This is a genomic window from Cutibacterium modestum (genome assembly GCF_008326345.1).
In the GTDB taxonomy this organism is placed as follows: Bacteria; Actinomycetota; Actinomycetes; order Propionibacteriales; family Propionibacteriaceae; genus Cutibacterium; species Cutibacterium modestum.
On record NZ_BJEN01000004.1, the window covers coordinates 57,672 to 173,014 of the forward strand.

Sequence of the window (115,343 nt, forward strand, 5' to 3'; positions counted from 1 at the left end):
TTTCGATCGATTCACGCACTCCCTCACGCAGGTCCTGGCTGACGCCGACGGTGTGTTTGATCGATTCGATGAGGGCGGTCTCCCACCACACCTTGCCTTCGGCGTCAGGGGCCAAAGATCCCGCCTCGAGGCAGGTGAGAGCGCGGTCGACCTCGCCGCCCTTCTTCAGGTCGGCCCGCTCGGCGACGGTCTGCACGTCGACGGCTAGGTACCGGCCCTCAGGCCACCGGCTTTTTTCGGCAACGACGAGCCAGCGTCCGGCCATGATGAGGGCGAAACTCGGCCCTTTCTCACGGACGAACAGGGTGCTCACGAGGCGGCTTGCCGAGCGCACCTCCTCGCTATCCGGGGCGTCGTCTGACGGTCGCCACGGTGTGGTGAGAGTCGGGGCGTCCTTGACCATGAGCTCGTCGTGGGTCTCTACCGGCCGGGCCGTGACAACCGCTAGCGCCGGCTCGTCGACACCCGCCGTCGAGAAGAAGCGCACCGGCCCGTGGGGATCGGTTTTGAACTCACCAGTCAAGTATCCCAGCACGTCCAGCAGCTTCTCGTGGGCCTGCGTCGTGGCGCCGGCCCTTGATGCTTCGTCGAGGTCATCTGAGTACAGCGCGGCCAGCGTTGTCGCGAGCTTGCTGGCCTGCTTGGTGAACTTCGACCGCGGCGTCTCGATGTCCTCGCTATCCCACTGCTTGCGACGATCCAGCACGAGCTTCTGGAAAGACTCTTTACGCGCATCCGTGGTGAAGAAATGCTCGCTGATCCAATCTTCGACGACAATGAGGGCGTCACTGGTTGGCATGGGTGCTCTCCTCACGAGCGGTCGGGAAGTCCTCCGGCACGACGACGAGCAGGGGCCGCGCCAGTTTCTGGTGTGACTCCATGTCGGCGATGAGCTGCTTCTCCTCCTCGATGGAGGTTCGCCGTATGCGCAGGGCATGGTTAGGGATGAGGGTCTGGAATCCTCTTGCCATGTGAGGGTTTTGTGGTTCCATGCGGCAATTCGGTCTTGGGCGTCCCTTTGAGCGGCGTTGAACATGGGCGTGAGCTGGTCGTCTGCGATGCTCATGGCGCGCGCCACCAAGGGTTTGAGATCATCGGGCCGTGCGATGGGTCCTGGATTGGACATGTCAGCGCCGACGCCGACCCCGGCGAGCATCTCGGCCGACGAGTCATGCATGGTGACATACGGGGACGTGGGCTTTTCCGGATCAAGGAACCTGATGCACATCCAACTCGCTGCCATCACCAGACCGCGGCGATCTGTGAGTGTGCCAACGGCCAAGATGGTGGGTGAGTCGACCTTGCCGCGTACTACATAGACAGCAATTACGCGACAGCTTCGACAGTGCGCGATCAGCAGCCCAGTCCAGCACCGGATGCAGGGGACTCAGGTAGTGGGCCTCAGGCCAGGAACTATCGGAATCGTCGGTGAGGGCTCGGTCAAGCTGCGCCTGCGCGGCCGTCTCGTCTGTGGCCAGGGAGAAGCGCTCAAGTACGTGGCGGTCCCGCAGATAGCTCTGCGGTAGTACCTCCAGGCGCTGCCGCAGGTCCGCAGGCGGAACGAACTCGACGATGCCGTCGCCGTGGTCTCGCCACGAGACGCCGCCACCGCGACCGGTCTCCGTCGGGGCTGCCGACGGCGTGGTGTAGTAGGCCTCCAACGCTTCACGCAGGAAGTCGACGGGCCGGGGGTACAGCGGGCTCGGCTCGGCGAACTCAGCAGGCAGGGGCTGGTCATCGACTGCTGCGTTGAGGGAGGCCAGCAGGCAGGCCAGGGAATCATCGGGTGACAACTCGTCGACACTCGTGACAACCTCGTCGAACTTGTGGCGGCCCGCCAGGACCTGCTTGATGTCTTCCTCTTCGGCGCCGACGCTGTAACGGCCCATGAGACTGCCGGCGTCGCCGAGTGCCTCGTGCGCCTCCTGCTCGCGCTCAAGCAGACGGGACAGTACCCGAAGATCGCCACGGAAGGATGGGCTCGACGGCTCCAACAGCAGGGTGGTGATTTGCGGGGAGTGACGCTGGCCGTATCGGTCGATGCGGCCATTGCGCTGCTCAATGCGGATGAGGCTCCAGGGGATGTCGAAGTGGATGAGTTCGTGGCATTGCTGGTGCAGGTTGACGCCCTCGCTGGCGACGTCACCGGTGACCAGCACGCGGATGGGGGAGTTCGACTGTTTGAAGGACTCGACGACCTGCTGCTGTTCGGTGTCGCTGAGGCCACCGTGCAGCACCGCGACCTGGTCGGCGGTGAGGGACAGGTCGTCGATGAGACGATCACGCAGCCAGTGCAGGGTGGCGACTCGCTCAGCGAAGACAACGGCTCGCTCCGGTTGACGTCGATCGATGCCGATATGTCGTAGATAGCGCACTAACTCGTCATACTTAGACGACGAGTCGAAAGCGGCGTCGTTCAATGTATTCAGTCGATCCAGCGCTTCGATTTCGATCTGCTGATCTTGTCTCGGTGAGTGTGCGGTGATGCGTTGACGGCGTTCGCTGATGGTTTGGCGCAGGGCAGCCGGGGAGGACAAGAAGGCCTTAGCGATGGTCCACGGAAAGAGAGCGGTGGCTGCGCCGCTGTACGGGGACGATCCCGCGGGATGTAGCCAGACTCGATCCAACTCGTCAGCGACAGCGTCCTCGGCCGCACTGGCCTTGACAAGGAGGTTCTGTGGGGGGCTTGCGCTCAGCCCAGTCGGCCCCGGCGACGCTGGACACCTCGGGGTCGTTACGGTGGCGTCGCTTCACCAGACGCTTGAGGTCGTCCTTGTCGAGGTCACCATGCGGATTGACGGCGGTGGGCTCCAGCAGTCTGATGAGCTCGGCGAAGGATTTCCGATTGCCATTGTGCGGGGTCGCGGACGCCAGAATGAGGGCGTCGGTATTGGGTGCCAGGGTTCGGGCAAGACGGTTGTTTTGGGTGGTGTCACCGGTGACATTGTGGGACTCGTCAATAACAACGGCGTTCCATTCGTGACGGTGGAGGTCGTGGGCGAAGCGGTCTTGCTTCAGAGTGTCCATCGAGATGATGACGCGCTTGTACCAACTGAAGGGATTGCGGTTAGCGGGGATCTTCTGCTTGACGCGCTGCAGACCCACGGAGTCGAGACGAACGAATGGGATCGCGAACCGGCTCCACATTTCGTTTTGCATCTGCTCCAGCACGTGACGGGGACAGACGATGAGAATGCGCTCGCCACGGCCCCTACGGATGAGTTCGGAGAGGATCATCCCGATCTCGATCGTCTTGCCCAGGCCGACCGCGTCCGCCAGGAGGATGCGCGGTCGAAGATTGTCCGGATCGAGGGCCTGCTGTACCGCCGAGTATTGGTACCGCAGGCGCTTAGCCAGGGCGTACTGGCTGGCGGCCAGCGTGGGTTCCTTGAGGGGAATTGGGGTCTTGCGAAGCGTCGCCTCCAACCAGAGCCGCGCGTCCCGATAGTGCGGGGACGCATCGGCTACCGGGGTCGCGTCATGCGGATCCAGCGGAATGATGGTGTCCAAGTGTTCGTAGAACGTCGCCGTGGTGCCACGGACGAGGTCTGACAAGCCCTGAACCGTCAGGAGCTGTCCGTCGTCGGTCTGCTCAACGGTGCGGACGAGCCACTCTTCGTCACGCACCTGTACGACTGAGCCCGGCGCGACGGTGATTGGCATAGTCAACTCCATCCTTAAATGGTTGCTGCCGTCATGGCACGGGCACGTAATCGACCACACGTTGCGCTCTCATACGGCCGCCATCGTGGCGGTATCCGCATGCGTACGATACATGACGAGCGCTCGCCCCTTCTTCACGGGCCAGCGGTTTTTCAAGGGTCAGCGGTCGATTATGACTTGATCCCGAGGATTTGCAGTCGGAAGTGACTTGAACAAGGCAACCATGAGGCCGATGAGTCCGACTGACAGGCTGATGTGGCCAAGCCCCGCAATGCCGGAGATTGTGGGGGAGACGTCGGTATGTCCGTTGACCTGCATGATGCCGTGGACGACGAGCATGGTGATCGTCACCATCAGGCCAAGGTTGAATCCCCAGAAATACGTGGCGAAGGCGCCGCGGTGCTGCGACAGGGTGAACGCGCGCTCCAAAAGGAGCACGATGAGGGTGAGCATGAAGCCCAGCGCCAGGCTGTGGGTGTGTACCACCTTGAGCTGGGTCCAGCCGGTGAAGTTGTGGGCCTTAGTGAACTCGCGGTAGAGTACTCCGCCGAGCAGCCCAATGACGAGCCAGGTGGTCGCGCAGGTGGCAAGCTTCTTCAATGGTGTCATGAGGTCATCACATCATGGGAATGAGCTGTGGACATGGTCCGAACGGTTGATATGTGGGTGACGCGCGGACGAGTTCAGCCCGCTCTGACGCACCGTGTCACCACGGGTGTGACGTCGACGGTCAATCCATGTATGCTGTCGAAGTCCCCTCGGGGGTGCGCGGATGTAGCTCAATGGTAGAGCCCCAGTCTTCCAAACTGGCTACGCGGGTTCGATTCCCGTCATCCGCTCCATGGTGGCATTGCCTGTGACAATTCCTTTGTTTTGGTCGCAAAAGTCGCACAACAGTGTGAGATTTCTCCCCCATCTCGTAGGGGGCATTGTCATCTCGACACGTACGATTCAATGAACGGATACGCTAACGGAGAATTCCTGAGGGGCGCTTCGAAAGGGTGTTTGCGGTGAGGTCGTATGAATCCGGCGATGAGCTGGCTGCAGAGATTGCCAAGCGTGGCGATCTTTTTATAGGCGAGTTTGCAGACGTCCCCGACGACGGCTGGGACCGACTGGTTGACGGCGTTGATCGTACACCCAGGCAGATGATCGCCTATCAGCTTGGCTGGATGGAGCTACTGCTTGGCTGGGAACGTGACGAGCGAGCCGGCGAGGAGGTGGTGACTCCCGCTCCGGGGTATAAGTGGAATCAGTTAGGCGATTTGTGTCAGGCGTTTTATCGGCGTTGGGAGACGCCCCTCGCTGAAGTGTTGACGGATCGATTCAAGATTTCGCTTGACGAGGTAGTCCACCTGGTTAAGGGTCTCACTGAAGAAGACTTGTTTGAGCCGGGGCAGCGGGCCTGGGCGTCATCGACACCATCGGCGTGGCCAGTGTGGAAGTGGGTGCATATCAACACGGTCGCACCGTTTACGACGTTTCGCACCAAAATCAGGAAGTGGAAGAAACAGGCTGGGTGTTAGGACATGGGTCTCGCCTTCATGCGCTTCCAAAGGTGAATCACCTCATTACCGTCTGAAGTCCAGTCACTTTGACCGAGTACTCACCGTCACATTGACTGGACTTCAGAAGATTTTGGCCTTGGACCCGCTTCGACCCCGCCTCAATTCTTGGGCCCATAGGGGTAGCCCGCTGAAAAGTTCACAGCAACACCGAAACCATTGGCCGAGATCGTGGGCTTGGGCGGGTATCGGTGCCCTGCGGAAATCTTCAGCTGGCTCGGCGGCTACCACGTCGCTAGAATCAGATGGAATGTGTGTTCCCTCAATGGGGACGACAGAATCGGAACCACAGGAGAGACTTCGTGCCCAGCACCCTTGAGAAGCTCAGCACCCACCGTGTGAAGCTCACGATCGAGATGCCCTTCGACGAACTGAAGCCCAGCCTTGACAAGGCTTACAAGGACATCGCCGCCCAGGTGAACGTTCCCGGCTTCCGCAAAGGGAAGGTGCCCGCTCCGATCATCGATCAGCGTTTCGGCCGCGGAGTCGTTCTTCAGGAGGCCATTAACGACGCCCTCCCGGCTGCCTACGGCAAGGCTGTCGAGGAGAATACGGTCGTTCCGCTGGGCCAGCCCGAGATTGAGGTGACCAGGCTGGAGGATGGCGAGGTCGTCGAGTTTACTGCTGAGGTGGACGTCCGTCCTGACTTTGATCTGCCCGACGTCGCCGCCATTTCCGTCGAGGTGCCAGCCGTTGAGGTGCCCGACGAGGACGTTGACGAGCGCATCGAAACTCTACGCCAGCGTTTCGCGACCAACACGGAGGTCGAGCGTGCTGCCGCCAAGGATGACCTCGTCACCATTGACCTTATTGGGACCCGCGACGGCGAGACCCTCGAAGAGGCCACCGCTTCCGACGTCACCTACAAGGTTGGCTCCGAAGGCATGTTGGAAGGCCTTGATGAGGCCGTTACCGGACTTAAGGCTGGCGAGTCCGCCGAGTTCCACTCCACCCTCGTCGGTGGCCCGCTGCGCGGTCAGGATGCCGACGTCAAGGTCACCGTCACCAAGGTCTGCGAGCAGGAGCTCCCAGCCGTTGACGACGACTTCGCCCAATTGGTCAGTCAGTTCGACACCGTTGATGAGATGCGTGCTGACTTGCGCACCGCTCTGGAGAACATGGCTCGCCTCGACCAGGCTGCGGACGCCCGTGACAAGGTGCTTGAGGAGGTCATCTCCAAGATCGACATTGAGCTGCCGGCTAACCTCATTGACTCTGAGCTCGAGGCCCGCCGTCAGCAGGTCAACCAGCAGTTGACTGAGGCCGGTATGACCGTCGAGGAGTACCTCGAGGACTCCGAGGAGGAGGTGGATAACGCCGACGATTTCTGGGCCGAGATCGAGAAGCGTTCCCTGGACGCCCTCAAAGCCCAGATCGTCCTCGACAAGATGGCCGATGACGACGAGATCGGTGTTGAGCAGAACGAGTTGACCGAGTTGTTGTTCCGCAAGGCTCAACAGAACGGTACCTCCCCCGAGGAGGAGGCTCAGCACATGATGCAGCACAACCACCTGCCCGATTGGATGCAGGAAATCCGTCGCGGAAAGGCCTTGGCCTCCATGGTGGGTGCTGCCACCGTCACCGATTCGAAGGGCAATGCCCTCGAGCTCGACCGCATCCAGCCTGACGGCACCATCGCCGACGAGCCGGCTGAGGAGGACGCCCCTGGTGAGGACTCCGCGGAGAAGGTTGATGACAAGGCCGCTGCCACGAAGAAGGCCCCTACCAAGGACGATAAGTCCGAGTGATGATCAGGGACCACGTGTCCCGTAGGATCGACGTGATCCGTTGATGGCCGGCGTCGTTCGGGTTTCCGCACGGCGCCGGTTCCACGTCAATCCCGAGGAAGTTCGATGATCAAACGCCCCACACGACCTCGACGTCGGATCTCTGTAGCCCCCGCCACTCGTCAGTTGCGCAACGTGCGTCAAATGGTGGCTGACGACATCGCGGTGGCCCGTGCGGTCGAGCGTGGCGAATTAGAGGCCGAGGATCGGTCCACCCACGGCGCAACGAGCGCGGAGAAAGTGGCCGAGTCCGGGCTTCAGCCTCAGCCGAGCGACCAAGAAAAGGTTGAGGCAGCCACCAACAAACACGGCTTGCCCAAGCTCACCATTGTTCTGCTGACCGTGGCGGCAGCGTGGTTGGGGCTGAGCTTCCTGCATGAGTTATCGAGTGTCATCGCGCCGTTGTTTTTCGGTTTGAACCTCCTTATTACGGCGTATCCGATTCACACCTGGCTCGTGAAGCATAAGTGCCCGCGGTGGATCTCTGCCACCGCGGCCGGCACCACCGTCATTGTTGTGCTTGCGGCTGGTGTCGCCGGCATGGTGTGGTCGGTGGCAGCCATGATTAACCAGTTACAGAGCTACATCCCGCAGATGGAGAAAATTTATACGCAACTGCTGCACTGGTCGACTCAACTCGGGTATTCGCAGGAAGTCATCACCGATAAGCTCAAAAAGATCGATCCCCAGCAAGTGATGTCGGTCATAACATCAGTGGCGTCGGACACGACCAGCATCGTGACGATGATTATCGTCATCCTCACTGGCATGATCTTTATGGTCATGGATACCCCGCAGATGCATGATCGGCTGCGAATGGCTGGAAACCGCAAGCCAGACGTTGTCTTGGCCTTGGAATCCTTTTCCAGCGGTATTCGTAAGTACTGGCTGGTGACGACGGTATTCGGCCTTATCGTCGCTCTCTTTGACTGGGCGGCCTTGCTCATTATCGGCGTTCCACTTGCCGGGGTGTGGGCACTGTTTAGCTTCTTAACGAACTACATTCCGAATATTGGCTTCATCGTCGGTGTTATCCCGCCAGCCTTGCTGGCCCTCTTCAAAGACGGATGGGTGGCGGCAGTGGCTGTCGTCGTCTCGTACTCGGCGCTGAACTTCGTCATCCAGTCGATCATCCAGCCAAAGTTTGCTGGTGACGCCGTCGGTCTGACACCGACGATGTCCTTTGTTTCTTTACTTTTGTGGGGCTGGGTTTTTGGGGCGTTGGGAACTCTTATCGCTCTGCCGTGTTCCCTGCTCGTCAAGGCCACCCTTATTGACCATGACCCTGGTGCTCGATGGGTCAATGCGCTGATCTCTTCTCGGCCCACAGAAGGGCTCGAGGATGACCCTGATGAGTAGCATGCTGACCGTGTTCGGGAGCGCTGACCGCGAAAGGCGCTGGAACTGTCGTGACCGCACGGTAAATTCAGAATCGTGAATCATCATATTTCGATCACTTCCCAGGGCATGCCCGCCATGGCCGGCCCCGAGACCGGCGGTGCCGGGATGACCGACAACGTCTACCAGTCGCTGTTGCGCAACCGCATCGTCTTCCTCGGCTCCGAGGTTAAGGACGAGAACGCGAATGCGCTGTGCGCCCAGATGTTGCTGCTCAACGCTGAAGATCCCGAGGCCGATATTTACCTCTACGTCAACTCCCCGGGCGGCTCGGTCACTGGGGGGATGGCGATCTACGACACTATGCAGTGGATCTCCAATGATGTCGCCACGGTGACGATGGGCATGGCAGCTTCCATGGGCCAGTTCTTGCTGACTGCTGGTACTCCTGGCAAGAGGTACGCCTTGCCGCACGCCAAGATCCTCATGCACCAGCCGCTCGGTGGCGTTGGCGGCACTGCTACCGAGATCGCCATTAACGCTAAGATGCTTAAAGACACCAAGCGCGAGCTGTCCCAGCTCAACGCCGACCACTCTGGCCACACCCTTGAGCAGATCCTCGAGGATTCCGACCGGGACCACTGGTTCACCGCTCAGGAAGCCCTCGACTACGGGCTCATTGATTACGTCTACAGCAATGCGTCGCAGCTTCGCGGTGACGCTCCCAATCAGTGAGGTGACCATGGGATTCAACGCCTTTGATAGGAATTGGTTGGCTGCTTTGAACGCTGAGCAGGCCGAACAGGCTGCTCCTGGTGGGCTAGCCCCGGCAGGTCCGCGCGGCGACTACTACATCCCGCAGTGGGAGGAACGCACCTCGTACGGTGTACGCCGCGTCGACCCGTACACCAAGTTGTTCGAGGATCGCATCATCTTCTTGGGCACCCCGGTGACTGATGACATCGCCAACGCCGTGATGGCTCAGCTGTTGTGCTTGCAGTCGATGGATGCCGATCGTCAGATCAGCATGTATATCAATTCGCCAGGCGGCTCGTTCACCGCTATGACAGCGATCTACGACACCATGAACTATGTGCGTCCTAATGTCCAGACAATCTGTCTGGGCATGGCGGCATCGGCTGCGGCCGTGCTGCTGGCCGCCGGCGCGAAGGGACAGCGGTTGTCCTTGCCGAACTCGACCGTGCTCATCCATCAGCCAGCCATGGGCCAGGCCACGTATGGTCAGGCCACCGATATTGAGATCCTGGACGACGAGATTCAGCGCATCCGCAAGCTCATGGAGAACATGCTTGCTACGGCAACTGGCCAGAGCGTCGAGCAGATTTCCAAGGACATTGATCGCGACAAATACCTCACTGCGCAGGGGGCGAAGGAGTACGGCCTTATTGACGATATCTTGACCTCGTTGTGAGGATTCGACGAGGTCGTTGTCCGGTGACCCTCGAGGGTCACTGCAGGGTTGGTTGTCGTCACCGGACACCGGTGACGACAACACCTGAAATGGATACCGTCCACGGCTAGGGTAGACAGTGCACACCTCAGGAGGGTGATCGTCCCGGAGAAGACGGATTAACACGAGCCTGCCGAGTAGGAGGGAAGCTGGATGGCGCGAATTGGTGAGAGCGGAGACCTGTTCAAGTGTTCTTTCTGCGGTAAGAGTCAGAAGCAGGTCAAAAAGCTCATCGCTGGCCCCGGGGTTTACATCTGCGACGAATGCATTGACCTATGCAATGAGATCATCGAGGAGGAGTTTTCGTCCGCCGAAGAGGTCGGTGGTGTCGAGGACCTTCCCCGCCCGCGCGAGTTGTGCGACTTTCTTGATGCTTGGGTGATCGGCCAGGAGGAGGCCAAGCGAACCCTCTCGGTGGCGGTCTACAACCATTACAAGCGCATCCAGTCCGCGGTCGACGTGCCGCACGCCCGTCGCGCCGAGGACGACGGGGTGGAGCTCGGTAAGTCGAATATCCTCCTGCTCGGGCCGACCGGTTGCGGTAAGACCTACCTAGCCCAGACGATGGCTCGTCAGCTCAACGTTCCCTTCGCAATGGCTGACGCCACTGCGCTGACCGAGGCAGGCTACGTCGGCGAGGACGTCGAGAACATCCTGCTCAAGCTGCTGCAAGCAGCTGACTTCGACGTCAAGCGGGCTGAGCGGGGAATTGTCTACATTGACGAGATTGACAAGGTGGCTCGCAAGTCGGAGAACCCGTCAATCACCCGCGACGTCTCGGGTGAGGGCGTCCAGCAAGCCCTGCTAAAAATCCTTGAGGGGACGGTAGCCTCAGTGCCTCCCCAGGGGGGACGCAAACACCCCCAACAGGACTTCATCCAAATCGATACCACCAACATCCTGTTCATCGTGGGCGGTTCCTTCGCCGGCCTCGAGGACATCATCACTAAGCGGATCGGCACCCGTCCGCTGGGATTCAATAATGATCCCGGTATGCGCAAGGTCGTTGAGGGTCCCGAGGCTTTCAGCCTGGTGTGTCCAGAGGACCTTCACCAGTTTGGACTTATTCCAGAGTTCATCGGACGCCTGCCGATGGTTACGGCTGTGCATCCGCTCGACCGCAAGGCCCTGGTCCGCATTTTGACCGAGCCTCGCAATGCCTTGACTCGTCAGTTTGAGAAGCTTTTCGAGCTGGACGGGGTGGAATTGACCTTTAGCGATGGGGCCTTGAGCGCGATCGCCGATAAGGCGGTTGCGCAGGGGACCGGTGCCCGCGGGTTGCGGGCCATCATTGAGGAGACCCTCATGGACGTCATGTTTGATGTTCCCTCCCGCGAAGACGTTGCGCGTGTCGTGGTGACCCGTGAGGCCATCACCGGAGAAGGCAAGTGCGAGTACCACCCTTCGCCGAGCTTGATCCACGGGCGGGGGAGGCTGTCGGCCTGAACCCAGTGTTCGTCAGGAACTCGACGAGGATTCATCCCTTCGGTTGGTTGTCTGATCCGGGCAGTACCCTGACACCCATGGCAACTGGATATCTGCGTTACCCCGATGTCCACGGTGACCTTGTGGTGTTCATCGCTGACGACGACGTGTGGTTGGTTCCCATCACCGGAGGACGGGCGAGTCGTCTTACCAACGATCATGTCATGGCCCGCAATCCTCGCTTCAGCCCTAATGGGGCCAAGATTGCATGGACCTCCTACCTAGGCCAGCGGCCCGAAGTATTCGTCATCGATCTGGCTACCGGAGATCAGCGCCGACTCACATGGCTAGGGGCGGCGCGCAACCTCGTCGTCGGCTGGCAGGATGACGAGCACGTGGTGTTCACATCCCCGCACCAGAGCAACGACATTGGCCTGACATGGTTGTACACCGTCTCCCTCGACGGGAACGTCGAGCGTCTTGGATACGGGCCGGGGATGGATCTGGCCGTCAGCTCGGACGGAGCGGTTGCCGTTGTTACCCCGAATTCTGGCGACTGCTCGCGGTGGAAGAGGTATCGCGGTGGAACAGCGGCACAGATCTGGCTGCGGCCCGCTGGGGCCGATAACTTCCTGCGGCTGCTGCGTGATGGCAACGACGACTACGACGGCCGCTACGCCGCAGCCGGACGGTACGGAGTCGGGTGGATCGACGGTCGTCTCATTTTCAGCTCCGATATGAGCGATGGTGACTGCCCGCAGGCGCAGGCCCAGCTTTGGTCTGTGAACGGGCGGGGACACGATTTGTGCCAGCACACCCACCACGGTCCCAAGCAGGGCTACGTTCGTGACCCGCGTACCGACGGTGTGACGATTGTTTACCATGCCCACGGCGCATTGTGGACGATGGCTGGTCTCGACGCCGAGCCGCAGCGCTTAGAGATTGATCTCGGTATTGGAGCCCCTCCGCGCGTGTCGCTGGACCCCACGGATCGTCTGGAAGCGGTCGTCTCGGACCACGGTGGCGACGGATCTTTGCTTGAGTGGCGAGGGGCTGCCTACTTCCTCACCCATCGCTCCGGCCCTGCGCGAGCCCTCTCGGCAGTTGACGGTGTTCGCATCCGTGAGCCGTGCGTTCTTGGCCAGACTGGCCAAGGCGTGTGGGCCAGTGACGTTGACGGCGAGGATTGTCTTGAGGTCGCCAACCTTGATGGCACTGGTGAGATTCGCCATGTCGCCCAGGGGCAGATCGGTCGCGTCCTACATGCCGCTCCCGCTCCCGACGGCAAAAAGGTTGCCCTCATCAGCCATGACGGCCGCATCCTGATTGTCACCATTGCCGACGGGACCACCCGTGAGGTGGGAAAATCTGTGGAAGGCGAGGCGACTGGACTGGCATGGTCCCCTGATTCCCGCTACTTAGTGTGGCGATCCCCGATGGCTACCGGCGAGGGCATGATCGGCCAGATCCGTTGCTGGGATGAGCAGGGAGCGGGGGAGTCCGTTGCCCTGACCCGTGGCACCTTCGACGATTCCACCCCGGTCTTCACTGCCGATGGCAAGTATCTAGCGATGTTATCGGCGCGAACCTTTGACCCGAACTATGACGGCCAGACCTTCGACCTGTCCTTTGGCCACACACAGCGTCCGTGGCTCGTCCCGCTCAGTGCCACCGAGGCGTCCCCCTTCGGTCCATCGCCTCAGGGCTGGCGTATCAGCGAGGTGCAGGATGCCAAGGCCAAGGCCACGACTGAAGCCGCCGATGATGACGAGGATAGGGTTCCCGAGGTGGTGTGTCGCCTCACCGTCGATGGGTTCGAGGAGAGGATGGTGCCCTTCCCAGTGCCGTCGGGCTCTTACCGGGACCTCGCGGCTGTCAAGGACGGCTTGACCTGGATCGAGGTGGCCGACCGTGGCGGTGAGCTCGGAGCCACCCGGGCTGGGGTCAGTGGGGAGACACCCAGCGACGTACTGTGGCACTACAACCTGTCAGCCCGTCATCTTGACAAACTGTGTGAACGCGTCGACACCTTCTCCGTTTCGGGTGACGGTGAACGTCTGGTGGTCCGTCACCGCGATGATGTCGTTGTGGTGCCTGCCTCCCACAAGGTCGAGGAGGACGATCCGGCCTATATTCGGGTGGATCTGACGCGGTTGCGGCGGACCGTTGACCCACGGGCCGAGTGGCGTCAGATGTACGACGAGAATGGCCGGATTATGGCCACCCACTACTGGCGCGAGGATATGAACGGCGTCGACTGGGACGGTGTTCTCAAGCGTTACCGCCCGCTGGTGGACTTGTGCCACGTCGTCGATGATCTGCACGACATCCTGTGGGAGACCGTCGCTGAGCTCAACACTTCGCATTCCTACGTGTCGACTCCTGGAGCTGGCGGGGATTCGGATATGCGCGCAGGCTTGCTGGGTGCCGATGTCAGCAGCGAGGCTGGCGGGGCCAAGGTCGTCCGAGTGATCCCCGGGGAGTCCTCAGACCCACATGCTTGGTCCCCGCTGCGGGCGGCCGGGGTGGCGATCGGCGACGGTGATGTCATTATCGCGGTGGACGGCCGGAAGATCGGCGTTGACGGTGGCCTCGGAGAGCTCTTGGAGGGTTCGGCCGGGCGAGTCGTCGAGTTGACGGTGCGTCGTGGCGAGGAGGAACGGCGCGTCGCTGTCGTACCGATGGCGGATGAGGCGGCGTTGCGGTATCACGACTGGGTGGCCTCACGTCGCCGTTACGTCGAGGAGCGTTCCGATGGACGACTTGGCTATCTGCACGTGCCGGACATGGTCTCCGACGGGTGGGCCGAGTTGCACCGCCAGATCGGTGAGGCCACGCGTCACGAGGGGGTCATCGCTGACGTCCGGTTCAACCACGGCGGCCACACGTCCCAACTGGTCGTCGAGAGGTTGGCTCGCAAGGTCATCGGTTGGGATCGCAGTCGTTGGTACGCCACGGCGGTCACCTACCCACAAAATGCGGTGCGCGGACCGATCGTTATGGTCACCAACCAATGGGCCGGATCCGACGGCGACATCGTAGGGGCGGTTACCCAGGCCATGGGGTATGCCAAGGTCATCGGTGAGAGGTCGTGGGGTGGCGTTGTCGGGATCGACGGCCGCTTTGACCTCGTTGACGGCACCGGCGTCACCCAGCCCCGATACGCGGGTTGGTACGGTGATTACGGCTGGGGTGTCGAGAACCACGGTGTCGATCCGGACATCGTCGTGACCGTCAGTCCCGAGGATTGGGAGTCCGCCAGCGACGTCCAGCTCGACGCTGCGATCGCCGAGTGCTTGCGACAGCTCGACGAGAAATCGGCAGCCACCCCGCCGGAATTGCCCGGTCCGGCATTTGGTCGGTGCTGAGCCTAGTTCGTCACGGCCACCGGGACACGGCCGACAAGGATCAGCCCCTGCATCCCAGATGCAGGGGCTGATTTATCCAGGGCGGGACTCACGACATGGGCGTGAACCCTCAACCGATCATCATCGGCCGGCCTCCACAACAGCTGTTACCGTCGCGGCCTCCAAGCTGCCGAGCCCGGCGCCGTCTGCTCCGGTACGAGGTAAGGCATGAGGACGGCTGGGGCGTTCGCTGGCTCCAGGAGTCTCGGGGGAACCGGATGCTGTGGGAACGGGGGTCGAGGGCTGCGCCGGTTGGATCGGTTTGGGCGCCGGCTTGCAGGCATCCGGGAACACCGCGGCCTGCGTAGAGGTAGCGGAGGCCGGTCGTGGACTGAGCTTCTCGATGCGCAAGTTGTCGATGGACATGTCCCCGTCACCCTGGTGGGTGAATCCGATCCAGGCGGGCTGATCCTTCACGACGATGTCGGTGGAGAAGTGGGTTGTCGAAGTGGCGGGTCCCATGGCATGAGACTCGGCGATGACTTCCTTGATGGACTTTCCATTGACCTTGTCGTGACCTATGACGAACGAGTACCCGGGCTTGTCAGCCTGGTAGTCGAAAGAGACGCGGTATCGGGTCCCGTTCCCGGTCAGAGGGGCGGACGCGGCGGTGGTGCGCAGCACGATCCCGTTGCGTTCTTCGTGCATCTTCAAGGACCAGTCACCGCTGAGAACCGAATCCATGGCCCGACCGTTCCAGCCTTTCTGGGTGTAGGGCTCATGGCGACGGGACAACTGGGTCCGGGCATCTCCGTCCATGCCTGCACTTCCTGTGACGAAGGGCCAGTAACCGGTGTCGACGTCCTCGAAGTCCTGGAAGAGAACGGTCGCAGGTGTGGCGTGGGGGTCCTTGGGCGCGGCAGCGTCAACGACTCGGAAGTCATCGGCGCTGACGACAGCATTACCGGCCAGCGCCTTCAAAGTGACGGTGACAGGCTTGCCGTCAGAGTGGAAGGCAACCCGCAGCCGCTGGTGATAGGTGCCGAAGTACTCGTCGGACGCGGTGGCGTTGATGGCTGTCGTGGACGTGATGACGGATGCCGCGTGGCCCCCACATCCCCTCTGGTGGCCGATCGGGGTGACCCCGGTGCCGTCGGCGGCAAGTCCCACCGGACGGGTTTTGGTTGGATCTATCTGGACCCATGCCCACAATGAGTGGTCACCAGCAGGCAGAGTGAGGACTTGAGAGACCTGCGACTGTGCCTTGCCGAACTCGAGATGGAAGTTGCCACGGTCGTTGTGCTTGACTGAGACGTCTCCCCGAGCATTCCAACCAGCAGTGTTACCGGAGTAAAACCCCGGATTGACGAAATGGCTTCCCTCTCCCCAGTTCGGGATCGTCGCAGCAGGCACTTTTGACGTCGGGTAGAGGACGTAGGCAGTCCTGGCTTTGGTCGCGGGAATCCTGATGGACCCGTTGATGACGGGGATCTCAGCGACCTTGACACGGCCAGTGTCGGTGAGTTTGAACAGGGTTACCGACTTCTGTGCCGTCCAGGAATTCGTGAGTTTCCAGGTCGCGGAGCCATTGCCCGGATTCCAGTAGTACAGACGATCACCGCCACCGTTGGACCAGGGCAGCAGGTAGGCCCCGCCTTCCCTGAAGACCGTGGCGCCGTCGAAGGTGATGGTCCTTGCGGTGGGAATCTCATGACCCGAAATAGACTTCTTCGACGAGGTTGCCACGGTTCCGTTCGCGAAGGCGATACGGCCATCTTGCCAGGCCATGATGTCCGAGCGCTGCAGGAACTTGGTGGGCAGGTTACGTTGCCACACATTCGCGATGAACGCGTTGTAGTCGTTGTGGCTCGTCCAGCCCTCGTACTCGACGACATTAGAGTTGCCAAGGATCGGGTCGGGGTTCCAGGTGTCGCGGCGGGAGTTGTCGATGAACCGAATAATCCGGGAACTGTACCCCTTGTTACCGGTTCCGTAGTTCTCGTCATTGGCCCAGTGCGACCAGCGGTTGTAACGCGGATAGGTTGAGGACCATTCGGAACCGATCTTCCAGCCTTCGGCGTTCAGAGCTGTGGCGATGCGGTCGTTCTGCCAACCGGCAGGGTAGTTGGTGTCGAAGTACAACCAGTCGAGGTTGGACTTGGCTCCCAGCTCCCTTCTCAGTTGGTTAAGCCGGGCGAAGAGCTGACCGGACCCAAGGTCCTTGGCGTAGTCCATCCGGTAAGACTGCTCCATCCAGTCCCACGCCTTCTGGTACGGCTTAACGAGGATGTTGTCGCCGAAGTGATTTGCCTCGGGGTAGGACTCTACGAGGTTTACGTGAATGCCGAAATCGGTGTTCCACTGTTTGCCCGACTCGGTGAGCTTCTCGAGATCCTTCATCCGGCCGGCACGATGGGAGACGTTACCGCCGTAGTCGGGGTGTGCGGAGTCGTGGCCCTCGGCCTGGTAACCCTTGAGCAGAGCCTGTTGACCGAGTCCGTCAGTCGCCAAGGAGATGTGCTTGACATCATCCAAGGTACGAAGGAACGGATGAGTCGCCTGGGAGACGATATTAAACGGAATATGGGTGATGACCTTGTTTGCCACGTCCCCCGAGCCGGTCGGCTGCATGGTGACGTCCCGAGTGGCGACGGCTGCGTCCTGCCAGTCAACCTTGCCGTCGGTATTGGCGTCAGCGACGATCTTCACCCGGACGTACGGGGTGTCCGGGTCCGGGCCGATGCCGTCCTGGACGGTGGCACCGCCGGGCAGCTGGCACACGGCCTTGTTGCCGAGTGAGTCGGTGGGACAGGCGGTGGCGGACCCTTTGCCGCGATGGACCCAGGTGGCCGGTTCGATGGCCCCGACTTTAGTCCCCTCGACCTGGGAGATGGAGTGGACGAAACGGGCAACTGTGGCGGCGGAGCCGACTAGGTCGTCCTGGGTTGCGTTGTCCTCGAATCCGGCAGCAAGCGTGGAATCGTTTGCCATAGCGACCCAAGAGGTATCCTGCGAGACGTCAGTGGTGGCAAGGGGTTGGAAGAGATCGCCGGACTTGTTGCGATCGACGACGATACTTGCGCTGCTCAACTGGGCTTTTGGATCGGCCGAGGTGACCGAGGCAAGGGCGAGGCCGGGCACCGACACGGTGTTGACGCGATGGTTGGCCGTGTCGACAATGTGTGGGATCGACCATGTCATGACACCATTGGCGATCTCGACGTGTGCGGTGAGCTCGACGCCGGGCAGGTCTCGGAAGGTGAGCTTCCAGGACGCGGAGGAGCCCGTCGTCCTAGGTACGGAGACAGTGGCGACGTGGTCGGTGCCGTTGATCCTGACCTTTGTCAACGGGGAGCCGATACGCCCGGCCATGCGTGCCTGGCCGACGACGTAGTCGATCACCTGCGGGAAGTCACGACGGACTCTCACTGTTACGGCGCCGTCGGACAAGCTGATGGCGTCCTTCGGGACCTCAGGGGGTTGGGGGCGTCGATGACTTCGGATTTTTTGCGGTCCGCTCGTTGGTATGCCAGTTTGTGGCGAGGCTGCCATTCAGGGTGTTGGGGATCGGTTCGGTGGCGGTGGCCGAGTCGACGGCAACCGCGGTAATCGTCTCCTGGTTAATCCGGTGATATCCGGTTTCGGCATTCGCAGGAGCCGTCGGCGCGATCAATGCGAGCATCGTGCCCGCTGACACGGCGAGCGCACCGATGGACCTGCCCCTTGGTGTTCGCGACATCGTTGTCCTTCCTCGGGACTCCTCTTGACTGGAGTTCGTTGCGTACAGGTTGAGGAGAGGCTATTGAGTGTTGCCGAAGCGCTGCAAGGGTATGCGCAGACCTTGTGAACGCTTGGTGTAATCGTGAACAGGATGACTTCACTACGGAAAAAGGGGCCGACCACAGCGACGGTCAGCCCCTTCCCCGTAATTCCGGGATGTTTACTGGTTCCGGAATGAATCAGGAATTGTGATTCCCTCACTTCGTGGGTTTGGCTGGCGGCTCACCCAGCTTGGCCTCCAGGGTCAACTTGTCTCCCTCGGCGCGGAAGGCGAAGGACTCGGTTCTGGAGACTTTGGCCAGGTCGGACTCGACGGCCCTGAGGTTGTCGATGACCGAGGCTGGGGCACTGATACGAGCCAAGAGAATAGGGGTACGCATAGGAAGCTTATGGGTCGACTTCACGCCGCGAAGCTCGACCAGGGCAGCTGAGATGTCGCTCATGAGATCGGCGTCACCGGCGGCGGGAACCTCGTCGGGATTCGGCCACGTGCTGGTATGCACTGAGCCGTTCTTCCACCAACTCCAGACCTCCTCGGTGACGAAGGGCAGGAATGGCGCAAAGAGGCGAAGCATGACGTCGAGGCCCAGACGTAGGGCTGTCCGGGCGCTGAGCGCACCGGCGTCGTCGATGCCCCCGGAGTTGTATGCACGCTCTTTGACCAGCTCGAGGTAGTCGTCACAGAAGGTCCAGAAGAATTGCTCAGAAACTTCCAGGGCAGCGGTGTAATTGAACTTGTCGAATGCCTCGGTTGCCTCGACGATGACCTGGCGCAGCCCGGCAAGCATCGCCAGGTCGGCCGGGTTGGTGATGTCGCAGACCTGGCCGCCTTCGCCAAATCCGAGGACGAACTTCGAGGCATTGAGGATCTTCATAGCTAGTCGGCGTCCGACCTTCATCTGGGCCTTGTCGAATGGGGAGTCCATGCCCGGACGAGCCATAGCGGCTCGCCAGCGCACGGCGTCGGCACCAAACTGATCAATGATTTCGGTCGGAACGACGGTGTTGCCCTTTGACTTGCTCATTTTCTTGCGGTTCGGGTCAGTGACAAACCCGGAGATCGCGGCGCGTTTCCACGGCAGTACACCATTCTCCAGATGCGCCCGCACCACGCGGGAAAATACCCAGGTGCGGATAATGTCGTGGGCCTCGGGAGCGAAATCCATGGGGAACGTCTTGGCGAATAGATCGGCGTCACGCTCCCAGCCGGTGACGATCTGGGGAGTTAGGGACGATGTTGCCCAGGTGTCCATGACGTCCGGGTCGCCAATGAATCCGCCGGCGACACCGCGCTGAGACTCTTGGTAGCCGGCTGGCGGCTGGGAGGCCGGATCCACTGGGAGGGCGGATTCATCGGGTAGCAATGGGCGGTCGTAGTCCGGCTCGCCGTTGGCGTCCAGCGGGTACCACACCGGGAAGGGAACGCCGAAGAAGCGCTGACGGCTGATGAGCCAGTCGCCGTTGAGCCCCTCGACCCAGTTCTCGTAGCGGTGACGCATGTGTCCGGGAACCCACTTGAGCTCTCGGCCACGTTCCAGTAGAGCGTCGCGCAACTCAGTGTCACGACCGCCATTGCGGATGTACCACTGCCGCGTGCCAATAATCTCCAGTGGCTTATCGCCTTTCTCGTAGAAGTTGGCCTTGCGTTGGGTGGGCTTGGGCTCACCGTCCATCTCGCCGGATTCCACGAGGGCTTCGACGACGAGCTTGCGGGCGGTAAAGGTGGTCGTACCCGCGATCGCCTCGTACTTATCGGCCGACCCGGCGTCGGTGATCCATTGCGGGGTTTCCGACAGGATGCGACCGTCACGGCCGATGATGGTGCGGGTGGGCAGTTGCAGTTCACGCCACCATGCGACGTCGGTGAGGTCACCGAAGGTGCAGCACATGGCGATGCCGGCCCCCTTGTCCATCTCGGCGGACGGATGAGCCAACACCGGCACCTCAACCCCGTACAACGGGGTGGTGACGGTGGTGCCGAAGAGGTGCTGGTAGCGCTCGTCGTCGGGGTGAGCGATGAGGGCGCAGCAGGCGGCCAGTAGCTCGGGTCGGGTCGTCTCGATGAAGATGTCCTCACCGTTGGGGCGGTGGAAGCCCAGACGGTGGTAGGCGCCGGGATAGTCGCGGGCTTCGAGTTCGGCCTGAGCTACGGCGGTGGAGAAGGTAACGTCCCACAGGGTGGGGGCATCAGACAGGTATGCCTCGCCACGGGCGTGATTACGTAGGAAGGCCAGCTGGGCTATCCGCTGCGACTCCGGCGAAATCGTGGTGTATAGCTGATTCCAGTCGACGGACAGACCAACCGAGCGCCACAAGTCCTGGAAGGCTTTCTCATCGACGGCGGTCAACTCGACGCACAGCTCAACAAAGTTACGACGGCTGATCGGCACCTGACGCTTCGGATCCGGCTTGGCTGGCGGAGTGAACTTGGGGTCGTACGGCAGCGAGGGATCGCAGCGCACGCCATAGTAGTTCTGCACGCGGCGCTCAGTCGGAAGACCATTGTCGTCCCAACCCATCGGATAAAAGACCTTCTTACCGCACATCCGCTGATAGCGCGCAACGGTGTCGGTATGGGTGTAGGAGAAGACGTGCCCGGGGTGCAGGTGACCGGAGACGGTGGGCGGCGGGGTATCGATCGAGAACACCTGCTCCCGCGAGTTAACCGTGGTGGCGTCGAAGGCGTAAAGCTGCTCGTCCTCCCAAACTTTGCTCCACTTTTCCTCCAGACCTTCGAGGGCTGGTTTATCGGGTACGACACCGCGCGTCGGAGGTATGGCGGATGAGGGGGCAGAAGTCTGTGAGGTCATATTCCAAACTCTAGTGTTCGATTCGGACAGGTCACCAGACGAACGGTGTTCGCTAGTCGCCTTGAAGAATGAGACGAGGAGCCTTGGGCGTGCTGGGGCTCTCGATCACGATGGATACTGGGGAATTAATGCTCCTATGTCAGTGGGCCTTCTTAATGGCCTGGAGCAACTCGTTCGCGGAAGGAACGGACTGGAAGTTCTGCCAGCCCTGCCATGGCTTTCCGTTGACGAAGAAGGCCGGGGTGCTGGCACTGCCAAACTTCTGCAATTCCTGCAGTCCCTTGTCGTTGGCATTCTTGACGAACTGTTCGGTCTGTTTGTTGTCGTAGATGTGCTGGAATGTGGTGAGGTTTTTGCCAGTGATACCGGCCTCTTCGGCGAAGGTTTTGCGTAGCTGGTCGTCGGTGTAGCCAACACCTTCCTCGGGTTGGTGGCGGTAAACGACGTCGTGGTAGGCCTCGTACTTACCCACGACGTCAGCGGCGGCAGCGGCCATCGCGGCGCGGGTGGAGGAATCGTTCTGCATATTCTGGTCGAGGAAGGTCATGGTGTGGTATTGCAACCTGATCTCCCCCTTCGCCGACAGTTCATTGAACTGTTTGCCGAGTGTATCCTCGGCGTTCTTACAAGCGGGGCACTGGTAGTCCTGGAACACCGTGACGGTCGGGACATCCTTCTTCGCCTTGTTGGGGTTGAGGGTGTAGACCCCGTCTGTGGTGGCCGAGGGTGGCGTGATCTGGCCAGTGGTGGGCACGTCGTTGGATTTGTGGTTTAGCCCGAGGACGACTGCGATGACCCCCACCGCGATGATGATGACGCCTGCAACGACGCCAATGATCCGACGGCGTTTGCGGGCAGTCTCCTGGGCCTGTTGCTGTGCACGCAGTGCGGCTCGACGCGACGTGCTGGAGGTCGTGGCTTTCTTATCAGCCATCGGGTTCCCCTTCGTACAAGTATTGAGTGCTAGATGTGTCAGATTGTGATCGTAACCGGTCGGTAATTAAACCGTGGCACCGGGCTCTGACTCAACTAGCCAACCAACGGTCCACTGAGAGGATGGACTGCGGGCGAATTATCAGCCATACTCCGCAGAGGGCCAAGCCGAAGTCACGCAGAATGTCGAGTATGTAGGTGTGCATGGTGTGAGGCCACGACTGAGCTATGGGGCCCCCATTTCCGAAGCAGCCGCAGTCCAGTGTGATGTGGCGTACCCACACTGACGCTATTCCGGTGATGAAGACGACCATTGCCACTGTACCGAGCAGGGCCGTCCATCTAGTTGCTACACCGCAAATCAATAGCAGCCCGACGATGGTCTCAAGGATCGGCATCATCCAACCGACGATAGGGGCAAGGTCCCAGGGCACGATCTGATAGGTACGTACTGACCAGATTGTGGAGTCTATGTCGGTGGCTTTGATAACTCCCGCAACGAGCAGAGTGCCACCAAGGATAAAACGGGCCGCCAGGCCTACCCAGTCGCGCACTTTGACGGAGCGCGACGATGGTTGAGAGTCCATAGCTGCCATCTTAGTCGGGTTTCGCCATGGTAAGTGATATGTCATCCACAATGTGGATGAGTTGTCACTGGAGGCTCTGACAATCGGTTGCCCGGTCGTCCGTATGAGATCGGCGCCAGGACCACGACCATCGTGACGCTAATCACGTGGCATCACAGCGAGCAGTTGTACCTCGGCAGGCCGATTGAGGCGTCATGGTCGACCATCCAACTCGTCTCGATAGTGCCATTGGCCCAGGTCGCTGGTAAGGACTCGTCTCCAGCAAACACTTTCTCTACAGCGTCGGCTTTCTCGAGGCCACTGACAAGAAACCAGACCCGTTTAGATCGGTTGATGACGGGCATCGTCACTGAGAGGCGATCCGGCGGAGGCTTAGGAGCATCCGTGACGCCAACGGCCAGCGCTGCCGCCGTGGGGTTGAAGGATGGATGACCCGGGAAGAGGGAGGCGACGTGGCCGTCGGTCCCCATCCCCAGCAAACAAATGTCGAACACGACGTCGCCGAGCTCCTGGGCGTAGGAATAGGCGGCCTCGTCGGGATCGGCTTTACCGTCGGCGGCGGGCATGACGTGGGTCTTTGAGGGGTCGAGGCGGAGGGCTGACGACAACAGGGGCAGGGCTTGCAGGGAATTGCGGTCAGGATGGCCGGTGGGGACGAATCGGTCGTCGCCCCACCAGACGTGCAACTGGTCTGGACGAATCTTGGCGCATTCGGGAATGTCTCCCATCGCGGCATAGACGATATTGGCGATCCGCCCGCCAGTTAGGCACAGGTCGATACGTTCCTGCTCGGCCTGAACTCTGACGATGGTTTGGACTAGTCGGTGGGCAACCCCCTCAGCCAGTCTCTGGGCGGACTGGTACCGCATGAGGCGTCGGCTCGTCATGACCCATCCTCATCACTTGTCGACGAAATGCGGTCCGCCCCATCGTGAATTTCAGCCATGACAGTGGTGAAGGCATCGTCGGGGCCGAGCCGTCGAAGTTCCTCACCGATGAGCATTTGTACATTGCGGCGGTCCAAGGCCACTCCGCGCGCCGGCTCTCCCGGGATCCGGTAGACGGCATACCTGCCACTGCGGCGACGAATCTCGATGTCACCACCGGCTGTCGCCATGATGATGGCAGAAATGCCGGGCGCATCAGATGCCGCCCGTTCGACCTGGACGCCGAGACGCAGTCCCAGCCAGGCTGCCAGCAGCATCGCCGGCGCATTATCGGCGGCTGACTCCACTCGGGCGAACTTGACGGTCACGGGGTGCTGGTCCAAAGCGGCTGCGGCTAGGGCTCTCCAGCCAGTGGTGCGAGCCCAACATAGGTCGGAGTCACCTTCGGTGAGGTGAGCTGCACGACGGGTGAGGGCTTTGCACGGATCTTTATCAGCTGCTGAATCGGTGATGCGACGGTCTGCGAGGGCTCCGATGGGGTCGGAGGCGAGGTCGTCAGGGCCGGAAAACGGCCACCATGCGATGACGGGGGAGTCCGGCAGTAGCAGCGGGAGGATGACTGAGGCAGGACGTTTCGCCATGGCCCCGGAGAGCCGCAGCACAATGACATCCCCGGGAGTGCCTTCACCGGCGTGCACCTCGGCGTCGAGCTTGTCTTTGCGGGAACGCGTCGTCACAACCATGAGGAGGCGTGACGGATGCTGTCGGGCGGCATCTCTGGCCGCGTCGAAGGCAGCATCGAAGTGGGAGGAGTCGCAGATGCAGATGAGGGTATGGACCAACCCAGACCCCGAACCTACGGTGCGACGAGCCTCCACAATGGCCGCACCAATCGTCGAGGCGGTGGTGTCGCTGAGCGTGACGATCATGTCTCCTCCTCAAGGCCTGCGCCAGACAAACCCGTCGCGGGCAATCATCTCGTCAGCCTCTGACGGTCCCCAGCTACCGGCTGGATATTCGCACGGGGGAGTGTCAGACTCGGCCCAGAAATCCAGCACCGGGTCGAGGATCTTCCAAGCCAATTCGACCTCTTCATGCTGGGGAAACAGTGGCGGGTCGCCTAGGAGAACATCGAGAATGAGCCTCTCGTAGGCTTCCGGGCTGGCCTCGGTGAAGGAGGATCCATATGCGAAGTCCATCGTAACGTCGCGAAGTTCCATCTGGGTGCCTGGCACTTTGGCGCCGAACCTTAGAGTCACTCCCTCATCAGGCTGGATACGAAGTACGAGGGCGTTAGTGCCGAGGGCAGCGGTGTCTGAAAAGGGTAGGTGCGGGGCGCGCTGCAGGTTCATGGCGACCTCGGTGACTCGTCGAGGCATCCGTTTGGCAGTGCGTAGGTAGAACGGAACTCCAGCCCAGCGTCGATTGTCGACGGTTAGCCGCACAGCGGCATAGGTTTCGGTATGGGAGCGAGGATCGACGCCGTCTTCCTCAAGGTAGCCGCGCACCCTTTCGCCCCCTTGGCGGCCAGCCACATATTGGCCGTGGCAGGTCTGGGCGGACATGTCGTCAGGCGGTTGAATTGCGGCTAAAACCTTGGTTTTCTCTGCGCGCAACTGCTCGGCGCCAAAACTCGTCGGCTCCTCCATGGCGGTCAGCGCCATGAGCTGAAGCAGGTGGTTCTGGATGACATCGCGGGCGGCACCGATGCCGTCGTAATAACCGGCACGACCAGCGATTCCGATGTCTTCTGCCATGGTGATCTGGACGTGAGAGACGTAGTGGTTATTCCAAATCGGTTCGAAAATCTGGTTGGCGAACCGGAATGCCATGATGTTCTGGACAGTCTCCTTGCCTAGGTAATGGTCAATGCGAAAGACCGACTCCGGGCTGAACGCGCTACTGATGATCTCATCGAGATCGCGGGCACTTTCCAGATCGTGTCCGAAGGGTTTCTCAATGACAACCCTGCTCCAATGGGAGGAGTCGTGGCTGGTCATGCCATGGCGTTTGAGCTGGCTAACGACCGCCTCAAAAGACCTCGGCGGGATCGAGAGGTAGAAGGCATGATTGCCGCCAGTGCCTCGTTCCTCGTCAAGTTCGCGGATGGTGTCGGCTAATCTCTCAAAAGCGTCGTTGTCGTCGAATTCACCCCGGACGAACCGAATGCCTTCGAGCAGTTGCTCCCAGACCTCCTCGCGAAAGGGGGTACGGGCATGCTCAGCTACGGCGTCGTGAACAACCTTGGCGAAGTCCTCGTCCTCCCAATCTCGACGAGCGAAACCCACCAGGCCAAAACCTGGTGGGAGTAGACCACGGTTCGCCAGATCGTAAACAGCTGGCATGAGTTTTTTACGTGAAAGGTCACCGGTGACTCCAAACATGACCAGAACGCATGGCCCGGCGATCCGTAGCAATCTGCGATCTGAGGGGTCCCGCAATGGGTTGACGCGGTCGCCACGCAGCCCGCTGGTCGCTCTGGTGGTGCTCCCTGGAGCGTCTTGACCTGCCACCTCACCCGTCCTTCCTGGAGATGTCGTGCGGATCCGTCATCCCACCTGCCCAACGGTAGCCGGTCGATCCACCAGCGATCGTGTTCAGCGACGGGCTGACGACGAGATCCTCCATCGGAAGGTTGGTGATGAGGACATCGGCAACCAAAAAGCCTAAAATTGAAACGGTAACCATTCGCGGCGCTCCTCACTTCACGGATGTGCCGTGCCCAGCAGTGGTCACAGCACCTTTCTTGATTTCGAAGGACACCGTGAGCAACCAGACGACGCACGTGACGACGGCGCCAGCCTCTCACCGTCCCGACTCCGTCGAGATCAAGGTGGAGCAGAAGCAAAATCGTACCCGATTGTCGACTCGTGACGTGGTGGGCGCCTACGTCGCCCTGACTAAACCGCGTATCATCGAGTTACTCCTGGTGACAACCCTACCGGTGATGTTCCTGGCCTCCCACGGTGTGCCGAAGCTCGGTCTAGCAGTTGCGACGATGTTGGGTGGACTTTTCGCTGCTGCCAGTGCGAACGTCTTTAACTGTGTCATTGACGTCGATATTGACGAGAAGATGCGTCGAACCCGCCGCCGTCCTCTTCCGCGTCATCAGGTGCCGCGTCGCGGCGCCTTTATCTATGGAATCGCGCTAGGGATAATTGCTACTATCATCCTGGGATTAGGCGCGAACTGGTTGTCAGCCGGGCTGGCGTTGGTTGCCAATCTGTTTTACGTTTTCGTGTATTCGATGCTGCTCAAGCGCCGTACCTGGCAGAACACTATTTGGGGCGGTATTGCGGGATGTTTCCCACCCCTCATTGGTTGGACCGCTGTCACCGGACGCGTGGGATGGGAGCCATTGGTGCTTTTTCTCATCGTGTTCTGGTGGACTCCGCCGCATACCTGGGCACTGTCTTTCCGGTATCGCGAGGACTACAAGGCCGCCGGCGTGCCCATGCTCCCGGTGGTAAGGGAGGCCCCAGAGGTCGCCGTCCAGATCCTCGTCTACACCGTTGCCACGGTAGCAACATCCCTGGTGTTGTGGCCGGTGGCCCACACGGGGTGGATCTACGGTGTCGTCGCGGTACTCGCTGGGGCCGTCTTTATCGTGGAGGCAGTCCAATTGCTGCGTCGCGCCAATGCCGGCTTGCGTGACGTCGTACTCAAATCAATGCGTTTATTCCATTGGTCGAATACTTATCTGTCGTTGCTCTTTTTGGCTATTGCGGTTGATCCGCTCATTCATCTGTGATTGCTACCTGAGAAGTCTGTTTAGCACCGTCATGCCACGGCGTCAGGTAACGTCGACGTCAGCGACGCTGCTGTGACCGAACGGCAAGATCCGAGGAGCATTCATGACCACCATGTCAACCATTCGATCGGCCCTAGGGGCGAAGGTCGACCAGGCAGCCAAGCTGCTGGCGGACGGTTACCTATTTCAGGAGAGGCTGAGGGCGTCAAAGGGTCGTAAGGCTAGCGACGGATGCCCCCTCGACTTCACCTTCATGGGTAAGCCCGCCACCCTAGTTCGCGGCAGCAAGGGGATCGATCTCTTCTACGACACCAAGCGGGTGAAGCGTGAGCAGGCGATGCCACTGCCGGTGCGCGGTCCGCTTTTCGGCGCAGGTGCTATTCACGGCACCGACGACGACGTCCACCTGGCCCGCAAGGCCAACTTCGTCAAGGTGGTATACGACGATGCCCAGGTCGAGCGCTTCAAGCCGATTATTGAGGACGAGCTGCGCAAAATGGTCCAGACCTGGAGCCGTCGCACCGGCAATGTTTACCAGGACACGGTGGTGGCATACGGACGCGCCGCGCTCAAGTGGGCTGGGGTTCCCGGGAGTGATGCCGACCTTGATCCGTGGGCTGAGCGTCTTGGCCAGATCGTCGAGGGATTCGGGCACATGCCCGCCGGACACGCCCTGGCTTGGGTGAATCGTGCCCGTTGCGACAAATGGGCCGCGAACCTCATCGACAAGCAGCGCAGCGGCGAGATCAACGCGCCCGAAGGCACCGCGCTGTGTGAGTGGGCGCGTTTCCGTGGCACTGACGGCGACCTCCTTGACGCCAAGCTGGCCGGTATCGAGTTGCAGAACTCCACCCGTCCGGCCATCGCGGTGAGCCGGTTCGCGGCCTTCGCAGCGCGATACCTGGTGCTGTACCCGCAATACCGTGATGACATCGCAGCAGAGGTGGAGTCTTCTGGGACCCTGGTCGACAATGAGCACGCGATTGCCTTTGCCCAGGAAGTTCGTCGTATCAGCCCCTTCGTGCCTATGCTACCGGCTTTCGCCCGCGACGACTTCGAGTGGGATGGTCACCAGATCAAAGAAGGCCAACGTGTCATCATCGACGTCCTGGGTACCAACACCGATCCGAGCGAGTGGGAGGAGCCGCTGCGCTTCAAGCCGGAACGTTTCCTGGGGGTCGATAACGCCGAGACCATTAAAGCGTTCATCCCGCAAGGTGGTGGCGACGTTGCTACCGGCCACCGCTGTCCAGGAGAGAAGATAGCTGTCACAGAACTTGCCGCTATCGTCTCGGCGCTGTGTCAGCCCGGGATCAGCATCGATCCAGGCGATCTCGATTACGATCCGACCATGATGCCAACAAGGCCGCGTAGCGGTGGTCGCGTGCATCGCGGCTGACACCACTGATGGGGCGGGTCGGGGCATGGCCTCAATCCGCCTTGTCGTCTACTGCCCGTCGTCGTGAACGCTCAAAATTGCCGGTTGAGCACGGGGGAGGGAGTAGGACGCACACTGCACCACAGGGCCCCAACTGTCGCCGCTGCCAAAGAGACGCCAACCATGTGCCAGATAACCAGCCATGGGTTGAGGTGAGCGAAATATTGCGAGTACCCGATGATAGCCTGATACGTTTCGACGGCCACCAAAAAGATGCTCCAGCGACGCATCATGGCTAGATGACGGGTCGTGGCGATGATCAGGCAGGCGATCGTCAGAGCTGCCGTGATCCACACCGAGATGCCGTGCAGCCGGGCGACGGTTTCAATGTTGAACCCGGTGCGTGCCGAGTCCGAGTCGCCGGCATTAGGCCCCGACCCCGTCACCACCGTTCCCAGCCACATGACCACACACATCATTGCCACGGTGGCTCGCACCAGGCCCATCGTGAGTCCGTCAACGGCTTCGCTGGAATGAGGACCGGCCAGCCAGATCATCTTGACGTCGACAAGGATAATCGCCACCGACAGCAGCAGGTGCAGGGCCACCACGAAGGGATTGAGGCCCATCCGCACGGAGATGCCGCCGATGACGGCCTGGAGAGCAATTGAGACCAGGTTGATCCAGGACAGAGCCATGATTTGGGCTTTGGCCTTGACCCGGTAGCAGCGGACGAGAACCCCAATAGCCACCGCTACAAGCACGAAGGTCAGGAGCCGGTTACCGAACTCAACGAAGGAATGGATTCCCATTTCCTCGTGCGGGGTGAACGATCCGGCGGTGCAGTGAGGCCAGGTGTTGCAACCCAGGCCTGATCCAGTCAGACGCACCACTGCACCAGTAACGATGATGCCCATATTGGTAACGAGAGCTGCGATGCACCAACCGTACAGACGACGATCCCGGGCAGTCATGAGATCCACGTGAACACCTTTCGTGCCAACAATCCGAGCAAAAACGCCCAGACTGCCAGGCTTACTAGCGGCCACCACAGAGGTTGTCCAACTCCCCAGGCGCGCAGCGACTCTCCGAGAGCAGCGGTAGGTAGGGCAGCGACGACGGGGCGAGTGGCCTTCGGGTAATCCGCTAGCGGCCACACCACGGCACCAGCAACCAGACCGACGATGTATACCAGGTTTGCCAATCCGAGAGTGACTTCAGCTTTGAGGGAGCCAGCCATGGCGAGGGCTGCGAGTCCGAATGCCAGCATCGCGAGGATGACGCTCACCAGGGACGGTAGCCAGGCTAGGGCGGAACCATGGGGGCGCCAGCCTAACGTCAAGGAGACGATGACGAGCAGTATCACCTGAGCGAGGCTGATGACGGAATATGCCATGGCCTTGCCAGCCAGCAGACCCGACCGACCCAACGGGGTTGCGGACAATCGTTCGAGCACTCCGTAACGGCGCTCAAAGCCGGTCATGATCGCCTGGGAGGTGAAACATGTTGACCAGATGGCGAGAGCCAATACTGAGGGTGCCAAAACGTCCATCGTCAGTCCGACCCGGCTACCAAGGAAGCGTCCGGCAACGACGATCCCGATAGGAATGACGAGGGCCAGTAGTAGCTGTTCCCCGTTGCGTATGACCAGGCGCACCTCCGTAAGGGCATGGTTGCGCACGCGTGCAGCAGCCGGTGCGGCCTGAGGCGCGGGGCGGAGATCAAGTGTCGTCATGTCAGTTCCTCCCTGCGGCGCGGTCACTGGTGTGGGTGAGGAACACATCTTCCAAACTCGACTCAGCGGTCAGCTCCGGCACAGTCCCATGGGCTGCGACCCTGCCGCGATCGACGATCCAGACGTGATCAGCCAGCCGCTGGGCTTCGTCCATATTATGGGTAGTGAGTACGACGGAGACCCCGTCGTGACGCATTTGCTCGACGGTCTCCCACGTGTGGTGGCGGGCGTGAGGATCCATCCCCGATGTCGGTTCATCAAGGAATACCAGTTGGGGACGGCCTACTAGGGCGGCGGCGAGGTTGACAGCCTGCTGTTGACCACCGGAGAGGCGTCGATAGGTGATGCGCGCGAACGGCGTAATCGCGAGCGCCTCGATGAGAAGGTCCGGGTCAATGGGATTGGCGTGCAGACCAGCCATATAGTGCAGTAGCTCGCCGGCTCGGATGCCGCTCCACGCGCCGGCGCTCTGAGGCATGAGCCCAGTTGCGGCGGCGGCCTCGGGACTGCCTGGGGCATGGCCGAGTACGTCGATGTGTCCAGAATCGGGGGAGATGAGAGACGTGCAGCAGCGCATCATCGTCGTCTTACCCGCGCCATTGGGACCCAGCACAGCGGTGATAGCGCCGGTGGCGGCGGTCAGGTTCAGCCCATCGAGGGCAGTGACACGACCAAAGGTGACCCTCACGTCCTCCAGAAGCAAGGCTTGTGTTGGAACGTGAGGGTCCAGAGTCAAAGGGGTTTCCGGCACGACGGCTAGTGTAGAACCCTTCAGCCAATCACAACTTGCTTCCGGCCTCCTTAGCGACGATGCCGAACTCTTCGGGATCCCTCGTCGAGTCGATTTGCATGCCGTAGAAGGAGCGGTAGACAAAGAAGCAAGCGACGAGGACGAACACCGCGGCAAGGATGTAGGTCAGCAGACCGGCGCCGATCGACACTGCCAACTCCACGGCCAGCAGGCCGAAGAGAGTCGTGAACTTGACGACCGGGTTAAGAGCCACCGACGAAGTGTCCTTGAACGGGTCGCCGACGGTGTCACCAACCACCGAGGCGTCATGCAACTCGGTGCCCTTGGCGTCCAGATCTACTTCAACGATTTTCTTCGCGTTGTCCCACGCGCCACCAGCGTTGGCCATGAAGATGGCTTGGTAGAGGCCAAAGATGGCAATCGAGATCAGGTACCCAATGAAGAAGTACGGATTGACGAAGGCGAACCCGAGAGCCGCGAAGAACACCCCCAGGAAGATGTTGAGCATGCCCTTCTGAGCGTATTCGGTGCAGATCTGGACGACCTTCTTGGAGTCTTCACTAGAAGCCTTGGTGGCGTTTTCGTCAAGCTGCATATTGTTTTTGATGAACTCGACAGCACGGTAGGCGCCGGTCGTGACGGCCTGCATCGAGGCTCCGGAGAACCAGTAGATGATGGCACCGCCGGTGATGAGGCCGAGCAGGAACGGGGCGTGAGTCAGGCCAAGGTTGTTGACCTCAGCAGCATTCGATAGGCCCTCGGTAAGCATCATGATGATCGAGAAAATCATCGTGGTCGCGCCGACGACAGCAGTACCGATGAGCACCGGCTTGGCGGTGGCCTTGAACGTGTTACCAGCGCCATCTTGAGCTTCCAAGATGTGCTTGGCGACGTCCCACCGCGGGGCGAATCCGTAGTGCTTCTCGATCTCGTCGGAAATGTTCGGGATCTCCTCGATAGTCGACAACTCGTAAACGCTCTGGGCGTTATCGGTCACCGGACCATACGAGTCGACAGCGATCGTCACCGCCCCCATACCGAGGAAGCCAAAGGCGACCAGGCCGAAAGCGAAAACTGCCCACTTGACCTCACTCATAGCTCCCATATCGCCCAGACCTGAACCGGCGCCCGAGACAAGGAAGGATGCGCCCATCAGGGCGACGATGACGATGCCCAGCCAGAAGTCCGAAAAGTTACCGGCGACCAGGCCAGACAGGATGTCCAGGGAGGCGCCACCCTCACGGGCGCTCGTCACGACCTCCCGAACGTGACGGGAATTCGTTGACGTGAAGGCCTTGACGAGCTCCGGGATGAGGGCACCAGCCAGGGTGCCACAGGAGATGATGATGGACAGCTTCCACCACATCGTTCCGTCACCCATTGAACCGAGCATCCACCAGGTGGTTAGGACAGTCAGCAGGATCGACATCACCGAGGTAATCCACACCAGGGAGCTCAGTGGCTTCTCAAAGTCCATCTCCGGCACCCTGCCGTAGCGGGCCTTCGCGACGGTGTTGTTGATGAGGTAGGACACGAAGGACGCGATGAGCATGACGACGCGCACGACGAAGATCCACACCAACAGTTGAACCTGCTCCGTCTGATCCGGAACAGCTCCCAGTACGAAGGTGATGAGGGCCACGCCAGTGACGCCGTAGGTCTCAAAGCCATCAGCGGATGGGCCGACGGAGTCACCAGCATTGTCACCGGTGCAGTCAGCGATCACACCGGGGTTGCGGGCATCGTCTTCCTTAATGTGGAAGGCAATCTTCATAAGGTCAGCGCCGACGTCGGCGATCTTGGTGAAGATGCCGCCAGCAATACGCAGGCAGGCCGCGCCGAGGGACTCGCCGATCGCGAATCCGATGAAACACGGGCCAGCGAGATCGCCGGGCAGCACTAGCATGATGAAGAGCATGAGGGTCAGCTCAACGCTGATGAGGACCATGCCGATGCTCATGCCAGAACGCATGGGGATGTCGAAGGTCTCCCATGGGGAGCCGCGCAGTGACGCATGGGCGGTACGAGAGTTCGCGAACGTGTTGACGCGAATGCCATACCAGGCGACTCCGAAGGAACCCGCCATGCCAACAAGGCTAAACAGCAAGATGATGAGCACCTTGGCGCCCATATGCTCGAGGAACAGGAAGTACACGACGATAACCGCAGCGATGAAAGCCCACAGCAGCATGAGGAATTTGGCCTGCTGCCTGAGGTAGGTCTTACACGTCTCGTAGATGAGCTCGGAAACCTCGTGCATCGCCTTGTGGACGGGCAACTTCTGCAGCTTGGAATAGGTCACCAGACCGAACCCCAAACCGAACAGGCAGATTACCAGTCCGATCCACAGCAGGGTGGTTCCGGAGACGTTTCCGACTTGCTCATTGAGAGAGGGCAGTTTCAGGTTGGCCTCACCGCCACCTCCCCCTTTAGTCTTCCCGCCGGAGCCACATCCGGCTAGAGCGAGGGTGGTAAGAAGTACGGGCAGTACGCAGCCAAGTAGGCGCTTCATGGGGGAATCCCCCTTGTCAATCGTGCTCACGATTCCGTCTCTTCCCCGAGAGCTCTCGTGTACCTGCATCCGTGCAGGCCTTGCTTCTAACCGTATGACTTGGTCGTCCCCTTGTCAGCACTCAGAATCAGGATGTGCAGAATGTCACCCGACAAGGCTGGTATCGCTCATAGGTATGGTACGGCTCGGTGTCCACGGCCCTAGGGATTCGCCGTCGACACTCGAGCCGGCGCCGTTGTGCCCCGGATGACAAGCTCTGGCCGTACCAGACGTTCACCGAGGAAGGCTGCGTCGCCGTGAATGAGCCCCATGAGGGATTGGACCGCCATCGTGGAAATAAGCTCAACGTCTTGACGAAGACTCGTCAGTGGAGGATCGGTATACCTCATGAGGGCCGAGTCGTCACACCCAATGACTGAGACATCACGGGGAACCGTTAATCCCTGAGCCCGGGCGGCGCGGATCGCTCCCAAAGCCATCAGATCGGAACCACAGATGATAGCGCTGGCCCCTTGGCTAAGCAGGTCGACTGCGGCACGGGCCCCACCATCGACAGAGAAGACCGTATTGCTGATAGAGATCCTGCCACGCCGGTCGAGACGACGATCCATGGCAGTCCGCAACCCTTGTTCTTTACGTTGCACCGGAACGTATCGTCGTGGCCCGACGGCCAGGCCGAGGTGTTCGTGACTGAACCCGACTAGGTGCGCGACGGCCTGGTCCATGGCAGACATATCGTCGTCACTGATGTGGGGAACCGCAATGGCAGGGGAGTAGCCGTTAACAAGCACTAACGGTAATCCGATGTCAACCAGCTCGTGGTAGGCAGACATGTCTGCCGTGGTGTCGGCGTGGGACCCAGATATGATGATGGTTCCGGAGACCTGACGTGACCGTCGTGTGAGGCAACTCGACACTCATCATCGAGCAAAGGTTCCTGCATCAGAAGGACACTTCGTTGTCGCTCCCTTGCAAACTGACGCAATTTTTGCAAAGCCTTTCATTAATGTCCAGTGTTGAAGGTGTGAACCTTGTCACAATGCGATGTGAGAGTGGGCTTGGCTGGATTGCCGGGTGACCGCGTGCGTCATCTACGGCCAATATGGGGTTTCGCTGTGCACGAATTTTGCGATGCCGTCGATGCGGGATGGGATGGATTCGCCTACATTGAAATCCGCGGATATGTAGGTCCACCTAACTTGCTTCGAGGTGGCTTTAGGCAACAATGGAGTTGTGAAAAATTCGACCGACACCGAGGTGGCCGTCGCAGGTCGCGACATCGTCGGCGAGCACAAGCAGGAGATCACGGACAGTTCCACGAGGGATCGTGTGATGTCGTCCATCCTGCACAATGGCCCGTCGACGGCCAGTGAACTGGCCGATCGTCTCGGTCTAACAGCGGCGGCGGTACGTCGTCATCTTAGTGCTCTGGTGGCCCAAGACCTCGTAGATTCCCGTGAGAAAAGGGTCTTTGGAGCCCGAGGGAGGGGCCGACCGTCCCGCGTGTTCTTCCTGACCGATCATGGACGGGCTGACTATTACACCGCCTACGATGACCTGGCGATATCGGCTCTTCGGCAGCTTGCTGATGCAGCGGGCCCCTCTGCTCTTGACGCGGTAGCTAAGGCCCGAGTCGATGATATTGAGTCGCGTTACCGCTCGCTGCGTCAGACGCGTCCCGACGAAGTCCCGGCTCAGTTGCTCGCTGAGGCTCTGTCGGCTGACGGCTACGTGGCCACCATCCAACCGGCTGGTGCGGGGCAGCAGATCTGCCAACACAATTGCCCCGTGGCCGAAGTAGCCAAGGTTTTCCCGCAGATGTGCGAGGTTGAGACTCAGTTGTTTTCTGAACTCCTCGGGTCCCACGTTCAGCGGTTGGCGACGATCGCGCATGGTGATGGGGTATGCACGACCCACGTTCCCGTCGACGTTGAAATCACCCGTAGGGCACTCTCTGAGCCGTCCAAGCGTCCATCCATCCGAAAGGATCATTCATGACCCAGGTTGACACCCCCGCAAGCCTCCCGGGCGCCGGCGCCAGCCAGGACGAACACCTGGCTGCCCTGAGCGGTTACAAATATGGCTGGCATGACTCTGACGCTTACGCCGCTGCTTCCCAGCGTGGACTGTCCGAGGATGTCGTGCGTGGCATCTCGGCTATGAAGCATGAGCCACAGTGGATGCTTGACATGCGCCTCAAAGCTCTCAAGCTTTTCCAACGCAAGCCGATGCCGACCTGGGGTGTTGACATCAGCACGATTGACTTTGACCAGATCAAGTATTTCGTGCGCGCCCAGGAGCGTCAGGCAGCGTCGTGGGAGGACCTCCCTGCCGATATTAAGAACACCTACGACCGTCTGGGTATCCCGGAGGCCGAGAAGGACCGTCTGGTCGCCGGCGTTGCTGCCCAGTACGAGTCCGAGGTGGTTTACCACAAGATTAACGAGGAACTCGGCAAGCAGGGCGTCGTTTTTCTTGACACCGACACTGCGCTCAAGGAGGAACCCGAGCTCTTCCGTGAGCACTTTGCTAGCACTGTCCCACTCGGTGACAACAAGTTTTCGGCCCTTAACTCGGCGGTGTGGTCGGGTGGCTCCTTTATCTACGTGCCGAAGGGCGTCCACTGCACCATCCCGCTGCAGGCCTACTTCCGGATGAATACCGAGAACCTTGGCCAGTTTGAGCGGACCCTGATCATCGTTGACGAAGGCGCATACGTCCACTATGTCGAGGGCTGCACCGCCCCGATCTACAAGTCGGATTCCCTGCACGCCGCGGTCGTCGAAATCATCGTCAAGAGGAACGCTCGCTGTCGTTACACGACTATCCAGAACTGGTCGAACAATGTGTACAACCTCGTCACCCAGCGTGCCTACGTCGAGGAGGGCGGCACAATGGAGTGGATCGACGGCAACATCGGTTCCAAGGCCAACATGAAATACCCGGCCTGCTACCTCATGGGCCCCCACGCCAAGGGTGAGGCGCTGTCGGTTGCTTTTGCCGCCGAGGGTCAGCACCAGGACACCGGCGCCAAGATGGTCCACAACGCCCCCTACACGTCCTCGACGATCGTCTCCAAGTCGATCTCCCAGGGTGGAGGACGCTCTGCCTACCGCGGCCTAGTCGCCGTCGGCAAGGATGCCCACCACTCGTCTTCAGCGGTGCGTTGTGATGCCCTGCTCGTCGACGACATCTCAAGGTCGGATACCTACCCCTACAACGACATCCGTACTGACGAGGTGTCGATGGCCCACGAGGCCACTGTCTCCAAGGTGAGCGAGGACCAGCTGTTCTACCTCATGCAGCGTGGCCTGACCGAGGAGGAAGCGATGGCCATGATCGTGCGCGGATTCATCGAACCCATCGCTAAGGAACTGCCGATGGAGTACGCCCTGGAGCTCAACCGACTCATCGAACTGCAGATGGAGGGTGCGGTCGGCTGATCCGATCCCAGCCCCAACGAACCCCACTTTTTCGAGAAAGAGAGATACCCCGTTGAGCGCACCAGTTGCCGCGCCCCACAAGGGCCACAACGTCGCCATCGAGAATGACGTCGAATCCCATCTGCACCCCACCCCATCGTGGGAAGTCGCTAACCACCCTATGCCCACCGGGCGCGAGGAGATCTGGCGGTTCACCCCGATTAAGACCTTCACTCCGGTTCTGTCCGAGGTCGCGCTCGAATCGAGCCAGGAGGCTGATGTCATCGACGTTGACATCAAGGGGGCTGACGGCATCACCGTCACTGACCTAGCTACGAGTGAGCTGAAGGGACTGGCAGAGACGCCGCAGGACCGCCTGTCGGCCCTGGCCGCGGTTGATCCGCACGCCGTCAATCGCCACATCGTTGTCCCGGCCGAAGCCTCCCTCAAGACCCCAGTCGAAGTCACCATCACTGGTCATAACGACGAAGTCTCCTGTCACCACAACGTCGTCGTCGAGATTGGCAACCATGCCGAGGCCACGGTCATCGTGCGTCACCGGGGCATAGCTCACCTGGGGGAGAACTGGACCTTCCGCATTAGCGACGGTGCTCAGGTTATGGTGTTGTTCGTCCAGGAGTGGGACGACGGTGCTGTCCACGGAGCTCAGGTCTCCTTCGAGATTGGTCGCGACGCCACTGTCCGCACTGCCCAGGCCAGCTTCGGTGGCAAGGCCGTACGCATCTCCCAGACAGCCTCCTACACCGGCCCTGGTGGCAATCTGACCCAGCTCGGCGCTTACTTCGCCGATGCCGGTCAGCACATCGAGCACCGCCTGTTCGTCGATCACAACGCCCCCAGCACCGAGTCTCACGTGGATTTCCGTGGCTGTTTGCAGGGCAAGGACGCGCATTCGGTGTGGATCGGTGACGTACTCATTCGTCCGGTGGCAGAGGACATCGACACCTACGAGTCCAACAAGAATCTCGTCCTCACCGAAGGCTGTCGTGCCGATGCGGTGCCAAATCTGGAGATCCAGACCGGCAATATTCGTGGCGCCGGACACTCAGCCTCTACCGGACGCTTCGACGCCGAGCAGCTGTTTTACCTGCAATCGCGCGGCATCGAGGAGGTTGAGGCGCGCCGCCTTGTCGTGCATGGTTTCTTTACCGACATCGTCCGCAAGATCGGCGTGCCCGAGATGTCCGAGGAGCTCGTGGCCCGTATCGAGGCCGAACTCGTCGCGAGCCTCGGCTCCCCCTCCCCGGCGAAGGAGAGCTGATGTCCGTCGTCACTACCCTCTCGGATCTCGCGGAGAACTCTCCGCAAGAGTTCGAGGTTGACGGCACCGACGTCGTCCTGGTGCGCACCGACGGTAAAGTCTATGCCGTTGGCGCTATCTGCAGCCACGCGCAGGTGCCGATGGTCGATGGTGACGTCGAGGATTGCGGCCTCGAGTGCTACATGCACGGGTCCATCTTCGACCTACGCACCGGCGAACCGCGCAACCTTCCGGCTACCGAACCACTTCCCGTCTACCCCGTGACTATCGACGGCGACGACGTTCTCGTCGACGTCGCCAATCCCATCACCAAGGAGTCCTGAACTACGATGGCAACCCTGCAGATCAATGACCTTCACGTCGACGTTGAGACCGAGGCTGGCCCCAAGCAGATCCTCAAGGGAGTCGACCTGATCATCAATTCCGGAGAGGTCCATGCCATCATGGGCCCGAACGGTTCGGGTAAATCGACCTTGGCCTACACCTTGGCGGGCCATCCTAAGTATACCGTTACCGGTGGTTCCGTCACCCTCGACGGTGAGGACCTGCTGGCTATGACCGTCGATGAGCGCGCTCGCGCCGAGCTGTTCTTGTCGATGCAGTACCCCGTTGAGGTGCCTGGTGTTTCGGTCGCTAACTTCCTGCGCACTGCCCGCACTGCTATTGAAGGCCAGGCCCCGAAGCTGCGCACCTGGGTCAAGGAGGTCAACGAGGCGCTGACCCGTCAGGAACTCGATCTCGACTTCGCCGAGCGCTCCGTTAATGAGGGATTCTCCGGTGGCGAGAAGAAGCGTTCCGAGATGGCTCAGTTGGAACTGCTGCACCCGAAGTTCGCCATCCTTGACGAGACCGACTCCGGCCTGGACATTGACGCCCTCAAGGTCGTCGCCAACACGGTTAACCGCTATATGACCGACCCGGAGCACGGTCTGATGCTTATTACCCACTACACCCGCATCCTGCGTTACGTGACGCCCACTCAGGTTCACGTCTACGTGGACGGCCGCGTTGCCGCTACTGGCGGTCCGGAGCTGGGCGAGGAGCTCGAGGCCGAGGGTTACGAGAAATACCTGTCTGCTGCTAAGGCCAACGCCTGATTATGAGTTACGACGTCGAGAAGATCAGAAAAGATTTCCCCATCCTGTCGACCAGAGTGGGGGAGTACCCGTTGACGTACCTCGACTCGGCAAACACCTCCCAAAAGCCCCAGGTGGTCATTGACGCCCTAAGTGAGCACTACGCGCGTCATAACGCCAATGTTGCGCGGGCTATGCACCAGCTCGGATTGAAGTCCACCCAGGCCTATGAAGGTGGGCGGGAACGCATCGCGCGGTTTATCGGGGCGGCATGTCCTGAGGAAGTGGTGGCTCTGTCGAACGCTTCGGAGGCCCTCAACCTGTGTGCGTACACCCTGGGCGAGCGTCTCGGACCTGGCGATGAAGTCGTCATCTCAGTGATGGAGCACCATTCGAACCTGGTCCCGTGGCAGATCGTTTGTCAGCGCACTGGTGCCACCCTGAGGTGGTTCGACATTACTGAGGACGGTCAGCTCGACCTCGAGAAGGCCGAAGCAGAGGGGCTTATCAACGAGCGTACCAAGGTCGTCTCGTTAACCTTGGCCTCCAACGTGCTAGGGACGATCAACCCTATTGCGAGGATCGCCGACCAGGCCCACTCTGTTGGTGCCGCCATGGTCGTCGACGCATCTCAGGCCGTGCCCCAGATGCCCGTCAACGTGACGACCCTGGGCGCTGACATGGTGGCCTTCACCGGCCACAAGATGTGCGGGCCGACCGGCATCGGCATCCTTTGGGGCCGCTACGACCTCCTCGCTGAGTTGCCGCCTTTTCTCGGCGGTGGCGAGATGATCGAGGTCGTACGCATGGAGAGGTTGACCTACGCCGGGCCTCCGCACCGTTTCGAGGCTGGCACGCCGCCGATCGCACAGTTGGCCGCCCTCGGGGTGGCAGCCGACTATCTCGACGACATCGGGATGGAGGCCATCGCTGAACACGAGCATGAGCTGGCTGCTCGGATGCTCGAGGAGCTCCAGACCGTCAGGGGAGTGCGCATCCTCGGACCAATCGATGCCACCGCCCGTACCGGAACGGTGTCCTTCACCATCGAGGGAGTGCATCCGCACGACGCTATGAGCATCATGGATGGCCGCGGTGTCGCGGTGCGAGGTGGACACCATTGCGCCAGGCCGCTGCACGAGAGACTGGGAATACAGTCCTCCCTTCGTGCGTCGTCATACCTGTACTCCACCGTTGACGAGGTGGACCGCCTTGTCGAATCCGTCGAGTACACTCGGGACTTCTTCGCTGGGGGTGCGGCATGAACGTCGAAGAAATGTACCAGCAGATCATCCTGGACCATTACCGGGAGAAGCATCACAGTGGACTACGTGAGAATTACGACGCCGAGGTCACCCAGGTCAATCCGTCGTGCGGAGACGAGTTACTGCTGCGTGTGCATCTAGATGGAGATGTCATCACGGACGTGTCCTACGACGCTGTCGGCTGCTCGATCTCGCAGGCCTCGACCTCGGTTATGACGGATCTTGTCATCGGTAAGACCATCGGCGAGGCTCAAAAACTCTATCGAGGCTTCCAGGAGATGATGCGCTCGCGCGGCACCGTCGAACTCGACGAGGACACCTACGAGGACGCCATCGCCTTCGAGGGAGTCGCCAAACTCATGGCCCGGGTCAAGTGCGCCATGCTTGGCTGGTCGGCTCTGGAGGACAGTCTTCTTAAGGCGACCGAGGACTCCCCGGAGAAAGCTGGCTCCGATTTGGGCGCTGACAACAACGAGACGAAGGAGGAGAGTCGATGAGTGAGGAGAACGCACTGCCCCCCCAAGAGGTGACGCTGACGGCTATGCCAACCGTCGACGACGTCATCGAGGCCATGAAGGACGTCATCGACCCCGAACTCATGGTTAACGTTGTCGACCTCGGCCTCGTCTACGGGGTCAATATCGACGACGAGGGCAATGTCACCATTGATATGACGCTGACGAGCCCCACCTGCCCGCTAACCGATCGATTGGAATACGACACCCAGACCGTGTTGGAGGGGGTCGTGAAGTCCGTGACGATCAACTGGGTGTGGTTGCCGCCGTGGGGTTTGGAGCGCATCACCGATGATGGTCGGGCGCAGCTTCAGGCGATTGGTTTTAACGTGTGAAACACAGACCTGCCACTACGGTGTGAGGCCGTGGTGGCAGGTACGTCATGTGGATCAACGGACTCACGGAAGTCCGAGAACACCGAACAAGAGCAAACAGACCACGCCGCCAACCACTGACATCGACAGACCCCAGATGAGAAGGTTGCGGAAAAGCTTGCCCTTATCCACTGTGCTTGCAGCTGTCGCAAGGCATAGAGCACCGAAGAGGGACAGGGGTGAGGTGTCGACCAGGTGGGATCCCACGCAAATGGATGTGATCAGGGATGCCGGGTCGCCCCCGCCCATCTTCGCGATGACGCCGGGAACCATGGGTAGGAACATTGGCAGGACGACACCCGAGGAACTCGAGTACGCCGAAATGATTCCACTGAACAGGGCCAGGAAACCATTGACTGTGATCGGGTTGGAGATCGTGCCGATGGACTTGGTTATGATGCCCAGGCCACCTGCGGCTTCCATGACGCTGATGATCATCGACATTCCGCCCACCATGATGATGACCCCCATGGCATGTTTTTGACGGCCTGCTCGTCGTCGGCGATCGTGAAGACGATGAAGATAGCACCGAGGAAGAATGCCGTCATTCCGACGTCCCACCCGAAGAAGAGCACCATGACGATGAGGACGACTATAGCGGCGACCGTGACCCACTGCCTCGGGTTCATGGGATCCGGTTTGGGGGCTAGGTCGTCGATGGACACTTTCCCAGACTTTTGAGCTCGCATCCATTTCCAACCGCCAAAGATGAAGAATCCGCCAAAGTTGATGAGGGTTTGTGCGATGAACGACCATGCATAAATGGTCCACGCAAAACTCGTCGTCATGGTGATGCCCAACTCACCGGACATCTTCTCGACGATGTTGTTCGTGATGATTCCGGTGGGAGCGATGGGAGAGAATGCGGCACCGTCAGCGGCGCCGACGACTAGAAGGGTCATGGCGAAGGCGCTAAGTCCAATACGATCCGCCAAGGCCATGCACACTGGGGCCATGAGGACGACGGTCGGGATGTTTCCAGGGCCGGCAGTGGTGATAGCGGCGATGAGGAAATAGATGATGAGGGGAATGAGCGCGGTGTTGCCCTTGGCCAGTCGTACAGCGTGAGATGTGATCTTCTCCATGGTGCCGTTGACCTGGGCACAGGAGAACATGAAGGTCACACCCATGAGAGTCATGAACATGCTGACTGGCCAGTTTGCCTGGACATCCGAGGGGTACGTGCAGCATGCCGACCCCCAGGGCCAGAGCAGCTGCGACACCGAGGATGCCTACGTTGATATCACGGAAACAAGACAGGATGACTATTGCCGCGACGATGATGAGTGATGCTATTGCTGGAGCGGTCATGACTGCCTCCAAAAAGCGGTGGTTCTGATTCGCACCACGGCGTGCGAACCAGATTCTCGGGGGAATATCGACAGAAATCCGATGTCGACGTGAATATCGGACTCAGAAGGTGCCCATGAGGGCGAGGACCACGCCTCCGGCCATGGCAGAGGCAACCTGCCCGGCGGCATTGGCCCCCATGGCGTGCATGAGGACGAAGTTTCCGTCGTCCTCTTTAGTAGCCTGTTGCTGGACCACTCGTGCAGCCATCGGGAAGGCACTAATACCAGCGGCCCCGATCAACGGGTTGAATTTTCCGCGCGAGAAGACGTTGAGCAGTTTCCCGAAACATACGCCGGCGGCGGTGTCTAGGACGAATGCCACCAGACCCAGGACCAGAACCATGAGGGTCTGCACCTTAAGGAATTGTTCGCCGACCATGGTCGATCCAATAGCAAGTCCAAGGAACAAGGTGACGACGTTGTTGAGCTCGTTCTGAGACGCCCCAGTGAGTCGTTCCACGACGGTCGATTCGCGCATAAGGTTCCCCAGCATAAGTGAGCCAATGAGGGGTAGCGCAAAAGGCACCAGAATTCCCACCACGATAGTTGTGACTATAGGGAAGATAATGCGGGTGCGTTTGCTGATCTCACGCTGGGAGTACGGCATACGGATGGTTCGTTCCCCTTTTGTAGTAAGGAGTTTCATCACCGGAGGCATGATGATCGGAACGAGAGACATGTAGGAATATGCTGCGACCGTGATAGGACCTAAGAGATTTGGCGCCAATTTCGCCGAGACGTAGATAGACGTGGGGCCATCGATTGCCCCGATGATTCCGATCGAAGCAGCTTCAGGGCGAGTGAAACCCAGGACGATGGCGAGGATGAGGGTCAGGAAAATCCCGAACTGCCCCGCAGCACCGAGTAGCACCATCTTGGGATTTTCGAGGAGAGGCCCGAAATCTGTCATAGCACCGATCCCTATGAAAATCAGGAGCGGGAACAGTTCGTTAGCTACACCGATGTTATAGAAGGTAGTTAGCATGCCGTGATCGCCCAGCATGGCTGAGACGGGCATGTTTGCCAGGATGCAACCAGCGCCAATCGGAAGTAGGAGTAGCGGTTCATACTCCTTAACGATGGCGAGCCAGATCAAAAGGAGTCCGGCAAGAAGCATTACCAGACTCTGCCACTGCAGATTGAGGACACCTCGTAATAGGTTGTCCCATACTTCTGGACCCATGATTTACGCCTCCCTGAACTGAATCAAGGGTTGGCCGTATTTCACCTGGTCGCCCTTGTCGACGAGGACTGCCTCGACGACAGCCGAGTGGTCGGCGTGGAGGTCGTTCTTCATCTTCATGGCTTCGAGGACCAGGAGGGTGTCTCCCTGATCGACGGTGGCTCCACCGCTGGTGCGGACCTCGGCGATCACCCCAGGCATGGGGGCCGTCATCTGGTGGGCGCTTTGGTTCGATGGGGCTGGTGTCGACGGCTCCGATGTCGAAGGCGCCGGTGAATTGTCAGTCGAGGAATTTGTGCCATTCGGTTGGGCCTTGTCGTGGGAGTTCTCTGGCCTGGAGACAATGGCGGTTGTCGCTTCTTTTTGCTGGAGCTTGACGTCGATCCGTTCTCCGTTAACGGTGACCGAGAAGCGCGACTCTCCGACGCTATCCACGCTAATGTCATATGTCGTGTCGTGCACTGTGACGATGTAGTGGTCCATGGTCATCTCCTGGTGCATCGCATTTGTGAGTACCGCCCCACAGTGACCCATTGGCTTTCCCAGGAGGGGACTTGTGATTCTTGGGCTCGTGGGGCTGACAAGGATTTCTCTGACTGCGCTTTCTGGTAGGCAACAATGGCTACGGCGATGGCGGCTAGTTCGTCCTTGGTGATATCGGATTGCGATGAGATTGGAGGAAGTTCAGGCTCAGACTCCGCCCCTATCTCGGCTCGTTGCTGGCGTTCGATGGCACGGGCATCCAATCGACCAATACCAACGAGAAGAAACATGAGCAGAATGAGCATGATGAAGACGGTGCCCATGCCAAGGAGGGTCATCTCCAAGCTCCATGCGAAATTCGCCATGATTGGTCTCCTCACACTGGAAACAAACCGTGTTTCTTGGGAACAACGCTGACGACCTTTGTCCGTAGCAGATCGAGGGCCTGTGCCAGTTGAAATCGTGTCTCGCGAGGCTCGATGACCTCATCGATCTGGCCGATGTCGGCTGCACGGTACGGGTTGAAGAACCGTTTCCGGTATTCCTCGATGAACCGCTGACGTTCCGCATCTTGGTCGGCCGCCTCACGAATTTGGCGACCATTGACCAGGGGTGCGGCGCCCTCGGGCCCCATGACAGCGATTTGCGCCGTTGGCCAGGCTAGGGTGACGTCGGCGCCCATTTGGCGTGACCCCAAGGCCACGTAGGACCCGCCAATGGCCTTGCGGGTCACGACGGAGATCTTCGGTGCGCTACATTCGCAGTAGGCGTAGATTATCTTTGCCCCGTGTCGAATGACACCATTGTATTCCTGATCCACTCCCGGCAAATATCCCGGACAATCAACGAAGGTTACCACCGGTAGGGAGAAGGTGTCGCAGAGTCGGACGAAACGACTAATTTTGTCCGAAGAGTTTATGTCTAGCACTCCGAACATAAAGCTCGGTTCGTTAGCAACGATACCCACGGACCGGCCTCCCAGGCGGGCAAAGGCGACAATAGCATTTGGCGCAAACTCCCGGTGAACTTCAAGAAGGCTGTCGCGATCAAAGATCGTTTCCAACACCTTCCGCATCGAGTACGCCGACTGCCCATCGGAAGGCACCGCGACGTTAAGCTCGTCGTCACTGCGATCGATGGGGTCGTCGCTGGGGAGTACAGGTGCGTCTTCCTGGGTGTTCGAAGGCAGGTACCCTAAAATTCGCTGCACTAAGGCTAGAGCCTCGGTATCGGACCGAGTGCGGAAATGCGCGTTGCCACTGCGGGTGTTGTGCACATCTGATCCGCCGAGTTCTTGCGAGCTGACCTTCTCACCGGTGACCGAGGCCACTACCCCAGGGCCGGTGAGGAGCATGGCCGAAGTGCCATCCACCATGATGGTGAAATCGGTAAGTGCGGGAGAATACACCGCTCCACCGGCGCACGGGCCCATAATGACGCTAATTTGGGGGATGACACCTGATGCTTTGACGTTCCGGGCAAACACCTCGCCATAGGCAGCTAGGCTTCGCACCCCCTCCTGCACGCGGGCACCCCCGGAGTCATTGAGGCCGATGACGGGAATGCCGCTTTCCAGGGCGAGATCCTGGACCCGATTGATCTTCTGGGCTTGCACTTGACTGAACGAACCGCCGAGTACCGTGAAGTCCTGGGCATACACCGCGACACGGCGTCCGTCGATCCTCCCGATGCCAGTCACGACGCCATCACCGGGGAATCGCTTCTCGGCCATACCAAAATCAGTCACCTGGTGCGTGGCCAGGCTGCCGAGTTCCTGGAAACTCCCCTCGTCAAGGAGGGTGGCTATGCGTTCCCGGGCGGTCAACTTTCCTTTCTTGTGCTGGTCCTTGATGCGTTTTTCACCTCCGCCCTGGCGGGAGAAAAGGCGCGCTTTCGTGAATTCATCCATGGGGTTATCTTGAGATAGCCCATCCGTCTCTTCCATGCCGGTCATCATCACCTCGCTGTGATTCCTACCACCACTTGACACTGCTCACCGTTGCAAGCATTTGACATATTAGTAGGGGTGTCCTCGATTGTCCCCATCTTTTCCTGTTTTGTCTTCTTTCTCTCACTTTTAACCTTGCGTCCCCGCGTGAGGATTGGGGTGTCGATTTGTAGAGTCGACATCCCAGAGGCAGTAACTTCCTCGGTGTAGCCGCGTGAATGGGATGGCCGGACTTCACCAGCCGTCAAATGGCCGAGGCGGCCTCGTAGGCGTCCCAGATCGCGTACATGATGTTGGCTGGCTTGCGAGCGTCACCGATAATGTTGAATGGCAGCCCGGCCGCTTCGACGGCACCGCGAAGATCCTGCTCAGGTAGGTATCCGATGGCGGTGACTACCGAGTCGGCTGGTATTTCTTGCTCGTGACCGTTGACTTCGATCTTCAGCCCCTTCGGCGTGGTGTATAGAGCCTTGGCATCTGCCTTCACCGTGACGCCGCGGAATGGCACCAAGCGACGCAGCATGTCCTCGTTGGCAGTGCACAATGGGGCATTACGGGTGAGAATGTCGGGCTCGGCCTCGATGATTGTCACCTCGGCGTCAGCCTCTCTCATTGCGAGAGCCAGTTCGCAGCCCGTCAAGCCACCGCCGATGATGACGATCCTCTTGCCTAGCGCGTCGCGGTTGAGTAGGGCATCGGTGGCGTCAATAATCTTGGCATCATCGCCCAGGTCGAGTCGGCGCGGCGCCGATCCAGTGGCCAGGATGATGTGATCGGCCCCAAAAGAGGCAATAAGATCAGCCGTCGCTGGGGTGTTGAGCCGAACCTCCACCCCCAGCTGTTCCAAGGTGGTGCGGTACCACTTGAGTAGGGCCAGGTCATCCTCTTTGAACGAAGGCTGACCGCCAGCAAGGACGACTCCGCCAACGTGGTCGCTGGCCTCGACGATGACGGCGTCGTGACCACGTTCGGCGAGCACCCGTGCCGCCTCCATGCCGGCTAGTCCGGCTCCGATGGCGAGCACTCGCTTGGCGTGGTGGGGTAGCACAGGATGCAGGTGGATGTCGGACTCGCGCCCAGCCTCGGGGTTTACCGAGCAGTTGAGGGCCGTGTATTTTCCGATGCGGCCTAGGCACCCCTCCTGACACGAGATGCAGGGACGCACGCGCTCAGGATGGCCAGTCTGTAACTTGATGACGATGTCCGGGTCCGCCAGCGTCGGACGCGCCAGAGAGACCATATCGACGATCCCATCGGAGACGGCATTGGCGGCAAGATCGGGATCGTCCATCCTTCCAGCGACAATGAGAGGAATGTCGGGCAGGACCTCCTTGAGCTCGGAGGCATAAGGCAGGTACAACCCCTTGGCCTGATACATCGGTGGATGGTTCCAGAACCACGCGTCGTAGCAGCCCACGTCAATGTCGAGGGTCTCGTATCCGTAAGAATGCAGCAGGCGGGCTGCTTCAATGCCTTCGGGCATGTCACGGCCGGCCTCCTCAAAATCCTCGCCGGGCAACGCGCCGACGCTCCAGTCCTTCATCATGGACTTGGGGGAGAACCGGATCTGCACCGGGAAATCGTCCCCGACGGTCTCGTGAATGGCCTCGACAATCTCGCGGGGAAACCTCAGCCGATTCTCCAGGGAACCGCCGTACTCGTCGGTGCGATGGTTGAACCTCTCGATGGCGAACTGGTCAAGAAGATAGCCCTCGTGGCAGGCATGCACCTGGATGCCGTCGAACCCGGCTTCGTAGGCGACTTTCGCGGCGATCCGGAACTGGGCGACGATCTGGTGGATCTCGTCGGTGGTGATCTGGCGGCATGTGATTCTGGGATCCCACATATACGGGATTTCTGACGGTGCTGCCGGACGTTCTCCTTGACGCAGTACGACCGGCATGATGACGCGCCCGAATCCGGCACCGACCTGCAGGACGATGCGGGAGTCGTGGGCGTGCACTCGCTCGGTGAGTTCCTTCGACGTGCGCAGGAAACAGGCGGGAGACTGCGTCGGATTGGGCAAGGTGCCGCTCGGCAGGTGCTCGATCGGGTTCGTCACCTGGCAGACACCGGTGATGATGAGACCAATACCGCCGGCGGCGCGCCGGACGTAATAGTCAATTCCTCGTTGGCTCCAGCCGCCCTCCGCGGTGGACATGCCCATGGGGGCCATGGGGCCCATGGCGTAGTGGTTCTTGACTTGGATGGAACCGACGGTCGTCGGTTCGAACATGATGTGATGGATCTATGTTCACAACAACCTCCCCCGGTCAGCGTCATCGGTGACGCATTGAAATAGATGCCGTGTACATTCCTAGTGTATTCGCTGGCCGCGAACGCCGCAGCTGAAATTGTTCAAACGCCGTGAGGAGGCTGCGGGCGAGATTCTCGTCACCTCAGATTGCTCGTGGAAAAGGTGTCGCACTTGGCCGGATTGCCAGTATCGAAACCGCGCTGCGCCCAGTGGACGCGCATATGCGAGGAGCCATGAGTCCATTTATCGGGTTGCACACTACCGCTGGACTGATGCTGGATGTGATCGTCACCGACAGCTCGCGCGGCTTCAACGACCTTCGTTAGGTTGTCGCATGTGACATTGTCAATGACGTCGTCTCTATTTTGCGACGTCCACTTGAGGTACGCGTCGGCATAGCAGTCGGCTTGCAGTTCGAGGCGCACCGACGCTGACTTTGGTTCCGTCTGGTCGCCTGATGCGTGAGCCTTGGACAAGGTCCCCAGCAGATCCTGGGCGTGGTGACCGTATTCGTGAGCCATGATGTAGGCCTCAGCTGCGGCCGATGACTGGGTGCCAAGCTGCTTAAGCAGGGTGCCAAGGAAGTCGGTGTCCAGATACACCAGCTTATCTGGTGGGCAGTAGAACGGCCCAGTCTGGGCATCGGCATAGCCACAGCCAGTGCGGGCGGAATATCTGAAAGGAGCCGTCTTAGCCGAGGTGTAGCCGTCGATCTGAGTTGCTCAATACTGGTTGATACTGGTGGCGTAGGCGGCCCATCGACAGTTGGGGTCTTTTTTGACGTCTGCGCCGGTACGGCAGGCCGCACGCGAACTGGTCGGGGCCGTCTGTGGTCCCGGGCTGGACCCGAGCAGATCGCCCGGATTGATTCCTAGCAGCACAGCAACGATGAGAACGCTGACTCCAGCTCCACCTCCGATGGCGATACGCCCACCACCACCGCTAGGGGAACCGATAGAACCAGGATCGATACCTGCGTCGTTTTTGAAATCCATGATGTCCCCTCCTAGACGGCGAGCCAGAAAAAGACACCGGCGCTGACGAGAACGGCCGGGATGACGATAGCGAGCAGGTGCCACCAGCGCTTCTCTAACCAGATCTGCGTCAAGACTCCGACGATGAACCCGAGGACGGCTAGGGCGGCCACCGAACACCAGTACATGACGGGTTCACCACGCTGACAGACTCCGGCAGCCTGATCGCACAACGACCACCACGCGAGGTACCCGAAAATGCCCAGCCCGAGGACGGCGACGATGACACCACAGATGACGAGGATGAGGTACCTACGCCAGGAGCGGGTGACGTCTGCCAGATCAGTGTCGTCGTCTGGTGCTGCTCGGCGTGGTGTGCTCATGTACGACATTCTGTCAAGATGTGGAGCATGATGTCTTCTTCGGTGCGGGGAAATGGCGGCGAGACGATCGGGGCAGACCTTCAACCGGGCACTGTAGACCTTCATTGCGCACCCGCCATGAGCATGGATACGACCACCCTTTACCAATGCCTGTGGCTGCGCAGCGCCGTGTTCAATGGGGAGCAACAGTGTACTGAGCCAGATCTGGACGGGCGTGAACTCGAATCTACGACGATCCTGGTGTGGGCGTCGGTCAGCGGTCGTCCAGTCGGCACGTTGCGTATTCTTGATGACGCAGACCACGTCGTTATTGGACGATTGGCCGTCGATGCTGCCCATCGGGGTTTGCATATCGGCCGCCGGATGATGGATTTCGCCCTGGAGACTGCTGGTGTCGATGGCCGGGATGTCGCCTTGCACGCCCAGTCGTATCTCGAGAACTGGTACCGCGATTTCGGGTTCGTTGTCACCGGCCCGCATTTTGAGGAGGCTGGGATCGACCACGTCCCGATGATTCTGCGGCGCTAAAGGCACCGGGACTGGCGACCATTTGTCCCCGGCCGCCAGAACGGGAGAAGATGGCCCGGTGCTGCAGGTCAAGGATGTGGAGGTGCGAGTCGGAGCCCGGCTCCTGCTCAACCCGGTGAGTTTTCAGGTAGCTACCGGGGACAAGATCGGTCTAGTGGGCCGTAACGGCGCCGGGAAAACGACCCTCACGCGCGTCTTAGCCGGTGAAACCCTCCCCGCAGCAGGTTCAGTGCGTCGCACCGGCGACCTCGACTACCTGCCACAGGACCCCCGCGACCCCGATATGGACACGATCGCGAGGGCACGAATCCTGTCAGCACGAGGCCTGGACCACATGCTGGAGCGGATGCGCACCCTGGAAGACCAGATGGCGAACGGTTCCGAGGAGGACCGAGCTGTCGCGATGGACAAGTACGCCAAGGCTGAAGACCGCCTCATCGCGGCCGGTGGCTATGGCGCCTCCGCGGAAGCGGCTCGAATCGCGTCGAACCTGGGGCTTGACGACCGCGTCCTGTCCCAGCCGCTGAAGAACCTTTCGGGTGGTCAACGCCGTCGCGTCGAGTTGGCGCGCATCCTCTTTTCTGGAGCAGATACCTTGCTCCTTGACGAGCCCACGAACCACCTGGACGCTGACTCCATCGTCTGGTTACGCGGTTTTCTGCAGTCCTACTCGGGTGGGGTCCTCATGATCTCCCACAACACCGAGCTGGTGGAGGCCACCGTCAATAAGGTCTTCCACCTTGACGCTAACCGCGCCACCCTCGACATCTACTCTATGGGTTGGAAGCTTTACCTCGAGCAGCGAGCTGCTGATGAGAAGCGTCGTCATAAAGAAAGAATCAACGCCCAGCGTAAAGCTGCCGCCCTTCAGGCCCAGGCCGACAAACTGCATGCGAAGGCGACCAAGGCCGTCGCAGCGCAGCAGATGGCCCGGCGTGCCGAGAAGTTACTTGCGGGAGTTGAGGGGGAGAGGGTCGTCGACAAGGTAGCCACCATCCGCTTCCCCGATCCGGCCCCGTGCGGTAAGACCCCGCTCACAGCACGGAACCTCACCAAGACCTATGGGTCCCTGGAGGTTTTTACCGGGGTAGACCTCAATATCGACCGCGGCTCCCAGGTTGTCGTCCTCGGGCTTAATGGCGCTGGCAAAACGACTCTGCTGCGGATCTTGGCAGGTAAAGAGGCTCCGGATACTGGAGAGGTCATCGCTGGGCACGGGCTCAAACTCGGATACTTTGCCCAGGAGCATGATCTGCTTGACATGGATCGCACTGTGCTGGAGAACATGGCTAGTTCCGCGACTGACCTCAATGGGACTGAGATGCGCAAGGTACTCGGGTCTTTCTTGTTCACCGGTGACGATGTGCACAAACCGGCTGGGGTGCTGTCGGGTGGCGAAAAGACACGTCTGGCCCTGGCTACTCTGGTCCTCTCCTCGGCCAATGTGCTGCTCCTCGATGAGCCAACAAATAACCTCGATCCTGCCAGCCGAGCACAGGTTCTCGACGCCATCGGAAACTTCGGCGGAGCTATCGTCCTCGTCACCCACGACGAGGGAGCGGTCCACGCCCTAGACCCCGATCGTGTGCTCGTCCTGCCGGACGGCACCGAGGATATGTGGAGCGCTGACTACGCCGAACTTATCAGTCTGGCCTGATATCGCGGCACCATGCCCTGCTATCCCGTAACATGACGGCGCTAGGGGTGGCGTCGAGTCTCGTTCCGCAAGAAGGACAAGGCGACTCTCAACAAGCGTCGCGCCAAGGCAGAAAAAGCTAAGCGTAAGCTGCGTAAGGCGCGTCGTCAGTTTGACAAGACCGGACACAGCGCTGATAACCCTCAGTTTTGAGCAGAGTCTTTCTGGTAAAAGCCGTGTTCAGCGGGGGGATAAAACCGTTACTTCGACCGCTGATGTGACGGACATAGCATCGACATAAGTCGTGCGGACGTGGTGGGCGCTAGGCCCCATTGCCACGGCGGCAGAGGCAGCCGCTGCGTCGAGAGGAACGTCCGCTCGCACCTTTTCGTGATTGACAACGCTAAACCGTGATGCCAATGCAGCCATGAGTTGGTCGTGCTTGTGGGGTTGTATGCCAAGCATCCCGGTGCGTTCGCGCAGCTGTTGCAAATGGTTGGGAAGCGGAGTGACGACGACGAGGATCCCGTCAGGCTTCACGATGCGTACGAATTCCTCACGGTTGCGAGGCGCAAAGACGCACAACACGGCATCCATACAGTTGGTGCGGATGGGTAATCCAGCCCAGGTATCGGCAACCACTGCTGCCATCCGGCGATGAGCTTTCGCCGCTCGCTGGATCGCTGGCTTCGAGACGTCAGATGCCAGACCGTGGGAGTCGGGATGAGCGTCGAGCACCTGGGCTAGGTGATAGCCGGTCCCAGCGCCGACCTCGACAATGCGATGACGACCGGTGAGAACCTCAACTAGCCGAGCATCGAGGTCACGGAACAGCCCGGCGTCTAACACTCTCTGACGGGCTGCAATCATCTCGACGGTATCAGCATTTGCCCCAGCCGGTGCGCTCGTCATGGTGACGTAACCTTGCTTCGCGATATCGAGGCAGTGGTGTTCTGGACAGCGAAGGGACCTCCCGTCAAGGGTCAACGGGTTTTCGTGGCAATGCCGCTGACAGGTGGGGCAGATCAGCCACGGCAGAGCCAAAGACAGCGTCGACGTCACGTGTGGCCCCCTGGTCTCCTCGCGTTGTGGCCCGGCGGCATGTCATGTTGATTCGCCTTGTCCTGGGCAGGTCGTTGAGCGGCGGCGCGAGCCTCTTTGGCCCGGCGTTTGCGTCGGTCTTTAACGTCTCCTCGGATGAGGACGAACAGCCCAATGACCGCGATAGCCGTGAAACAAAACCACTGGATGGCATAGGACAGGTGGGGGCCATCATCAAGGTGTGGAAGCTCTTTGGGAACCAGGTCACGTTGCGCTGGTGTCATCGACATTGCTGAGATGTATCCGCTGACGTACTCGATTTCTTGCGCCTTACCAATAGCGTCGGAGTTAATGAGACGAACCTTGCCTTTGACGGGATCGGTGGCGGTGGGTTTTCCGTTCTCGTTGCCTTTGACGAGGCCAGTCACCGTCACGGTTCCGCCGGGGGCTGGAGGTAGGGGCTGCGTGTCGCCTTCTTGTGAGGAGCGTTTGAGGAAGCCGCGATCCACGAGGACGTGACGGCCGTCCTTCGTGACGATAGGGGTGACGACTTCTGACCCGTCGTCGTCACCGTTACTGCGGTAACGCACTTGAAGTTTGTGTGCAGTATCGAAAGTGCCAGTGATGGTGACGGGTCGCCACTGTTGCTTCGACGTCACCTCATGGTCGCCCATAAGGGTCGACCACTCGATCGGCGGTTTGCTGTGGTTGGTGCGGATGACGTCATTGGCTTCGCGACGTCCTGATAACCGGTGCAGCTGCCACTGCCCCAGCCGGATCATGACCAGGCCCAGGACAATGACGACGAGGACCATCGCCACCCATCTTACCCACAGTTTCTTCACCTTATCGAGCCTAGTTGGTCGGTTCGCGGTGGTGCCTCATGACCGGGCTGCGTTACCTGCTGTGTCTGTGCGCTCAGCCCTCGTCGACTTCGCCGTGAATGGTCATAGCCGGGCCCAGCTCGCTATGAGGTTTTTCGCCGTGCTGAGACGACAGAGTATCAGTGGTGCGTCGGTTGACAGCATTGCCAAGTACGACGGCGACGGCAGGAATGACGGCTGCCCCCAACAGGAAACTCCACCGCCACGGGCTTGGGGTGATGACGAGGCCGATAAAGCACACCGTCCGCACAAGCATCGACCATAGGTAGCGCCGTTGACGCATCTCCAGGTCTTCGCTTGCTGATCTCTTGGCAGACGTGATCGAATGCCGGGCATCCTGGTGCCCTCGACGCCACCGGACCCGTGCTGCGTCACTCACCCGTCCAGCCTAGGCCCGTCGTGTCGATCAGGTTGAACCTTCCCAATTCTTGGTGGTGGCGTGCGATAGGTTCATTCTATGAGTCCAGACACCCCAGGGCGCGTCGCCCTTGTCACCGGCGGGTCGCGCGGTATCGGTGCCGCAATTGCCGCAGATCTGCACGCACAGGGATACCGAGTGGCTGCAACGAGTCGCTCGGCCACCGCACCCGAGGGGGTGCTGCCGATTGCCTGCGACGTTACCGACGCCGGCTCGGTCGACGCGGCGTTCAACCGGGTCGAGCAGGAGCTTGGCCCGGTTGAGGCGCTGGTTGCTAATGCCGGTATTACTCGGGACGGACTGGTGGCCTGTATGACGGAGGAGGATTTCACCGAGGTCCTTGATACGAATCTCACCGGTGCGTACCGCGTTATCCGCCGCGCTGCCAGGGCGATGACCCGGGCCCGTTTTGGCCGCATCGTCTTGACCTCCTCGGTGGTGGGTCTGCTCGGTTCCCCCGGGCAGGTCAACTATGCGGCGTCGAAGGCTGGAATGCTCGGTATGGCACGTTCTATAACCCGTGAACTCGGCTCCCGCGGCATTACCTGCAACCTGGTCGCACCCGGTTTCATCTCTACTGACATGACCGACGCACTGCCGGAGAAGGTCGTTGAGGGATATCTCGAGCGCATTCCTGCCAAGCGGTTGGGGTCGGTCGACGATGTTGTTGCGGTCGTCCGGTTTCTTGTCTCCGATTCCGCTGGTTACGTCTCTGGGGCCGTGATTCCTGTCGACGGCGGACTCGGCATGGGCCACTGACACCCTCACATTACCCATCATTGACCGGAAGGACATCACTATGGGGCTTCTTGAAGGACGCACCGTTCTCGTCACAGGCGTGACGATGCACACTTCCATTGCTTTTAAGGTGGCCCAGATCGCCCAAGATGAAGGCGCCCGGGTCATCGTCTCAAACTTGCCGCGTGCCGTCGGCGTCACCCGTCGAGCTGTTCGCAAGCTCGATCCAGTGCCAGAAGTGCTCGAACTTGATGTCACTGACGCCGACCAGCTTGCCGCTTTACCCCATCAGCTGCGCGATCTCGGGGTGGAGAAGCTCGACGGTGTCGTCCACGCCATCGCCTTCGCTAACCCCAAGACGGCCCTGGGTGGCAAGTTTCTCGAGACTGAATGGGACGACGTTTCGGTCGCTGTCCATACCTCCACGTACTCGTATGTTTCCTTGATTACCGCCCTCAATGACATGCTCGCCGAGCATGCCGCGGTCGTCGGTCTGACCTTTGACGCGACGGTCTCCTGGCCCTTTTACGACTGGATGGGCGTGGCCAAGGCGGGGCTGGAATCGGCAAACCGCTACCTGGCCCGGTACCTGGGCCCCCAAGGCGTGCGCTGCAACCTTGTGTCTGCTGGCCCTCTGGACACCATGGCTAAAACAGCCATTCCGGGCGCTGATGCTTTCAACGGTCTGTGGAGCGAGCGTGCCCCGCTTGGCTGGGACACCAAGGACACCACGCCAGCGGCCAAGGGAATCGTCGCCCTTTTGTCTGACTGGTTCCCCGCTACTACCGGCGAAATGATCCACGTCGATGGTGGAATGGGCTCGACCGGGGCTTGACCTGTTAGACCAGCGGCCACGAAGTGGCTGCGGTCACAGCTTGGGAGGCGGCGTTGCGTAATTGGCGCAGCGCCGTTTCTCGCGTTTGTGCTCCATAGGCGGTAATCATGGTTGATTCCCGTCCGGCATCGCAGGCCATCATTACAGTCCATGCCGAGTCGAGGAGACGCTGATCGGCTGGACGATGACCGGTGAGGTGCGGAGCCACGACGTCCGAACGATTCCCTGCCACCATGCCTAGATCGGTGAGCTGAGCAGCTGTCGCAGAGACGGCCGATCTCAGTAGGGGATCGGCGTCGGCAGGGGTAGGAGGCGGTAGAGGAGCGGCACCCCGGACGATGGTCCACTGCATTGCCGAACCCACCGGATGAGGGATCCACGCGGTCCCGGCGGGCATGGTGGTAGAGCCTTGATGGCAGACAACAACTGCACCGGCGTCGAGAGCGGCTCGGTTGACCTGAGCTGGACCGCGCAAACCGGCAAGCTGGCCTGGGACAGGCAGGAGCAGGCCCCACAGCACGGGAATGTCGCGGGGGTCGTGGGAGATCCGGGCCAGAGCCATCCGGATGGGAACCGACGACAACGGATCATGCTCGAATAGGCCGAGCACCTCATCGGGATCGTGGACATGGTGGGCCGCTGCCATTCTCAGTAGCTCCGCCTCGGCATGGGGAGCGGTGGTGCGGCCGGCACACAGGTCGTTGAGAAGGCAGGTTAGACGGCAGCAGATGTCGAGCACTCGCCTAGACTAAACGCCTACTCCTTATGGTAAGGCTAGGCGGCTCCCGCGCTGCCGAGTTATTCTCTGCGCGACAGCCCTTATATGTCGTTGGCACACGGTAAGTTCTTCCCCATGAGTGCAGTGGCGCAGCTGGCAGGCGTGGGAGTTCGTCGTGGGGATCGTTGGATTCTCGACAATGTCGACCTCGACGTCGTGGATGGTCAGCGTTGGGTGCTGGTCGGGCCTAATGGGGCAGGTAAGACGACCCTTCTGCAGGTCCTGGGGGCTCAGCTTTATCCCACTGCGGGACTGGTGGAGATTCTCGATGAGATCCTTGGTGCGGTCGATGTGTTTGAATTGCGACCCCGCATCGGGATGGCGTCTTCGGCGTTAGCCCACCGCATTCCGGAATCGGAACAGGTTGGCAATATTGTGGTCTCGGCGGCCTGGGCCGTCGTGGGTCGTTGGCGTGAGGCTTACGACGACCAGGATGTAGCCCGTGCCGGCGCTTTGCTGGAGCGGATGGGACTCGTCGGGATGGTCGATCGTACCTGGGGCACCCTGAGCGAGGGGGAGCGTAAAAGGGTCGAAATAGCCCGTGCCCTCATGACTGATCCAGAACTGTTGCTGTTAGACGAGCCCGCTGCTGGTCTCGACGTAGCTGGTCGCGAGCAGCTGGTTGAGGTGCTGTCGTCTATCTTTACTGATCCTGACGCTCCGGCATCAGTCCTTGTCACCCATCATCTTGAGGAAATCCCGGCCGGAGTCACTCATGCCCTGGTTATGGCGGATGGTCGCATCGTGGCTGCCGGACCGGTGGAGACGACACTGACCTCGGAGATCCTCTCTAGTGCTTTCGGTATGCCTCTGGCGGTCAGTCACATCGACGGGCGTTGGAACGCTCGCGCGGCTCACTGACCATTATCAACGACGGGAGAGCGCCGTGTTGGAACCCTTCCACGAGCATCGCTGGTTGTTGTCGGCCGTGGTGTCCGCCGTGCTGGCATGCGCAGAGATGCTCAGCGGAGATTTCACCCTGCTCATGCTCGCTGCTGGTGCGGGCGCAGGAGCAGTCACCGCAGCGATCATTCCGGGAATGTGGTTGCTGCAGGTCCTTGTCGCTGTTGCGGTGGCAGCGTTATTGCTTGCAGTGCTGCGCCCGACTTTGCTGCGCCGGGTACGTGAGGCTCCGGGATACCGATCATCTTTGGACAAGCTAGTCGGTTCTGAGGGTGTTGCCACCAGTGAGATCACCGATGCTCACGGCCAGGCCAAGGTTGACGGTGAAGAGTGGTCGGCACGCGCTCTGGAGCCCGGGTCGACGATCGCTGCCGGGGAGAAGGTTGAGGTTTACGAGGTCGACGGTGTGACCCTTGTGGTATATCCAGTTTTCAGAAGCCTGGGTCCTTGATTTTAGACATGTAACCCTGGTCTGGGATGATGGAGGAGATGCCGGAGTCTGACCGGCACCTCAAGTAACGCAGGAGTATCCATGCCCCAGTTTATCGTCACTCTGGTGATTATCGCTGTGGTCGTCGTCGTATTGGCTTCGAGCATCAAGATTATTCACCAGCAAAAGATCGGTCTCGTTGAGCGACTCGGAAAATTCAACCGACGTCTTAACCCTGGCCCTCATCTGCTCATTCCGATCATTGACCGGGTGCAGTACAACCTCGACATGCGTGAGCAGGTTGTTCCTTTCCCGCCACAGGGGGTCATCACCGAGGACAACCTCATGGTCAACATCGACTCGGTGATCTACTTTCAGATCGTCGATCCGGAGCGTGCCGCCTATGAGGCGCAGTCTTACAAGACCGCCATCGAGCAGCTGACGATGACGACCCTGCGCAACATCATCGGTGGTATGGACATGGAGGCCGCTCTCACCAGTCGTGAAGAGATCAACCAGAAGCTTCGGTCGGTTCTCGACGAGGCCACCGGAAAGTGGGGTATCAAGGTTAACCGCGTCGAGTTGCGGGCCATTGAACCACCGCCGACCATTCGGGATGCGATGGAGAAGGGCGCGCGGGCAGAGCGCGACAAGCGAGCCGCGATTCTGTTGGCAGAGGGTCAGCGTCAGTCCCAGATCCTGTCGGCTGGCGGTGACCGCGAGTCGGCTATCCTGCGAGCTCAGGGCGACCGTGAAGCTGCGGTGCTTCGTGCCCAGGCTGATCGTCAGGCCCAAATGCTACGCGCTGAGGGCGAGGCTCAGGCCATTACGACGGTGTTTAATGCCATTCATGCTGGCCAGCCCGACCAGGGTCTGTTGGCCTACCAGTACATGCAGATGTTGCCGACCCTTGCCCGTGGCGACTCCAACAAGGTGTGGGTGGTCCCCTCTGAGTTGAACGATGCTCTGAAGGGTCTTGGCTCCTTGACGGGTAAGGACGGACACGAGCCGAGTAACGGCGGTTTCGCTGTGGCTGATCCGTCACGGTTTGCCGCGCCGGAGAAGGTTGATGTCTTTGCCGAGATCGAGGCTCAGAAAGCCGAGGAAAAGGAGGCTTCCGAGGCGACTGTCCAGCAGGCAATCCAGGAGGCTGCCAAGTTGGAAAATCCCGGGTTGTCAGGCAAGCGCAGTAGGGACGGTGGTCAGATCACCCAGGCCACGACGAAGCAGTCCGAGAAGGCCATTGCGGAGCAGGCGAGCGCATCTGTGGAGCAGCCAGGCGAGTGAGAGTAATGGTCGGTCACTGGTTCGGGTACCTCACACGGTAGGCTACCCTGTAGGTAGCTATCTGGTGGTGGCCGGGGGTGGGCACGACCACGCGTGTACCCACCCCCGTGCCGCTGCGCGTATCGCTCTCATATTCGGTACGTGCCGTTAGCTCAGCCAGTTCTGCCTCCGAGAACCGTTTCGGCACCGTTGATAATGCGTTTCTCAGTGTCCATACCGTGTTACACGAATGGCATCGCGGTAAATGGGTCCTCGTCGTGTTGGCCTCGAGCATCAAGGTCATTCACCAGTAAAAGATCGGGCTATCCAGTTCGAATTGTTCTGTGACGTCGTCCACTGCAAGGCATGCAGAACGGTTACCCTCTCGAACACGGTGGCCACGCAGATTCTGCATACTCGCGGCTTGAACACCGGTATCTCAGTTTCGTTCCTGACGAGGCGCCGCAGCGTTGAAGTCCCGCTTCCGAAACACCGGTGATCGTCAAGCCGTCATTGCTTAGCCTCCCACTGCCGCGCATAGCGGCCAGCTAGTACCCCGCAAGCTATGAGCTGGGTCAGGTGGAAGATCATGAGGGGTAGCACAATGAGGCCGACCGGCTGCCCGGCGAATAGCACTGTCGCCATTGGCAGACCGGTTGCCAGCGATTTCTTGGTGCCGCAAAACTGGATGGCGATGCGGTCGTCACGATTAAAGCCGAGCCATCCGGACCCTACCCAGGTCAACCACAGCATGAAGAACAACAGGGCCAGACATATGAAGGTCAGGACGACCATCGATGCCGGTGACACCAGGGACCACATATGTTCGCGCATACCCTCTGAAAACGCCGAATAGACGACGAGAATAATCGATCCTTGGTCGACATATTTGAGTGGTTTGCGGTGTTCGGTGACGAAATCTGCAGTCCACCGGCGTGATAGCTGGCCTAGCCACGAAGGGCAACAGCAACTGGACGATCACGTCAAGAAAGCTCGATGGCTGAATCTTGAGCCCTCCGCTCGTCGACATCAAGAGGAGGGCGAGGAGGGGCGTGAGGAAGGTCCCTAAGAGATTCGACGTGGTGGCTGCGACGATGGCTCCGGCGACGTTGCCGTGGGCGATCGAAGTGAAATTGATCGACGACTGCACCGTCGAGGGCACCAGGCAGATCCACAACATGCCGACGTAGAGGGTGCTGGGCATTCCCCAAGGGACCACACCGCGCATCGCCAACCCGATGAGCGGGAAAACGACGAAGGTGAAGGCCAGAATCGCTCCCTGCAACTTCCAGTTCTTGAGGCCGTCGAGGGTTTCGCGGGGCTCAAGCCTGGCACCGTAGAGGAAGAACAGGATGAAGATGAGGACGGTTACACCGTGCTTGACGACGGGGATTGCTGGCCCAGTTGCAGGCAGTACCGATCCGATGATTGCCGTCACCACGATGGCGAGAACGAATCCATCAATGGGTAGCTTGCGGCGCGGCATGGCAGAAGTCACCTATCCACGATAGCCACCGATAGGTTGGAGAGGTGGCAACGTTCATCGACATTGACGATCCCATCGATCCACGACTGGCCGACTATGTGAGCCTGCGTGACGTCACCCTGCGCAAGTCGCTGGAGGTCGAGCATGGGCTGTTTATCGCGGAGGGTGCTAAGGTCATTCGGCGTGCTTGCGAGGCGGGTTACCTGCCCCGGTCCTTCCTGCTGGCTCCTCGCTGGATTGACGGTTTGCGGGATCTGTTTGACGGCCTCGACGTCGAGGTTTTCGTCGTCTCCGAGGCCTTGGCTGAGCAGGTGACCGGGTTCCACGTCCACCGCGGCGCCTTAGCGTCGATGCGCCGTCAGACTCGGTGGAGCGCCGTTGACCTCATGGCGGCGCGACGCCTGGTGGTGTGCGAAGACATTGTCGACCACACCAACGTTGGGGCCATTATTCGCTGTGCGGCCGGAATCGGATGGGATGGCGTCTTGCTGGCTCCTCGCGCGGCCGACCCGCTCTACCGTCGGGCTATTAAGACATCCATGGGGACGGTTTTTCAGTTACCATGGGCCCGTCTTGAAGACTGGGCGGGAGGCCTCGACGAGCTGCGTGACCACGGTTTCACAGTGGCTGCAATGGCGCCGAGTGACGGTGCAGTCACCCTCGATGAGTTCTCCGCAGATCTGAGGCAGAACCCCCGCAAAATTGCTCTGCTCATGGGTACCGAGGGGGCAGGCCTGTCGGCTCACTGGATTAGTCAGGCCGATGTCGTGGTGCGCATCCCGATGGCTGGTGGAGTGGACTCTCTTAACGTTGCGGCTGCGGCTGCGGTCGCCTGCTACGAGCTACGCGAGGCTAACCCCTCGGGAATCAGCCCTTGGGGGTGAGGGGCCAATCGTCGGGGTACAGGTGCGCCACCGCGTCGTGTTGCTCGTCGAGCTTGCGGCGGGCGCGCTTGGACAGACGGTCACCGAATACAACGCCGTTGCAGTGGTCGGTTTCGTGCTGTAGGCATCGGGCGAAGAACCCGGTTCCGGTGACGGTGATGTCGTTGCCCCACGGATCCTGACCGCTACAGGTGGCTAAATCGGGACGCGCAAGAGACTGGAATCCGCCTGGCCAGGATAGACATCCCTCGTCGGCGGCCTCGAGGCGACGGTCGCGTCCCTCCAGCAGGGTGACGACTGGGTTGCAGAATGCGCCGTGATGGACGACGTTGTCAGCGTCGGGGCAGGCGTAAACGAACAAGGACAAGTTTACCCCGACCTGGGTAGCTGCCAGACCGACGCCGTCGGCGGCCTCCATCGTGACGAACATGTCACGGATGAGGGTCGTCAGATCCTCGTCAAACTCTGTGATTGGACGGGTCTGGGCGTGCAGGACTGGTTCCCCCCAGCGAGTCACCCGACGCAGAGCCCCACCTTTAAACAGATCCTCCCAGTGGGGGTTGTCATTGGGGGTGTGCTTGCGCATGGCTGATCTCCTGGGGTCGATAAACATCCGTGCCTGATTGTGTCACGAGTGGGCGACGGCCCGTGATCATCCGATAGTTGGGCCCACGATGACCCGTGGTCGATGATCGTCTCGACCTGCCAGCCACCGGTGCTTTCGTCACGCAGATGGACTGCGATCTGGCCTTCGTCTGGCAGTGCGACCCACACTCGGGTGCCATTTTGTGCAGTGACGGTGATGTCGCAGGGGTTCGCTCCGGTGGTATTAAACTTGTCAACTAGATTGAGATGTCCGAACCGTCCGTCCAACACCCCAATACTGCCGACCAACCTGTTGGCGACGAAATGCTGACCGTCAGGGATTGAGACGATTGCTGACGGGGCAGTTGACGCTTGAGCGCAGTGGCGTGTGCCGGTATGTGACCAGTGCCACGACGCCGTTTCTTGGACGAAACGCCACTCGCGAGCCCACATGTCGTGCCGGTAGGACGTGACCAGGTGCTCACAGTGCCTGACAACTCTCCGCTGGCAGTCAAAATCTGCCTGCATCCGTCCTCGGTGAGGGTGAGGTGGCGCGGGCCGCATCCCGCAGGAACTTTGAGAGATCCAACGATTTCGGAGCCAGCCTCGCTCCAGCGCAGAAAGTAGATGCGATCAGATCCCAGATCCGTGACGGCAAGGTGGGCGCGATCCAGCCAGGTCACCTGGTGAGCATGGGGCCTTCTTGACGGTCTGCCACCGGTCCAGGGAAGACGCAGCCCCGGCCGAGGTTGAGGATGCTTCGGACTGTTGGCTGGGTGGGGTCTGATAGGTCGACGAATTCGACCTGGCCCGAGCCGCAATTGGCCACGGCCATGAGACGCCCAGTGGGGTCGACGGCGCCGTGACAAGGCCATTGGCCTTGGAGCTGAGCGGTACCGACGACTTGAACTTCGCCTCCGGGGCGGACGACGCAGAGGGTGCTATCACGCCCGCACAGCACGACGACGAGATCGTATAGGGGGGTGACCCAGGGCGCATCGCCCAAGGGACATCTGGCCACGACGTCGGTGCGAGGCCCGTCAGGTCCTGTCGTCAACTGCCACGCGGTAATGCCTCCAGTTGCGACATCGGAGGTGCGGTAACACGCGAGAACTGGAGTGATGGCCATAGCTGGAAGCCTATTCAGGATCTGCGGTCTACCAGGTCAAATGGTGAAGGTCAGGTAGTTGTCCACAGGGGACGAAGTCCGATCTTGTTGGGTTATCCACAGTTGAAAAATTGGTTGGCGAAAATCGCGATCTCTTGCGACAACTGAAGGTACGAGGAGATCTGTCTGTATCAGCCTATTAATCATCATGGTGGGAACCTGCTTGCTGGTTTTGCCGGCTCCCAGCCACAGCGTCGCCGCCCCTCCCACGCGAGGTGTAGCGAATCGTCCGGCCCCGCCGGTGCCAGGCCCCGTCCGTAAGGGGTTTGCTCCACCTGCCGAAAGATGGCTGCCCGGTAGTAGGGGGGTGGAGTTCGCGGCCTCCGTGGGAGAACCTGTGACGACCGTGACAGCAGGGGTGGTGGTTTTTGCTGGCCAAGTCGCGGGGGCTGGGGTGGTCAGCATCCTGCTTCCTGACGGTCGCCGGACAACCCACATGCCGGTTGTACCCAGCGTTGCTGTCGGCCAGATAGTGGTGCCTGGCCAGGTCATCGGGGTTGTCGGGATGGGGCCACCATGCACCCACACCTGTTTGCACTGGGGATTGAAGAAGGGAGATGTGTATCAAAATCCCATGACGTTGTTGCAACTCCAGGTGCGGTTGCTGCCATTGGACGGTCGGCCGCACCCAGCGTCGGGGCGAGGGTTACTCATGCGGCCTCTGAGTCTGCCAGGAAGCGACGGGAAGAAAGCCCTCCCAACTGGGGTCCTGATGCCTCCGTGGCGTAGGGCCGGACGGGATGCCGCAGCAGCTATTGATGAGACAGTGACTGACGTTATCCGAGATGACTTAGGCACGCGGATGAGCCTGCCGAAAAGCCGTGCGCAATCGTTCCGTGGAAACGTGGGTGTAGATCTGCGTGGTGGCTAAGGACTCGTGGCCTAATATGTCCTGGACAGTGCGCAGATCTGCTCCGCCTTCCAAGAGATGGGTCGCCATAGCGTGGCGCAACCCGTGAGGTCCAAGGTCAGGGGAGTCTGGTTCACTACGCATGTGGGCGTGGACGACTCGCCGAACGACACGCTGATCGATACGACCGCCGCGCGCTCCCAGAAAGAGGGCCTGCCCGGAGTCCGGCCCGGCCCATTCCGCACGGCGAGGTAGCCATGTGTCGATGGCATGCAGCGCAGGCGTTCCCATGGGCACGGTGCGTTCTTTATCTCCTTTTCCGGTGACAATCACAGTTTGGCGAGACCGATCGACGTCGCCCAGGTCAAGGCCGCACAACTCGCCGACACGCAATCCGCCGCCGTAGAGGACTTCGAGGATGGCAGCGTCGCGTGCGCCTTGGGGAGTTTCATCGCTACGGGCCTGAGCCACGGCCCCATCGAGGATGTGACGAGCCTGATCGACGCCCAGAGTTGCCGGGAGACGCTTGGGTACGTTGGCCGACGTTAGCGCTGCGGTCGGATCGCAGTCAATGAGACCTTCGTTAGCTGCCCAGCGGAAAAACACTCGCGCAGCTGACCAGCGGCGCTGCATCGTAGCGGGTGAGGCACCAGCCAACCGGGTGTCGGCTAACCAAGCTCGCACTTGCGATGTGCCGATCTTGCCCAAAGCATCGTCACCGTGGGAGTGAGCGTGGCCCATGAAATCGATGAGGTCGGCTCGATAACCGCGGATCGTGTTGGGTGAGCGTCGAAGCGCCGAAAGGTGATCACAGAAGTCCTCGACGGGCACCGTCAGCGACGCAGGCAGATGTTCAGTGCCATCGGGCGTCAAGGAGGGGTCTTTCATCACATCCACTGTGGCGCGTGATTGTCAGCATGGTGGGCGGACACGCGGAGGGGTTTGGGGATCGAGCGGGTTTACGGCGATCCGTCGCATCGCCCACAAATTCGAGCCGCCGGGTGACGAAGATGTGTCAATCGTCGGTCGGTGAAGGACTGGTAGTTGGCGGGGGAGTCTGAGGTGACGAGGACGGTTCGCTGGCATCTGATGCGAATCTCGTCAGAATTGTGACACACAATACGGACCTTGACACACCGTACTAATACGGTTTAGTTTATTGCTACTTTCACTGCCGAAAGGACCGTTATGAAGCGATCACTTATTGCCGTGCTGGCCGTCATCGTTGGGCTCGTAGGGATTATCGGGTTGGGGCCAACTGCGAAGGCTGACGACAGCGTCGCTCCCATAGGGAATCGTGTGCTGGCATCGGCCCAGCCGCGCAATGCTGGTCATCGTCTGCAAGACATCCGTACCTGGAGCCCGCGGACCGATCCGTACGCCCCATATCTGCGAGCGCAGGTGCCGCTACAGCCGCGTATCGCCCGTGACCCCAGTACCCAGATTCACCGCAACCTTGACGGTAAGGCCGAGGTCATGCTCATGCAGGGCGACTACGGCAACTCCTTTTTCGGGAACTTCCGTGCTAACGACGGATTCGCCAACAACACCCTCAACTTTTGGCAGTACGCTGATTACTGGAGTCCATGGCATGGGTCCGCGACAGCTCGGACCCCCGAGGCCCTTTATGATCCGGCCACCAGCGACTGGCGCACCCGTAACTTTGAGTTCGGCATCGTCGACATCCCGAACCCTGCTTACACCAATGCCGCTCATCGCAACGGTGTCAAATCCATCGGCACGATCTACTTCGACCCGGCCTTTCGCCCTGGCCTCACCTTTGACGAGGCCTTCGATAAGGATCCCAATTCTGAGGGTTACATCATCGCTAAGAAACTGGTCGAAATGGCACGCTATTTCGGTTTCGATGGGTACTTCCTCAATGAGGAAGAAGGCAATCTTCGGGATCCTCGGTTCAAACCTTTCATGAGCTATCTCACGTCCAAGGGTCTCTACACGCAGTGGTACACGAATTCCTCTGGTGACTTCTCGGCATCGAAATCCAACCTGCTCGATCACGGCAAGATCATGGACTCGGTGTTCCTCAACTACACGTGGCCAGGATCTCAAGACCAGTCGGTTGCTAGCGCAAAGGCCACCGGATACGACCCCCACAAGTCGCTCTTTTTCGGGGTTGAGGCTAACCAGGCACGATTTGACGGCAACCACCCCTCGGCCTCCCAGCTTCCGAGCCTCTATAGGTCTGCCGAGGACCACAGTCCCAAGGCGTCGATCGCTCTCTTCACCCCGAGTGACATGTACCAGCGCGGGTTGGCCGACGACGTCAAGCCTAAGAGCGTCAGCAAGACCCTCCCGCTGTTCCAGCAGGATCCCTACCAATGGATGGTTGCTGAACGTGAGCGGATGTATTTTTCAGGGGTGACGTCTAACCCTCGGGATACCGGATCACATCCAGGGCATTCCCGGCCCGAGGTTGGTGTCAAGGACTCCTCCTCGTGGGTGGGGGTGGCCGATTTTACCCCGGCCAGATCGGTCATCTCGGGGTCGCACTTCCACACTGACTTCAACACCGGCCACGGCATGCAGTGGTACCAAGATGGTGAGGCATCCAACTCGAGGCCGTGGACCAACATAGATTCCCAGTCGATCTTACCGAGTTGGCAGTGGTGGATTGACACTAAGGGTTCCCGGCCATCTGTAGACTTCGACTACGGCCCCACCGAACAGCGGAAGGACGTTAACGGTGCCTCGGCCAAGACTCCTTATCGGCAGGTAGGGGCCTGGCAAGGAGGGTCGTCTCTCGTCGTTTACGGCGACGTGAGCGGACCGGCAACATTGAGGCTGTTCAAGACTCGATTGGCGGTGAACGGCACGACCACCATGCCGATCACCTTCCGTAAAGGTTCGGTAAGCGGAGGCGTCATGAAGGTTGCCCTCGTCTTCGCTGACAACCCGGGGAAGGTCGTCACCGTCGAGATTCCCGACAGCGCCACCCCTGGCCGGTGGCGCACCTCTACCCTGCATCTCGGGAGGTTTGCAGGACGGACTATCACCACGATCGGTCTCCAGTTCGGCCCCGCATCCGACTACCAGATGAATGTCGGTTCGATTTCGGTGCGCGACGGAGCCACGGCACCCCAGGCCCCCAGCCAGGTGAAGCTGGACAAGGTGTATGACGACGGACAGGCCGTCTTGTCGTGGCAGACCAAACCCTTCGACGAAGTGTCCGAGTATGTCTTGGACGCAACTGGCCCCGACGGCAAAACTGTCCATTTGACATCGGGATATACCAACCTGGCCTACGTCAAGAAGGTTTCCGACACCAGCGGCAAGGTGACCTTCAAAGTGCGTGCCGTCGGTCACGACGGTCAGACGTCGAAGCCCGCGACCGTGGTCTACGACTACTCGACCCAACCGCGTCACATCAAGGTGACCGAGGCCCCGACGGTCTCGAAACTGCTCACCGAGGCCGCCAAGCCGGACAAACTCGACGTGTCGTGGGACACGAGGGGTCTCGACGGGACGTGCCGTATTGACGTTCGTCTTGTTGACATTGCCCCAGGGAACATCGACAACCAGCCGTACGGCCTAAACGTTCCCTGTTCCCAGGGATCGGCCACCGTGCCAGTTCCTGTGCGCGAGGGATATCCTTATGACCTGACAATCAGGGCCGATGAGGGTCAGGGGCTGTCATATCGGGGCCGCACCCACGACTCGTGGGCTGCCCCAGTGACCCTCGACGACATCGTCGTTGAGAAGAATCGTTCCGGGTTCCACATGCGTAACCTCACCTCACCCGACTGGTACCTATTCAACCTGGCGTGGCAGGGGTCGGACGGCAAATCTTTGGCAATCAGCAAGATTCGTCGCGGCGGATCGGTGCGCGGTGAATGGGGAGCCCGTCCCACCACCGATGATCCGACGGCCTTCCGCCGCTTTCCGACAGCCGACGGGACGCTCACGACAACGGTCACCGATTATGCTGGAAACACGACGGTACAGAGGTTCACTGTAAAGGATCACGATCTGGTGTCACCGACCGCCAAGCCGTCATTCACGGTGAAAGGCAACGCTACACAGAAGGTCATTGTGGGCAACACTATCGATCCTGTCACCGTTACAGCCAGCGGGGCGGCGCCAGTGTCGTGGCGTATCCGCGAAGCCCTACCCAATGGACTGTCATGGCGAAACGACATGTCCGGGGATGGGTTGACGCCGCTGAAGGGGACTCTGTCGGGCAGCCCGACCGCTCCAGGGATGCACAGGATCGTCGTTGAGACGACCGATTTATACGGCAATACTGCTAGCCAGGATATTGTCGTAGTGGCTGTGGCAGCCCCGGTTCCCCCGTCTGCGGTACCGACGTCAACAGGCTCGTCCATCCCGACGCCGACTACTCCAACCGTGACTGCTTCTGGCACCGTGGCGACGATGGATACGAGTGGTCCGTTGGTTGAGAAGCTAAGTTCGCGTTGGTTAGGCACCGCGCAGGCACAGCACCCCAGGAGGTTGCCTACCACCGGCTGCTGACGGGGCGTTTGATGCCGAGAATGACGTCGGCGTGACGGCGACGCTAGGTGATGACATCGACGATCGTCACCCAGCACCGTTAATTCTGGAAAGTGTGCCGCTGTGAATTGGCCCGTTCCTTGTCCGACGTCATAGACTAGCTGTGCAGTCCGGACCGCTTCGGGCTGACTTCGCATGCATCGACGTCACAGACGACCGGACGTCCACGGTCTTGCCACGGCAGGCGGACGAACGGTGATGCATCAGGAGGTGACGCATCCGGCGTTATCGTTCAACCATTTGGCATATCTGTGTGGTGTGCCCAGAGAAGGAAGGACACGGCATGGCCGTCGTCACTACTCGCCAGCTCCTCGAGAGCGGCGTCCACTTCGGACACCAGACCCGTCGCTGGAACCCGAAGATGAAGCGCTTCATCTTCACCGAACGCAACGGCATCTACATCATTGACCTCCACCAGTCGCTGACTTACATCGACAAGGCATACACCTTCGTTAAGGAGACCGTTGCCAAGGGTGGCCAGATTCTCTTCGTCGGCACCAAGAAGCAGGCCCAGGAGTCCATCGCTGAGCAGGCCACTCGCGTTGGTATGCCTTATGTCAACCAGCGTTGGCTTGGCGGAATGCTCACTAACTTCCAGACCATCTCGAAGCGCATCGCCCGCCTCAAGGAGCTTGAGGCCATGGACCTCGACAAGGTTTCTGGCTCCGGTCTCACGAAGAAAGAACTGCTCATGCTCTCCCGTGAGAAGGACAAGCTGGAGAAGGACCTCGGCGGTATCCGCGATATGCCGAAGGTTCCGCAGGCCGTCTGGATCGTCGACACGAAGAAGGAGCACCTCGCCATCGACGAGGCTCGCAAGCTCAAGATTCCAGTCGTCGCCATCCTCGACACCAACTGTGACCCCGACGAGGTCGACTACGCCATCCCGGGTAACGATGACGCCATCCGCTCGGTGTCCCTGCTGACGCGCATCGTCGCCGACGCCGTCGCTGAAGGCCTCATGGCTCGCTCGGCTGGAAAGTCGGGTGAGCAGACTGCTGAGGCTGAGCCCATGCCCGATTGGGAGCGCGAGCTTCTTGAGGGAGACGACGCCAAGGCTGAGGATAAGAAGACCGAGGACAAGACTGAGGCCAACAAGGCTGATGAGGTCCCCGGGGCCGAGAAGTCTAACTGAAGTACGCCCACGTCTAGACAGGACTGAGATATCTATGGCTATTACTGCTGCTGAGGTCAAGAAGCTGCGCGACGCCACTGGCGCCGGCATGATGGACGCCAAGAAGGCCCTCACTGAGGCTGACGGCGACTTCGATAAGGCCGTTGACATCCTGCGTGTTTCTGGCGCTGCTAAGGCTGCTAAGCGCTCCGACCGTGAGGCCAGCAACGGACTGGTTGCTGCCGCTGGCTCTTCCCTGGTGCACATCGGCTCTGAGACCGACTTCGTCGCCAAGAACGAAGAGTTCATTGCTGCTGCTAATGAGATCGCTGAAGCCGTTGAGAAGGCTGGGGCTGACTCCAAGGATGCTGCTAATGCTGCCGTCCTGGCTGATGGCACCGCCGTTGGTGACAAGCTTGGTGAGCTTGCTGCCAAGATCGGTGAGAAGATTGAGCTAGCTAACGCCGCTCACTTCGCCGGTAATGCCCATGTCTACCTACACCGGCGTTCCCAGGACCTTCCCCCGCAGGTCGGCGTCATGGTTGAGTACGAGGGTGACAATGCTGAGGCTGTCCACGGCGTCTGCCTGCAGATCGCGGCCATGAGTCCGCGCTGGCTGTCCCGTGACGATGTCCCCGCTGACGTCGTCGAGCATGAGCGCACCGTTGCCGCTGACATCGCCCGCGAGGAGGGTAAGCCCGAGAAAATCATCGACCGCATCGTCGAGGGTCGTTTGGGTGGCTTCTTCAAGGAGAACTGCCTGCTCGATCAGCCTGCCATCTCCGACGACAAGAAGACCATCACTCAGACCCTTAAGGCTGCTGGCGTCACCATCAAGCGTTTCGTTCGCTTCTCTGCCGGAGAGTGATGTCATCCCCAGACAGGGGATGATGACCGCATCGTGACCACGCACGGCCCCACCGAACACGGTGGGGCCGTGCGTGTGTTGAGATGAATGACAGTCGCGGCCAGGCGAACTGCGGTGGTGGCCGTGGTCGGGCTAAGCTGGAGCGACGCATCCCGCGTCAATGTTCGCCGACCAGGAGAGATGATGCCAGAGCGCTACAACCGAGTCCTTCTCAAGCTGTCCGGAGAGGTTTTCGGAGGGGGGGGAATCGGTGTTGACGCCGATGTCGTGTCCGCCAAGGCCCGCGAGATCGCTGAGATCGCTAATAGCGGTGTCCAAGTGTCCGTCGTCGTCGGCGGAGGGAACTTCTTCCGAGGAGCTGAACTCCAGCAACGCGGTATGCAGCGTGATCGCGCTGACTACATGGGCATGCTCGGCACCGTCATGAACTGCCTTGCCCTACAGGATTTCTGCGAGAAAGCTGGCGTTAACACTCGCGTCCAGACCGCCATCACGATGGGCCAGGTAGCCGAGCCCTACATCCCCCGCAAAGCCGAGCGTCACATGGAGAAGGGGCGAGTCGTCATCTTCGGGGCCGGGTCCGGGATGCCGTACTTCTCCACCGACACCGTTGCGGCCCAGCGTGCTTTGGAAATCGGCGCCGATGCGCTCCTCATGGGTAAGCAGGGGGTTGACGGCGTCTACGACAGCGATCCCAAGACGAATCCGAACGCCCACAAGTTCGACGAACTGACCTACGATGAATTCCTGTCGCGTGATCTCAAGGTCGCCGACGCCACTGCCGTCGCCATGGCCAGAGATAATGACCTGACGATGGTCTTCTTCAACCTTGAGATACCAGGCAATATTGGCCGCGTCATCAATGGTGAAGACATTGGCACCACTGTCCATCGCTGAACCATCGAGACATACCAAGAAAGGACAACACAGTGAGCGACATCATCAAAGACGCCGAGAAGAAGATGGGGTCAGCGGTCGGTCATGCTCGCGAGGAGTTCGCGGCTATTCGCACGGGGCGCGCTAACCCCGCCATGTTTAATAAACTCATGGTCGAGTATTACGGCACCCCAACCCCGTTGCAGCAGCTCGCTAGCTTCCAGGTTCCAGAGGCCCGCACCGTCCTCATCGCGCCGTTCGACAAGAGCTGTGTCAACGACGTCGAGAAGGCCATTCGGGATTCCGACCTAGGGGTTAACCCCTCCAACGATGGCAACGTGGTGCGTTGCGTTCTTCCAGCCCTGACCGAAGAGCGCCGCAAGGAGTACATCAAGATGGCCAAGACGAAGGCTGAGGAGGGGCGTATCGCGGTCCGCAACATCCGTCGCGCCAGCAACGACGTTGTCAAGAAGCAGGAGAAGGACAAGGAGATCTCTGAGGACGAGATGACTCGCCTGGAGAAGGAGCTCGACCAGGTCACCCGCAAATACGTTGAGCAGATTGACGAATTGCTGAAATCCAAGGAGAGCGAACTCCTCGAGATCTGATCAGATTCCAAGGTGGGCAAGCCCCAGAAGAAGACCACGGCCACACGGACCCCACGTGCCGGCCGTGATCTTCCTGCTGCCATTACCACGGGCCTCGTGCTGTGCGGCGCCGTCATTGGCACCGTTGGGTGGTGGCATTGGGGTTTTGTGTTGCTGATGACCTTAGCCCTCATGGCCGGGGCTATTGAGCTTCATCGGGCGATGACTCGGTTGGGTATGGACTCCGCAGTTGTGCCGATCTGCGTCGGCACCGCAGTGATGGTGATCGGGGCATATGCGGCCTCGACCTTGAACCTTCACATCTTGCCCAATACCTTCCTGGTGGCGACGTTAGGAGCGACAACAGTTGCCGCAATGGCATGGCGCCTGCCACGTGGCTCAGATGGTTTTGTTAAAGACGTTGCTGCCAGCCTTTTCACCATCGCCTACTTGCCATTGCTCGGTTGCTTTGTTCCCCTCATGATGGGCGATGATGGCGGTAGCCGCCGCATTGCCACGTGGATACTCAGCATTGTCGCCTCTGACACCGGTGGATACGCCGTCGGGGTGCTGTTCGGCAACCACAAAATGGCCCCGAGTATTAGCCCTAAGAAGAGCTGGGAGGGTTTTGCCGGGTCTATCATGACCGCAGCCCTCGTCGGATGGGCCTGCCTGGGAGGATTGTTGTCGGCACCATGGTGGGCCGGGATTCTCCTCGGCGTTGTTCTAGCCCTCACCGGTACTGCGGGAGATCTCGTCGAATCGATGATTAAACGTGACGCCGGCATTAAGGACATGTCAAACTTCCTGCCTGGTCACGGTGGAATCATGGACCGGCTCGACTCGGTGCTATTTTCCGCGCCCTTTGCCTGGCTCGTCATGTCCCTCGTACTGTGACCGTGGTCGCCAGATCGACCCACCGTGAGCTCCACCAAGAGTCAATGATATATTGACTTTGAGAAGTAGCTATTTAGGTGTAGGCGAGGTCCGAAGATGGACATCATTATCATGGTTCTCATTGCCGCATTGGTGCTGGCAATGATACTGCGTGGTGTCAAGAGATCAGTATTCATTGTGTCTGTCATGGTGATCGCAGGGCTTTGCGTGATTCTGTTGTCGTTGCACGCGACGAGTGATCTGGGGCTGTCATGGTGACAAACAACGAGATAAACCCCGAGAGCCAAACGGTGTCGGATGCGGACCGAACCCTGCCTGGAGCAGGACGGGTGTTGCCCACCATGAGCTTCTGGGGAGCAAACCTCTTCCTGCTGGCCTACGTTGGGGTTCTGGCGGGTGGATTCATCGTGCAATTCGGGTTGCACGAATACCCATGTCCGCTGTGCATGCTTCAGAGATATTCGATGATGCTTGCCTGTCTCGGGCCGCTATACATCATTGTGCGTACCCGGCGCGGTTCTGTGACGATATCGGATTTTTGTATGGGCTATGGCGTGTCGATCCTTTCGGCGATCCTTGGCGGGGCGGAATCAGCACGTCACATATTGTTGCATATTCAACCGGGGGATCCCGGATATGGTTCCAAGGCGTTGGGGCTGAGCACCTATACTTGGGCTTTCATTACCTTTGTCATCGTCATCGCATTCTGTGGTGTCATGATGACCTTCGCTCCATGGCTGACCCCTCGCGGCGTCAAGACCCATGCCTTGTCCGCCGTCATTATGTGGCTGTTTGCCCTCATCGTCGTGGCCAATCTCGTCATGATCGTCTTTCTTGAAGGATTCCACGTCCTTCTGCCCGGTGATCCGGCTTGCTACGAGCTGGTGCAGAACTGTTCGCCGAGATGACGCCGCTACACCTCTTTAGCAGACGTCGACTCGTGTGGCTGAATAATGGCAGCCGGGGATAATGGGAGCGTGAAATCATCGACTGGAAGCACCGTCAGCACGTCAGGTCTCGTCCTGCCCTCCACGCCGCTCGCCGAGCCGGGCAAGGAGATGCCAGTCGTCGTCAATACCCCGAGTCGTGCGAAGCCCCCTCGCCACTGGATTGATCTGAGCGTCGAGGAGAGGGCACAGGCCGTCAAGGATCTCAGTCTGCCAGCTTTCCGTGCTCGGCAGATCTCCGCCCACGTCTTCGAGCGGTGGGAGGTTGACCCGACTCAGTGGACTGACTTGCCGAAGGCTGCCCGTCAGGAGATCGCTGACGCCTGGTTTCCGGCCTTGTTGACCGAGGTCTCCCGGCAGTCCTGCGATCGCGGCACAACCGTCAAGACCTTGTGGCGGCTGCATGGTGGGGCTTTGGTTGAGTCGGTGCTCATGTACTACCCAGCCACCCGTCACTCCGCGGCTCGCACCACCTTATGCTTGTCGTCCCAGGCTGGTTGCGGTATGGCCTGCCCGTTTTGTGCCACCGGTCAAGGCGGTATTCAGCGCAATATGTCTACCGCCGAAATCGTCAGCCAAGTGTTGGCGGCTAATCGCCTTATTGCGGCGGGGGAGATTCCCGGAGCGTCCGGACGCGTTCATAACATCGTCTTTATGGGCATGGGTGAGCCGATGGCCAACTACCGTTCGGTGCTCACTGTCATCCGTACGCTCACCGCCGACGGTCCCGACGGTATGGGGATGAGCGCCCGGGCCCTCACCGTGTCGACGGTCGGCCTGGTGCCGCGGATCAAAGCCTTGACTGAGGAGAGGATCCCGGTCACCCTCGCCGTCTCCCTGCATGCCCCTGACGACGAGTTGCGTGACGAGCTCATTCCGGTCAACCGTCGCTGGAAAGTCGACGAGTTGCTCGACGCCGCCTGGCACTACGCCGAAAAGTCTAAGCGTCGCGTTTCCATCGAGTACGCTCTCATGAAAGACATCAACGACCAGGCTGACCGCGCCGCGGTGCTGGCCCGTCAGATCCGTCGTCGCGGCGATTGGACGTGGGCCCACGTCAACCTCATCCCCCTTAATCCCACACCGGGTTCTCGCTGGACGGCTTCGCGTCGCGAGGATCAGGACGCCTTCGTCGAGACGCTGGAGCGCTGGAAGATCCCGGTGACAGTGCGCGATACCCGAGGCTCTGAAATCGATGGTGCCTGTGGCCAGTTGGCAGCTGTGGGACGGTCGGAGGGGCTGGGCAGCTAAAGGCTCGTGGCGGCCCCGGTGGCAGTCCCGATGTGGCCCGAGTGTCACAATCGTCCATACGGAGTACAAGGGGGGTCACCGTATGGATAGCCAACTCGAACGTACCTACGAGGCGGTGTTGCGTCGCAACCCGGGAGAGGCCGAGTTCCATCAGGCTGTGCGGGAGATTTTTGAATCTCTCGGCCCGATGCTCGACAAGAATCCGCGGTACGTCGAAGCGGCCGTCTTGTCGCGCATCTGCGAACCGGAACGCCAGATTATTTTTCGCGTGCCGTGGGTTGACGACGAGGGCAGCGTGCGCATTAACCGTGGTTTCCGAGTGGAATTCTCCTCGGTGCTGGGGCCGCATAAAGGTGGTTTGCGATTCCACCCCTCGGTGTACCTAGGAACGATTAAATTCCTTGGCTTTGAGTAGATCTTCAAGAATGCACTGACCGGCATGCCGATTGGTGGCGCAAAGGGTGGGGCGGATTTCGATCCCCATGACGCATCCGAGGGTGAGGTCATGCGATTCTGCCAGTCTTTCATGACCGAGCTCTACCGTCACCTCGGCGAATACACTGACGTGCCAGCTGGTGACATTGGCGTCGGCGGTCGTGAGATCGGATTCCTCTTTGGCCAGTACAAACGCATCACCAACCGCCATGAATCCGGTGCGCTCACCGGGAAAGGACTCACCTGGGGCGGGTCTCTGGTGCGCACTGAAGCCACCGGATATGGCTTGGTTTTCTTCGTCCAGAGAATACTGGCGACCAACGGCAAGTCATTGGACGGCCTGCGAGTTACCGTCTCCGGGTCGGGAAACGTCGCCATCTACGCCATCGAGAAGGCCCAGGACCTCGGAGCCACCGTTGTCGCATGCTCAGATTCCAGCGGGTACGTCGTTGACGACAAGGGCATTGATGTCGCCTTGCTGAAGCAGATTAAAGAGGTTAAACGGGCCCGTATTTGCGAGTATGCCGCTCGACGCGGATCGGCTACTTTCCGCTCCGACGGATCGATTTGGGATGTTCCCGTCGACGTCGCCCTGCCCTGCGCGACCCAGAACGAGCTCGATGGACAGGCTGCCGACACCCTCATTCGCAATGGTGTGGTCGCCGTCGCCGAAGGTGCCAATATGCCCTGTACCCCTGAGGCGGTGCACTCCTTCCAGGATGCCGATGTCATTTTCGCCCCGGGTAAGGCATCCAATGCGGGCGGCGTGGCTACCTCTGCCCTCGAGATGCAGCAGAATGCCGCGCGGGATTCCTGGGATTTCGACGCGACGCAAGCCAGGCTGCAGCAGATCATGGCCGACATCCACGACCGCTGTATCGAGACCGCCGACGAGTACGGTCATCCCGGCGATTACGTCATGGGCGCTAATATCGCCGGGTTTACCAAGGTGGCCGACGCCGTCATTGCAATGGGTGTCGTCTGAGCGTCTCCACAGCTTCTTCGACGGTATCGACGTATGGTGCGGGCGGTCCCGCAACATGCTGTGCAGCAGTGGCCAGGAGGCGACGTCAAGGCCAGACCCACGGGTGACGTCGGCAGCCCCAACGATCCTGCGCAACCGGTCAAGGGACTTGTCGAGCAGGTTGGATGGGCAGGCAGCTCTCAGGCAGGTCGCCTCCATCGCTCCCGGGCCGCCCCCGGTCACGACGAGATGGCCAGTAGTAGCCAGGGCGGTCGAGATCGGTTGCCAGCCGGATAGGGGATTGAGCAGCCTAGGAAGATTGTCGTAGAAACATCGCAACGATGAAGGGGTTGCTACACCCGGTGAGGTCGACTCCCTGGACGACCTGACCAGCGAGATCAGGAGCGGCTACGCGCAATCGGTCGACCGTCTCGATCTCAATGTGGTTGGTGCTCATCGTCGCGGCTCCGGGTGAACGAGGCCCAACAACCCGCGGGGGTCGAGCGGTTCGGCGTCCCACTCGACTGTCGTCCGGTCTGGAGCCATCCGCAGGGTAAGCGCGTGCGGGGTACAGATGACGCACAGCCGGGCAACGAAGGTGCCGTCGTGCCAGCCGCCACTGGCTGCGATGTCGAGGGAGTCGCTGCCGATAGGGCAGTGGGAGGTCCGCCATTCGTCGTAGCCAATGGCCACGTCTAGGGCAACGTCCTCAGCATTGGCGGGGCTGGCCGGGATATGCCACGACAACCCCCAGCCCTGCTGATCGCTGCATGGTGTCACGACGACGTGCGAGCCGTTTTCAACGATGCCCTGCATCGGTCTGGTCGGGTTGAATTCGCCTGTCACGATCGGGAGGGTACGCACGACCTCCTTGGGCTCGGGATCGAGTCCCTCGGCCAGGGCCGGCAATAGGTGGTCCCAAACAGTCTGAAGGATGATTTGCTTGTCACCAGCCCCCTCGCCGACGTCATTGGTCATGACGACGACGGCGTCGACCTCAGGGATGATGAGAGCGAACTGGCCGAAGGCGCCGTCAAGACGGTACCCGTGGCTCGACATCCAGGTCTGCCAGCCGTAGCCCAGCCCCCACTCCGGCCCGGTCAGGCCGTCGGATTGGATGTGGCGGACTCGGTGCTGCGCTATCCACTCCTCGGGAAGCAGCCGAGTGCTGTCATGGATGCCGTCGTCAAGCAGCAGCTGACCAAACCGGGCCAGGTCCTCGGCGTCGATGTACAGGCCGCTAAATCCCAACGGAATGCCGTCGGTATCGCGAGCCCAACAGTGTGGTCCACGCCCGAGTGACTCCAGCACTTCCCGGGTGATGATGGCGTCGATGTCGGCCCCGGTATGCTCGCGGACGATCCGCGAAAGTATCCAGGTACCCAAATTGTTGTAGGCGAAGTCGACGCCAGGGCGACCGACAGGCTCGGTGGCGAGCCACAGGCGCGCGGTATCCAGAAATGCCGACAGCGGCTGAGGTGAATGTCTTCGAGCAGGAGTACACCAGACTCGGGACGTCGGAGCTCCTAGGGGCCCAGCGACGCTGACCGTGCTGGCGGACGATGAGCCGGCGCGGGTGCGCCTGAATCTGCTCGAGCGCGTCTGCGATGTCATCGAGAACGCTGTCAGTCATGGGTTCTACTTTAGGGCCACCGACTGCTTGAAGAAGGCCGCACCAAGGTCCGATTCGACGTCGAATCGGACCTTGTGGGAGCAGCGTGACAAACTGGCAGGGTGAAGAAGGTCATCATCCTCGGCTCCACCGGATCGATCGGAACGCAAACCCTAGAGGTCATCTCGTCGCGTCGTGACCAATTTGAGGTTGCTGGCATATCGGCAGGCGGCTCGGATGTTGGCTTATTCGCTCAGCGGATTCTTGATTTCTCTATTCCCGTCGTAGCCATCGCTCGCGAGGATGCTGCTGAGGAGCTTCAACGAGCTTTGACCGTGCAGGCTGGATCACGGGGCCTTGCCGTGCCTAATCCTCGGATCCTTACCGGCCCGGATGCGTCGACGCAGCTAGCCGCCATGCCTGCCGATGTCGTCTGTAATGCCATTTCTGGTGCGGTCGGTTTGCGTCCGACCCTCGCTACTTTGGCTGCAGGGACCACCTTGGCCCTCGCGAACAAAGAGTCGTTGGTCATCGGTGGCAGGCTCGTCACTCAGGCGGCTGGCCCAGGGCAGATTGTTGCCGTGGACTCTGAGCACTCCGCCTTCGCCCAGTGCTTGCGTGGAGGCGGGCACAACGAGGTGCGTCGCCTCGTTCTAACAGCATCCGGGGGGCCCTTCCGTGGTCGTGACCGTGCCTCCCTGGTCGACGTCAGCGCTACCGATGCCATGAAGCACCCCACCTGGGATATGGGCCGGGTCATCACCATCAACTCGTCGACTCTGGTCAATAAGGGCCTGGAGTTGCTCGAGGCGGCCCTGCTTTATGACGTTGACCTTGACGACATCACCGTCGTCGTCCACCCTCAATCCATCGTCCACTCTATGGTGGAGTTCTGGGATGGTGCCACCATTGCTCAGGCTTCACCGCCCGACATGAAATTGCCGATCGCTCTGGGGCTGTCGTGGCCGGATCGCATTCCCGACGCGGCTGCCGGCTGCGACTGGTCGACGGCCATCCAGTGGACCTTCGAACCTCTCGACAACGAGACCTTCGGAGCCGTCGAACTGGCCCGCCGCGCCGGTCATGCTGCGGGTACCGCACCAGCCGTATTCAATGCCGCTAACGAGTCCTGCGTCGACGCCTTCTGTGATGGACGCATCGGTTTCCTCGACATCACCGATACTATTGCCGAGGTCCTTGACGAGCACCTTTCTGATGACGAGAACGACGATCCGGGTGCGCGACACGTCGGTGACGAGGCCCTCACCCTCGATGCCGTGCTGGCCGCCGACGCCTGGGGCCGCCGCCGCGCTGCCGAGGTGTGTGCCCGGGGGATTCTCCAGTGACAGTTGTTATCGAAGTGCTGGCCGGGATCGTCTTCTTCAGCCTCATCATCCTCTCCGTGTTGCTTCACGAGTGTGGCCACTTCATCCCGGCGAAGATCTTTGGGGTTAAGGTCACCGAGTTCTTCGCTGGGTTCGGGCCGAAAATATGGTCGTTCACGCGCGGGGAAACGGAATACGGGTTCAAGTGGATCCCGCTGGGGGGTTATGTGCGCCTCGTTGGGATGTACCCCGCCACGGTCCACCACCATCATGGCAACCGGCTCACCAAACTCGCCGATGAAGCGCGCGCTGCCGAGGCCGAGGACATCACTGGCGCCGATCGGGGCCGATTGTTTAGCGACAAACCGGTGTGGCAGCGGCTTATCATCATGAGCGGTGGGATCCTTACCAATCTGCTCCTGGCTTTCCTGCTGTTCTGGGCGGTGTTCGGCATTCACGGCCGAGCTGCTCAGACGACCACGGTTGCCGCAGTCACTCCATGCGTCCACTCCTCTCAGATCAGCGGCCCGTGCCCCTCAGGAGACCGTCGTGCACCGGCTGCCGAGGCTGGTGTGCAAGCGGGGGATCGCATCGTTTCTTTTAACGGTCGACAGGTGGATTCCTGGTCCCAACTTCAGGAGTTCATCCGTGATAATGGTGACGGCGAGGCGCGTCTTGGGGTGAAACGCCACGGCGATGCCGTCAGCCTCATGCCCACGCGCACCCTTGTCACCGAGGTGCCTGACCTTAACAATCCAGGTCGCACCGTCGAAGCGGGGTACCTGGGTGTCAGTCCGACGATGGTCGTTGTTCATTCCGGGCCAGGCGATACCGTCTCCCAGATGTGGACGATGTCGAAGCAGTCGCTAAGCGCGTTGGCAAGGCTCCCAGTTTTGACCTGGAACGTTGCCTCCGACATGGTGACCGGAAAGGCCCGCGACGCTAACAGCCCGATGAGCATCGTCGGAGCCTCCCGGGTGGCTGGGGATGTCGCCGGTAACTCCCAGCTGACCATGGGCGACAAGATCGCCACCGGAGCAAGCCTGTTGGGCGGCCTCAACCTCTTCTTGTTCTGGTTCAACGTCGTCCCACTACCACCTATGGACGGTGGGCATATCGCTGGAGCCATCTATGAGGCATGCAAGCGGGGCCTATTCAAACTTGCCGGAAAACCGGATCCTGGCCCAGCGGACACCGCAATGATGCTGCCGGTGGCATGGACAATCGGGGCACTCATGCTCGTTATGGGGCTCATCCTCGTCGTGGCAGATGTCGTATCGCCGGTAAAAATTTTCTAATCGTCGCTCCGCGCCTATGAATGAGCTGTAAATTATCGCTCACAGTGCGGGAATTTTTGGTGAATTGACGGTGGCAAGCATTCCTGTACTCATGTCGAGCGCGACAAGGTGACGCGTGAATGCTCTCCGAGGTGGGGATTCGTATGACCACGAATGTCTAGACGCATCTTGGCAGGTCTGACTAGCACCGCCATGATCCTCGCGGTTCAGCCTGCGCACCCTGATCTGGTGGTTGCCGACCATGTCGTCATCAATGAGGTTTATGACGGTGGCGGTAACTCCGATGTCACCTAGATCCACGATTTCGTCAAATTGTTGAATCCCGCCTCCTCGGATATCTCCGTCGGAGGTTGGAAAATGGAATACCTCACCGCTAAGGATAGGGTTGACAATACCTGCACTCTTTAAGGTAATGCCAAAACCAGTGAATATTTCTTATGCAAGAAGTCAAGGCCTTGCCAGCTCCGGATGCTGAGTGCGCTGCGTCCGTGCGCGACGACCGGCTCGGTGCGTCTGAGCAACGTTTCCGGTGCGGCACAATAGCTAGTCGGGTTACGGGGCTGTGTCGGCCATAGAGACGAAGGCTAGCCCTGCTCCGTCAAGTACGACGTCGATCGGGCGACGCAACGGAGTCGATACCGACGACAGCTCCAGCGACTTTACGGTCGGTGCCCCACGACCTGAAGGATTCGCTTATCAAAGTATCAAAGCCGGCAATAACCGCCCGGCTCACCCGCCGGCTGTCGGGGGCAATGTCAAACTCGCTAGCCCATGGACGGTGCGCATGCACCTGGTAGTGCCACGATCGAGATATGAATACTTCCACACCATCTCCTGCCCCACTTGCCACCGCAGGCATCACTGTGGCTCCGAGCGGACGCGTAGCCGGGCTATCTGCCAGACGCTCTGAGGCCTGGACCAAAGTGATCAATCACCGATTCGTCAACGAACTCTTCACTGGGCAACTCGGCGATACACAACTAGCCCACTACATTATCCAGGACAACCAGTTCTTTGTTCCCTTCCTGGAGTTGCTGGGTGAGGCACTCGTCCATGCCGACACCATGGAGGCAAAACTGGTTTTCGGACGTCAGTTGGGCATGATCTGTAGTGAGGAGTCAGGCTGGTTTGAGGCTACCTTCGATGAGCTTGGAGTGTCCCAGACCGACCGTGCCCATCCGCACCTGTCGGAACCCACCCGTTCCTTCGAGACCCTGATGCGTGAGGCCGTTGGCACCCACCATTACCCCACGGTGTTGGTGCTGTTGGTGGTGGCAGAAGGTCTCTACCTTGATTGGGGCTCCCGCACCCAGGCTCCGGAACCAGGGGCTGATCTTCCCAACAAATTCCTAGAATGGGTGGATCTGCACCGAGGCGAGAAGTTCCACACCTGGGTGCAATTCCTGGTTGATGAACTCGAACGCGCTTCGGACCAGGCAGATATTGCAGAACTTACTCGGTTCTGGGATACGGCAGTGGACTTGGAACTGGCCTTCTTCGATGATGTGCCATTCCCGTTCGAGGGCTGGACAAGCTCGTCAAAAAGGTGAGATAGGTCAAGGATGGCCGGATTTGTCCACGAACTGGGCTCCCGAGAGCTCCAATTAACCCCTGACCCCCTCAGCAATGACCAAAACCTCCAGAGGCACAAAATTGTCACAGTTCGGCAGCATTCACCGAATCCGAATGTCCCACAGCGCAACCTCAGCGGTGACGACAAGCCGGCGGGACGTGTGCTCGCTGCCAGCGTCACCACTGTGGCGACGGTGGGTGACACAATGGACACGACAACCCGCGATTTCAGGAGCGACACGTCAATGACCGTGAACCTGGGCATGCCTACCCCTCCCGTCCCGACCTTGGTCCCCCGTCGCAAGACGCACCAGATCAAGGTGGGAGATGTGCTCGTCGGCGGTGACGCACCCGTCTCGGTGCAGTCCATGACAACCACGAAGACCCACGACATCGGCGCCACTTTGCAGCAAATCGCGGCACTGACCGCTGCTGGCTGTGACATCGTTCGCGTCGCATGTCCAACTGATAAAGACGCCGAGGCGCTGCCGATCATTGCCGAGCAGTCTCAGATCCCGGTGATCGCTGATATTCACTTCCAGCCGAAGTATGTCTTTCAGGCGATTGAGGCCGGCTGTGGCGCGGTGCGCGTCAACCCCGGCAATATCCGCAAGTTTGACGACCAGATTGAATCGATCTGCAAGGCGGCCACCGAGCACGGCACGAGCATCCGCATCGGTGTGAATGCCGGATCCCTCGACAAGCGTCTACTCGATAAGTATGGAGCGCCGACCGCTGAGGCCATGGTGGAGTCGGCACTGTGGGAGGCCAGCCTCTTCGAACAGTACGGATTCCGGGATTTCAAAATTTCGGTGAAACACCACGACCCGGTCGTCATGATCCGTGCCTACGAACAGCTTGCCGCACAATGTGACTATCCGCTCCATCTAGGCGTTACCGAGGCGGGTCCGGCCTTCCAAGGCACTATCAAGTCGGCGGTGGCCTTCGGGCATCTTCTTACCGAGGGCATCGGTGACACTATCCGCGTCTCCCTGTCGGCTGATCCGGTCGAGGAAGTCAAGGTTGGTGTCAAGATTCTGGAATCACTCAACCTGCGTCCCCGTGGTCTAGAGATCGTCTCCTGTCCGTCTTGCGGACGTTGCCAGGTGGACGTTCTCTCGCTGGCCAATGACGTTACCGATGCCCTTGAGGGGATTGACGCTCCGCTGCGCGTCGCCGTCATGGGATGTGTCGTCAACGGGCTGGGAGAAGGCCGCGAGGCTGACCTAGGTGTGGCCGCCGGCAATGGCAAGGGCAAGATCTTCAGACACGGCGAGGTCATTCGTACCGTCCCGGAGAATGAGATTGTCACCACCCTCGTCGACGAGGCGAATCGAATGGCCGAGACCATCAACGAGACCGGGAAACCAGAAGTCGCGGTTTCCTGACGTGTTCACCAGGGTCAGGGCCCTTGATGACACCGACGTGGCCCAGGTCACTGAATTTCTTCAACAGGACCCAGTGGGCAACCTGTTCCTGCTGTCACGAATTCAGGCCAATGGTCTGGACCGTGGCAGGCTCGGATGCCCCGTCGTCGGGGTGGTGCGGTCCCACGAATTGCAAGGGGTGCTTCACCTTGGTGCCAACGTTGTACCCGTGTCATACGATGACTCGACGATCGAGACGTTAGCCTCCAGGATCGGTCCTTGGCGCACGTCGTCGTCAATGATGGGACGAGCAGAACCAGTCCTGGCGTTGCACCGGATTCTGTCTGAGCGGTATCCGCGGGCATGGGGGAACCCTCGTGAGATGCGAGCTCACCAGCCGTTATTGGAGTTGCAAAAACCCTCGCAGGTCGGGCCAGATCCGCGCGTCGCCACCGTAGCGATGGAACATTTTCAGGCCTACTTTCAGGCCGCGGTGGCGATGTACACCGAGGAAGTCGGAGTCAGCCCGATCGAAAGCTCCGACGGCTACATGCGCCATATGCGTGTCCTCGTTCAGCAGGGCCGTTGTTTCGCCATCGTTGACGAGGGTGGAACGGTGCGGTGGAAGTCTGACATTGGCGTCGACTGGCGTGCATACTGTCAGATCCAGGGGGTCTGGATGGATCCGGCGTGGCGGGGAAAAGGGCTCGCCGATGCCGCTATGACGGCGGTGTCAGAGCTATGTCAACGTCGATACAAGTCAGTATCCCTCTACGTCAACGACTTCAATGCTCGAGCGTTGGCGATGTACAACACTGTCGGTTTCCGTCAGGTAGGAGAAATGGCCACCGTGCTCTACTGAAGGTCCGCGGACCCCGCCTCGCAGACACCAGGTGAACGCTTCTAGCAGCAGGGTAGCCATGCACGTCTTGTTCGATACCGGCTCTGGAATCGGTGTGTGACAACGCTGTCGATGGCGAGCAACCTGAGGCGAATGGGCGTCCACCACGGACGCCTGTGAGTGAGTCCTGGTGTTGCGTGAATGTGTGGTGGCGGATGACCTTGAAGATATGTGAGAAGATCGCACATCCAGCCGAGCGCTAAAATGCGGAGCGGGCCGCCAGTACCCGAGCTGGCAGGGCCGAGGCCACCGTGTGAAACACTCCAGTGGGTCGTTGACCGCCTACAGCCGTCCGCAGCCTTAGAAGTTGGTGATCGGTAACGACGCTTTTACCTGGCGGATTGGCGAACTTTCCTGTCGTTGAGCGGTTGGTTCAGATTGACGGTGGTGGTTGTGGTCAGGGCGATCGCCTGGCACTCGGTACTACTGGGAAGGGCTCCTTCCGTGAGGTCGATCGTGACATCTTGTGGCGTTTCGGTGACAGTGGCATGAATGCCAGTACACGAAGCCGGGCCTGTGAGGAAGGTGACTTCGATCGTGGTTGGTGTGGATTCGCGCCATGAATCCCAGGCCAGCGCGCGCGGCGATATCAGGTCGTCGCGTGAAGTCATAGTTTGAGGGGGTGCGGTACTTGTCTGAACTGGATGCGTGGCGGTGGACCCCCGTCCGGGGACGAAGCGGAGCGTGAGCATCCTGTGAGAACAGCTCCAACCAAAATTGCTCCGATCAGTATCCCGATATTTCGCGTGATCCACCGCTTTGGCATTACCAGTCTCCGTTGATTGCGTCTTTCATCGTCTTCATATCATCATGGAAACGTCGAAGGCATGTGAGCCGTTCCAGTACATTCCGTGGCCACCAACTGCGTCGACGATACGGGGGTTGCTGTCGCCCCCGTTGTTCAATGTGGCCATACCGACGTCATGGGTGAGGTCACTATTATTAATCCACGCGTTGAAGGTGCGCAATGTATGTATAGTCCAGATTCCCACGGGGTCTGGATCGGCATTGCGGTTGTTGTAGTTGGGGACGAATACGACATTCTGCCTCCATGCACCATCGTCATAGACGCAATGGCTGGCCGTGATGATGACTCGTTTCGTGTCAGTGTTCAGCGCTGAGGCTGCGCAGTATGCGTTTTCTTTACCGTAGCCGTTGAAAAAGAGTTTCCCATTGGTGTTGAGGAAATTGGTGACAGGCGTTGCAAGAGGGCTACTCGCTGTGTCGCGGTTGGGGATGAGGATCGTTCCTTCAGAGCATGTCGTGGGAGTGACCGTTTCCAACGGTGGTGCCGGTGGTGTTGATCCCTCTGGAACGGTCGGTGTTGCTGCCGAGTCCTCATGAGATTGATCTATTGCGGTGTCAACCGTCGCGGATTCGTAGGGGACCGCAGTAGCGAGGCGCTCAGGTGTCCAGTAGGCGAGTACTTTCGCATCTTGGGCAGTTAGATCTGCCGTCTCGTCATCTGACTTGGAACGGGGAGTGATCTCTGCCGCAGGGCGGCCGAACGTGGTAGGAGCGACGACGGCTGTCGACGAACTTGCGGAGACGCTGTCTGGGATCTCCGGTGTTGGTACGGCCGATGCCAATGATGTGGCTGACAGGAATAGGACGACCGCTGAGACCAAAATTGCAAGGGGATGGGTATGTTGCGGAACTGGGTCATGTTGATCTCTCCCAGGGGTGAAGGGACAGGTAAGGCAACGGGATGGGCACGTCCGTCAAGACCCAACACCTATGGACGCACGCGGGCGAGACGTCCATATCGTGTGACTACAAGCACGCGATGTGCTCATATCACAGAAAAATATAGCTTCATGACGGCGCGTTGGCCAGACACCGACGAGGCTCATGAACAGTTCCTGCGTAGTGGGGACCTGACAATGGGGCACCACGTGGAGTGCTCGTCATGCACATTGAAGTGGTGTACGGCGGGAATGGGATGGGCAGGAAGCACAGGCGCCTCAGGCCGTCCTGCGCCGCATTTCCCCGAGCAGACCGCGCGGTGCGACGACCCAGCACAGGAGGAACACCGCCGTCGCCACGAGGACGATCGTCCCGCCGGCCGGAAGATCGATCGACCACGACAGGTACAGGCCCACCAGGGCACTGAGGCCGCCGATGACCGGAGCCAGGACCATCATCCGACCCAGTCGGTCGGTGAGCAGGCGGGCCGTGGCAGCCGGCGTCACCAGCAGGGCCAGCACGAGGACGTTGCCGATGACTTGGACCGAGATGACGACGGTCATCGTCACGAGGACGTAGAGCAGCAGGTCGAGGGCGAAGACGGGCATGTGGGTGGCCCGAGCGGTCTCCCGGTCCAGACCGACGGTGACGAGCTCCTTGTGCAGTGCTCGCTCGGTCAGCAACACCAAGGCTCCAGTGACGCAGACGATGACGATGTCGTCGTTGGTGATACCCGTGATAGATCCGAAGAGAAACTGCTGCAGGGAACCCGAGTACCCAGGTGCCCTAGAGATGATGACAATTCCCAGCGCGAAAGCCCCCGCAAAGAGAATGCCGATGACGGAGTCCTCCTTGAGGCGTCGATTTTGTGAAACGATCGCCACCAAGATTGCCGTCACCAGACCAGCGATAGCCCCGCCGAGCAGGAGAGACCCCTGCATCAGGAAGGCCACCGCAAGTCCTGGAAACACCGAGTGGGCTACTGCGTCGCCGATAAAGGCCATACCTCTCAGCACGACGTGCGAGCCAATGACCCCGGCGACGATCGAGCACACGGCTGCAACTAGCAGGGCTTTAGGCAGGAAGACCAGCAGGGGATTGGTGAGATCAGTGAGGAACTCCCATGGAGTGAGCATTGTTGGATCCTTGTCAGGCAGATACCGGCTCGCCGGCTCCGACTATGGCGAGCAGTGGTGAGTTCTGAGAGATCCCGAACGTTGTCATCCACATTTCTGGGTCACGCAGTTCCTCAGGAGTGGAGTCGGCGATGACAGTGCGGTTGATGAGACACACCCGGTCAGCGGTGGCCATGGCCTGTGCAAGGTCGTGGGTCGTCATGACGAGGGTGGTGCCCTCGGATGCCAGTCGACCAAACAGCTCGGTGAGCATCTCCTGGGTGGGCATGTCGACGCCGGTGAACGGTTCGTCAAGGAGCAACACTGACGGGCGAGTGGCTAGGGCTCGAGCGATGAGGACGCGCTGACGCTGACCGCCGGAGAGTCCTCCTGCCGTGCGATCTGCCAGGTCTGCCATACCTGCGATCCGCAGCGCGTCGCGCACCGCGATGTGGTCGTCTTTTTTGGGTCGCCGCAGCCACCCAATATGGCGTGTTCGTCCGCTCATGACGACGTCGGCAACGCTGATAGGAAAGTCCCAGACGAATTCGTGACGCTGGGGGACGTAACCGATGTGTCGCCATCCCTTCCCGGGCGAGGCCCCCGCAACCTTGACACTGCCCTTGGCCGGTTTCACCAAGCCGAGCATGGTGCGCAGAATGGTCGTTTTGCCGGCACCGTTGGGCCCCAGAAGCGCCAGCAGGTCGCCCCTGCTGGCCGACAGGTTGACGTCGTGGAGCACCTGGAGGCCGCCCAGGTTGACGGCCACGTCAGTGATCTTGATGGATCCGAGGTCACTCATGCGAGCTCGTTCCGTCGTCAGAGTTCTTGACCGGCGTTGGGCTGGCGCCTTCGTTGTTCCAGACTTCGTCGCGCATCTTCTTCGACTTGGAGTGCAATACCACAGCGGCGACGATAAAGCCGATAATGACGACACCAGCAAGGACCGCAACAATCGTTCCCCACGTGGTGCCATTGCCGGAATCAGCAGCGGAGTGGGTGGCAGCTGGTGACGAGGAGACCTTCTCAGGGGCCGAGGCAGCGGAAGAGCTGCTCGCCGAGGCCTCGCCGGACGCCGAGAAGTCCGGTGTGGCGGAGGCGCCCATGGCTCGGGCCTCGTCAGCCGAACCCTTGTCACCGACGACGAACCTCAGCGTGGTCGAGTAAGAGTGCTTGGTTCCTTCGGCATCCGTGCCGCGGACAGCGACTGAAATAGTCTGCGCTCCCGGATCGGAGAACACCCAGTTGGCGTGCACATGGGTGTTGGTCTCCATGTGCACCAACTGCTCTCCGGACTTCGTGGAGTCATACAGCGGTGTCGGGGCGTCGAAACCGTTCTCGATGAACATGTGTGCCTGTCCTGGTCCCTCATGCCCGGTGAAAACAAGGTCAGCTCCGCGCGGGAAATTCTTGACGATTTCTGCGGCCTGGGTGTTCCATCCGAGCCATACGACCTGCTGGTTCTGGGTCTGTGGAATGACATACGCTTTCGTGCCACGCATGTCGCCGAGGAAGGAATAGGTCTCGTCGTTCGGCACGTCAATACGGGACGCATCGACCACGCGTAACACGGCGTCATCAGTGCTGCGCCACACCGGCGGGTTGGCGGTGTCGTCGCGGGCCATGAGGGTGAACTTGCCGTCAACGATGCGAGGTCCGACATCGACGTGGCCGCGCTTGATCTCGGCAGGCCCTTTGGCCATTTTCTCGTTCTCGGTCACCGCCTGCTTGAGGGCAGGATCTGGTGGCGGGGTAGGGGAGGCCTGGGCTGGCTGCGAGAGTGCGAGGCCAGCACTGAGCGCGATAAACATGGCAGACAGGGCTGCCAACGGACGGGTAATCATGGATACCTCCACAGGGGCCTCATCCCAGGCACTTGGCCAGAGAGTCGGCGTCGAATGTCATAAGATCGATGTAATTCGTGATCCGGTCGTCAAAAGTGTCGCCATAAATCGGGCACACTTGGACACCGTTTTCAGCTGCAATAGCTGCGAGTACCGAGGAGCTGCGCACTACGTTGGGTTCCAAAAAGACGGCCGGTACATTGAGACCGGCGATGATTTGGCTGAGTTTGCGGCGCTGGGCCATAGATGGTTCGACACCAGGATTGGCGGTCACGAATCCGGCCACGTGCATGCCGTGGGCCTGGGCGAGGTAGCCGTAGGCGTCGTGGCTGGTGATGAGCTGACGCCGCCCCTTGGGAATGTTGGCGATCTTGCGATCGACGTAGTGCGAGGCATCTTCCAGCTTTGCCATGTATACCTTGGCGTTTTCACGGTAGGTCTGGGCGCCTTCGGGGTCGGCCTTGATAAGAGCGTCACGGATGACCTGTACATAAGCCTTGGTGTTCTTGATGCTCATCCACAGATGAGGGTCAATCTCACCATGAACGTGTGCGCCGAGAACTGCCTGGGGTAGCTGATGAATGGAGTCACTGGGGTGCCCCAAGAACCGAAAAGCTGGGGTCGGCGGGATCTCAGTGAGGGCCTTTGGTGGTACCCACACCACGGCCTTGTGGGGGTCCAGGCGTTTCTGGGTGCGGACGCCGCCACCCGTTGGGTCAGACAAGATAATCATCTTGCCCTGGTCAATATCGACTGAGAAGTCCGCGTGCCCCTTATCGACGACCGTCCGATCGGCGAGTTCGGGGATAGTCCTCGGATCAGCGCCGACGGCGATAGTGACCGTTGTCGAGCCAATCGAAGTATCGCCTTTAGCCGTCGAAAGGGTCCCCTCAAAGATCTCCTTGTACACCCCAGGCTTGCTAAACGCCCATGACATGTGGGTGTGCGCGTCGGTAGGAAGCTCAACGTCGTCACGCTCATCAACACCATCAGAGGTCGAATAGTAGATCTGAGGGTGGCCGAAGGTGCCGGTGATATAGGCGGTGAGATCACCGGGTCCGTCGACGGATTTGAGTCGCAGATGAACCAAGGAGGAGCGGTCGGCGCCCTGAGCAGTGCCTTTTCCAATGACGCGCAGCCCCAACCACACCGTGTCGAGGTTGGCATTCTCAACAAGCGGTATGACCTCCGCGCCGTACTTTTGGGCCTCCTCGGCCAAGGACATATTGATCGCCCCGGTGGGCAATGATGCGTCGATGGTCTTAATCACTGAATGTGGCTCAAGCATGAGGTAGTTCGACAATGCGACCTTCGAATACACCACGGTGCGAACATCGCGTAGTGACGGTTCGTAAGTGTGCGGGTCGGCCCCTGAGGGCACCATCGAGGCGACGCTGGCGCGATCCCCGGCGACGTTGCGTGTCAGGTCAGCAAGGATAGGTGTAGTCGTCACCACGGAAAGCTTGTCGTGGGAAGCTGGCGCGTGGCCGCACCCAGCCAAAAGACTGAGTGCGGCCACGGCGCATAGTAGACGTCTTCTCACCCGCGTCGTTTCCTTGCTACGAGGAGAGCGCCGGATAGGCCGAGAACCGCGAACGCCCCGGCTGCCAACCCCTGATGGGTTTGGGACGCGATACCGGGATCGCCGATCTTGCCTTGCTCGCCAGTGCCAGGCTGACCTGCTGCTGTGAGATCGCATGGTTTGCCATCGGGGGTGTGCCCCACAACGGTGTAGCCCGGATCGGCATTCTGTTTAGCCCTAGGGGAGGTCGATGCCTTACCCACAGATGCCGCGACGGACGTGGCATCAATACCGATCGCGAAATGGAGGGTGCCTATGGCGCTGACTCTCTTGCCGGCCTTGGTGGTGGCCGACTGAGTGACGGTCACCACATAGTGGCCAGCGGCAGTGAACACCCAGTTCGGATGGGCGTGGGTGTTGGCCGGGATGGTGTAGCTGGTAGGTCCTCCGACGTTGTCGAAGACGCGCTGACCAGCCCCACCACCAAAGGTGCCAGACATAAACACGGCCATTTTGCCGGGTCCGTTGACTTTGTCCAGATGCATCTGAACTGGTCCGGTGGTGCCGTTGACGATGGACTCGTGCATAGTGTTGACGCCGAGCCACGGCACACCGGGTACCTGCGTGGCACCGATGAGCCACACCTTGGTGCCGCTCTTGGCGATGAAGTCCATGCCGCTGGGGACGGTGGTGTTGGCCTTGTCACCAACAGCCATGACGATGCTCGACGGATCGACCCACTTCGCCGGAGCCGAGCGGTCATCTTTGAGGGCCGAGACAAGTTTGCCCGACTGCAACTGAACACCCCAATCGAAGTGGCCCTCGGTGGCGATGGATACCGGCCGGCGGGCAGGCTGAGCAACGGTCTGCATCACGGCGGCGGCTTTGTTTTGGATCTTTACTGGGCGGCAGAGTTCCTTCTTGACGATGGAACCGCTGGTGTTTACTGCTTTTGTCGATCCGTTCGAGCTGGCGCTGTCACCCTTCGACGTGGCCACGTCAAGGCCATCGAACGGCTTGTCGGAAACACCCTTGTTGCTGCTCTCACCGGGAGCCGTAGTCCCAGCATTCCCGGAAGCCCGGAGGACGCCGACGTGGCCGATCGAGCAGGTATTGGCGGCGGCGATGGCCTGGGAACCGACGACCCAGGTATATGTGTGGGTTCCGGTGCCGACGGTCGTGCCATTACGAACGGCAGTGGCATCAACAGTCATGGTGTATCGACCAGGACGGGTGAATACCCAGTTGGCATGCACATGGGAGGGTTGGGCGACGGTAATAGTGCCCGGCATGGTGGTCGAGCCCCCATCGAACAGGGCTTGGACGCCGCCGAAGGGGGTCTGCGAGAACAGGTGTACCTTGCCCGGGCCTTTGACGTTACGGATGTTGACCTTGACCTCGGTGAAGCCGTTGCGCCTGACGTCGAAAGTCTCCCATCCCGGCCACAGCAGGTTCTGGTTTTGCGTCAGGGGCAGCAGGTAACCGTTGGGGGCACCGGGGTAACCCTTCGGGATGGTCGTCAGTGCAGAGTCCTTGACGGCCAGCAGCATGCTTTCCGGAGCATGGAGGACGCCTTTGCCAGTGACGTCCTCCTTGACCTTGAGATCCAGGCCGTTTTTGGCGTTCGATCCGACGCGGAAGACATCAGAGTGACCGTGGTCGAGGACTAGCTTCTTGGCGCAGGGCGTCTTGTTGGTCCGGGACTTCAGAACCGGTTTACGGGTTTGTTTCCGGGGCTTAGATGGAGTCGGCGCGAGCGCAGGTTTCGGTGTGACTGAGGCCTTGGACGGGGTGGCACCCGGTATTGGCCGGGGCGAGGGGGAGGCCAGCGGAGACGGGGTGACATTTGGAATTGGGGCTGGAGTCGGCTTTCCCCACGGCGCAGGGAAGGGAGTCGTGTCACCGACCACCCAGGTGTAGGCGTGCGGCCGGGTCTGGAAGTTCTTGCCGGTCTTCGATGCTGACGCCTGCACGGTCATGGTGTAGACGCCGGTCTTGCCAAACACCCAGTTCGCGTGAACGTGGGAGGGCCGGGCAACGGTGATGGTGCCGGGCAGCTCAGTTGCGTTGCCGTCAAGCAGGGGCTTGACGTCGCCAAAAGACCCTTGTGAGAACAGGTGCACCTTGCCAGGCCCCTTGACGTTGCTCACCGTGATCTTGACCGACGTGAATCCGTTACGCCTGACGTCGAAGGTTTCCCAACCTGGCCAGAGCACATCCTCGTTCTGGGTCAGCGGCAGGATATACCCCTGAGGGGCACCGGGAAGGCTGGCCGGGATGTCGGTGAAAGCAGAATTTTTGATTTTGAGAAGGACGTTCTCGGGGGTGTGCAGCACGCCGTCACCGGTGACGTCTTCTTTGAGTTTGAGGTCGATACCGCCATCGGGGGCTGGTCCCACTCGGAAGACGTCGGCGTGACCGTGATCGAGCACGGTGCTGTCGTCGGTGTCTGGTGAGTGGGGAACCTCGGTGGCGTTGCGGCTTTTGAGGTTATTGCTATTTCCGAGTGTTTGAGTGGTAGGCCCGTCAGTCGCCTGAACCCGCTCGGCGTGGGTGGCGTCGACGTGGCTGTTGTGCAGGAGCTCCGAGTCCGGTGCTGCGGCGTTCGCCGGTGAAGGGTTGATCATCAGGAACGTCAGCAGGGTGGCAAGGAGCGATGCGAACCGTTTCACGGTGGCCTCCATTGTCTTCCTGGAATGTTCGAATAACTATATAATGAGAACGGTTATCAATTCTACTTGAGGCGGGCAGCCCGGTCCGAGTCAGTGGGGTCTGCCGCTAGGATTCGTCATGGCCGTGGCCGGTCACGCCGAAGGGCGGCGGAGGGCCGAGCGCGGTCGGAAAGGTAGACGTCGTGTTGACGCGCATGTCACAGCTGTTCGTTCGAACCCTGCGAGAGGATCCGGCTGACGCCGAGGTTCCTAGCCACCGCTGGCTCGTCCGGGCTGGATACATCCGCCGGGTCGCTCCCGGCGTTTACTCGTGGCTCCCGCTGGGGCTTCGGGTGCTGCGCAGGATCGAGGCCATTTGTCGCGAGGAGATGGCCGGTATCGGGGCTCAGGAGGTGAGCTTCCCCGCACTGCTCGCGTCTGACCCCTACAAGGAGACCGGTCGTTGGGCCGAGTACGGCGACAATCTCTTCCGGCTCAAGGACCGTAAGGGAGTAGACATGCTGCTGGGGCCGACCCATGAGGAGATGTTCACCCTCATGGTCAAGGACCTCTACTCCTCCTACAAGGACCTGCCGCTGTGCCTCTACCAGATTCAAAACAAATACCGTGACGAGGCCCGTCCGCGTGCTGGGATCCTGCGCGGTCGCGAATTCGTCATGATGGATGCATACTCCTTTGACGTCGCTCAGGAGGGTCTCGACGACGCCTACCAGGCTCAACGCGATGCCTACATTCGCATCTTCAACCGTCTCGGGTTCGACTACGCCATCGTCAAGGCCATGTCCGGCCCGATGGGCGGATCCCGGTCTGAGGAATTCCTGGCCGTCGCAGCCAACGGCGAAGACACCTTCGTTCATTCCGCCGACGGTTACGCCGCCAACGTGGAAGCCGTCCGGATTGCCGCTCCCGATCCGCTGCCCATCGACGGGTTGCCAGAGGCCGAGGTTGTCGATACCCCCGACGTCCCGACCATCGAGTCGCTCGTCAAAGTGGCCAACGAGGTGCGTCCGCGAAAAGACCGGCCATGGACTGGGGCCGATACTCTGAAGAACGTCGTCTTCATGGTGGCCCATCCTGACGGCACCCGTGAGCCGCTGGCCATCGGGCTCCCAGGAGACCGCGAGGTCGACGAAAAGCGGCTGGAAGCGGCCCTAGAGCCCGCCGTGATTGAACCCTTCACAGAAGAGGACTTCGCTGCGAATCCGCAGTTGGTGAAAGGCTACATCGGGCCGGGAGCCCTCGGCGAGGACAACTCCTCGAAGGTGCGGTACCTCGTTGATCCCCGTGTCGTGACTGGTACGTCGTGGATCACCGGCGCTGACCAGAAGGACCGGCATGTCTTCAACCTTGTCGTCGGTCGCGACTTTACCCCCGATGGCGTCATTGACGTCGCCGAGATCCGCGAAGGTGATCCAGCCCCTGACGGCAGCGGTGAACTCCACCTATCCCGCGGCATTGAAATCGGCCACATCTTCCAACTCGGTAAGAAATACGCTGATGCCCTTGGGCTCAAGGTGCTCGATCACAACGGCAAGCTTGTGACGGTGACAATGGGGTCCTACGGCCTGGGCGTCTCCCGCGCTGTGGCCGCCATCGCCGAGGGCACCTGTGACGAGAAGGGGCTCGTCTGGCCACGTGAGGTTGCTCCCTTCGACGTCCAGGTGCTTGCCACCGGCAAGGGGACGGACATCCTTGACGAGGCCACGCGTATTGCCAGCGAACTCGCCGAGGTTGGCCTCGAGGTCTTGCTAGACGACCGCAAAGCGTCCCCCGGAGTGAAATTCGCTGACAGTGAGATTCTCGGGGTGCCGACCTCAGTGGTCGTCGGCCGAGGGCTCAAGGACGGCCTGGTTGAAGTTCGCGACCGTGCCACGGGGGAGGCACGTGAGGTCAGTGTGGCCGAGGCTGTATCCGTCGTCCTCAAGGAGGTGTGCGGCTGAGAGCTGAAGTGGCATCGATCGTTTAGCCGACCGACATCTGCACGTTGCTGTATGGTCGCCAACTGTTCTCAAAATCTGGCGCGGAAGTGACCCAATAGCCGCCTGACAATGGTGTTCGTACGTCAGGCTGAAGGGCCCCTCGACCATGCGAAAGGTAAATGGATGCCAGAGAACGAAGACGAGTTGACCAGAAACAACGATAAGACTGCAAGGAACACGTTGGGACGGCGGACGTTTCTCGGTGGTATGACCCTGGTCGCTGCTGCGGCGGTGACCGGAACCACCCCGGCGTTGGCTCATGCGTCGAAGCGTCTCCACTCCACGGCCGGAACCACCCTCGAGCAGGTGGGTCTACGAGATCCGGGCAGCGGGTACCGCAGGATCCAGGCACAGCGCGGTTACCCGCTCGTCGTCCGCGAGGAACTTGCCAGAGGCAAGAGCGGGCGCGACGACCGTCGCCATGGCTTGGCGGCCTTCGTTCAGGTGACCGATTTGCACGTGACGGACGTGCAGTCGCCGATGAGGGTCGAGTTCCTGCACCCGCTAGCTGGTCCGGCCTTTCGTCCGCATGAGGCGTTGGGTCCGCTTGCCACGGCTTCCTTGGTGCGCCGCGTCAATTCGCTTCAAGGTGGTCCGGCTACCGGGCGGGCCTTCGACGCGCTCGTCAGCACTGGTGATAACACCGATAATCACGAGCACGTCGAGCTCGACTGGTACCTCACGTTGCTGGCTGGTGGCACGATCGTCCCCAATACCGGTGCCAGTGATCGCTGGGAAAGTGTGCAAACCTTCGGGGACCCGCTGTTCTACAACCCCGAATCGCATCGTAGTGACATGTACAAGCGTGCCGGTTTCCCCCAGGTTGACGGCTACTTTCGTCGCGTCATGGCCCCAGTGTCTTCTTCCGGTGTGAAAATTCCGTGGTATGCGGTGTTCGGGAATCACGACGATTCGATCCAGGGCACTCTGCCTTCTGACTGGGGACTGCTGAAGGCGATGTACACCAGTGATCGTAAGGTCACCGGGTTCGCTAGTGAAAAGGATGTCAAGGCCTACGTTCAGGCAGCCCAGGGTGGTGGACCGGTCGCCGTGTCCAACGATGCCGTGTCACTGACTCGGCAAGTCACTGCGGACGAACGTCGCGTGCCCTTCACACCCTTCGAGTTCATCAAGGCTCATCTGCGTGACTGCGTTGATGGTGCGGGTCCGCATGGCCACGGCTTCAGTGAGAATGACCTCAATGCCGTGCGCGGTTACTACACTTTCCCGATCGCCGACGGCGTGACCGGAATCAGCCTGGATTCAACAAACCGGGCCGGGTATACCAGTGGTTCCATCGATGACCGTCAGTGGAAGTGGCTGAAATCTGTGCTGCGCGCTGGTAGCAGCGTGTACTACGACGATCTGGGGGTGCGGCAGCACCGTGATGCCAGCGACACCATGTTCGTCCTTTTCAGTCACCACGACTCGAAGACGATGAACAACCCCGTCCTCCCCGGTGATGGTACCGGTATTCGTCATCTTGGTCCGGAGCTGGTGTCCCTGCTATCGCACTACCCGAACGTGATCGCCTGGGTCAATGGACACGTGCATGCCAACAACATCACCGCTCACCATCATGCACTCGATGCTCGCCGTAGCTGGTGGGAGATCAATACGGCCTCCCACGTCGACTTTCCTCAGATGGCTCGCGTCATCGAGCTTGCCGACAATCACGACGGCACCGTGAGTATCTTCACCACGCTTATCGAGTCCAATGCCCCGTACCAGGCCGACTACGACACCACCGACCCGGATGGTCTAGCCAGCCTGTACCGAGAGTTCGGCGCGAACGACATTCATACGATGACGCGTAGGCTTGGTACGTCGGTCGATCACAATACGGAATTGCTGCTGGCGCATCCTTGGGCCTGAGGCACTTTTAGACCGAAAACACGTTGGGTCCCGCCCCTTCAGTGGTGGGGCCCTACTGTTGGTGTCATACGGAAGGTTGACACGTGACGCTTTGGGTCTTTGCCGGTCTTATCCTCGCCGCGTTTATAGCAGGGTGGGTCAACGCCGTGGTGGGTGGAGGCGGACTCATCATGCTGCCGTCCTTGTTGGTTGGTCTGCCGAGCGAAACGTCGGTGGCGACGATCGTCGGCACGAATAAAACGGCCCAAGTCGTCGGAAACCTTACTGCGGGAGTGGGGTATCTGCGTAAGCAGCGTCCGGACTGGCGAATGTTCCTGTGGGCGGCTGGCCTGGCTGGGTTAGGAGCCGTCGTCGGCGCGCGCATCGTCACCTATATGTCGCGGGCTGTCTACACGCCCATCCTCTTGGTAGTACTGGTCATCATCGGCATCTATACCTGGCGAAGGCCCTCATTGGGGGCCGACCACAATGGCGAAGGTGGCAAACATCCCGTCTTAGTTCCGATCATCGGGCTGTTCCTTGGATGTTACGACGGAGCCATTGGGCCGGGGGTCGGGACCTTCTGGGTGCTTACGTACGTTGCCGTCGGTGGGTATTCCTTCCTCAAGGCCTCGGGAATGGCGAAGATTTGCAACACGGTGACAAATCTTGTCACCATCACCACCCTGGCGATTCACGGTCATGTGTGGTGGCATGTCGCTTGGCCACTGGTGATTGCGAATGTTCTCGGGGGATTGACCGGTGCTCGAACAGCTATGAGACACGGCAACGGCTTCGTGCGGATGATGTTCCTCATCGTTACCAGTGTTCTGGCGGTGCGGATGCTCGTCCAACTCATCTGGGGAGTCTGAAAGGGCTCGTGGTTTTCCCCGCAGTTTTCAAGAAAGGCCAGCCGCAGGTCGCTTATACCCAACCTGGCCAGGTCGTCACGCCAGTACCCAAATGGGCCAGAACTTGGGCTTGACTGACCATCGCGGCGACCGCATGGGGACGTGCAGCCGACCCGCTGGCGGCCGTCACGCGACCCCAACCGGAAAGCGCGTTCGTTTCCAGCCCAGACCACAATGTCCGGGTCGCCGCATCGTTGACGGGGGCAGGAGACATCGGGTAGCCAGGCAAGTCGGGGGTCGGTGTTGCTGATGCATCCCGAATGCTTTGACGTACCTCTGCGCGCTGGGCGAGAACTATATCTCGCCGGTTCCATCCCCAGGCACGCAGCTGGTCGTGGTCTCCAAGGCGTGCAATACCCCACTCCAAGCCTGTGATAAGGGCGTTGAGATGGGTCAGTAACGCCTGCTGGGCATTGGTGAGAGGTTCTTTTCTCACCGCCACGGGGACGATTTTCGGAGTCGGCTGAGGAACTGGACCTGAAGGATTGAAGGCTGAGCAGAACACCGACAGGCTGGCCCACAACAGAACTTCAGAGGGATTCTGAGCTGTTCGACAGCTCTCCAGATACTGGGTAGCCGCAGCTTTTTCGTGGTGCTGTAGCAGGGCTAACGGCGATCCTTGGCCGGCGGCGCGCGGGGTGGGGGATACGGCGGCGGACGGTGTGGCAGTGTTACCGGAGAACGGGTTGGACTGGCTTAGCACCTCGAGATGGCGGCGGTGAGCTGCAGCAACTTCGTTGAGCACCGTTCGTTGGCCGCCAGTGGCGCCGCGAGCAGCTTTGGTAGCGAGGTCTGCTAGCAGTGCTTCCGTCGACACAGCGTCGCTTTGGTGCGGCGCTGGGGTCGTTGCTGTTGGACGAGCCGGCGTCGTCTTCTTCTCAGGAGACCTGTGATCACAACCGGTTAGCCCGATAGCGACGAGGCCAGCTCCGCTGGCAAGAATGGTTCTCCTGGCGATCATGAGTTCAGCCTATCGGCACCCAGCTGCATCATCGCTACAGCTGTCGATGAGCCGGTCGAGTCCAGCTGGTCGGTATAAGCGGCTAGACTCAAATATAGACAATTTGTAACGACAACAGGATGAGACACAGATGAATGCTGAGAGGCTCACAAGCCTGCTGGAACCGGCCGTCTCCCGGCTCGGGCTCGAACTCGATTGCGTTGACGTCGTGCCCGCCGGCCGCCGTCGCCTCGTGCGCGTGACGGTCGACGGCGACGGCCCTGACGGTCACGGGCCCAGCCTTGACGAGATTTCCGAGGCCACTGCCGAAATCTCGCGTTGCCTCGATGATTCCGATGCCATGGGAGAGTCCCCTTACACCCTCGAGGTATCCTCGCGCGGTGTCTCCACCCCGTTGACTCAACCGCGCCACTATCGGCGCAACATTGGACACCTGGTGCGGTTCACTCTCAACCCCTCCGAGGGACAGACGTCTGGGGAAGCCTTTGACGGTCGCATCACCGAGGCTGGTGAGGAGGTCGTAACCCTCGAAGTCGAGGCTGGCAATTCCAAGCCACATAAGCCCGTGTACACCACCCGGGAGGTCCAGCTTGCTGACGTGGCGAAGGCGGTCGTTCAGGTGGAGCTCAATCGTCGCGACGCGCAGGCGTCGAAGGAGGAGAACTGAGATGGACATCGATCTGTCAACTCTGCGCATGATCGAGCGGGACAAGGACATCCCGCTTGACTATTTGCTGACGACCCTAGAGGACGCCCTCCTCAACGCATACGACAAAACTGAGGCTCCGGTTAGGGGAGCCAAGGTTCAGCTGGACCGCACGACAGGGAATGTCGCTGTCATGCTCCCGGAAAAGGACGAGGAGGGCGAGGTCATCGGCTGGTACGACGGCACCCCCGAGGACTTCGGACGTGTCGCCGCATCGACTGCCCGTCAGGTCATCTTCCAGCGGTTGCGTGAAGCCGAGGATGAGCAGAAGTACGGCCATTTCGCTGCCGTTGAGGGTGACGTCGTCACTGGCGTCGTCCAGCAGTCATACCGCGATACCCGGACTGTTCGCGTCGACCTTGGCACGTTGGAGGGCATCATGCCTCCGTCAGAGCAAGTTCCTGGCGAGAAATACTTCCACGGTCGTCGTATCCGTGTGTACGTGGTCGCCGTCCGCAAGGAAGCCCGTGGCCCGCAGGTGATCGTCTCGCGCACTCACCCGAACTTGGTGCGCAAACTTTTTGCGATGGAGGTGCCTGAGATCGAGCAGGAGGTCGTCGAGATCAAGGCCCTGGCTCGTGAGGCCGGTCACCGCTCGAAGATCGCTGTTGTCTCCCATAACTCCGACGTCTCCGCCAAGGGAGCCTGCATTGGCCCGATGGGGCAGCGGGTACGTGCTGTTATGCACGAGTTAGGCGAGGAAAAAATCGACATCATTGATTGGTCGGAAGATCCGGCCGAATTCGTGGGTGCTGCCCTGTCCCCGTCCAAGGTGTCCTCGGTGACGGTCATTGACCCGAAGGCAAAGACCGCTCGGGCCATCGTTCCGGATTACCAGCTGTCGCTAGCTATCGGTCGCGAAGGACAGAACGCCCGATTGGCGGCTCGCCTGACGGGATGGCGGATCGATATTCGTCCAGACAACCAAATCTGAGACTGCCTGCATAGGTTCTCGACGACGCCCGGCCTTCCTACTCGCGAGGTCGGGCGTTGTGCGTCGATGTGGCTTAAGGTTGGGGAGTGATCACACGACCTCAGCGCACCTGTGTCGGCTGCCGGCGCCTCGCTGACCCAGCGAATATGAGGCGGTACGTGCTAGTTGCTGGAGTTGTGGTGGCTGATCCAACAGGGCACGCTCAGGGCAGGGGAGCCCACGTCCACCCGGACGACGAATGCTGGAAGCGTGCGGTATCCGGTGGATTTGCCAGATCGTTCCGCGCCCGTGTGGTGGTGCGTTCGGATTGCTAAGAACAGTTGTCAGTGCGGTGAATTGGGTTCGAAAGGCCATTTTCGGTAAAGTTAGTAACGCATGTCCGCCGGGAGGTCCGGCGGCCTCACCGAATCGTGTCCCTTCGGTGGGTCGGTCCGGCCGGCCTCAAGGGGACTGAATAGGAAGTGGGCAGATGCTCATGAACACTCGATGAGTTCGCACCAATGAGGATTCACAACAACTAGGCCCAGGTCCATCGCGGCCGGGTCCGAAGGAGAGTAGTGGCCAAGGTCCGCGTCTATGAGCTTGCGAAAGAGCTCGGACTGTCAAGCAAGCAGCTTCTGGGGAAGCTCAACGATATGGGCGAGTTCGTCCGTTCGGCTTCCTCAACTATTGAGGCACCAGTTGTACGGAGGTTGCGTGACCAGATCGGTTCCGCCGAACCGGTCGGTGACGCTAAACCCGCGAAGCCTGAGGCTCGTCAACCGCAGGCATCTTCTAAAAAAACTTCCAAGGAGACCACATCGACTAAGTCGACCCCCGGGCCGAAGCCGGGCCCTGGGCCGAAACCTGCGCCTGGTCCGCGCCCTGGCCCCAGTGGTGGCCCGAAGCCTGGTCGCAGTTCTGCCGCGCGTACCAGCGCGACGCCACGTCCGGGTCTCATGAAGTCTTCCGGTGACTCCTCCCAGCAAGAGCCTCCCGCATCGAAGCCGGAGCCCAAGCCGGCTCTCAAACCCGGCCAGAATGCTCCCAAGCCCCATGCTCCGACCCCGAAGCCGAAGCCTGGCGCACCATCGAAGTCCCCGAAGCCGGGTGCCCGCCCGGGCCCGCGACCGGGTGGATCCGGTGGATTGCCTTCCGGTGCGCGTCCCGGCCCGCGTCCGGGTGCCGGTCGCCGTACTAGCGCTCCGCGTCCCGGTAATAATCCGTTCGCATCCAGCCAGGGAATGGGGCAAGGTCGTCATCGATCTGAGGGCGGACAGCGTTCCGGTGGAGCCCCGCGTTCCGGTCAGGGCGAGCGTATGCCGCGTCCGGGCGGTAGCCAGGGATCGCGTGGCGGTTCCGGCATGCCACGCCCGAACCCGGCCATGATGCCGAAACACCAGTCCTCGCAGATCGGTCAGGCCACCACTGACCGAGGCGGACGTGGCGGCGGCCGTAATCGTGGTGGATCTCGCGGTGGCGGTTTTGGTGGCGGCTTCGGCGGTGGGCCTCGCGGTCCCATCGGCGGCGGGCGCGCTGGCCGCGGTGGTCGCGGCACCCAGGGTGCTTTCGGGCGCGGTGGTGGCCGTCGAGGTCGCAAGTCCCGCAAGCAGCGCAGGCAAGAGTTTGATGAGATGCAGGCACCGCTGGTCGGAGGTGTGCGCGTCCACAAAGGCAACGGCGAGACCATCCGGCTGCGTCGTGGTGCCTCGCTGACAGATTTGGCCGAAAAGATCAACGCCGAGCCGGCACAGCTGGTGCAGGTGCTGTTCAACCTGGGTGAGATGGTTACGGCTACCCAGTCGGTGTCCGACGATACCCTGGAGATCCTGGGCGGCGAGCTCAACTACCAGATCCAGGTCGTGTCCCCGGAAGACGAGGACCGTGAGCTGCTGGAGTCCTTCGATCTTGAGTTCGGTGAAGACGAAGGCGACGAGTCTGACCTCGTTGCACGTCCCCCGGTTGTTACCGTCATGGGTCACGTTGACCACGGCAAGACCAAGCTGTTGGATGCCTTGCGCCATACCCACGTGGTCGAAGGTGAGGCCGGTGGCATCACCCAGGCCATCGGTGCTTATCAGGTCGAGACCGAGGTTGACGACGCCGAGCGCGCCATCACCTTCATCGACACCCCTGGTCACGAGGCGTTTACGGCCATGCGTGCTCGCGGCGCCCAGTCCACTGATATCGCGGTGTTGGTCGTGGCTGCTGATGACGGTGTGATGCCGCAGACTGTCGAGGCCTTGAACCACGCAAAGGCTGCTGATGTGCCGATCGTTGTCGCCGTCAACAAGATCGATAAGCCAGACTCCGATCCAGACAAGGTCCGTGGACAGCTCACCGAGTACGGCTTGGTACCTGAGGAGTACGGCGGTGACACGATGTTCGTCAACGTCTCTGCTCGTACCCATGAAGGTCTTGACGATCTCCTCGAGGCGATCGTGCTGACTGCCGACGCAGCTCTTGATTTGCGTGCCAATCCCGATATGGCCGCTCAGGGTGTTGCCATTGAGGCCCACCTCGATAAGGGACGTGGTCCGGTGGCCACCGCGCTGATTCAGCGCGGCACCTTGCACATCGGCGACTCCATCGTCGCCGGGTCCTCCTATGGACGTGTGCGCGCCATGGTCAACGATCAGGGCGAGAGCGTTGATGAGGCTGCTCCGGCTACTCCGGTGCAGGTCCTTGGTTTGACCTCTGTGCCCGGCGCTGGCGACAGCTTCCTCGTTGTTGACGACGACCGCAAGGCGCGTCAGATCGCTGAAAAGCGTGAGGCCCGCATGCGTGCCGCCCAGCAGGCCAAGTCGTCGCGTCGCAAGACCCTCGACCAGCTGTTCGAGCAGTTGGAGAAGGGCGAGACCGAGGAGCTGCTGCTCATCCTCAAGGGTGACGGCGCTGGCTCAGTCGAGGCGCTCGAGGATGCCCTGGCCAAGATCGATGTGGGTGACGAGGTCGACCTGCGTGTCATTGACCGCGGCGTCGGTGCCATTACCGAGACCAATGTCTCGCTGGCTGCTGCATCCAACGCCGTCATTGTGGGCTTCAACGTTCGCCCGACCGCCCATGCTCAGCGCATGGCCGACGAGGAGAACGTCGACATCCGCTACTACTCGGTCATCTACGACGCCATCGACGAGATCGAGTCCGCCCTGCGAGGCATGCTCAAGCCGATCTATGAGGAGAAGGCGATGGGCACCGCGGAGATCCGCCAGATCTTCCGCTCCTCCAAGGTTGGAACGATCGCGGGCTGCATGATTACCGACGGCATCATTCGTCGTCACGCCAAGGCCCGCCTGGTGCGCGACGGCGTGGTGGTTCAGGAGACCGAGATCAACACGTTGCAGCGTGAGAAGGACGCTGTTACTGAGGTCCGTGAGGGTTACGAGTGCGGTCTAACGTTGACCAACTACTCCGACATCCACGTGGGTGACGAGATCCAGTGCTACGAGATGGTTGAGAAGCCTCGCGACTGAGCCTGATTCGTCTGTTTGGGCCCCGTGAATCGTGGATCCGCGGGGCCCTACGTCTTGCTGAAGCAGTGGCAAAATGGTGAGGCGCTGCGCTGCTGGGGAGACCACTGTGAGTGCAGCCATCCTGTGCGTGGCCAGGGGCAACCCTCCGCTCGATGAAGCCATAGTCATGTTGTAGGCCCGGGAGAAACGTCGTCGTCCCTGAAATACTAAGCCGATTCGGGGACGACAATGAAAGCGTCGTCGCTAAAGATTAGGTCCACAGGCCGCCTGGAGCGAAGACATCGGAGACGAGGTCGTCGAACCATGCCGCCTCTCGGGCGACATCGAGGACAGTGTAACGCGACCGGTAGTACATGGCTTTCGGAAAGCTCGCCTTAATATCTTGTGCGGTGAGGCCGATGTCCTCGGGACGGGACGGAGCACCTGCGAGTCGGAGCTGCTCGGCCAACTCATCTGCAGGCACTAGCTGTGCCCGAACTCGGTCTGCTATTTCCGGCCATCTCGACACAAAGCGGTCCAGCCGCCCACGGAGGCCAATCTCGGTCGACGAATTTGACCCGGGTTTCCTTCACCGCATGATCGGCTAGCGCTCCGTCGAAGGTGTGGCGGATGTCGGCCTCAACGACGTCCCACGTCGGCCACTTTGCGACCGCTGCGTCGATGTCGATTGTGGCGGGGTCACGGTCGAGGAATTTCTCGTAAAAGGTGAGCATTGCCAAGGTCCCGATCGCTACCTTGAACCCGTGAGACAAGGGCGGGTCCAGCTTGGCGCCGACGTGAGCCAGTTCCCAGATGTGTGAGAAGTAATGCTCTGCACCGGATGCGGGCCGCGTGCCGTCATACACCTGCATGGCCAAGCCAGACAAGATAAGCCCCTTGACGAGGCCCTCGTACGCTTCAGGCACGCCCGCCGCGAGATCTGCGGGTCGAGACAAGGCTTCATGGACCCCTGACTGCACCAGCGTCCAGACGTCCTCATCAATGGATTCGACGCCGGCAGCGTCAGCGATGAGCCAATCGGCGCCACCAGGTATCTTCGCGCTGAGGTCACCGAATCCGGATGCACTCATGGGGCTTGGCGCATTCGCTGCCAGGTCGAGGTCGAACACGACCACCTGCGGCGCAACGCAATTCATCGTGATCTTGACACCGTTATCGCTAATTGGTGCGCCGGCCCCCGTGTACCCGTCCATCGACGCCGCGGTTCCTACAACCGCGTACCTTCGGCCAAGGTCACGTGCTGCGAGCTTGGTTAGATCGTTGATCGTTCCTGACCCGACTGCCACAGGAATTACCGTGACGCCTCGCTGGAAGTCTCGGTCGCGCAACACCTTGGCAATGCGGTTGGCATTGTCGAGCGACGCGTACAGCGTCGGCGTCGCAGGGAACACGAGTGGCTCGACGACTGGAATTCGGGCCTCGGCAAGCGCGGCCGTCACTTTGTTACCAGCGACGTGCCAGGTACAGTCATCAGCGACGATCATGGCGGGCCTCATTTCACAATCGGTCGAGGTGTCCATCGCGTCGCGAATTGCCTTTCCTGTGCGTGCCACGGCACCGCGTCCTATTACGACGGTGTCTGTGTCGCGAGCGCTAGTCAGAGCTGCCTCAATGATCGTGTCCCTCATGATAAGGGTGTCCTTTCGTGGGAGTTGCGTTTTCCAGGAATGAGGTGAGTGCCTCTAGAGCCATCACCTCGTCAGATCCGTCGACGAGGATCTCGATTGTGTCGTTCGCGTCGATGTCGAGAGCCAGCAGGTCAGCGAGTTGCGTGAGGCTCGCTGTTCCACCAGATGACCGAACGTAGGCACTTGATCGGAACCGCGACGCGATGAGGACGACTTGAGCAGCGACACGTGCGTGAATACTGGCTTGGAGGCCGACCGATACGAGTGATCGGATCATGAGTTCTCGACGACGAAGGTGCTGCCCGCGTGAAGATTGGGCATTGACGTGCCATCGACGAGCAGATGGATGGCTCCATCCATTCGCGGGGTGTCGGCTCCATCGAACACTAGGGTGACGTGGCCTAAAGCGTCGAGGTTCTTCTGGGCTACCTCACCGATTGCGGTGATGGTCATGCTCGTGCCATCAATGACCGCTTTGCTGCCTGGGAGGATGGGCCCTGAGCTGGTTGCGGCGCCGAGGACGTAACAATAGTCACGCAGTTCCTCCGGAGCGTTGGCACCGAAAGTCACGAGCATTTTCTCTGTGAGAAAGGATGCAGCCTCAGAGCCGATTGACGTGACGGATGTGCTGTAGATGATTGCCATGATCAGGGTCTCCTGTTAGTCGAGGTCATGATGCGTACAGGCCAATGCTTGCCAGCCAAGCAATAGCGACGCGAGGAACACCGTTGAGGAAGCGTGAATACAGGACACTGGGGACGCCAACCTCGACAGTCTCTGGCTGAGCTTCCGCCAAACCAAGGCCGACAGGAATGAAATCGCATGCATTTTGGGTGTTGATGGCGAATAGAGCCGGGAGCGCGAGACTCGGGTGGATGTTACCCTTTCCGATCTCGACGCCGATCAAAGTACCGATGATCTGGCCGATGACGGCGCCGGGGCCAAGTAGCGGGGAGAGGAATGGCAGGGAGCAGATTAGTCCGAGGACGATGAGTCCGATGCCGGACCCGGCTAGGGGCACGAGCAGTTTCGTGAACCAGTTGCCGAATCCAAAAGCGTTGATGATGCCGATGAGCATGGCTACGAAAGCCATGAAAGGGATAACTGTGTTCAGCATTGCCTGAACCGCGTCGCGGGCAGCTTGGTAGAAGATCGAGATGACTCGGCCCGCACCAAGCCCAATCTTCTCCATGACGGTCTTGTTCTTTTTTGCGGCGACGGTTTCGCTGATCTTCTTGTCGGTCGACCAGTTGCCCTGAACTGTTCCTGTGGTTCCCGTCCTTGCGGTGTCGTGTGATTGCTCTGCCCCCGATGTGACTGCTTGGCTCACCGCATCTGGTGCGGGGCCGTCGACCTGGGTGACCTGATCCGCTCCCACTGCAGAGACGTAGATTGACTCGTTAATGTAGTGCGCCAATGGACCCGACTTTCCTGTAGGCACGACATTGATGGTGGGAATACCTTTGCGAGGATAAATCCCGCATCTGAGGGTTCCTCCGCAATCGATGACAACCGCCATGGTTTCCTCATCAGGAACCGAAGTGTTGAATCCATTAACTGGTTCTGCACCAGAGAGTTCGACTATCCGGTCGACGACCGGTGGCCTCATACCTCCGCCGACGATGTAGACGATCTTGTGTTTCTCGGGGGTAGGTGTAATGGTGAGTGGACCGCCGAAGCCTCCATTGCCGCGAGAAACGGTAACGCTGTGGTATTCCGTCATCGTTTAGGCCTCCTTCGCAGCGGTGCGGACGATCGTGCCGGACATCGTGTTCGGCAGGACTACGCCCTGCTGTTTGCTGACATATGACGTAGTGAGGTCCGTGATCCAGCCACCGACGAAGTTGAGCCCGAGGCCGACGAGTAGGTATCGGATTGCGAGTGGTCCGGTTGGCAAGCCGAGTTTGGTAATTCCCTGAGCGATACCTAGCCAGATGAAGAGTTCCGCGGGGTTGATATGCGGAAACAAGCCATTGCTCGTGTGACAGAATTGGGCGGCTGAGGCGTAGTAGCTGGGCTTGTAACGCTCGGGGAGGAACCGACCTAATGAGTGCACCATCGGGTTGCACAGCATGAAGGACCCCAGGAATGGAAGCGCGAGGTAGCGGCTGAAGGGATTACCTCCCGCCTTCTCAGCGAACTTGTTGATGCGGTCCTCACCGATGAGTTGGATGAGGGAGTTCATTGCGACGAGAAGCATGAGTACGAGCGGCACAATGCTTCCCATCCATCCGACGAAGGTTTTCGCACCTTCTTGGAACAGGCCGACGAACCATTCGGCGGCCAGCACGAGGTAGTGCATGGTCTTGTCCTTTCGGGGTTGTTGAACGCGGCTCTCGGGCGATGAGGGCGCGCTGGGGCGCCAGCCGAGATCGATCAGCGCGTAGTTGCTTGGTCTGAAGTATTTGGCGCGGTTTCGGCGTACGTTGTCAGGCGGCTCGTTCTTCGCGTTGCAATAGGATCTTGGAGGTGCGACGTCCGTCGTCGTGCCGTCCGATACGCATGTCCAAGCGGTCGATGAGCTTCATGAGTGGGGTAAGAGGTTCAACCGGTACTCCTCCGCTGATGATCGTGAGGTAGTTGTTTTTCGTTTCCCACTGCGTTTCGGAAGCTACGCGCGCCACGGATTGTCGCTGGATTGACGTTAGCGAGGGTCATCCCATTGAGGTCGGTGAATTGATGGAATGACGAGAACACCGTGATTCCGGTTATCTTGCGACCGTCCTGGATGATTCCTTCCTCGTCGATCAGCAGTATGACGATGGATCCAGAGGTGAAAGCGTTCTTCTGCTTTCCGATTGCAACCTTTCCCCGGCTGCGCAGGGTCGAGTATGAGGCCGAAAATTGCTTCATTTGTTGCGTGGCAAGCGCTGTGTTTGCCGCATAGATGACGGTGAGGGCGATAAGGACGGTCCAGAACATGGCTGGTCCCTTCGATCAGGTGGTTTGGAATTGGGGGCCGGGTGTCCGGCGAAGCTGTGAAGGAGGCTGGGGCAGGTGGTCGGTCAGAAGCCAGAACAGCTGTTCATGACTTGTTAGGTGGCTCAGATTGTCAAGGAGATCTGGGTCGGCCCTGAGGCGAATGATTTCGTCGTACACATCGATGAGGATGGTGTCATTGTATTCCGTCTTGTCTGGGACGCCCATGACAATCACGGCTCGCGGGCCGGGCTCGCCGTGGTGTCGTGGGATGACTGCCATGGCGAGCACAATGTGATCGGATCCGGGAACGGTGGTGTGCGGAAACCCGATCTTGTCGTCAAGCAGCATCGAAGCGTTTCGCTCGCGGTCGACCAATGCCTCGCGGAACGCGGGCGTGGTCAATCCGAGAACTTCTAGCCGTTCGAGAAGTGCCTCGGTCGCACTCCAGTACGAGGTGCCAGGCGGGAGAGGCACAAACCGGTGCGGGTCCAGGAGAGTGGCGATGAGGGAGGGGCCGGCACCCGCAAGGGCAATATCGACGTCATGGTGAAGCCGTAAGAGAGACAGCTTGTGAATCAGCTCAGTTTCGTCGAATCCCTGGCCGAGTTCGATAACGGGCGGCATGTCATTGCTGGTGAGATCGTGGGCGATGTCGGGAGTGGACACGACAAGATCAATGTTCTGAAATGTCCCTGGGGCGATGTCGTCTCTGGTCATGACGAGATATTCCGTGCTGTCGGGAAGCACATGGCTAAGTTGAGCCCGCAGCAGGTGACCTGAGACTCGTCCGCTGCCGCTCACGACAGCTACATGGAGTTGAGAGGACTGCTGGCGTTGGTGAGTGTTGAGGAACACTTCGAAGTAGCTGGTCATGAGCCCAACCTCAGAATCCGAGATGTCCAACCCAGTCCGTTCTTCCAAAACCTCACGGCTGATCAGCGCCATCTGGTGAGCGACGGGGTACTGACGACTAATGTCGGCTACTGCTTCTGCGTCGACTTCGACACGGAATCTCATCCTTGCCAACATGAATGACAAATGGTGGCTGAACTCGTCCATGAGATCACTGGCCGAGACGTCAATACCCATGACATCTCGGATGCGTTCAAAAATGTCGTCTACAAGTTGGGGAATGTCACGCGACGTTGGGAATAGTTCCCGGCCTTCAGGGGCATCGGGAGTGCGCATGCTCGCTGCAGCGACGGCCAGGAACAGTGACTCCTCTGGAACGTAAGTGATGTTGTAGGGGTTTGTGGTGGCTAACAGCAAGTCTTCGGCGAACGCGTGCACAGCGCTGGAGCGCAACTCGTCGAATTCAGAAGGCAGGCCGGCGATAGGGTGACCGAGTCGGAGGCGATCCAAGGTGAGCTTAAGCCAGCTGAGGATGTTGGTTCGCGAAGGCCGGTTGAGGTGCCATGACTCGCAGACCTCATCTGCGGCGGCACTGATATCCCATCTGAGTTCGTCGGGACCGCACAATTCTGCCGAAAAGTGTGTCAGGGCGGCCATTCGGAGGTTGTACTCGTTGCCCTGCAGCGTGAGTCCGCTGTTCGGACGACCCTCAATCGAGACGTCGTGCCGTGCTAGCAGCTCACGCAGCGTGGTGAGGTCCGTGTTGAGGGTCGAGCGAGACACGCTGAGGTCGCGCGCGAGATCGTCGATCCGGACAGGATGGGTGGCGCTAAGCAGCCTTGCGTAGACTTGTCCACACCTGTACAAAGGGTCATTGAGTAACTCTTCACGATGAAGTACCTGCTCGCGAATGCGCCCGTACCTGTGGACGTCAACGATGTACAACCGGTACCGGCCGTTGACAAGACGCACGGAAGCCGCGCCGCCGAATAGGGTGTTGAGCCGAGAAACCGCGTTCTCAACAGTTCGTTGGCTGACACCTAAGTGTGTGGCAAATACAGTGGGTTCCTCGGTCAAGGAGGTCTCCAAGTGCCGAAGAATAAGGGCTTCCCGACTCATGCTTACTTCCCTTGCGACGCCATCGTCTGACCGGACACCAAGAACTTAGCCTGATGTGTTGTCGGATAGACAGAGCGATTCGTGTAGTTGTTTTCGTCGTTCGCGAATGAGATTGGACGACCTAGTGGCTGCGATGCCCACCTGGAATCGATTGCTGATGGTAGACACAGCAGACTCTCTCGCTAGTGAGTCATTAAGCGGGCATCTTGGATGAGTCAGATGGTCAGCGAGATGAGTAGGCGTATCAAGACGTTACTAGCTGGAGCAACTCTACTCGTAACAGGAGTGTGGTTCGCTACACCGGTTCTTGCGGATACTATAAGGCCAATTCCAATGACGGCATGGAAAAGCCTATCGGTGTCCGGTGGATCAATGAAGGTTTCAGGGAAGACGCGTGGTTATCGAAATGCGATGATGTCATCTGATGGCGTGTGGCATTCCAAAGCTGAATATACATTCAGTGCCTCTAAATCGTAGTAGGACTGATCGGGGTGGGTATGGTAAAATCGATACATCGGCGCTTCGGTATCATTGTCAGCCTATGCCGGGAGGAAATTGTATTCCAAAGGTATCAAGAACGGCCGCTTCAGGGGCTACTGGGCGTTTGCTTCGTGGAACTGCAAATTCTTGGATTGCTGATGCCAAAATCAATATCGGTCGTGACGCTAGGGGTGGTTGGCGGCGCTCGTCCAAGTTGTGCGTAGATCGAGTACTTCAACGTGATTCGTGCAGTTCTGGGGTGAATTGGTGAATGTGAGCACAGTAGGTCTTGACGATGTGGTGGTCCAATATCGCTCTGGCTGGCAACTCGGCCCAGTATCGGTGTCTTTTCCCATCGGTGTGAGTGCCCTCATCGGCCCGAACGGCGCAGGCAAGACGACCATGCTTGGCGTACTTACAGGAATCACCACACCGAAACTCGGAACGTTGCGTCGAAATGATCAGGTGATCGCGCGGAGCGGTGAGTATTCACGATATCGGTCGCATGTGGGATATGTCCCCCAGGAATGCTCGTGGTCGCCGTCGTGGCCGGTCGAGGATTTCCTCGCATTCTGCGCGCGTATGTATCGAGTATCGTTCAAGCAGGTCGGGCACAGATGCCGAGACGTCATGTCCGATCTGAACATCGATGAATTTGCCCATCAGCCCATCGGAACCCTGTCGGGCGGCCAGAAGCGTCGGGTCTTTCTGGCGGCAGCGCTGGTGCATGACCCCGAGGTACTCATCCTTGACGAGCCCACCGTCGGCCTGGACCCAGGGGAGCGCATCGCTTTCCGGTGTCACGTCGTCGAGCAGGCGGCCTCACGAGTCGTCGTCTTGTCTACTCATCTCATGGACGACGTGGCTCTGGCCTCCGACCAGGTCCACCTCGTCGGCGCCGGTCGGATCACGTGGAGTGGTTCGCTGTCCGGGTTGATGGCGGCAGCAGGAGAGCCCGAGGCTGACGATCACCTATCGACGGCCGAACGCGCCTATCTGCGTCTGACACAGGAGCACGGGGCACAGGTACGTCAGTCGTCACTGGCAGGAAAGCCGACACACGATAGAGACCCGCGATGAGGACGGTCCTGCGTCAGTCCGCGCTGTGGGGGCTTGGAATTGCTGTGGTGTGGCTCGCCGCCACCGCAGGCCTGCTGCACACGTACCCACACGCCTGGAAATCCTTCGCCTTGTCCACCGGAAACCTGTCGGTGGCCACGGTCATTTTGTCTCCTTTGTGCTGCGCTGCCGGTATCGCCTACGGCGCTCGTCTTCGTCGTAGCGGAGTCGTCCGAACTTCCCACGGCTGGCCCCGTTGCGCTCTTGCCACGATCATTGCACTGTGGATTGCCGGTATCGGAGCCGTCGTTATCATTGCGGCGTTAGCAACGACTGGGATCTTTGCGCTGGTGGCTGCGGGGTATCCTGATTCGCGATTTGTGGTGGGTCCGCTGCTCACAGCCCTGGCCGTTTTGGCGTCCCTGACATTCGGCACCGTACTGGGGGTGACGGCCGGGTCCTACCTTCTCGCCGTGGTTGGCGGAGTGGCCGTCTATGCCCTGATAGCGAGGGTCCCCGCCGTCAGTAACGTGCTCATCGGTTGGTCCGGACCAGCAGCGATCGACGGAACTCCCGACCATCTCGGGTGGGGAGCTATTGCATTGTGGGCTGGCCTCGATTTCGCCGTCATCGTCACCTCATTGCTGCTTGTCACTATCGTGACGGCCCCAGCAGCCGGCCACTGGTGGCAGTGGGTGTGTGCCGGGGTCCTTGTGGCAGCGGTTGTTGTGGCTTCAATGGCCGTCACCAAGCTGGAGAATGTCTGGGAGTCCTCCGGGGATTGGCGGTGCCGTGAGGTCGGTAGGCACGGATCACTGGCGTGCGTCTCCGGCGACATGTCCTGGCGGCTAGAGGAGTACGCGACGGCGATGGGTCGTGTGGATAATCTGTTGCACGCTAGTGGTGCTCACCGACCACTTCTCTATAGCCCTCAGGGAGCACCGGGACAGTCCGGGCGCATGCCTGTGTTGATGGCGGTGTCCACCTCGTCGTCGCCACATGAATGGGCTACATACCTCAACCAACCTTTGCTGGCGGACAACATGTTGGGGGTCACCACGTCTCCTACTACACAGTGCGACGGGGCCGTCGGAGTCCTCGACGACGCGCTGGCGTCGGTTATGGATGGCCAACGCCTCGATCCCTCATCGTTACGCTCCATGGTGTCGTCGGCAAGGGCATGCGAATGATGGGCCGCGTCGCCGCCTTTGGGTGGTTCCTGCGCAGTCGGGGGCGTGGCCGTCGTAGTCATCTATCTCATTGTCGGAGTGGTGTGTTCGTACCAGCTTGGCGGAGATCTCGTGGCTATACCCATCTCCGAGGGTCGGTCGGTTGATGTCGGCCTTGGAACCTCATGTGTGTGCGGCCTCATGGCCGCAGTGCTGTTTTCTTCCCCAGACCCGCAGCGAGAACGCGCCTTCCCTGACGTCCCCATCCGCGTGATGCGCGTGTCATGGGCGGGGATAGTGCTGGTGTGGCCAGCACTATGGGTGGTGCTGTTTCAGCATGGTTCACCTGAGTCGCTGTGGTGGATGCTGTGGTTTGTGCGTAACCATGTGCTTGTGACGGGGCTGGCGATGGTGTGCAGCGTCGTCGTTTCAGTGGCATGGGCGTGGCTACCAGGAAGCATCTTCGTGTTGCTGTGCTGGATCATCGTCACCAAGGATGCGGAGGCGACGCCGTATTGGTGGGCATTGCTCGACCACAGCCCCTTTGACCCGTTGAGCCTGGCAGTGGCGGTCGGACTAGTCGCTGTCGGATTAGTACTGCAATGGCACACACCCGGGTCACCGCGTTGACGTCTACTGCCGCGTGCGCCGGTATGGTGTGGGAGGATAGGTACCCGGTTCAGGACACGAACGGCGAGGAGAGATCATGAAGCCACCCAATCCCCGAGTCGCCAAACTGGCCGATCAGATTCGGGTTGTCGTTGCCGAGACCCTCGAGCGCCGCGTCAAAGATCCTCGGCTGGGGTTCGTGACGATCACCGACGTGCGTCTAACTGGCGATTCGCGTGATGCCACCTTGTTCTGGACGGCTATGGGCACCGATCAGCAAATTGCATCCACCGCGGCTGCGCTGGAGTCGGCGAAGGGGTTACTACGCTCCACGGTCGGCAAGCGGCTTGGTCTGCGTTACGCCCCGACCCTGACGTTCGTGCGCGACGCCACCCCCGAGACCGCGAAGTCCATCGAGGACGCGCTGGCTCGCGCTGCTGCCTCTGACGCTGAGATCGCGCGTCGCTCCGAGGGAGCTATGCCTGCTGGTGAGACGGATCCTTACCGGCACCGCGACGATGACGAGTGACGTGGCGTCGGCTCGTCGTGAGGCTGGTCGATGAAAGCCAATCCCAATGTGCCGTCGGGGATTCTGGTCGTTAACAAGCCTGCTGGCCCGACCTCTCACCAGGTTGTGGGGCGGGTGCGTCGCCTTTTAGGA

The 115,343-nt window shown here is 60.2% G+C and carries 97 protein-coding genes, 1 tRNA gene and 12 pseudogenes (2 of these 110 cut by a window edge); 57 read left to right on the forward strand and 53 right to left on the reverse strand.

What is annotated here, in order from left to right; translation table 11 throughout:
- The 4 genes and pseudogenes from F1563_RS14435 to F1563_RS11840 form a co-directional block, all read right to left on the reverse strand.
- Nucleotides 1–799: pseudogene (locus tag F1563_RS14435) on the reverse strand (Eco57I restriction-modification methylase domain-containing protein) (it extends 3,860 nt beyond the left edge of the window).
- Nucleotides 786–2,754, reverse strand: a pseudogene (locus F1563_RS14940) (helicase-related protein). The pseudogenes F1563_RS14435 and F1563_RS14940 overlap by 14 nt, the downstream one beginning before the upstream one ends.
- A pseudogene (locus F1563_RS14450) lies at nucleotides 2,751–3,663 on the reverse strand (DEAD/DEAH box helicase). The pseudogenes F1563_RS14940 and F1563_RS14450 overlap by 4 nt, the downstream one beginning before the upstream one ends.
- Before the next feature lie 159 nt (nucleotides 3,664–3,822).
- Complete coding sequence (locus F1563_RS11840; RefSeq protein ID WP_007433566.1) at nucleotides 3,823–4,272, reverse strand: DUF2871 domain-containing protein; 450 nt, start codon at nucleotides 4,270–4,272, stop codon at nucleotides 3,823–3,825.
- A 159-nt stretch (nucleotides 4,273–4,431) separates the two neighbouring features.
- On the opposite strand from F1563_RS11840, the gene F1563_RS11845 reads away from it, so the two are divergent.
- The 8 genes from F1563_RS11845 to F1563_RS11880 all read left to right on the forward strand — a co-directional run bounded on the left by F1563_RS11845 (nucleotide 4,432) and on the right by F1563_RS11880 (nucleotide 14,617).
- Nucleotides 4,432–4,505 (forward strand) — tRNA-Gly (locus F1563_RS11845).
- A 168-nt stretch (nucleotides 4,506–4,673) separates the two neighbouring features.
- Nucleotides 4,674–5,189 (forward strand): ClbS/DfsB family four-helix bundle protein, encoded by a 516-nt coding sequence (locus F1563_RS11850; protein ID WP_227432013.1) that lies wholly within the window; start codon nucleotides 4,674–4,676, stop codon nucleotides 5,187–5,189.
- A gap of 341 nt (nucleotides 5,190–5,530) precedes the next feature.
- Nucleotides 5,531–6,976: a trigger factor gene (gene tig / locus F1563_RS11855; RefSeq protein WP_007433564.1), complete on the forward strand. Its 1,446-nt coding sequence runs from the start codon at nucleotides 5,531–5,533 to the stop codon at nucleotides 6,974–6,976.
- Nucleotides 6,977–7,159: 183 nt separating this feature from the next.
- Nucleotides 7,160–8,374, forward strand: a complete 1,215-nt coding sequence (locus F1563_RS11860; RefSeq protein WP_002527078.1) for an AI-2E family transporter — start codon at nucleotides 7,160–7,162, stop codon at nucleotides 8,372–8,374.
- A 108-nt stretch (nucleotides 8,375–8,482) separates the two neighbouring features.
- Nucleotides 8,483–9,088, forward strand: coding sequence for a ClpP family protease (locus tag F1563_RS11865; RefSeq protein ID WP_149302721.1), 606 nt, complete (start codon nucleotides 8,483–8,485; stop codon nucleotides 9,086–9,088).
- Nucleotides 9,051–9,785 (forward strand): ATP-dependent Clp protease proteolytic subunit, encoded by a 735-nt coding sequence (locus F1563_RS11870; RefSeq protein WP_002527076.1) that lies wholly within the window; start codon nucleotides 9,051–9,053, stop codon nucleotides 9,783–9,785. The genes F1563_RS11865 and F1563_RS11870 overlap by 38 nt, the downstream gene beginning before the upstream one ends.
- Nucleotides 9,786–9,977: 192 nt before the next feature.
- Nucleotides 9,978–11,270: an ATP-dependent Clp protease ATP-binding subunit ClpX gene (clpX, locus tag F1563_RS11875; protein WP_002527075.1), complete on the forward strand. Its 1,293-nt coding sequence runs from the start codon at nucleotides 9,978–9,980 to the stop codon at nucleotides 11,268–11,270.
- A gap of 77 nt (nucleotides 11,271–11,347) precedes the next feature.
- Nucleotides 11,348–14,617 (forward strand): S41 family peptidase, encoded by a 3,270-nt coding sequence (locus F1563_RS11880; RefSeq protein WP_149302706.1) that lies wholly within the window; start codon nucleotides 11,348–11,350, stop codon nucleotides 14,615–14,617.
- Between the two features lie 120 nt (nucleotides 14,618–14,737).
- Here the strand turns inward: F1563_RS11880 and F1563_RS11885 are convergent.
- The 8 genes and pseudogenes from F1563_RS11885 to F1563_RS13745 all read right to left on the reverse strand — a co-directional run bounded on the left by F1563_RS11885 (nucleotide 14,738) and on the right by F1563_RS13745 (nucleotide 26,281).
- Nucleotides 14,738–18,278: pseudogene (locus F1563_RS11885) on the reverse strand (endo-alpha-N-acetylgalactosaminidase family protein).
- A gap of 295 nt (nucleotides 18,279–18,573) precedes the next feature.
- Nucleotides 18,574–21,186, reverse strand: coding sequence for a valine--tRNA ligase (gene valS, locus F1563_RS11895; RefSeq protein ID WP_002527070.1), 2,613 nt, complete (start codon nucleotides 21,184–21,186; stop codon nucleotides 18,574–18,576).
- Nucleotides 21,187–21,325: 139 nt separating this feature from the next.
- Nucleotides 21,326–22,120 (reverse strand): DsbA family protein, encoded by a 795-nt coding sequence (locus F1563_RS11900; protein WP_002527069.1) that lies wholly within the window; start codon nucleotides 22,118–22,120, stop codon nucleotides 21,326–21,328.
- A gap of 91 nt (nucleotides 22,121–22,211) precedes the next feature.
- Entirely contained in the window at nucleotides 22,212–22,715 is a 504-nt protein-coding gene (locus tag F1563_RS11905) for a DoxX family protein (RefSeq protein ID WP_002527068.1), read from the reverse strand.
- Between the two features lie 143 nt (nucleotides 22,716–22,858).
- Complete coding sequence (gene pgl / locus F1563_RS11910) at nucleotides 22,859–23,593, reverse strand: 6-phosphogluconolactonase (RefSeq protein ID WP_002527067.1); 735 nt, start codon at nucleotides 23,591–23,593, stop codon at nucleotides 22,859–22,861.
- Nucleotides 23,590–24,522: a glucose-6-phosphate dehydrogenase assembly protein OpcA gene (locus F1563_RS11915; protein ID WP_002527066.1), complete on the reverse strand. Its 933-nt coding sequence runs from the start codon at nucleotides 24,520–24,522 to the stop codon at nucleotides 23,590–23,592. The genes pgl and F1563_RS11915 overlap by 4 nt, the downstream gene beginning before the upstream one ends.
- A 9-nt stretch (nucleotides 24,523–24,531) precedes the next feature.
- Nucleotides 24,532–26,106 carry a glucose-6-phosphate dehydrogenase gene (gene zwf / locus F1563_RS11920; RefSeq protein WP_007433556.1) on the reverse strand — a complete coding sequence of 525 codons (1,575 nt, stop codon included), beginning with the start codon at nucleotides 26,104–26,106 and terminating at the stop codon, nucleotides 24,532–24,534.
- A gap of 1 nt (nucleotide 26,107) precedes the next feature.
- The gene (locus F1563_RS13745; protein ID WP_002527064.1) at nucleotides 26,108–26,281 is read right to left on the reverse strand and encodes a hypothetical protein; all 174 of its coding nucleotides are present in this window, start codon (nucleotides 26,279–26,281) and stop codon (nucleotides 26,108–26,110) included.
- On the opposite strand from F1563_RS13745, the gene F1563_RS11925 reads away from it, so the two are divergent.
- Nucleotides 26,235–27,344 carry a heme o synthase gene (locus tag F1563_RS11925; protein ID WP_227432014.1) on the forward strand — a complete coding sequence of 370 codons (1,110 nt, stop codon included), beginning with the start codon at nucleotides 26,235–26,237 and terminating at the stop codon, nucleotides 27,342–27,344. The two genes, F1563_RS13745 and F1563_RS11925, sit on opposite strands and share 47 nt — an antisense overlap.
- A gap of 103 nt (nucleotides 27,345–27,447) precedes the next feature.
- The gene (locus F1563_RS11930) at nucleotides 27,448–28,743 is read left to right on the forward strand and encodes a cytochrome P450 (protein WP_002527062.1); all 1,296 of its coding nucleotides are present in this window, start codon (nucleotides 27,448–27,450) and stop codon (nucleotides 28,741–28,743) included.
- Nucleotides 28,744–28,814: 71 nt separating this feature from the next.
- Here F1563_RS11930 and F1563_RS11935 read toward each other — a convergent pair whose 3' ends face one another.
- The 5 genes and pseudogenes from F1563_RS11935 to F1563_RS11955 form a co-directional block, all read right to left on the reverse strand.
- Nucleotides 28,815–29,696, reverse strand: coding sequence for a COX15/CtaA family protein (locus F1563_RS11935; protein WP_002533797.1), 882 nt, complete (start codon nucleotides 29,694–29,696; stop codon nucleotides 28,815–28,817).
- A complete protein-coding gene (locus F1563_RS11940; protein WP_172623708.1) occupies nucleotides 29,693–30,484 on the reverse strand; it encodes an ABC transporter permease in 792 nt (263 codons plus the stop codon). The genes F1563_RS11935 and F1563_RS11940 overlap by 4 nt, the downstream gene beginning before the upstream one ends.
- Nucleotides 30,459–31,193, reverse strand: a complete 735-nt coding sequence (locus tag F1563_RS11945) for an ABC transporter ATP-binding protein (RefSeq protein WP_166806777.1) — start codon at nucleotides 31,191–31,193, stop codon at nucleotides 30,459–30,461. The genes F1563_RS11940 and F1563_RS11945 overlap by 26 nt, the downstream gene beginning before the upstream one ends.
- Nucleotides 31,194–31,236: 43 nt before the next feature.
- Nucleotides 31,237–33,720, reverse strand: coding sequence for a sodium-translocating pyrophosphatase (locus F1563_RS11950; RefSeq protein ID WP_036958264.1), 2,484 nt, complete (start codon nucleotides 33,718–33,720; stop codon nucleotides 31,237–31,239).
- A 144-nt stretch (nucleotides 33,721–33,864) separates the two neighbouring features.
- Nucleotides 33,865–34,616, reverse strand: a pseudogene (locus tag F1563_RS11955) (substrate-binding domain-containing protein); the annotation flags it as partial.
- Between the two features lie 337 nt (nucleotides 34,617–34,953).
- On the opposite strand from F1563_RS11955, the gene F1563_RS11960 reads away from it, so the two are divergent.
- The 8 genes from F1563_RS11960 to F1563_RS11995 all read left to right on the forward strand — a co-directional run bounded on the left by F1563_RS11960 (nucleotide 34,954) and on the right by F1563_RS11995 (nucleotide 41,615).
- Nucleotides 34,954–35,718 (forward strand): helix-turn-helix transcriptional regulator, encoded by a 765-nt coding sequence (locus F1563_RS11960; protein ID WP_002546432.1) that lies wholly within the window; start codon nucleotides 34,954–34,956, stop codon nucleotides 35,716–35,718.
- The gene (gene sufB, locus F1563_RS11965; protein ID WP_002527055.1) at nucleotides 35,715–37,163 is read left to right on the forward strand and encodes a Fe-S cluster assembly protein SufB; all 1,449 of its coding nucleotides are present in this window, start codon (nucleotides 35,715–35,717) and stop codon (nucleotides 37,161–37,163) included. The genes F1563_RS11960 and sufB overlap by 4 nt, the downstream gene beginning before the upstream one ends.
- 160 nt (nucleotides 37,164–37,323) lie before the next feature.
- Nucleotides 37,324–38,424, forward strand: coding sequence for a Fe-S cluster assembly protein SufD (gene sufD / locus F1563_RS11970; RefSeq protein WP_002527054.1), 1,101 nt, complete (start codon nucleotides 37,324–37,326; stop codon nucleotides 38,422–38,424).
- Complete coding sequence (locus F1563_RS11975) at nucleotides 38,424–38,747, forward strand: non-heme iron oxygenase ferredoxin subunit (protein ID WP_002527053.1); 324 nt, start codon at nucleotides 38,424–38,426, stop codon at nucleotides 38,745–38,747. Before sufD ends, F1563_RS11975 begins: the two co-directional genes overlap by 1 nt.
- A gap of 6 nt (nucleotides 38,748–38,753) precedes the next feature.
- On the forward strand, nucleotides 38,754–39,521 hold the full coding sequence (gene sufC, locus F1563_RS11980) for a Fe-S cluster assembly ATPase SufC (RefSeq protein WP_002527052.1): 768 nt from the start codon (nucleotides 38,754–38,756) through the stop codon (nucleotides 39,519–39,521).
- A gap of 2 nt (nucleotides 39,522–39,523) precedes the next feature.
- On the forward strand, nucleotides 39,524–40,765 hold the full coding sequence (locus F1563_RS11985) for a cysteine desulfurase (RefSeq protein WP_002527051.1): 1,242 nt from the start codon (nucleotides 39,524–39,526) through the stop codon (nucleotides 40,763–40,765).
- On the forward strand, nucleotides 40,762–41,262 hold the full coding sequence (sufU, locus tag F1563_RS11990) for a Fe-S cluster assembly sulfur transfer protein SufU (RefSeq protein ID WP_002527050.1): 501 nt from the start codon (nucleotides 40,762–40,764) through the stop codon (nucleotides 41,260–41,262). Before F1563_RS11985 ends, sufU begins: the two co-directional genes overlap by 4 nt.
- On the forward strand, nucleotides 41,259–41,615 hold the full coding sequence (locus F1563_RS11995) for a metal-sulfur cluster assembly factor (protein ID WP_002527049.1): 357 nt from the start codon (nucleotides 41,259–41,261) through the stop codon (nucleotides 41,613–41,615). The genes sufU and F1563_RS11995 overlap by 4 nt, the downstream gene beginning before the upstream one ends.
- 63 nt (nucleotides 41,616–41,678) lie before the next feature.
- On the opposite strand, the gene F1563_RS13865 is transcribed toward F1563_RS11995, so the two are convergent.
- A complete protein-coding gene (locus tag F1563_RS13865; protein WP_002546431.1) occupies nucleotides 41,679–42,125 on the reverse strand; it encodes a hypothetical protein in 447 nt (148 codons plus the stop codon).
- Nucleotides 42,089–42,778, reverse strand: a complete 690-nt coding sequence (locus F1563_RS13870; protein ID WP_230845692.1) for an SLC13 family permease — start codon at nucleotides 42,776–42,778, stop codon at nucleotides 42,089–42,091. Before F1563_RS13870 ends, F1563_RS13865 begins: the two co-directional genes overlap by 37 nt.
- A 4-nt stretch (nucleotides 42,779–42,782) precedes the next feature.
- Here F1563_RS13870 and F1563_RS13875 point away from each other — a divergent pair, with 4 nt between their 5' ends.
- On the forward strand, nucleotides 42,783–42,944 hold the full coding sequence (locus tag F1563_RS13875; protein WP_202877274.1) for a hypothetical protein: 162 nt from the start codon (nucleotides 42,783–42,785) through the stop codon (nucleotides 42,942–42,944).
- Nucleotides 42,945–43,067: 123 nt separating this feature from the next.
- On the opposite strand, the gene F1563_RS12005 is transcribed toward F1563_RS13875, so the two are convergent.
- The 8 genes from F1563_RS12005 to F1563_RS12040 form a co-directional block, all read right to left on the reverse strand.
- Entirely contained in the window at nucleotides 43,068–44,189 is a 1,122-nt protein-coding gene (locus F1563_RS12005) for a sodium ion-translocating decarboxylase subunit beta (RefSeq protein ID WP_002527045.1), read from the reverse strand.
- 3 nt (nucleotides 44,190–44,192) lie between these two features.
- Nucleotides 44,193–44,672, reverse strand: coding sequence for a biotin/lipoyl-containing protein (locus tag F1563_RS12010; RefSeq protein WP_227432015.1), 480 nt, complete (start codon nucleotides 44,670–44,672; stop codon nucleotides 44,193–44,195).
- A gap of 2 nt (nucleotides 44,673–44,674) precedes the next feature.
- Nucleotides 44,675–45,037: an OadG family transporter subunit gene (locus F1563_RS12015; RefSeq protein ID WP_002527043.1), complete on the reverse strand. Its 363-nt coding sequence runs from the start codon at nucleotides 45,035–45,037 to the stop codon at nucleotides 44,675–44,677.
- Nucleotides 45,038–45,048: 11 nt separating this feature from the next.
- Nucleotides 45,049–46,629, reverse strand: coding sequence for an acyl-CoA carboxylase subunit beta (locus F1563_RS12020; RefSeq protein ID WP_002527042.1), 1,581 nt, complete (start codon nucleotides 46,627–46,629; stop codon nucleotides 45,049–45,051).
- A 235-nt stretch (nucleotides 46,630–46,864) separates the two neighbouring features.
- On the reverse strand, nucleotides 46,865–48,856 hold the full coding sequence (locus F1563_RS12025) for an oxidoreductase (protein ID WP_002527040.1): 1,992 nt from the start codon (nucleotides 48,854–48,856) through the stop codon (nucleotides 46,865–46,867).
- A 158-nt stretch (nucleotides 48,857–49,014) separates the two neighbouring features.
- A complete protein-coding gene (locus F1563_RS12030) occupies nucleotides 49,015–49,590 on the reverse strand; it encodes a neutral zinc metallopeptidase (RefSeq protein ID WP_107528660.1) in 576 nt (191 codons plus the stop codon).
- A gap of 9 nt (nucleotides 49,591–49,599) precedes the next feature.
- Complete coding sequence (locus F1563_RS14455) at nucleotides 49,600–49,872, reverse strand: neutral zinc metallopeptidase (RefSeq protein WP_002527038.1); 273 nt, start codon at nucleotides 49,870–49,872, stop codon at nucleotides 49,600–49,602.
- Nucleotides 49,873–49,883: 11 nt separating this feature from the next.
- On the reverse strand, nucleotides 49,884–50,243 hold the full coding sequence (locus F1563_RS12040) for a hypothetical protein (RefSeq protein WP_002527037.1): 360 nt from the start codon (nucleotides 50,241–50,243) through the stop codon (nucleotides 49,884–49,886).
- A gap of 18 nt (nucleotides 50,244–50,261) precedes the next feature.
- Here F1563_RS12040 and F1563_RS12045 point away from each other — a divergent pair, with 18 nt between their 5' ends.
- The 3 genes and pseudogenes from F1563_RS12045 to F1563_RS15000 all read left to right on the forward strand — a co-directional run.
- Nucleotides 50,262–50,762, forward strand: a complete 501-nt coding sequence (locus F1563_RS12045; RefSeq protein WP_007433544.1) for a GNAT family N-acetyltransferase — start codon at nucleotides 50,262–50,264, stop codon at nucleotides 50,760–50,762.
- 58 nt (nucleotides 50,763–50,820) lie between these two features.
- Nucleotides 50,821–52,419, forward strand: coding sequence for an ABC-F family ATP-binding cassette domain-containing protein (locus F1563_RS12050; RefSeq protein ID WP_002527035.1), 1,599 nt, complete (start codon nucleotides 50,821–50,823; stop codon nucleotides 52,417–52,419).
- 60 nt (nucleotides 52,420–52,479) lie between these two features.
- Nucleotides 52,480–52,611 (forward strand): annotated as a pseudogene (locus F1563_RS15000) (helix-turn-helix domain-containing protein); the annotation flags it as partial.
- Nucleotides 52,612–52,638: 27 nt separating this feature from the next.
- Here F1563_RS15000 and F1563_RS12055 read toward each other — a convergent pair.
- The 3 genes from F1563_RS12055 to F1563_RS12065 form a co-directional block, all read right to left on the reverse strand.
- Nucleotides 52,639–53,460, reverse strand: a complete 822-nt coding sequence (locus F1563_RS12055) for a methyltransferase domain-containing protein (protein WP_007433543.1) — start codon at nucleotides 53,458–53,460, stop codon at nucleotides 52,639–52,641.
- Nucleotides 53,457–54,284, reverse strand: coding sequence for an SURF1 family cytochrome oxidase biogenesis protein (locus F1563_RS12060; protein ID WP_172623709.1), 828 nt, complete (start codon nucleotides 54,282–54,284; stop codon nucleotides 53,457–53,459). Before F1563_RS12060 ends, F1563_RS12055 begins: the two co-directional genes overlap by 4 nt.
- Before the next feature lie 73 nt (nucleotides 54,285–54,357).
- On the reverse strand, nucleotides 54,358–54,606 hold the full coding sequence (locus tag F1563_RS12065; RefSeq protein WP_007433542.1) for a DUF3099 domain-containing protein: 249 nt from the start codon (nucleotides 54,604–54,606) through the stop codon (nucleotides 54,358–54,360).
- A 174-nt stretch (nucleotides 54,607–54,780) separates the two neighbouring features.
- On the opposite strand from F1563_RS12065, the gene fabG reads away from it, so the two are divergent.
- The gene (fabG, locus tag F1563_RS12070) at nucleotides 54,781–55,500 is read left to right on the forward strand and encodes a 3-oxoacyl-ACP reductase FabG (RefSeq protein WP_002527031.1); all 720 of its coding nucleotides are present in this window, start codon (nucleotides 54,781–54,783) and stop codon (nucleotides 55,498–55,500) included.
- A gap of 40 nt (nucleotides 55,501–55,540) precedes the next feature.
- Nucleotides 55,541–56,314, forward strand: a complete 774-nt coding sequence (gene fabI, locus F1563_RS12075; RefSeq protein ID WP_002527030.1) for an enoyl-ACP reductase FabI — start codon at nucleotides 55,541–55,543, stop codon at nucleotides 56,312–56,314.
- Between the two features lie 4 nt (nucleotides 56,315–56,318).
- On the opposite strand, the gene F1563_RS12080 is transcribed toward fabI, so the two are convergent.
- Complete coding sequence (locus F1563_RS12080) at nucleotides 56,319–57,053, reverse strand: Rv1486c family protein (protein WP_002527029.1); 735 nt, start codon at nucleotides 57,051–57,053, stop codon at nucleotides 56,319–56,321.
- Nucleotides 57,054–57,167: 114 nt separating this feature from the next.
- Between F1563_RS12080 and F1563_RS12085 the strand changes: the two genes are divergently transcribed.
- From F1563_RS12085 to F1563_RS12095, 3 genes are all read left to right on the forward strand, one after another.
- The gene (locus tag F1563_RS12085; protein WP_172623710.1) at nucleotides 57,168–57,953 is read left to right on the forward strand and encodes an ABC transporter ATP-binding protein; all 786 of its coding nucleotides are present in this window, start codon (nucleotides 57,168–57,170) and stop codon (nucleotides 57,951–57,953) included.
- Between the two features lie 25 nt (nucleotides 57,954–57,978).
- Nucleotides 57,979–58,446 carry an NfeD family protein gene (locus F1563_RS12090; protein WP_002527027.1) on the forward strand — a complete coding sequence of 156 codons (468 nt, stop codon included), beginning with the start codon at nucleotides 57,979–57,981 and terminating at the stop codon, nucleotides 58,444–58,446.
- Nucleotides 58,447–58,527: 81 nt separating this feature from the next.
- A complete protein-coding gene (locus tag F1563_RS12095) occupies nucleotides 58,528–59,712 on the forward strand; it encodes an SPFH domain-containing protein (protein ID WP_002527026.1) in 1,185 nt (394 codons plus the stop codon).
- Nucleotides 59,713–60,201: 489 nt separating this feature from the next.
- On the opposite strand, the pseudogene F1563_RS12105 reads toward F1563_RS12095, so the two are convergent.
- Nucleotides 60,202–61,189, reverse strand: a pseudogene (locus tag F1563_RS12105) (bile acid:sodium symporter family protein).
- 32 nt (nucleotides 61,190–61,221) lie between these two features.
- On the opposite strand from F1563_RS12105, the gene F1563_RS12110 reads away from it, so the two are divergent.
- The gene (locus F1563_RS12110) at nucleotides 61,222–62,061 is read left to right on the forward strand and encodes a TrmH family RNA methyltransferase (RefSeq protein WP_002527022.1); all 840 of its coding nucleotides are present in this window, start codon (nucleotides 61,222–61,224) and stop codon (nucleotides 62,059–62,061) included.
- Here the strand turns inward: F1563_RS12110 and def are convergent.
- Both def and F1563_RS13750 read right to left on the reverse strand, forming a co-directional pair.
- Nucleotides 62,045–62,647, reverse strand: a complete 603-nt coding sequence (gene def / locus F1563_RS12115; protein WP_007433539.1) for a peptide deformylase — start codon at nucleotides 62,645–62,647, stop codon at nucleotides 62,045–62,047. The two genes, F1563_RS12110 and def, sit on opposite strands and share 17 nt — an antisense overlap.
- A 66-nt stretch (nucleotides 62,648–62,713) precedes the next feature.
- Nucleotides 62,714–63,775: pseudogene (locus F1563_RS13750) on the reverse strand (lactonase family protein).
- 187 nt (nucleotides 63,776–63,962) lie between these two features.
- On the opposite strand from F1563_RS13750, the gene F1563_RS12135 reads away from it, so the two are divergent.
- Nucleotides 63,963–64,685, forward strand: a complete 723-nt coding sequence (locus F1563_RS12135) for a M23 family metallopeptidase (protein WP_084001949.1) — start codon at nucleotides 63,963–63,965, stop codon at nucleotides 64,683–64,685.
- Here the strand turns inward: F1563_RS12135 and F1563_RS12140 are convergent.
- A complete protein-coding gene (locus F1563_RS12140; protein WP_002527017.1) occupies nucleotides 64,605–65,552 on the reverse strand; it encodes a tyrosine recombinase XerC in 948 nt (315 codons plus the stop codon). The genes F1563_RS12135 and F1563_RS12140 overlap by 81 nt on opposite strands.
- A gap of 300 nt (nucleotides 65,553–65,852) precedes the next feature.
- Here F1563_RS12140 and F1563_RS12145 point away from each other — a divergent pair, with 300 nt between their 5' ends.
- The 10 genes and pseudogenes from F1563_RS12145 (at nucleotide 65,853) to gdhA (ending at nucleotide 77,154) form a co-directional block, all read left to right on the forward strand.
- Entirely contained in the window at nucleotides 65,853–69,155 is a 3,303-nt protein-coding gene (locus tag F1563_RS12145; protein WP_002546423.1) for an endo-beta-N-acetylglucosaminidase, read from the forward strand.
- Between the two features lie 322 nt (nucleotides 69,156–69,477).
- Nucleotides 69,478–70,329 carry a 30S ribosomal protein S2 gene (gene rpsB, locus F1563_RS12150; RefSeq protein WP_002527014.1) on the forward strand — a complete coding sequence of 284 codons (852 nt, stop codon included), beginning with the start codon at nucleotides 69,478–69,480 and terminating at the stop codon, nucleotides 70,327–70,329.
- 34 nt (nucleotides 70,330–70,363) lie between these two features.
- Nucleotides 70,364–71,176 (forward strand): translation elongation factor Ts, encoded by an 813-nt coding sequence (gene tsf, locus F1563_RS12155; protein ID WP_002527013.1) that lies wholly within the window; start codon nucleotides 70,364–70,366, stop codon nucleotides 71,174–71,176.
- Nucleotides 71,177–71,356: 180 nt separating this feature from the next.
- Nucleotides 71,357–72,073 (forward strand): UMP kinase, encoded by a 717-nt coding sequence (pyrH, locus tag F1563_RS12160; protein WP_002527012.1) that lies wholly within the window; start codon nucleotides 71,357–71,359, stop codon nucleotides 72,071–72,073.
- Between the two features lie 32 nt (nucleotides 72,074–72,105).
- Nucleotides 72,106–72,660, forward strand: a complete 555-nt coding sequence (frr, locus tag F1563_RS12165; protein WP_002527011.1) for a ribosome recycling factor — start codon at nucleotides 72,106–72,108, stop codon at nucleotides 72,658–72,660.
- 12 nt (nucleotides 72,661–72,672) lie between these two features.
- The gene (locus tag F1563_RS12170) at nucleotides 72,673–73,536 is read left to right on the forward strand and encodes a phosphatidate cytidylyltransferase (RefSeq protein ID WP_002527010.1); all 864 of its coding nucleotides are present in this window, start codon (nucleotides 72,673–72,675) and stop codon (nucleotides 73,534–73,536) included.
- A 96-nt stretch (nucleotides 73,537–73,632) separates the two neighbouring features.
- On the forward strand, nucleotides 73,633–73,794 hold the full coding sequence (locus tag F1563_RS13755) for a hypothetical protein (protein WP_002527009.1): 162 nt from the start codon (nucleotides 73,633–73,635) through the stop codon (nucleotides 73,792–73,794).
- Nucleotides 73,788–74,444 (forward strand): disulfide bond formation protein B, encoded by a 657-nt coding sequence (locus F1563_RS12175; protein WP_002527008.1) that lies wholly within the window; start codon nucleotides 73,788–73,790, stop codon nucleotides 74,442–74,444. The genes F1563_RS13755 and F1563_RS12175 overlap by 7 nt, the downstream gene beginning before the upstream one ends.
- 45 nt (nucleotides 74,445–74,489) lie before the next feature.
- Nucleotides 74,490–75,734, forward strand: coding sequence for a dual-specificity RNA methyltransferase RlmN (gene rlmN / locus F1563_RS12180; RefSeq protein WP_002527007.1), 1,245 nt, complete (start codon nucleotides 74,490–74,492; stop codon nucleotides 75,732–75,734).
- Between the two features lie 82 nt (nucleotides 75,735–75,816).
- Nucleotides 75,817–77,154 (forward strand): annotated as a pseudogene (gene gdhA / locus F1563_RS12185) (NADP-specific glutamate dehydrogenase).
- 69 nt (nucleotides 77,155–77,223) lie between these two features.
- On the opposite strand, the pseudogene F1563_RS13760 reads toward gdhA, so the two are convergent.
- Together F1563_RS13760 and F1563_RS12195 are read right to left on the reverse strand one after the other, a co-directional pair.
- Nucleotides 77,224–77,590, reverse strand: a pseudogene (locus F1563_RS13760) (hypothetical protein); the annotation flags it as partial.
- Nucleotides 77,587–78,766 (reverse strand): annotated as a pseudogene (locus tag F1563_RS12195) (serine hydrolase domain-containing protein). The pseudogenes F1563_RS12195 and F1563_RS13760, both read right to left, overlap by 4 nt.
- Nucleotides 78,767–78,867: 101 nt before the next feature.
- Between F1563_RS12195 and dxr the strand changes: the two are divergent.
- From dxr to F1563_RS12230, 6 genes are all read left to right on the forward strand, one after another.
- Entirely contained in the window at nucleotides 78,868–80,091 is a 1,224-nt protein-coding gene (gene dxr / locus F1563_RS12205) for a 1-deoxy-D-xylulose-5-phosphate reductoisomerase (protein WP_002527001.1), read from the forward strand.
- Complete coding sequence (locus F1563_RS12210; RefSeq protein WP_002527000.1) at nucleotides 80,088–81,368, forward strand: M50 family metallopeptidase; 1,281 nt, start codon at nucleotides 80,088–80,090, stop codon at nucleotides 81,366–81,368. The genes dxr and F1563_RS12210 overlap by 4 nt, the downstream gene beginning before the upstream one ends.
- Before the next feature lie 153 nt (nucleotides 81,369–81,521).
- Complete coding sequence (locus F1563_RS13765; protein WP_002526999.1) at nucleotides 81,522–81,662, forward strand: hypothetical protein; 141 nt, start codon at nucleotides 81,522–81,524, stop codon at nucleotides 81,660–81,662.
- 518 nt (nucleotides 81,663–82,180) lie between these two features.
- The gene (locus F1563_RS12220) at nucleotides 82,181–82,918 is read left to right on the forward strand and encodes a TenA family protein (protein ID WP_149302709.1); all 738 of its coding nucleotides are present in this window, start codon (nucleotides 82,181–82,183) and stop codon (nucleotides 82,916–82,918) included.
- Between the two features lie 228 nt (nucleotides 82,919–83,146).
- Nucleotides 83,147–84,328: a flavodoxin-dependent (E)-4-hydroxy-3-methylbut-2-enyl-diphosphate synthase gene (gene ispG / locus F1563_RS12225; RefSeq protein WP_172623719.1), complete on the forward strand. Its 1,182-nt coding sequence runs from the start codon at nucleotides 83,147–83,149 to the stop codon at nucleotides 84,326–84,328.
- Nucleotide 84,329: 1 nt separating this feature from the next.
- Nucleotides 84,330–85,169 (forward strand): GNAT family N-acetyltransferase, encoded by an 840-nt coding sequence (locus tag F1563_RS12230; RefSeq protein ID WP_002526995.1) that lies wholly within the window; start codon nucleotides 84,330–84,332, stop codon nucleotides 85,167–85,169.
- Between the two features lie 368 nt (nucleotides 85,170–85,537).
- Here the strand turns inward: F1563_RS12230 and F1563_RS12235 are convergent, their stop codons facing one another.
- From F1563_RS12235 to F1563_RS12265, 7 genes are all read right to left on the reverse strand, one after another.
- Nucleotides 85,538–85,819, reverse strand: coding sequence for a hypothetical protein (locus tag F1563_RS12235; RefSeq protein WP_002526993.1), 282 nt, complete (start codon nucleotides 85,817–85,819; stop codon nucleotides 85,538–85,540).
- A 189-nt stretch (nucleotides 85,820–86,008) separates the two neighbouring features.
- Nucleotides 86,009–86,836 (reverse strand): trypsin-like serine peptidase, encoded by an 828-nt coding sequence (locus tag F1563_RS14460; protein ID WP_007433525.1) that lies wholly within the window; start codon nucleotides 86,834–86,836, stop codon nucleotides 86,009–86,011.
- A gap of 336 nt (nucleotides 86,837–87,172) precedes the next feature.
- Nucleotides 87,173–88,030 carry an anchored repeat-type ABC transporter permease subunit gene (locus F1563_RS12245; protein ID WP_002526991.1) on the reverse strand — a complete coding sequence of 286 codons (858 nt, stop codon included), beginning with the start codon at nucleotides 88,028–88,030 and terminating at the stop codon, nucleotides 87,173–87,175.
- A gap of 13 nt (nucleotides 88,031–88,043) precedes the next feature.
- Nucleotides 88,044–88,811 carry an anchored repeat-type ABC transporter ATP-binding subunit gene (locus F1563_RS12250; RefSeq protein ID WP_002526990.1) on the reverse strand — a complete coding sequence of 256 codons (768 nt, stop codon included), beginning with the start codon at nucleotides 88,809–88,811 and terminating at the stop codon, nucleotides 88,044–88,046.
- On the reverse strand, nucleotides 88,804–89,853 hold the full coding sequence (locus tag F1563_RS12255; RefSeq protein ID WP_002526989.1) for a choice-of-anchor M domain-containing protein: 1,050 nt from the start codon (nucleotides 89,851–89,853) through the stop codon (nucleotides 88,804–88,806). Before F1563_RS12255 ends, F1563_RS12250 begins: the two co-directional genes overlap by 8 nt.
- A gap of 19 nt (nucleotides 89,854–89,872) precedes the next feature.
- Entirely contained in the window at nucleotides 89,873–91,396 is a 1,524-nt protein-coding gene (locus tag F1563_RS12260) for an anchored repeat ABC transporter, substrate-binding protein (protein ID WP_036958259.1), read from the reverse strand.
- Entirely contained in the window at nucleotides 91,393–94,059 is a 2,667-nt protein-coding gene (locus F1563_RS12265) for a TIGR03773 family transporter-associated surface protein (RefSeq protein WP_149302712.1), read from the reverse strand. The genes F1563_RS12260 and F1563_RS12265 overlap by 4 nt, the downstream gene beginning before the upstream one ends.
- A gap of 182 nt (nucleotides 94,060–94,241) precedes the next feature.
- Between F1563_RS12265 and F1563_RS12270 the strand changes: the two genes are divergently transcribed.
- The 3 genes from F1563_RS12270 to F1563_RS12280 all read left to right on the forward strand — a co-directional run bounded on the left by F1563_RS12270 (nucleotide 94,242) and on the right by F1563_RS12280 (nucleotide 98,752).
- Complete coding sequence (locus F1563_RS12270; protein WP_002526986.1) at nucleotides 94,242–95,987, forward strand: proline--tRNA ligase; 1,746 nt, start codon at nucleotides 94,242–94,244, stop codon at nucleotides 95,985–95,987.
- Nucleotides 95,988–96,149: 162 nt separating this feature from the next.
- Entirely contained in the window at nucleotides 96,150–97,901 is a 1,752-nt protein-coding gene (locus F1563_RS12275) for a TIGR03767 family metallophosphoesterase (protein WP_007433521.1), read from the forward strand.
- Between the two features lie 83 nt (nucleotides 97,902–97,984).
- A complete protein-coding gene (locus tag F1563_RS12280; RefSeq protein WP_002526984.1) occupies nucleotides 97,985–98,752 on the forward strand; it encodes a sulfite exporter TauE/SafE family protein in 768 nt (255 codons plus the stop codon).
- A 52-nt stretch (nucleotides 98,753–98,804) separates the two neighbouring features.
- On the opposite strand, the gene F1563_RS12285 is transcribed toward F1563_RS12280, so the two are convergent.
- Entirely contained in the window at nucleotides 98,805–99,752 is a 948-nt protein-coding gene (locus F1563_RS12285; protein ID WP_002526983.1) for a DUF4439 domain-containing protein, read from the reverse strand.
- 130 nt (nucleotides 99,753–99,882) lie between these two features.
- Between F1563_RS12285 and rimP the strand changes: the two genes are divergently transcribed.
- The 4 genes from rimP to infB all read left to right on the forward strand — a co-directional run bounded on the left by rimP (nucleotide 99,883) and on the right by infB (nucleotide 104,844).
- The gene (rimP, locus tag F1563_RS12290; RefSeq protein ID WP_002526982.1) at nucleotides 99,883–100,419 is read left to right on the forward strand and encodes a ribosome maturation factor RimP; all 537 of its coding nucleotides are present in this window, start codon (nucleotides 99,883–99,885) and stop codon (nucleotides 100,417–100,419) included.
- 1 nt (nucleotide 100,420) lies between these two features.
- A complete protein-coding gene (gene nusA, locus F1563_RS12295; protein ID WP_002526981.1) occupies nucleotides 100,421–101,392 on the forward strand; it encodes a transcription termination factor NusA in 972 nt (323 codons plus the stop codon).
- Between the two features lie 86 nt (nucleotides 101,393–101,478).
- Nucleotides 101,479–101,706: a YlxR family protein gene (locus F1563_RS12300; RefSeq protein WP_002526980.1), complete on the forward strand. Its 228-nt coding sequence runs from the start codon at nucleotides 101,479–101,481 to the stop codon at nucleotides 101,704–101,706.
- A 243-nt stretch (nucleotides 101,707–101,949) separates the two neighbouring features.
- Entirely contained in the window at nucleotides 101,950–104,844 is a 2,895-nt protein-coding gene (gene infB / locus F1563_RS12310; protein ID WP_036958258.1) for a translation initiation factor IF-2, read from the forward strand.
- A 250-nt stretch (nucleotides 104,845–105,094) separates the two neighbouring features.
- Here the strand turns inward: infB and F1563_RS14465 are convergent, their stop codons facing one another.
- The 8 genes from F1563_RS14465 to F1563_RS12345 form a co-directional block, all read right to left on the reverse strand.
- Nucleotides 105,095–105,307, reverse strand: coding sequence for a hypothetical protein (locus F1563_RS14465; protein ID WP_002526977.1), 213 nt, complete (start codon nucleotides 105,305–105,307; stop codon nucleotides 105,095–105,097).
- A complete protein-coding gene (locus F1563_RS12315; RefSeq protein ID WP_002526976.1) occupies nucleotides 105,294–106,472 on the reverse strand; it encodes a sn-glycerol-1-phosphate dehydrogenase in 1,179 nt (392 codons plus the stop codon). Before F1563_RS12315 ends, F1563_RS14465 begins: the two co-directional genes overlap by 14 nt.
- Entirely contained in the window at nucleotides 106,453–106,749 is a 297-nt protein-coding gene (locus tag F1563_RS12320; RefSeq protein WP_002526975.1) for an HPr family phosphocarrier protein, read from the reverse strand. Before F1563_RS12320 ends, F1563_RS12315 begins: the two co-directional genes overlap by 20 nt.
- A complete protein-coding gene (locus tag F1563_RS12325) occupies nucleotides 106,746–107,117 on the reverse strand; it encodes a PTS glucitol/sorbitol transporter subunit IIA (RefSeq protein ID WP_002546420.1) in 372 nt (123 codons plus the stop codon). The genes F1563_RS12320 and F1563_RS12325 overlap by 4 nt, the downstream gene beginning before the upstream one ends.
- Nucleotides 107,118–107,142: 25 nt before the next feature.
- On the reverse strand, nucleotides 107,143–108,195 hold the full coding sequence (gene srlE / locus F1563_RS12330) for a PTS glucitol/sorbitol transporter subunit IIB (protein ID WP_002546419.1): 1,053 nt from the start codon (nucleotides 108,193–108,195) through the stop codon (nucleotides 107,143–107,145).
- Between the two features lie 3 nt (nucleotides 108,196–108,198).
- Entirely contained in the window at nucleotides 108,199–108,774 is a 576-nt protein-coding gene (gene srlA, locus F1563_RS12335) for a PTS glucitol/sorbitol transporter subunit IIC (RefSeq protein ID WP_002546418.1), read from the reverse strand.
- Nucleotides 108,775–109,016: 242 nt separating this feature from the next.
- A complete protein-coding gene (locus F1563_RS12340; protein WP_238330720.1) occupies nucleotides 109,017–109,394 on the reverse strand; it encodes a transcriptional regulator GutM in 378 nt (125 codons plus the stop codon).
- A gap of 15 nt (nucleotides 109,395–109,409) precedes the next feature.
- A complete protein-coding gene (locus tag F1563_RS12345; RefSeq protein ID WP_002546416.1) occupies nucleotides 109,410–111,365 on the reverse strand; it encodes a BglG family transcription antiterminator in 1,956 nt (651 codons plus the stop codon).
- 726 nt (nucleotides 111,366–112,091) lie between these two features.
- On the opposite strand from F1563_RS12345, the gene F1563_RS12350 reads away from it, so the two are divergent.
- From F1563_RS12350 to truB, 5 genes and pseudogenes are all read left to right on the forward strand, one after another.
- A complete protein-coding gene (locus F1563_RS12350) occupies nucleotides 112,092–112,925 on the forward strand; it encodes an ATP-binding cassette domain-containing protein (protein ID WP_007433519.1) in 834 nt (277 codons plus the stop codon).
- On the forward strand, nucleotides 112,922–114,094 hold the full coding sequence (locus F1563_RS12355) for a hypothetical protein (RefSeq protein WP_002526971.1): 1,173 nt from the start codon (nucleotides 112,922–112,924) through the stop codon (nucleotides 114,092–114,094). The genes F1563_RS12350 and F1563_RS12355 overlap by 4 nt, the downstream gene beginning before the upstream one ends.
- Nucleotides 114,091–114,703 (forward strand): annotated as a pseudogene (locus tag F1563_RS12360) (hypothetical protein). Before F1563_RS12355 ends, F1563_RS12360 begins: the two are co-directional and overlap by 4 nt.
- Before the next feature lie 76 nt (nucleotides 114,704–114,779).
- Nucleotides 114,780–115,211 carry a 30S ribosome-binding factor RbfA gene (gene rbfA / locus F1563_RS12365; protein WP_002526969.1) on the forward strand — a complete coding sequence of 144 codons (432 nt, stop codon included), beginning with the start codon at nucleotides 114,780–114,782 and terminating at the stop codon, nucleotides 115,209–115,211.
- Nucleotides 115,212–115,241: 30 nt separating this feature from the next.
- Nucleotides 115,242–115,343, forward strand: partial view of a tRNA pseudouridine(55) synthase TruB gene (gene truB, locus F1563_RS12370; RefSeq protein WP_002526968.1) — the beginning only. Its footprint extends 795 nt past the window's final position; only the first 102 of its 897 coding nucleotides appear in the window; its start codon is at nucleotides 115,242–115,244; its stop codon lies off the right edge, out of view.

Coding starts and splice junctions, on each gene's coding strand:
- F1563_RS11840 (WP_007433566.1), bottom strand. CDS start 4,272: ATGACACCATTGAAGAAGCTTGCCACCTGCGCGACCACCTGGCTCGTC.
- F1563_RS11860 (WP_002527078.1), top strand. CDS start 7,160: ATGGTGGCTGACGACATCGCGGTGGCCCGTGCGGTCGAGCGTGGCGAA.
- F1563_RS11865 (WP_149302721.1), top strand. CDS start 8,483: ATGCCCGCCATGGCCGGCCCCGAGACCGGCGGTGCCGGGATGACCGAC.
- F1563_RS11870 (WP_002527076.1), top strand. CDS start 9,051: ATGCGTCGCAGCTTCGCGGTGACGCTCCCAATCAGTGAGGTGACCATG.
- clpX (WP_002527075.1), top strand. CDS start 9,978: ATGGCGCGAATTGGTGAGAGCGGAGACCTGTTCAAGTGTTCTTTCTGC.
- F1563_RS11880 (WP_149302706.1), top strand. CDS start 11,348: ATGGCAACTGGATATCTGCGTTACCCCGATGTCCACGGTGACCTTGTG.
- valS (WP_002527070.1), bottom strand. CDS start 21,186: ATGACCTCACAGACTTCTGCCCCCTCATCCGCCATACCTCCGACGCGC.
- F1563_RS11900 (WP_002527069.1), bottom strand. CDS start 22,120: ATGGCTGATAAGAAAGCCACGACCTCCAGCACGTCGCGTCGAGCCGCA.
- F1563_RS11905 (WP_002527068.1), bottom strand. CDS start 22,715: ATGGCAGCTATGGACTCTCAACCATCGTCGCGCTCCGTCAAAGTGCGC.
- pgl (WP_002527067.1), bottom strand. CDS start 23,593: ATGACGAGCCGACGCCTCATGCGGTACCAGTCCGCCCAGAGACTGGCT.
- F1563_RS11915 (WP_002527066.1), bottom strand. CDS start 24,522: ATGATCGTCACGCTCAGCGACACCACCGCCTCGACGATTGGTGCGGCC.
- F1563_RS11925 (WP_227432014.1), top strand. CDS start 26,235: ATGAGGACATCGGCAACCAAAAAGCCTAAAATTGAAACGGTAACCATT.
- F1563_RS13745 (WP_002527064.1), bottom strand. CDS start 26,281: ATGGTTACCGTTTCAATTTTAGGCTTTTTGGTTGCCGATGTCCTCATC.
- F1563_RS11930 (WP_002527062.1), top strand. CDS start 27,448: ATGACCACCATGTCAACCATTCGATCGGCCCTAGGGGCGAAGGTCGAC.
- F1563_RS11935 (WP_002533797.1), bottom strand. CDS start 29,696: ATGACTGCCCGGGATCGTCGTCTGTACGGTTGGTGCATCGCAGCTCTC.
- F1563_RS11950 (WP_036958264.1), bottom strand. CDS start 33,720: ATGAAGCGCCTACTTGGCTGCGTACTGCCCGTACTTCTTACCACCCTC.
- sufB (WP_002527055.1), top strand. CDS start 35,715: ATGACCCAGGTTGACACCCCCGCAAGCCTCCCGGGCGCCGGCGCCAGC.
- sufD (WP_002527054.1), top strand. CDS start 37,324: ATGCCCACCGGGCGCGAGGAGATCTGGCGGTTCACCCCGATTAAGACC.
- F1563_RS11975 (WP_002527053.1), top strand. CDS start 38,424: ATGTCCGTCGTCACTACCCTCTCGGATCTCGCGGAGAACTCTCCGCAA.
- sufC (WP_002527052.1), top strand. CDS start 38,754: ATGGCAACCCTGCAGATCAATGACCTTCACGTCGACGTTGAGACCGAG.
- F1563_RS11985 (WP_002527051.1), top strand. CDS start 39,524: ATGAGTTACGACGTCGAGAAGATCAGAAAAGATTTCCCCATCCTGTCG.
- sufU (WP_002527050.1), top strand. CDS start 40,762: ATGAACGTCGAAGAAATGTACCAGCAGATCATCCTGGACCATTACCGG.
- F1563_RS11995 (WP_002527049.1), top strand. CDS start 41,259: ATGAGTGAGGAGAACGCACTGCCCCCCCAAGAGGTGACGCTGACGGCT.
- F1563_RS13865 (WP_002546431.1), bottom strand. CDS start 42,125: ATGGGGGTCATCATCATGGTGGGCGGAATGTCGATGATCATCAGCGTC.
- F1563_RS13875 (WP_202877274.1), top strand. CDS start 42,783: ATGAGAGTCATGAACATGCTGACTGGCCAGTTTGCCTGGACATCCGAG.
- F1563_RS12005 (WP_002527045.1), bottom strand. CDS start 44,189: ATGGGTCCAGAAGTATGGGACAACCTATTACGAGGTGTCCTCAATCTG.
- F1563_RS12010 (WP_227432015.1), bottom strand. CDS start 44,672: ATGGACCACTACATCGTCACAGTGCACGACACGACATATGACATTAGC.
- F1563_RS12015 (WP_002527043.1), bottom strand. CDS start 45,037: ATGGCGAATTTCGCATGGAGCTTGGAGATGACCCTCCTTGGCATGGGC.
- F1563_RS12020 (WP_002527042.1), bottom strand. CDS start 46,629: ATGATGACCGGCATGGAAGAGACGGATGGGCTATCTCAAGATAACCCC.
- F1563_RS12025 (WP_002527040.1), bottom strand. CDS start 48,856: ATGTTCGAACCGACGACCGTCGGTTCCATCCAAGTCAAGAACCACTAC.
- F1563_RS14455 (WP_002527038.1), bottom strand. CDS start 49,872: ATGGATTTCAAAAACGACGCAGGTATCGATCCTGGTTCTATCGGTTCC.
- F1563_RS12040 (WP_002527037.1), bottom strand. CDS start 50,243: ATGTCGTACATGAGCACACCACGCCGAGCAGCACCAGACGACGACACT.
- F1563_RS12045 (WP_007433544.1), top strand. CDS start 50,262: ATGATGTCTTCTTCGGTGCGGGGAAATGGCGGCGAGACGATCGGGGCA.
- F1563_RS12065 (WP_007433542.1), bottom strand. CDS start 54,606: ATGCGTCAACGGCGCTACCTATGGTCGATGCTTGTGCGGACGGTGTGC.
- fabG (WP_002527031.1), top strand. CDS start 54,781: ATGAGTCCAGACACCCCAGGGCGCGTCGCCCTTGTCACCGGCGGGTCG.
- fabI (WP_002527030.1), top strand. CDS start 55,541: ATGGGGCTTCTTGAAGGACGCACCGTTCTCGTCACAGGCGTGACGATG.
- F1563_RS12085 (WP_172623710.1), top strand. CDS start 57,168: ATGAGTGCAGTGGCGCAGCTGGCAGGCGTGGGAGTTCGTCGTGGGGAT.
- F1563_RS12095 (WP_002527026.1), top strand. CDS start 58,528: ATGCCCCAGTTTATCGTCACTCTGGTGATTATCGCTGTGGTCGTCGTC.
- def (WP_007433539.1), bottom strand. CDS start 62,647: ATGCGCAAGCACACCCCCAATGACAACCCCCACTGGGAGGATCTGTTT.
- F1563_RS12135 (WP_084001949.1), top strand. CDS start 63,963: ATGGTGGGAACCTGCTTGCTGGTTTTGCCGGCTCCCAGCCACAGCGTC.
- F1563_RS12140 (WP_002527017.1), bottom strand. CDS start 65,552: ATGAAAGACCCCTCCTTGACGCCCGATGGCACTGAACATCTGCCTGCG.
- F1563_RS12145 (WP_002546423.1), top strand. CDS start 65,853: ATGAAGCGATCACTTATTGCCGTGCTGGCCGTCATCGTTGGGCTCGTA.
- rpsB (WP_002527014.1), top strand. CDS start 69,478: ATGGCCGTCGTCACTACTCGCCAGCTCCTCGAGAGCGGCGTCCACTTC.
- tsf (WP_002527013.1), top strand. CDS start 70,364: ATGGCTATTACTGCTGCTGAGGTCAAGAAGCTGCGCGACGCCACTGGC.
- pyrH (WP_002527012.1), top strand. CDS start 71,357: ATGATGCCAGAGCGCTACAACCGAGTCCTTCTCAAGCTGTCCGGAGAG.
- F1563_RS13755 (WP_002527009.1), top strand. CDS start 73,633: ATGGACATCATTATCATGGTTCTCATTGCCGCATTGGTGCTGGCAATG.
- F1563_RS12175 (WP_002527008.1), top strand. CDS start 73,788: ATGGTGACAAACAACGAGATAAACCCCGAGAGCCAAACGGTGTCGGAT.
- rlmN (WP_002527007.1), top strand. CDS start 74,490: ATGGCAGCCGGGGATAATGGGAGCGTGAAATCATCGACTGGAAGCACC.
- F1563_RS13765 (WP_002526999.1), top strand. CDS start 81,522: ATGTCTAGACGCATCTTGGCAGGTCTGACTAGCACCGCCATGATCCTC.
- F1563_RS12220 (WP_149302709.1), top strand. CDS start 82,181: ATGAATACTTCCACACCATCTCCTGCCCCACTTGCCACCGCAGGCATC.
- ispG (WP_172623719.1), top strand. CDS start 83,147: ATGGACACGACAACCCGCGATTTCAGGAGCGACACGTCAATGACCGTG.
- F1563_RS12235 (WP_002526993.1), bottom strand. CDS start 85,819: ATGACTTCACGCGACGACCTGATATCGCCGCGCGCGCTGGCCTGGGAT.
- F1563_RS12245 (WP_002526991.1), bottom strand. CDS start 88,030: ATGCTCACTCCATGGGAGTTCCTCACTGATCTCACCAATCCCCTGCTG.
- F1563_RS12250 (WP_002526990.1), bottom strand. CDS start 88,811: ATGAGTGACCTCGGATCCATCAAGATCACTGACGTGGCCGTCAACCTG.
- F1563_RS12255 (WP_002526989.1), bottom strand. CDS start 89,853: ATGATTACCCGTCCGTTGGCAGCCCTGTCTGCCATGTTTATCGCGCTC.
- F1563_RS12265 (WP_149302712.1), bottom strand. CDS start 94,059: ATGGAGGCCACCGTGAAACGGTTCGCATCGCTCCTTGCCACCCTGCTG.
- F1563_RS12270 (WP_002526986.1), top strand. CDS start 94,242: ATGTCACAGCTGTTCGTTCGAACCCTGCGAGAGGATCCGGCTGACGCC.
- F1563_RS12275 (WP_007433521.1), top strand. CDS start 96,150: ATGCCAGAGAACGAAGACGAGTTGACCAGAAACAACGATAAGACTGCA.
- F1563_RS12285 (WP_002526983.1), bottom strand. CDS start 99,752: ATGATCGCCAGGAGAACCATTCTTGCCAGCGGAGCTGGCCTCGTCGCT.
- rimP (WP_002526982.1), top strand. CDS start 99,883: ATGAATGCTGAGAGGCTCACAAGCCTGCTGGAACCGGCCGTCTCCCGG.
- nusA (WP_002526981.1), top strand. CDS start 100,421: ATGGACATCGATCTGTCAACTCTGCGCATGATCGAGCGGGACAAGGAC.
- F1563_RS12315 (WP_002526976.1), bottom strand. CDS start 106,472: ATGAGGGACACGATCATTGAGGCAGCTCTGACTAGCGCTCGCGACACA.
- F1563_RS12320 (WP_002526975.1), bottom strand. CDS start 106,749: ATGATCCGATCACTCGTATCGGTCGGCCTCCAAGCCAGTATTCACGCA.
- F1563_RS12325 (WP_002546420.1), bottom strand. CDS start 107,117: ATGGCAATCATCTACAGCACATCCGTCACGTCAATCGGCTCTGAGGCT.
- srlE (WP_002546419.1), bottom strand. CDS start 108,195: ATGACGGAATACCACAGCGTTACCGTTTCTCGCGGCAATGGAGGCTTC.
- srlA (WP_002546418.1), bottom strand. CDS start 108,774: ATGCACTACCTCGTGCTGGCCGCCGAATGGTTCGTCGGCCTGTTCCAA.
- F1563_RS12340 (WP_238330720.1), bottom strand. CDS start 109,394: ATGTTCTGGACCGTCCTTATCGCCCTCACCGTCATCTATGCGGCAAAC.
- F1563_RS12345 (WP_002546416.1), bottom strand. CDS start 111,365: ATGAGTCGGGAAGCCCTTATTCTTCGGCACTTGGAGACCTCCTTGACC.
- F1563_RS12355 (WP_002526971.1), top strand. CDS start 112,922: ATGAGGACGGTCCTGCGTCAGTCCGCGCTGTGGGGGCTTGGAATTGCT.
- rbfA (WP_002526969.1), top strand. CDS start 114,780: ATGAAGCCACCCAATCCCCGAGTCGCCAAACTGGCCGATCAGATTCGG.